At 37.5% G+C, this 115343-nt stretch carries 98 protein-coding genes, 3 tRNA genes, 3 rRNA genes and 1 other annotated feature (2 of these 105 only partly in view); of the genes, 18 read left to right on the forward strand and 86 right to left on the reverse strand.

Going from position 1 to position 115343, the window contains the following annotated elements; all coding sequences use genetic code 11:
• Positions 1–80, reverse strand: partial view of an ABC transporter ATP-binding protein gene (locus AC4BC3_RS08920; protein ID WP_490466309.1) — the 5' portion only. It extends 688 nt beyond the left edge of the window; 80 of the gene's 768 nt are visible here — the first part of the coding sequence; it begins with the start codon at positions 78–80; its stop codon lies off the left edge, out of view.
• Between the two features lie 305 nt (positions 81–385).
• Here AC4BC3_RS08920 and nrdD point away from each other — a divergent pair, with 305 nt between their 5' ends.
• Both nrdD and nrdG read left to right on the forward strand, forming a co-directional pair.
• A complete protein-coding gene (nrdD, locus tag AC4BC3_RS08925) occupies positions 386–2569 on the forward strand; it encodes an anaerobic ribonucleoside-triphosphate reductase (protein ID WP_206907605.1) in 2184 nt (727 codons plus the stop codon).
• A 150-nt stretch (positions 2570–2719) separates the two neighbouring features.
• Positions 2720–3322, forward strand: a complete 603-nt coding sequence (gene nrdG / locus AC4BC3_RS08930) for an anaerobic ribonucleoside-triphosphate reductase activating protein (protein ID WP_206907603.1) — start codon at positions 2720–2722, stop codon at positions 3320–3322.
• Positions 3323–3386: 64 nt separating this feature from the next.
• On the opposite strand, the gene AC4BC3_RS08935 is transcribed toward nrdG, so the two are convergent.
• From AC4BC3_RS08935 to dnaX, 19 genes are all read right to left on the reverse strand, one after another.
• Positions 3387–4889, reverse strand: a complete 1503-nt coding sequence (locus tag AC4BC3_RS08935) for a helix-turn-helix domain-containing protein (protein ID WP_490466310.1) — start codon at positions 4887–4889, stop codon at positions 3387–3389.
• A gap of 37 nt (positions 4890–4926) precedes the next feature.
• Positions 4927–6021 (reverse strand): non-hydrolyzing UDP-N-acetylglucosamine 2-epimerase, encoded by a 1095-nt coding sequence (gene wecB, locus AC4BC3_RS08940; RefSeq protein ID WP_490467308.1) that lies wholly within the window; start codon positions 6019–6021, stop codon positions 4927–4929.
• A 103-nt stretch (positions 6022–6124) separates the two neighbouring features.
• Positions 6125–7444 carry a glycosyltransferase family 2 protein gene (locus AC4BC3_RS08945; protein ID WP_206907597.1) on the reverse strand — a complete coding sequence of 440 codons (1320 nt, stop codon included), beginning with the start codon at positions 7442–7444 and terminating at the stop codon, positions 6125–6127.
• A gap of 292 nt (positions 7445–7736) precedes the next feature.
• Positions 7737–11117: a hypothetical protein gene (locus tag AC4BC3_RS08950; protein WP_490466311.1), complete on the reverse strand. Its 3381-nt coding sequence runs from the start codon at positions 11115–11117 to the stop codon at positions 7737–7739.
• A 150-nt stretch (positions 11118–11267) separates the two neighbouring features.
• The gene (locus AC4BC3_RS08955; protein WP_490466312.1) at positions 11268–11711 is read right to left on the reverse strand and encodes a hypothetical protein; all 444 of its coding nucleotides are present in this window, start codon (positions 11709–11711) and stop codon (positions 11268–11270) included.
• Positions 11712–11949: 238 nt separating this feature from the next.
• A complete protein-coding gene (locus tag AC4BC3_RS08960; RefSeq protein WP_490466313.1) occupies positions 11950–13470 on the reverse strand; it encodes an MFS transporter in 1521 nt (506 codons plus the stop codon).
• A gap of 20 nt (positions 13471–13490) precedes the next feature.
• A complete protein-coding gene (gene uxaC, locus AC4BC3_RS08965) occupies positions 13491–14906 on the reverse strand; it encodes a glucuronate isomerase (protein WP_490466314.1) in 1416 nt (471 codons plus the stop codon).
• Positions 14907–15003: 97 nt separating this feature from the next.
• Complete coding sequence (uxuA, locus tag AC4BC3_RS08970) at positions 15004–16077, reverse strand: mannonate dehydratase (RefSeq protein ID WP_490466315.1); 1074 nt, start codon at positions 16075–16077, stop codon at positions 15004–15006.
• Positions 16078–16079: 2 nt separating this feature from the next.
• The gene (locus AC4BC3_RS08975; protein ID WP_490466316.1) at positions 16080–17708 is read right to left on the reverse strand and encodes a mannitol dehydrogenase family protein; all 1629 of its coding nucleotides are present in this window, start codon (positions 17706–17708) and stop codon (positions 16080–16082) included.
• Between the two features lie 198 nt (positions 17709–17906).
• Positions 17907–19013: a DNA polymerase IV gene (gene dinB, locus AC4BC3_RS08980; RefSeq protein WP_490466317.1), complete on the reverse strand. Its 1107-nt coding sequence runs from the start codon at positions 19011–19013 to the stop codon at positions 17907–17909.
• A gap of 333 nt (positions 19014–19346) precedes the next feature.
• The gene (rsmI, locus tag AC4BC3_RS08985; protein ID WP_490466318.1) at positions 19347–20219 is read right to left on the reverse strand and encodes a 16S rRNA (cytidine(1402)-2'-O)-methyltransferase; all 873 of its coding nucleotides are present in this window, start codon (positions 20217–20219) and stop codon (positions 19347–19349) included.
• A gap of 82 nt (positions 20220–20301) precedes the next feature.
• Positions 20302–20649 carry a DNA replication initiation control protein YabA gene (locus AC4BC3_RS08990; RefSeq protein ID WP_067480400.1) on the reverse strand — a complete coding sequence of 116 codons (348 nt, stop codon included), beginning with the start codon at positions 20647–20649 and terminating at the stop codon, positions 20302–20304.
• A complete protein-coding gene (locus AC4BC3_RS08995; RefSeq protein ID WP_206911015.1) occupies positions 20642–21466 on the reverse strand; it encodes a PSP1 domain-containing protein in 825 nt (274 codons plus the stop codon). Before AC4BC3_RS08995 ends, AC4BC3_RS08990 begins: the two co-directional genes overlap by 8 nt.
• 19 nt (positions 21467–21485) lie before the next feature.
• A complete protein-coding gene (holB, locus tag AC4BC3_RS09000; RefSeq protein ID WP_490466319.1) occupies positions 21486–22439 on the reverse strand; it encodes a DNA polymerase III subunit delta' in 954 nt (317 codons plus the stop codon).
• 8 nt (positions 22440–22447) lie between these two features.
• Entirely contained in the window at positions 22448–22777 is a 330-nt protein-coding gene (darA, locus tag AC4BC3_RS09005) for a cyclic di-AMP receptor DarA (RefSeq protein ID WP_067480388.1), read from the reverse strand.
• A 14-nt stretch (positions 22778–22791) separates the two neighbouring features.
• Positions 22792–23436, reverse strand: coding sequence for a dTMP kinase (gene tmk / locus AC4BC3_RS09010; protein ID WP_490466320.1), 645 nt, complete (start codon positions 23434–23436; stop codon positions 22792–22794).
• 64 nt (positions 23437–23500) lie between these two features.
• A complete protein-coding gene (gene recR, locus AC4BC3_RS09015) occupies positions 23501–24097 on the reverse strand; it encodes a recombination mediator RecR (protein ID WP_067480382.1) in 597 nt (198 codons plus the stop codon).
• Positions 24098–24120: 23 nt separating this feature from the next.
• Positions 24121–24435, reverse strand: coding sequence for a YbaB/EbfC family nucleoid-associated protein (locus AC4BC3_RS09020; RefSeq protein WP_206911009.1), 315 nt, complete (start codon positions 24433–24435; stop codon positions 24121–24123).
• A gap of 21 nt (positions 24436–24456) precedes the next feature.
• Entirely contained in the window at positions 24457–26202 is a 1746-nt protein-coding gene (dnaX, locus tag AC4BC3_RS09025; RefSeq protein WP_490466321.1) for a DNA polymerase III subunit gamma/tau, read from the reverse strand.
• 215 nt (positions 26203–26417) lie between these two features.
• On the opposite strand from dnaX, the gene AC4BC3_RS09030 reads away from it, so the two are divergent.
• Genes AC4BC3_RS09030 through AC4BC3_RS09040 form a run of 3 tightly spaced genes read left to right on the forward strand, consistent with a single transcriptional unit; the run spans position 26418 to position 29676 of the window.
• A complete protein-coding gene (locus AC4BC3_RS09030) occupies positions 26418–27668 on the forward strand; it encodes an SPFH domain-containing protein (RefSeq protein ID WP_490466322.1) in 1251 nt (416 codons plus the stop codon).
• A gap of 17 nt (positions 27669–27685) precedes the next feature.
• Complete coding sequence (locus tag AC4BC3_RS09035) at positions 27686–28879, forward strand: TFIIB-type zinc ribbon-containing protein (protein ID WP_490466323.1); 1194 nt, start codon at positions 27686–27688, stop codon at positions 28877–28879.
• On the forward strand, positions 28876–29676 hold the full coding sequence (locus AC4BC3_RS09040; RefSeq protein ID WP_490466324.1) for a TPM domain-containing protein: 801 nt from the start codon (positions 28876–28878) through the stop codon (positions 29674–29676). Before AC4BC3_RS09035 ends, AC4BC3_RS09040 begins: the two co-directional genes overlap by 4 nt.
• Before the next feature lie 56 nt (positions 29677–29732).
• On the opposite strand, the gene AC4BC3_RS09045 is transcribed toward AC4BC3_RS09040, so the two are convergent.
• Entirely contained in the window at positions 29733–30647 is a 915-nt protein-coding gene (locus AC4BC3_RS09045; RefSeq protein ID WP_490466325.1) for an N-acetylglucosamine kinase, read from the reverse strand.
• Positions 30648–30655: 8 nt separating this feature from the next.
• Positions 30656–32104 (reverse strand): glycoside hydrolase family 1 protein, encoded by a 1449-nt coding sequence (locus AC4BC3_RS09050; RefSeq protein WP_490466326.1) that lies wholly within the window; start codon positions 32102–32104, stop codon positions 30656–30658.
• A 233-nt stretch (positions 32105–32337) separates the two neighbouring features.
• Here AC4BC3_RS09050 and AC4BC3_RS09055 point away from each other — a divergent pair, with 233 nt between their 5' ends.
• On the forward strand, positions 32338–32643 hold the full coding sequence (locus tag AC4BC3_RS09055) for a hypothetical protein (protein WP_490466327.1): 306 nt from the start codon (positions 32338–32340) through the stop codon (positions 32641–32643).
• 27 nt (positions 32644–32670) lie between these two features.
• Positions 32671–34014 (forward strand): PTS sugar transporter subunit IIC, encoded by a 1344-nt coding sequence (locus AC4BC3_RS09060; protein WP_206910989.1) that lies wholly within the window; start codon positions 32671–32673, stop codon positions 34012–34014.
• Between the two features lie 281 nt (positions 34015–34295).
• Here AC4BC3_RS09060 and AC4BC3_RS09065 read toward each other — a convergent pair whose 3' ends face one another.
• Positions 34296–34952: a Crp/Fnr family transcriptional regulator gene (locus AC4BC3_RS09065; protein ID WP_067480351.1), complete on the reverse strand. Its 657-nt coding sequence runs from the start codon at positions 34950–34952 to the stop codon at positions 34296–34298.
• Positions 34953–35146: 194 nt separating this feature from the next.
• Here AC4BC3_RS09065 and AC4BC3_RS09070 point away from each other — a divergent pair, with 194 nt between their 5' ends.
• Positions 35147–35431, forward strand: coding sequence for a hypothetical protein (locus tag AC4BC3_RS09070; RefSeq protein ID WP_067480348.1), 285 nt, complete (start codon positions 35147–35149; stop codon positions 35429–35431).
• A gap of 18 nt (positions 35432–35449) precedes the next feature.
• Entirely contained in the window at positions 35450–36637 is a 1188-nt protein-coding gene (locus AC4BC3_RS09075) for an MFS transporter (protein WP_206911213.1), read from the forward strand.
• Positions 36638–36790: 153 nt separating this feature from the next.
• Here AC4BC3_RS09075 and AC4BC3_RS09080 read toward each other — a convergent pair whose 3' ends face one another.
• From AC4BC3_RS09080 to AC4BC3_RS09100, 5 genes are all read right to left on the reverse strand, one after another.
• Positions 36791–37435 carry a sugar O-acetyltransferase gene (locus AC4BC3_RS09080; RefSeq protein ID WP_206907491.1) on the reverse strand — a complete coding sequence of 215 codons (645 nt, stop codon included), beginning with the start codon at positions 37433–37435 and terminating at the stop codon, positions 36791–36793.
• A 27-nt stretch (positions 37436–37462) separates the two neighbouring features.
• On the reverse strand, positions 37463–37852 hold the full coding sequence (locus AC4BC3_RS09085; protein ID WP_206907493.1) for a VOC family protein: 390 nt from the start codon (positions 37850–37852) through the stop codon (positions 37463–37465).
• A 70-nt stretch (positions 37853–37922) separates the two neighbouring features.
• Positions 37923–38558, reverse strand: a complete 636-nt coding sequence (locus AC4BC3_RS09090) for an SdpI family protein (RefSeq protein WP_206907495.1) — start codon at positions 38556–38558, stop codon at positions 37923–37925.
• 227 nt (positions 38559–38785) lie between these two features.
• Entirely contained in the window at positions 38786–39580 is a 795-nt protein-coding gene (locus AC4BC3_RS09095; protein WP_490466328.1) for an SDR family NAD(P)-dependent oxidoreductase, read from the reverse strand.
• A 28-nt stretch (positions 39581–39608) separates the two neighbouring features.
• Positions 39609–39965 (reverse strand): winged helix-turn-helix transcriptional regulator, encoded by a 357-nt coding sequence (locus AC4BC3_RS09100; RefSeq protein WP_490466329.1) that lies wholly within the window; start codon positions 39963–39965, stop codon positions 39609–39611.
• Between the two features lie 130 nt (positions 39966–40095).
• On the opposite strand from AC4BC3_RS09100, the gene AC4BC3_RS09105 reads away from it, so the two are divergent.
• On the forward strand, positions 40096–40935 hold the full coding sequence (locus tag AC4BC3_RS09105; protein WP_206907501.1) for an aldo/keto reductase: 840 nt from the start codon (positions 40096–40098) through the stop codon (positions 40933–40935).
• Positions 40936–41100: 165 nt separating this feature from the next.
• Here AC4BC3_RS09105 and AC4BC3_RS09110 read toward each other — a convergent pair whose 3' ends face one another.
• From AC4BC3_RS09110 to AC4BC3_RS09220, 23 genes are all read right to left on the reverse strand, one after another.
• Complete coding sequence (locus AC4BC3_RS09110; protein WP_490466330.1) at positions 41101–43944, reverse strand: endo-beta-N-acetylglucosaminidase; 2844 nt, start codon at positions 43942–43944, stop codon at positions 41101–41103.
• A 244-nt stretch (positions 43945–44188) separates the two neighbouring features.
• Entirely contained in the window at positions 44189–44452 is a 264-nt protein-coding gene (locus AC4BC3_RS09115; protein ID WP_206899662.1) for a type B 50S ribosomal protein L31, read from the reverse strand.
• Positions 44453–44550: 98 nt separating this feature from the next.
• Positions 44551–45846, reverse strand: coding sequence for a transcription termination factor Rho (gene rho, locus AC4BC3_RS09120; RefSeq protein WP_206907503.1), 1296 nt, complete (start codon positions 45844–45846; stop codon positions 44551–44553).
• Positions 45843–47114, reverse strand: a complete 1272-nt coding sequence (gene murA / locus AC4BC3_RS09125) for a UDP-N-acetylglucosamine 1-carboxyvinyltransferase (RefSeq protein WP_206907505.1) — start codon at positions 47112–47114, stop codon at positions 45843–45845. The genes rho and murA overlap by 4 nt, the downstream gene beginning before the upstream one ends.
• A 222-nt stretch (positions 47115–47336) precedes the next feature.
• Positions 47337–48269 (reverse strand): ROK family protein, encoded by a 933-nt coding sequence (locus AC4BC3_RS09130; RefSeq protein ID WP_490466331.1) that lies wholly within the window; start codon positions 48267–48269, stop codon positions 47337–47339.
• Between the two features lie 4 nt (positions 48270–48273).
• On the reverse strand, positions 48274–48900 hold the full coding sequence (locus AC4BC3_RS09135) for a DUF624 domain-containing protein (RefSeq protein WP_490466332.1): 627 nt from the start codon (positions 48898–48900) through the stop codon (positions 48274–48276).
• A 327-nt stretch (positions 48901–49227) separates the two neighbouring features.
• Positions 49228–50871 (reverse strand): type 2 periplasmic-binding domain-containing protein, encoded by a 1644-nt coding sequence (locus tag AC4BC3_RS09140; RefSeq protein ID WP_490466333.1) that lies wholly within the window; start codon positions 50869–50871, stop codon positions 49228–49230.
• Between the two features lie 12 nt (positions 50872–50883).
• Complete coding sequence (locus AC4BC3_RS09145; protein WP_490466334.1) at positions 50884–51798, reverse strand: carbohydrate ABC transporter permease; 915 nt, start codon at positions 51796–51798, stop codon at positions 50884–50886.
• 16 nt (positions 51799–51814) lie between these two features.
• Positions 51815–52675, reverse strand: a complete 861-nt coding sequence (locus tag AC4BC3_RS09150) for an ABC transporter permease (RefSeq protein WP_490467309.1) — start codon at positions 52673–52675, stop codon at positions 51815–51817.
• A 126-nt stretch (positions 52676–52801) separates the two neighbouring features.
• Complete coding sequence (locus AC4BC3_RS09155) at positions 52802–53821, reverse strand: LacI family DNA-binding transcriptional regulator (RefSeq protein WP_206907516.1); 1020 nt, start codon at positions 53819–53821, stop codon at positions 52802–52804.
• A 174-nt stretch (positions 53822–53995) separates the two neighbouring features.
• Positions 53996–55303 carry a glycoside hydrolase family 3 C-terminal domain-containing protein gene (locus AC4BC3_RS09160; protein WP_490466335.1) on the reverse strand — a complete coding sequence of 436 codons (1308 nt, stop codon included), beginning with the start codon at positions 55301–55303 and terminating at the stop codon, positions 53996–53998.
• A gap of 15 nt (positions 55304–55318) precedes the next feature.
• Positions 55319–56113 carry a glycoside hydrolase family 3 protein gene (locus tag AC4BC3_RS09165; RefSeq protein ID WP_490466336.1) on the reverse strand — a complete coding sequence of 265 codons (795 nt, stop codon included), beginning with the start codon at positions 56111–56113 and terminating at the stop codon, positions 55319–55321.
• 12 nt (positions 56114–56125) lie between these two features.
• A complete protein-coding gene (locus AC4BC3_RS09170; RefSeq protein ID WP_490466337.1) occupies positions 56126–57553 on the reverse strand; it encodes a 6-phospho-beta-glucosidase in 1428 nt (475 codons plus the stop codon).
• 176 nt (positions 57554–57729) lie between these two features.
• The gene (locus AC4BC3_RS09175) at positions 57730–58455 is read right to left on the reverse strand and encodes a MurR/RpiR family transcriptional regulator (protein ID WP_206907521.1); all 726 of its coding nucleotides are present in this window, start codon (positions 58453–58455) and stop codon (positions 57730–57732) included.
• A 362-nt stretch (positions 58456–58817) separates the two neighbouring features.
• On the reverse strand, positions 58818–59687 hold the full coding sequence (locus AC4BC3_RS09180; protein WP_206899643.1) for a class II fructose-bisphosphate aldolase: 870 nt from the start codon (positions 59685–59687) through the stop codon (positions 58818–58820).
• A gap of 338 nt (positions 59688–60025) precedes the next feature.
• Entirely contained in the window at positions 60026–61636 is a 1611-nt protein-coding gene (gene pyrG / locus AC4BC3_RS09185) for a CTP synthase (protein WP_490466338.1), read from the reverse strand.
• 374 nt (positions 61637–62010) lie between these two features.
• Complete coding sequence (gene glnA, locus AC4BC3_RS09190; protein ID WP_206907525.1) at positions 62011–63351, reverse strand: type I glutamate--ammonia ligase; 1341 nt, start codon at positions 63349–63351, stop codon at positions 62011–62013.
• Positions 63352–63391: 40 nt separating this feature from the next.
• Complete coding sequence (locus AC4BC3_RS09195) at positions 63392–63784, reverse strand: MerR family transcriptional regulator (RefSeq protein ID WP_067480287.1); 393 nt, start codon at positions 63782–63784, stop codon at positions 63392–63394.
• Positions 63785–63944: 160 nt separating this feature from the next.
• Positions 63945–65198: a methionine gamma-lyase family protein gene (locus AC4BC3_RS09200; RefSeq protein WP_490466339.1), complete on the reverse strand. Its 1254-nt coding sequence runs from the start codon at positions 65196–65198 to the stop codon at positions 63945–63947.
• Positions 65182–66435 (reverse strand): GTPase HflX, encoded by a 1254-nt coding sequence (gene hflX, locus AC4BC3_RS09205; RefSeq protein WP_490466340.1) that lies wholly within the window; start codon positions 66433–66435, stop codon positions 65182–65184. Before hflX ends, AC4BC3_RS09200 begins: the two co-directional genes overlap by 17 nt.
• Positions 66432–67361 (reverse strand): tRNA (adenosine(37)-N6)-dimethylallyltransferase MiaA, encoded by a 930-nt coding sequence (gene miaA / locus AC4BC3_RS09210; RefSeq protein WP_490466341.1) that lies wholly within the window; start codon positions 67359–67361, stop codon positions 66432–66434. The genes hflX and miaA overlap by 4 nt, the downstream gene beginning before the upstream one ends.
• A 7-nt stretch (positions 67362–67368) precedes the next feature.
• Positions 67369–68100: a glycerophosphodiester phosphodiesterase gene (locus AC4BC3_RS09215; RefSeq protein WP_206907532.1), complete on the reverse strand. Its 732-nt coding sequence runs from the start codon at positions 68098–68100 to the stop codon at positions 67369–67371.
• 280 nt (positions 68101–68380) lie between these two features.
• A complete protein-coding gene (locus AC4BC3_RS09220) occupies positions 68381–68908 on the reverse strand; it encodes a hypothetical protein (RefSeq protein WP_206899630.1) in 528 nt (175 codons plus the stop codon).
• Positions 68909–69091: 183 nt separating this feature from the next.
• Between AC4BC3_RS09220 and clpP the strand changes: the two genes are divergently transcribed.
• Positions 69092–69685, forward strand: coding sequence for an ATP-dependent Clp endopeptidase proteolytic subunit ClpP (clpP, locus tag AC4BC3_RS09225; protein WP_067480270.1), 594 nt, complete (start codon positions 69092–69094; stop codon positions 69683–69685).
• A 259-nt stretch (positions 69686–69944) separates the two neighbouring features.
• On the opposite strand, the gene AC4BC3_RS09230 is transcribed toward clpP, so the two are convergent.
• From AC4BC3_RS09230 to efrA, 10 genes are all read right to left on the reverse strand, one after another.
• Entirely contained in the window at positions 69945–70523 is a 579-nt protein-coding gene (locus AC4BC3_RS09230) for a TetR/AcrR family transcriptional regulator (RefSeq protein WP_490466342.1), read from the reverse strand.
• Positions 70524–70555: 32 nt separating this feature from the next.
• Entirely contained in the window at positions 70556–71296 is a 741-nt protein-coding gene (nfsA, locus tag AC4BC3_RS09235) for an oxygen-insensitive NADPH nitroreductase (RefSeq protein WP_490466343.1), read from the reverse strand.
• Positions 71297–71506: 210 nt separating this feature from the next.
• Positions 71507–72895 carry an MFS transporter gene (locus tag AC4BC3_RS09240; protein ID WP_490466344.1) on the reverse strand — a complete coding sequence of 463 codons (1389 nt, stop codon included), beginning with the start codon at positions 72893–72895 and terminating at the stop codon, positions 71507–71509.
• Between the two features lie 112 nt (positions 72896–73007).
• Positions 73008–74594: an alpha-L-rhamnosidase-related protein gene (locus AC4BC3_RS09245; RefSeq protein WP_206907540.1), complete on the reverse strand. Its 1587-nt coding sequence runs from the start codon at positions 74592–74594 to the stop codon at positions 73008–73010.
• Positions 74595–74619: 25 nt separating this feature from the next.
• Positions 74620–75933 carry an MFS transporter gene (locus AC4BC3_RS09250; RefSeq protein WP_490466345.1) on the reverse strand — a complete coding sequence of 438 codons (1314 nt, stop codon included), beginning with the start codon at positions 75931–75933 and terminating at the stop codon, positions 74620–74622.
• Between the two features lie 142 nt (positions 75934–76075).
• Positions 76076–77050 (reverse strand): AraC family transcriptional regulator, encoded by a 975-nt coding sequence (locus AC4BC3_RS09255; RefSeq protein WP_206907545.1) that lies wholly within the window; start codon positions 77048–77050, stop codon positions 76076–76078.
• Positions 77051–77280: 230 nt separating this feature from the next.
• A complete protein-coding gene (locus AC4BC3_RS09260) occupies positions 77281–77769 on the reverse strand; it encodes a gamma carbonic anhydrase family protein (protein ID WP_206907547.1) in 489 nt (162 codons plus the stop codon).
• A gap of 136 nt (positions 77770–77905) precedes the next feature.
• The gene (locus tag AC4BC3_RS09265) at positions 77906–78079 is read right to left on the reverse strand and encodes a hypothetical protein (RefSeq protein WP_430733289.1); all 174 of its coding nucleotides are present in this window, start codon (positions 78077–78079) and stop codon (positions 77906–77908) included.
• 105 nt (positions 78080–78184) lie between these two features.
• The gene (gene efrB, locus AC4BC3_RS09270) at positions 78185–79945 is read right to left on the reverse strand and encodes a multidrug efflux ABC transporter subunit EfrB (RefSeq protein ID WP_490466346.1); all 1761 of its coding nucleotides are present in this window, start codon (positions 79943–79945) and stop codon (positions 78185–78187) included.
• Complete coding sequence (efrA, locus tag AC4BC3_RS09275) at positions 79942–81672, reverse strand: multidrug efflux ABC transporter subunit EfrA (RefSeq protein ID WP_206907551.1); 1731 nt, start codon at positions 81670–81672, stop codon at positions 79942–79944. Before efrA ends, efrB begins: the two co-directional genes overlap by 4 nt.
• A gap of 383 nt (positions 81673–82055) precedes the next feature.
• On the opposite strand from efrA, the gene AC4BC3_RS09280 reads away from it, so the two are divergent.
• A complete protein-coding gene (locus tag AC4BC3_RS09280; protein ID WP_067480254.1) occupies positions 82056–82268 on the forward strand; it encodes a DNA-directed RNA polymerase subunit epsilon in 213 nt (70 codons plus the stop codon).
• A gap of 1 nt (position 82269) precedes the next feature.
• Positions 82270–83952, forward strand: coding sequence for a ribonuclease J1 (rnjA, locus tag AC4BC3_RS09285; protein ID WP_206907553.1), 1683 nt, complete (start codon positions 82270–82272; stop codon positions 83950–83952).
• A gap of 310 nt (positions 83953–84262) precedes the next feature.
• Here the strand turns inward: rnjA and AC4BC3_RS09290 are convergent, their stop codons facing one another.
• The 12 genes from AC4BC3_RS09290 to AC4BC3_RS09345 all read right to left on the reverse strand — a co-directional run bounded on the left by AC4BC3_RS09290 (position 84263) and on the right by AC4BC3_RS09345 (position 98537).
• Positions 84263–84463, reverse strand: a complete 201-nt coding sequence (locus AC4BC3_RS09290) for a cold-shock protein (protein ID WP_067480248.1) — start codon at positions 84461–84463, stop codon at positions 84263–84265.
• 149 nt (positions 84464–84612) lie between these two features.
• Positions 84613–85305: a RadC family protein gene (gene radC, locus AC4BC3_RS09295; RefSeq protein ID WP_206907555.1), complete on the reverse strand. Its 693-nt coding sequence runs from the start codon at positions 85303–85305 to the stop codon at positions 84613–84615.
• Positions 85306–85359: 54 nt separating this feature from the next.
• Positions 85360–86010, reverse strand: a complete 651-nt coding sequence (locus AC4BC3_RS09300) for an HAD family hydrolase (protein ID WP_206907557.1) — start codon at positions 86008–86010, stop codon at positions 85360–85362.
• The gene (locus AC4BC3_RS09305; protein ID WP_206907593.1) at positions 86000–87313 is read right to left on the reverse strand and encodes a bifunctional folylpolyglutamate synthase/dihydrofolate synthase; all 1314 of its coding nucleotides are present in this window, start codon (positions 87311–87313) and stop codon (positions 86000–86002) included. The genes AC4BC3_RS09300 and AC4BC3_RS09305 overlap by 11 nt, the downstream gene beginning before the upstream one ends.
• Positions 87314–87542: 229 nt before the next feature.
• Entirely contained in the window at positions 87543–90188 is a 2646-nt protein-coding gene (locus tag AC4BC3_RS09310; RefSeq protein ID WP_206907566.1) for a valine--tRNA ligase, read from the reverse strand.
• Positions 90189–90234: 46 nt separating this feature from the next.
• Positions 90235–90473 (reverse strand) — a binding site (T-box leader).
• Positions 90474–90528: 55 nt separating this feature from the next.
• Entirely contained in the window at positions 90529–91182 is a 654-nt protein-coding gene (locus tag AC4BC3_RS09315; protein WP_206899588.1) for a redox-sensing transcriptional repressor Rex, read from the reverse strand.
• 382 nt (positions 91183–91564) lie between these two features.
• Complete coding sequence (gene thiI, locus AC4BC3_RS09320; protein ID WP_206907568.1) at positions 91565–92776, reverse strand: tRNA uracil 4-sulfurtransferase ThiI; 1212 nt, start codon at positions 92774–92776, stop codon at positions 91565–91567.
• Positions 92777–92792: 16 nt separating this feature from the next.
• On the reverse strand, positions 92793–93935 hold the full coding sequence (locus tag AC4BC3_RS09325) for a cysteine desulfurase family protein (protein WP_490466347.1): 1143 nt from the start codon (positions 93933–93935) through the stop codon (positions 92793–92795).
• A gap of 381 nt (positions 93936–94316) precedes the next feature.
• Positions 94317–96038 (reverse strand): septation ring formation regulator EzrA, encoded by a 1722-nt coding sequence (locus AC4BC3_RS09330; protein WP_206907572.1) that lies wholly within the window; start codon positions 96036–96038, stop codon positions 94317–94319.
• A gap of 217 nt (positions 96039–96255) precedes the next feature.
• On the reverse strand, positions 96256–96807 hold the full coding sequence (locus tag AC4BC3_RS09335) for a pyrophosphohydrolase domain-containing protein (protein ID WP_206907574.1): 552 nt from the start codon (positions 96805–96807) through the stop codon (positions 96256–96258).
• Between the two features lie 33 nt (positions 96808–96840).
• Entirely contained in the window at positions 96841–97686 is an 846-nt protein-coding gene (locus AC4BC3_RS09340) for a Cof-type HAD-IIB family hydrolase (protein ID WP_206907575.1), read from the reverse strand.
• A gap of 17 nt (positions 97687–97703) precedes the next feature.
• A complete protein-coding gene (locus tag AC4BC3_RS09345; protein ID WP_206907577.1) occupies positions 97704–98537 on the reverse strand; it encodes a DUF72 domain-containing protein in 834 nt (277 codons plus the stop codon).
• A gap of 248 nt (positions 98538–98785) precedes the next feature.
• Here AC4BC3_RS09345 and AC4BC3_RS09350 point away from each other — a divergent pair, with 248 nt between their 5' ends.
• Positions 98786–99754, forward strand: a complete 969-nt coding sequence (locus tag AC4BC3_RS09350) for an asparaginase (protein WP_206907578.1) — start codon at positions 98786–98788, stop codon at positions 99752–99754.
• Between the two features lie 63 nt (positions 99755–99817).
• On the opposite strand, the gene AC4BC3_RS09355 is transcribed toward AC4BC3_RS09350, so the two are convergent.
• The 4 genes from AC4BC3_RS09355 to AC4BC3_RS09370 form a co-directional block, all read right to left on the reverse strand.
• Positions 99818–100555, reverse strand: a complete 738-nt coding sequence (locus AC4BC3_RS09355) for an acyl-ACP thioesterase domain-containing protein (protein ID WP_490466348.1) — start codon at positions 100553–100555, stop codon at positions 99818–99820.
• Positions 100556–100570: 15 nt separating this feature from the next.
• Positions 100571–101404 (reverse strand): fructosamine kinase family protein, encoded by an 834-nt coding sequence (locus AC4BC3_RS09360; RefSeq protein ID WP_490466349.1) that lies wholly within the window; start codon positions 101402–101404, stop codon positions 100571–100573.
• A gap of 229 nt (positions 101405–101633) precedes the next feature.
• Positions 101634–102962 carry a C1 family peptidase gene (locus AC4BC3_RS09365; RefSeq protein WP_490466350.1) on the reverse strand — a complete coding sequence of 443 codons (1329 nt, stop codon included), beginning with the start codon at positions 102960–102962 and terminating at the stop codon, positions 101634–101636.
• A gap of 150 nt (positions 102963–103112) precedes the next feature.
• Positions 103113–103186: transfer RNA gene (locus AC4BC3_RS09370), tRNA-Asn, on the reverse strand.
• 256 nt (positions 103187–103442) lie between these two features.
• Between AC4BC3_RS09370 and AC4BC3_RS09375 the strand changes: the two genes are divergently transcribed.
• A tRNA-Thr gene (locus tag AC4BC3_RS09375) sits at positions 103443–103515 on the forward strand.
• A gap of 449 nt (positions 103516–103964) precedes the next feature.
• Here the strand turns inward: AC4BC3_RS09375 and AC4BC3_RS09380 are convergent.
• The 7 genes from AC4BC3_RS09380 to AC4BC3_RS09410 all read right to left on the reverse strand — a co-directional run bounded on the left by AC4BC3_RS09380 (position 103965) and on the right by AC4BC3_RS09410 (position 110949).
• Positions 103965–104327, reverse strand: a complete 363-nt coding sequence (locus AC4BC3_RS09380; RefSeq protein WP_206907586.1) for an iron-sulfur cluster biosynthesis family protein — start codon at positions 104325–104327, stop codon at positions 103965–103967.
• A gap of 132 nt (positions 104328–104459) precedes the next feature.
• A tRNA-Asn gene (locus AC4BC3_RS09385) sits at positions 104460–104533 on the reverse strand.
• Between the two features lie 9 nt (positions 104534–104542).
• Positions 104543–104658: ribosomal RNA gene (gene rrf, locus AC4BC3_RS09390) — 5S ribosomal RNA — on the reverse strand.
• A 92-nt stretch (positions 104659–104750) separates the two neighbouring features.
• Positions 104751–107664: ribosomal RNA gene (locus AC4BC3_RS09395) — 23S ribosomal RNA — on the reverse strand.
• Between the two features lie 229 nt (positions 107665–107893).
• Positions 107894–109453 (reverse strand): 16S ribosomal RNA (locus tag AC4BC3_RS09400).
• The 16S, 23S and 5S rRNA genes sit together here with 1 tRNA gene alongside, the layout of an rRNA operon.
• Positions 109454–110126: 673 nt before the next feature.
• Entirely contained in the window at positions 110127–110489 is a 363-nt protein-coding gene (locus tag AC4BC3_RS09405) for a hypothetical protein (protein ID WP_206911051.1), read from the reverse strand.
• Between the two features lie 79 nt (positions 110490–110568).
• Entirely contained in the window at positions 110569–110949 is a 381-nt protein-coding gene (locus AC4BC3_RS09410; RefSeq protein ID WP_206911049.1) for a CvfD/Ygs/GSP13 family RNA-binding post-transcriptional regulator, read from the reverse strand.
• 91 nt (positions 110950–111040) lie between these two features.
• Here AC4BC3_RS09410 and AC4BC3_RS09415 point away from each other — a divergent pair, with 91 nt between their 5' ends.
• Entirely contained in the window at positions 111041–112210 is a 1170-nt protein-coding gene (locus tag AC4BC3_RS09415; protein WP_490466351.1) for a MalY/PatB family protein, read from the forward strand.
• A 214-nt stretch (positions 112211–112424) separates the two neighbouring features.
• On the opposite strand, the gene AC4BC3_RS09420 is transcribed toward AC4BC3_RS09415, so the two are convergent.
• Positions 112425–113009 carry a peptidylprolyl isomerase gene (locus tag AC4BC3_RS09420; RefSeq protein WP_206911045.1) on the reverse strand — a complete coding sequence of 195 codons (585 nt, stop codon included), beginning with the start codon at positions 113007–113009 and terminating at the stop codon, positions 112425–112427.
• A 174-nt stretch (positions 113010–113183) separates the two neighbouring features.
• Here AC4BC3_RS09420 and AC4BC3_RS09425 point away from each other — a divergent pair, with 174 nt between their 5' ends.
• Positions 113184–114185 (forward strand): NAD(P)/FAD-dependent oxidoreductase, encoded by a 1002-nt coding sequence (locus AC4BC3_RS09425; RefSeq protein ID WP_206911044.1) that lies wholly within the window; start codon positions 113184–113186, stop codon positions 114183–114185.
• A 103-nt stretch (positions 114186–114288) separates the two neighbouring features.
• Positions 114289–114798, forward strand: coding sequence for a phosphatidylglycerophosphatase A family protein (locus tag AC4BC3_RS09430; protein ID WP_206911043.1), 510 nt, complete (start codon positions 114289–114291; stop codon positions 114796–114798).
• Positions 114799–115158: 360 nt separating this feature from the next.
• Here AC4BC3_RS09430 and AC4BC3_RS09435 read toward each other — a convergent pair whose 3' ends face one another.
• Positions 115159–115343 carry the 3' end of a TIGR01906 family membrane protein gene (locus AC4BC3_RS09435; RefSeq protein WP_490466352.1) on the reverse strand. The gene runs 460 nt beyond the window's last position, so only the last 185 of its 645 coding nucleotides appear in the window; the start codon falls outside the window, past its right edge — the gene reads right to left on this strand; it ends in the stop codon at positions 115159–115161.

The following is a 115343-nucleotide window of genomic DNA, read 5'->3' on the forward strand; positions in this document are numbered from 1 at the left end:
AGATTGTCTAGTACTTTGACGGGCGCTAATTTATTTCCATAAATTTTACTGAGATGCTTCACCTCAATCATTCGTTCCATATGTTTGCCCTCCTAAAATATTCCTCACTACTTTTATTATACTTGCATCGTAGCATAGTCTTTTGTTTTTTTCTCTTTAGTTTTTGTCACTTTGAGTAAAAAAAATGTTTTTTTATTTTTTTTTTGCTTTTTTTATTCATTTTATAAATCCTGTGTTTGCACGTTTTCACTTTTTTTCACAAAGGAATATACACCATATATGGTATATTCACTTGTTTATACATCAAATAACCCCCTACATATAGTTGCCCGTTTTATTAATTTGTTTTATGATAGACAAGAAGAATTTAGTAGGAGTTGAGAAGATGAAGGTAAACTATAAAGAAATGCCAGCCAACGAAGTACAATCACCCACAATCAAAATCATTAAACGTGATGGTCGTCACGTCGACTTTGATGAACAAAAAATCAATGAAGCATTAGTCAAAGCTGAGAAGAAAATTCATGGCTCTTTGTCTCCCCTTGCCTATGAACGGATTCAGTCAATCGTTGACTTAGTTGTCGCCGAAATCAAGAGCCGTTTTGTTGAAAATGTCAAAATCTATGAAGTTCAAAATATCGTTGAGCACATTCTACTTGAAAAAAATGAATATGAACTTGCTGAAGAATATATCCGTTATCGTACACGACGTGATTTTGAACGTAGCAAAGCAACTGATATCAACTTTTCCATTGAAAAATTGATCAACAAGGATCAAACAGTTGTCAATGAAAATGCGAATAAAGACAGTAATGTTTTTAATACGCAACGTGATCTGACTGCTGGAATCGTTGGTAAGTCAATTGGTTTGAAAATGTTACCTCCTCATATTGCCAATGCCCATCAAAAAGGCGATATCCATTATCATGATTTAGACTATCATCCATATACACCAATGACCAATTGTTGTTTGATTGACTTTAAAGGCATGTTAAATAATGGTTTTAAAATTGGGAATGCTGAAGTTGAATCACCAAAATCGATTCAAACAGCAACTGCCCAAATCTCACAAATCATCGCCAATGTAGCTTCTAGTCAGTATGGTGGTTGTTCGGCTGATCGCACAGATGAACTACTTGCGCCATTTGCTGAATTAAATTATCAAAAACATTTAAAAGATGCACAAGAATGGGTCGAAACAACAGAACGACAAGAAGCTTACGCCAAAGCAAAAACAAAAAAAGATATCTTTGATGCAATGCAAAGTTTAGAATATGAAATCAATACCTTGTTTACCTCTAATGGACAAACACCTTTCACCTCTCTTGGCTTTGGACTTGGTGAAAATTGGTTTGAACGTGAAATTCAAAAGGCTATTTTACAAATTCGAATCAATGGACTTGGAAGCGAAAAACGAACAGCCATTTTTCCAAAACTCATTTTTACACTCAAAGCTGGCGTGAATCTTGCGCCAACGGATCCAAACTATGATATTAAAGAATTAGCTTTGGAATGTGCAACCAAACGGATGTACCCAGATATTTTAAATTATGACAAAATCGTTGAACTAACAGGTAGTTTCAAAGTCCCAATGGGTTGTCGCTCATTCTTACAAGGATGGAAAGACGAAAATGGAACAGAAATCAATGTGGGGCGCATGAATCTAGGTGTAGTCACGCTAAACTTACCTCGAATTGCAATGGAAGCAAAAGGAAGTCAAGAAAAGTTTTGGCAACTATTAGCTGATCGTCTTGAAATCATGAAGGATGCCTTGGTTTATCGCGTAGAACGTTGTAAAGAAGCTATCCCTGCAAATGCGCCAATTCTATATATGTACGGGGCTTTCGGTAAACGTCTTTCACGTACAGATGCTGTGGATGAACTCTTTAAAAATCGTCGGGCAACTGTGTCCCTTGGCTACATTGGATTGTATGAAGTAGCCTCTGCTTTTTACGGTGGCGAATGGGAAACAAATCCGGAAGCAAAAGAATTCACTTTAGCTATTCTTAAAAAGTTAAAAGCCAATGCAGATCATTGGGGCGATGAATATGGTTATCACTTTAGTGTCTATTCAACACCAAGTGAAAGTTTGACCGATCGTTTCTGTCGTTTAGATACGGAAAAATTTGGTCTCGTCGATAATATTACAGATAAAGAATATTACACAAATAGTTTCCATTATGATGTTCGCAAAAATCCAACACCTTTTGAAAAACTTGATTTTGAAAAAGATTACCCACAATATTGTTCTGGTGGGTTCATCCACTACTGTGAGTATCCAATGTTGCAACAAAATCCAAAAGCATTGGAAGCTGTTTGGGATTTTGCTTATGACAAAGTTGGCTATCTTGGAACAAACACACCAATTGATCATTGCTATGAATGTGGTTTTGAAGGTGATTTTACCCCAACAGAACGTGGCTTTGAATGTCCTGAATGTGGTAACCATGATCCAAAAACTTGTGACGTAGTGAAACGGACTTGTGGTTATTTGGGTAATCCTCAAGCTCGCCCAATGGTTCATGGACGTCATAAAGAAATTTCTTCTCGTGTAAAACACATGAAGTAATCCACTAACTTAGTGTAAAACTGAAAGTTGTGATAAAAGTCAAATTACTTTTTGTCACAACTTTTTTGATAAGCACTTTTCTACTAACACTTAAACTGCTTTGTTAGCTAGAGTACAAGAACTTATATTATAGGAGAAAGAAGTGTTTTGATGAGAAATCCAAAACCAAAAGAATGGTTAGCTGAAGAGTATAGTCAAAATTATATTGCTGACTATAAAGCATTTAATTTTGTCGATGGTGAGGGCGTCCGGAATAGTTTGTACGTCAGTGGTTGCCTATTTGCTTGCGAAGGTTGTTTCAATAAAGCAGCTCAAAATTTCCACTATGGGAAACCATTCACTCAAGAACTAGAAGAAAAAATAATTGAAGATCTACGCCATGATTATGTTCAAGGTTTGACTCTGCTTGGTGGTGAACCTTTTTTGAATACAGATGTTTGTTTGCAAGTTGTTCGCCGAATCCGTCAAGAGTTTGGTCATGCGAAAGATATCTGGTCTTGGACTGGTTATACGTTTGATGAATTGTTACAAGATTCTGAAGACAAGTTAGCTTTGTTAGCAGAAATTGATATCTTAGTCGATGGTCGTTTCGATCTTTCTAAACGTGACTTGAAGCTACAATTTCGTGGAAGCAGTAACCAACGAATTGTCGATGTTCAAAAATCTTTAGCACAAAAGAAAGTAGTTATCTGGGAAAAATGTTTCGATGCTACTCAAACATACGAACAGATCAAAAAACAAGACCTAATCTAACAAAAAGAACACCCGCTACTAAAATTGATCATTCAATCAATTCTGGTAGTGGGTTTTTGTTTTTCTAAATTGAATCTTTAAAAAATATTTTCTGAAAGATAAATTCTGAAAGGTACTGAATCAGTCCTTCCCAATTTTTTTCATCATAAATATTATTAAAATAAAATCGTTCTGCCTTTACCTCTACACCTTCGTAAACATCAGAAATAATCAAGTCTGCTTCTTCTGGATCTTCGACAATTCGTAAAATATCCGCATTAAAAACTTCTTGGATACCATTCTTAATCAAATAACCATTACCAATTGCTCCATTATTCATCACAAATACCTTGACGTGAGGTGTTGATGTATTCAAATCATAAATATAAAAAAGCAAGTGAGCCAGTTGTTCACTCGCTAATGTGGATAATTGTGTAAATTCCTGATAGCTGGTAATGAAATGTATTAGTTTATGCCGAAAAAGTTCAAAATTGCGATTTTCCTTAACTATTCGTTCATTTTTCTGAATCGAATTTTCAAAATATTCGTCTACTTCCATGTGAATATGTTTACAGTAAATAAGAAAACATAGCAATAAGTAATAAGATTCATCATACATTTCTTTCCGATACTCAAAGCCAAACTGTTGATGAAAATCATTTAATATATTCTCTGTCAATCGAGCAACTGTTAATGCTGATTGCTGATAATCTTTGACAATTTTTCGTCTCATTTCTGGTGTATCAACATCAAAAACCAATCCTCGAATAAAAAAACTCAAAGCCATTGACTCTTTTACTAATGTAGCTTCATCTACTCGGAATCCCCCTAAATTCAAAAGGTTTTCGCCACGATAAAAAAATTGAATATCTACCAGATATTCTTCTGGTACATCTAACTCTTTTTTTCGATTGGTAATCCGAAAACAAGTAATTGCCTGTATCATTCTGATTTTCATTTTTTGTGAGAAAGTCAGATTTTTCTTGATTCCCATATTCTTCTTCAAGTACTCAATATCTAGAAATTCTGGAAGTACACGCGGTGAAAACGGATTTTCTGTACTCGTTTTAAAAACATTCCAGTAAATCAGATAACAGAAGTAGCGAATACCAAATTCACTACCTTCTAAATTACCAAATTCACTTAAATAAATCGTTCCATCAAATTTTTTTAAAATCAATTTGATCATTGATAAGCTTTTATAAACATGTGGTGTACTGAGATTCAAGTCAATTGATAATTGATCCACCGATAAGTAACTTTTAGAAAAAAGTGCTGTTAAGACTTGGAAAAGTGAACTTTCTTTGATATATAAAATTCTTAGTTGATCAATCGTGTACCCAATCGTATATTCAATTGAACGCGTGATCATTAGATTACCAAACGAATTGTATTGGATCATCACACCCATTTGGAAAATCGTCTGCAAATCATTTTCTAACTCATTCATATAGCGTCTAAATGTCGTTTTGCTCAAGAAAAACTCGTTCATTATTTCTTCTTCTGTTCGACCATTCTTAGAAAAGAGTAAAAATTTATAGATTGCTAGTTTTCCTTCATTTTTTTTATTCAAAAAAAGCTCATACATGTTTATCTCCTCCAAGTACCATTTATTCTAACAATTCTCAAGTAAAGTTTTCCTCGATAATTGTTAATATCCGGGCAGAAGAGTGCCCGTCTCCATACGGGTTTTTAGCTGTTGCCATTTCATCATATGCTTGTGGATCTAAGATCAACTTTTCTGTTTCTAGTAAAACATTCTCTGTCTCAGTTCCTATGATTTTTAAAGTACCCGCAGCCACTCCTTCTGGGCGTTCCGTTTCTTGGCGTAAAACTAAAACAGGTTTCTGTAATGAAGGAGCTTCTTCTTGTACACCACCTGAGTCTGTTAGAATCAAATAACTTCTAGCAGCTAAATTATGAAAATCAACCATGTTCAATGGTTCGATGAGATGCACTCGTTCCACATCAGCTAAATATTGCTCAGCGATTGACTGAACTTTTGGACTAAGATGTACAGGAAACACCACTTCAAACTCAGGATGGCGTTCTACTAATTGTTTGATTGCTAGAAAAACGTTGACCATCGGTTGTCCTTGATTTTCTCTGCGATGCATCGTCAATAAAATAAACTTATGATCTGTATTTAACTTTGTTAAGATTTCGTGGGTATAGTCTGGTGTAATAGAGTAGCTCAAAGCATCAATCACTGTATTTCCTGTAACAAAAATACGATCAGCTCGATGATTTTCTTTTAGCAAATTTTCTTTACTTACATTTGTTGGAGTAAAATAAAAATCACTTAACACATCGGTTAGTTGGCGATTCATTTCTTCAGGAAACGGACTATATTTATCCCAAGTTCTCAAGCCGGCTTCTACATGCCCAATTGGGATTTGATGATAAAAAGCAGACAAGCTAGCGGCAAAAGTCGTTGTTGTATCACCATGGACTAAAATGATATCCGGTTGTTCTATCATTAGTATACTGTCTAATTCAGTAATAATTCCAATAGTTATATCTGCTAATGTCTGATTTTTATTCATCAGAGCTAAATCATAATCTGGTTTTACTTCAAATACTGATAAAACTTGATCCAACATTTCCCGGTGTTGCCCAGTAACAACAGTAATTCCTTTAAATTTTTCTTGATGCTTTTCGATTTCTTTTACAATTGGTAACATTTTGATTGCTTCGGGACGTGTACCAAAAACGGTCATGATTTTAATCAAATTTAACTTCCTTTCTAAATTGACAAATAAAAAAAGCCTAGTAGTAAAACAACTACTACAAGAAATTCTAAGTTTTTTATCCATTTTTTCTTCATTCAGCAGCCTCCTCTTTTGTTCGATCGAATGTTGCCTTATGAACTGTTTTATTCCATTTATTTTGTGGTTTGAACCATGTACAAAATCCTACTAGCTGGGCAGCCATGTAAGTAATTGAATTATAAATAAAGGCAATAACTAAGCGGATGAAAAAAATAATTTTTTTGATGATTCCCTTTTCATCTGCAAAATATTCTTTTGCTTCTTCAGAAAAATAGACGATTGGGATAATCAAGAAATTCAATGCTTCAATGCTCAACCAGAATGTTAATAGCGAAAATAAATTTGGCAAGTATTCTAAAATTCGTTTGTCAATCAAACTTAAAAATAAAATCACTAGCATTGCTACCGGTCTCACCATAGAATAAGAATAAAAAAGTGTTTCTACTTTACTTAAGAGTTCAGTTAAACTTTTTGATTTGAAAAGTGAAAGAATCTGTCGCCAAGTTGTTGTAAATGCAACATACCAGTGTCCTTGTGCCCATCGTGTTCGTTGATGATGGCTTGCAATCAAGGAGTCAGGCTTTTCATCGTGAACAACCGCAAAGTGATTCCAACCGCTGCGTTTCCCGGCAATCGAAAGTTCAACTTGTAATTCAAAATCCTCCGTATAGCTTCGCGGATTCCACCCATGTTCTGCTAAATAATTGGTATCAAGAATAAACCCTGTCCCGCCAATAGCTGCATTCCATCCTAATAAATAGTTTGCTGCTTGAACAGCACGATTTGTAATAAAATACACTGCAGCGTAGCCAGAAGCTGTAATCGAAGAACGAACGTTTTTCATGCCTAAATATCCTTGAATAACAGTTAATTCTGGATAAGCTATAATCTGTGAATTCATTTCTCTTAAGTAATTTGGATCAACAATATTATCGGCATCAATAAATGCAATGTAATCATAAGATTTCCAATGGTTTGTTTCTACATATCGAGCAATTGCATGTGGCTTACCTCGTGGATCTTCTGGTCCAGAAACATTTTCAAAAACAGTTGCTCGTGGATAAGATTGGACGACATCAATCGTTTGATCTGTACAGTTGTCCGCAATCACTACGATATCAAATAATTTTGGGTCATAATTCTGATCTACTAAGCTTTTGACCGTAGGACCAATCACAGCTTCTTCATTATGAGCAGGTACGACGAAGACAAATCTCTTTTGATCTAGTACTAATTTATAGTCACGTCTTGGTTTTTTTAACCCGAAAATGGAGAGCGTGGTAAAATAAATCAAGTTGGCAAAAACAATAATGACCATGAAAATTGCTAGCCATTTCATTGGTAAAAACGCATAATTTGGTAGGTTAAACATTCTTTCTCCTCTTTCTTTTCATAGAAAAAGAGTTGTGACAAACGTCTTGTCGCAACTCTGCGAATAAATCTTTTTATTCATTTTATTAGCTAAAACTGTGAACAGTCATTGCTCTACATCGACACATAAAATCCTTTTTATCCACATGCTTACTTATTTCATATACTGAATCTCTATAAACATTTGCTTGTTTCAGCAAGAAATAGAGCAAGACAATTCAAAAATAAGGAAATATTTTTGAATTGTCCGGCTTACTTCTACTATATGGTTACTTCAATTAGTCTTAAAATAACTATACTAGTGGATGTGTGAAAACTTCAGTTCCATCTTCTGTTATTAAGGAAATCGTATAATCATATTGACTTTGATCACGGAATTCGATTGGGATGATTGCTTGGAATGTATCATCATCAGCAACACCGGTCGGAACTCCCCATGAATCTGGTGCAGCTTCGAGTTCTGCTTTTTGATAGACTTCTTGACCTTTTTTGTCAGTAATCTGTAATTTTTTAGTTGTGCCTTGATGCGCAACGTTCATGAAGTAACCATCAAAAACTAATTGATCTTCATCATTCCAATATTTATTAAACAAATGAACTTCTTCTGTCTCACTTGAAGTTGACACATTGAAACCTGGAGTGTTATTGATGACACCCGGTTTGATGGTATTTTGTTTTAACGTTACTTGTTCTAAATCATTGAAATCATTATGGATAGGACCCATTCGTGTCATTTGTGGTTTGATTTGTAATGGTAATTCGTCCATTACTTGTCCATCAATTGTCACGCGCATACCAATCGTGTAATTTCCAGCTACTAATTCACCTAATACATCATTGTCGACAATGACTTGATACCCATTGTATCTCGCTGGGTCGTACCAGTTATGGTTAGCTGCTGGCATTTCTTTGACGATTTTACCTGATTCATCGTAGATTAATCCTTGTTTTTGAATATGAGAAGCATCAGATAAATCCCAATCTTCATTGTCAATCTTCCCTTCAAAAACTAGACCATAATTACGCCAATACCCCTTGTCAAATTCAGAAATCGTAGGATGTTTGATGGATTGAACGACTTGTTCAACTGTTTTACTTGATTTATCTTCTTTACCTGCTTGATGACCAACGACTTGGACGGCTACTTTGTCTCCTTCATTTAAGGTCGTGCCTTCTGGTAAGTCCATGCTGAATTCTTTACCGGCTTCCACTTTGATCGTTCCGATTTCTTTGTCGTTCAGTGTCGCTTTTAATTCATACGTGCGTCCTGCTTCAACATCTTGTTCGTTTACGTTCCCTGTCAATTTTGTATCTGTTGTTTTGACTTCGTTCAACGTTGGCGCATTTACTTGCCAGTCTGACCAGTTGGTTCCATCAACTACAGTTTGTTTCGCTTGTTCACTCACTTTGTCTTCTTTACCTGCTTGATGACCAACAACTTGGACGGCTACTTTGTCTCCTTCGTTTAAGGTCGTGCCTTCTGGTAAGTCCATGCTGAATTCTTTGCCGGCTTCCACTTTGATCGTTCCGATTTCTTTGTCGTTCAGTGTCGCTTTTAGTTCATACGTGCGTCCTGCTTCAACATCTTGTTCGTTTACGTTCCCTGTCAATTTTGTATCTGTTGTTTTGACTTCGTTCAACGTTGGCGCATTTACTTGCCAGTCTGACCAGTTGGTTCCATCAACTACAGTTTGTTTCGCTTGTTCACTCACTTTGTCTTCTTTACCTGCTTGATGACCAATGACTTGGACGGCTACTTTGTCTCCTTCGTTTAAGGTCGTGCCTTCTGGTAAGTCCATGCTGAATTCTTTGCCAGCTTCCACTTTGATTGTTCCGATTTCTTTGTCGTTCAGTGTCGCTTTTAGTTCATACGTGCGTCCTGCTTCAACATCTTGTTCGTTTACGTTCCCTGTTAATTTTGTATCTGTTGTTTTGACTTCGTTCAACGTTGGCGCATTTACTTGCCAGTCTGACCAGTTAGTATTATCAACGATCTTCCATTGATCTACTTGACTGACTTTGTCCTTCTCGCCATCTTCATGTCCGATGACTTTTGCTGTTAAGACATCATTTTCTTTTAATGGCTTATCTAAAGAGATATCTAATTGAGCTCCTGATGTTGAAATAGCTTTAGTTGCTATCTTTTCACCATTCAATGTAAGTTCCATATCATAGCTACGACCATTGAAACGGTTTTGCGATGGGATTTCGACAACAACAGAGGTATCACCTTCTGTCGTTTCACGATCGATTTTAGGTGCATTTACTTGCCAATTCTCCCAAGTATTTTCTGATTCTTGGTTTTCCTTAACAACAGTTTTCACATGTGCACTTTCTTTAGGGATGACCGTTCCGTTACTTCCTTCGATTGGCTCATTTCCAATAATGTAAGCTTCGATTGTTTGTCCTTTAACTAGCTCGTCACCGAAAATCGGTGCACGATATTCATTACTTTCACCGTCATAATCATGACTATACACTTCTTTACCATCAACCAATACTTTCACAGTATAGTAACGATTTTTTTGTAAGTTTTGATTAGGTAGCAATCCACTGATTAATGTTTCTTCGTCATACGCATCATTGATAGTTGGTGCTACCACTTTCCATTGGTCCCAAGGAATAGAATCTTTCCCAACTGTGTAACGTGTCGCACTAGATTCTTTACGATCTTTCACACCATTTCCATTAGGTTGTGTTTCATTTCCAACTACATAGGCTGAAATCGTATCGCCATTTTTTAAACCATATCCAGATAAATCAGCATCCCAATTGCCGGTCGCATCCATTTGGATATTTGATTTGATCGTAGAACTTCCTTTTTTTAAGGTAACGCTATATTCTGTCTCATGTTCATTACTTATATCTTGCTTTCCATTACCAGAAAAATGCTCATCATCTTCAGTTTTCAAAGAAGTAGGTTCTACGGGATCCTCAATCCATGAACCACGTTCAAATGGATTGCCATCTCCCCATAAGCCCCATTGATCTAAAATTGTTTCTGAACCGCCCCAGTTCCATCCTAATCCCCAGTCAGCAGAAGCAGAGTTGACAGAAAAACGATACATTGATTTTCTTTCAACTACTTTTTCAGTATCTGTATGCCATTTACCTAAATCAATTCGTAAATCAACATTTTGATAAGCGGTGATACTTGCAATTGCTTTTTCAGTTTTCAAAACGATTGCTTGTAGATCCTGATCGTAGTATGCAGTTTCTTGGCTATAAAGATTACCTAAACTTGGTTTCTTTTCCCAAATATCTTCAATATCGCGACGATGTGTCCCAATTCCACTGGTTGGATTCGTTTTTACTTCTCCGTGGATATATTGTTTATAATTAGGTGTGCTGAAAAACTCAGAAGCAATCTCGGGATCGATTTTAATCACAGTTTTTGTTTGTGTACCGATACCCACTTGTAACATTGATTTTGAGCCAGTAGAGATATTTAACATTCCTCCACCAGTAATCGTCACATTATTGATATAGTTCTTATATCCAGTGCCGACACTAATTCGTGGTGATACTTCAGTTGCATTTTGTTTTGTAGTCAATCCATCTGTAGGAATGGTATTGCTGGTTTCTTGTGCATTGATCTGAGTTGGCAAGATCAATGCTGAAAATAATAGTCCAGCAATCAATGCTTTTCTTTTTTTATGTTTGAACATTTTCATTTTTTACCTTCTTTCCTTTTGCTAAGACATATTTTATCTTCATTTCTTTTTGATAATTATTTTAATTCATAGAAAATCAACACAAAAAAAAATAATTCATTTTTTAGTACATAGCAGAAATACTGCTAACAAGTGACTAAGCCTAGTCTTTCAGCTAATTAATTCATCAAAATGTACTAATTCTTGACAATCTATCCATTCAAAACAGCTTTCCTGAAAAAAACGGGTCAAACGTCGATCGACCATTTCAATCGTTGAATAACTTCGAGGTAACGCAATTTTTTTATACAATTCTTCTTGTGTGTTTTTTCTTTTCACTTTCACACAATAAATGGTTATATCTGGTAAAAAATAAGACACTTGCCTTTCGCTTGCTTGTGATTTGACCCATTTGTAATCTTGAAGATCCATGATTGTATCAAACTTATGATTAAAGAGGTATGCCACTTCTTCTTCATCTTTTTTCAATACAATCTCAATTTCATTATTTAAATATGTTGTTACATTCCCATAAGCTGGTCGTGTATCAAATAAAATATATTTATTACATCCGTCAATTTCTGCCACAAAACATTGGAGATCAATGACTTGCACTTGGACTCCCCCCTTTTTTCGAAAGTATACTAGGAAATCATTTCTCGTATTATTTTTTACCTATCTATTTTTTGACAAAAATAGATAAAATGAAGTAAATATCTACCCGCAGTACGCGTGTTTTTTTCGTTCCAACCTCTTTCGTAATTGACACTGACTAAAGTCATCAACAAAAAAACAAGGAACCTTTTAATAATCAAAAAGGTTCCTTGTTTTATTCAGTATATTCAGTAGGTCATCAAATAACAGGTTGCTTTGGCCAAGCGTCTTGATACGGATGCCCAGTTAATTCTTCTACGACATTTTTTGCTTCTGGTGTAACTGTTTCTTTCAATCCGCCTTCTTCTAAGCGATCGATTTCTTGTTTCAATACTTCGTGTGTTTCACGATTCAATTTGAATGTTAGTGCCATCACTAACGCGCAAGAAATCAATATAACAGGGGCAATAAAGAAAATCAATGCGATTCCCGTTTGAATATGATGTGGTGTATTCGTAAAGTTCGTCATCGTTTTTGAATCAAAGCCAATTTCTGCTAATAAAATCCCAGCAATCCAAGAAGCGAATGCACCCGTTGATTTTCTAAAGAACGTCATCACTGCTGCATAGATGCCCGCGCGATCGCCTCGTGTCATCATGCGGTCAACATCTGGAATAAATGGAAAAACATTCCATGGTGTAAATTCTAAAATTGCGCGCGCACATTGATAAAAAACTGAAATGATTACTAAGACCCAAAAAGCATTTTGGATATGGAGTGCCCATGTTAAGAAATAACCAACCATAGTAATGATGATCGTGATGTAGCTAAGTGTAAACAAATAGCGAGGTCCATGTGTCAACATCAATCGTGCAGCCACTAATGTTGCAACGATACCAAAAATAGAAAGTGCTTGGAGTGTCCAAGGTGTATCTTCTTTCACACCATGAATACAACAAATAATAAAAGTTGGTAGCAAAGTAGAATAAAAATCTTTTCCGGTAAATGACAATAAATAAATACCTAGATGTTGGCGAAATGCACGATTCTTAAAGGTTGAAAAATAATCTTTGACTGTTTTTTTCACGAATTCACCTAAAGATAATTTTGGCTGGCTCTCTAACTCTGCTAAAAATTCTGGTGTCAACGGACGTTCCCAAGTAGTTCGGTAAGAAACAAAAATAGCGACAACAAAAATCACCGTCCAAATGATTCCAGTAATAAGATAGGCATTCGGATTTTTCATGTGCTGCAACGCTGCTAACACTAAGAAAACAAGCGCTGTCCCAGTGGCAGAAATAAACATGCGTGAACTAGATAAAATCGTACGGAGGTTGTAATCAGTGGTCATTTCCGTTGGCAAAGTTTCCCATGGGATCAAAACCATAGCAATTGCAAGTTCGATGGCTACATAAATCACTAGATAATAAACCCAGCTATCTGCTTGAACCCAGAATAATGGAAATAAAACTGTGAACAAAATTCCGCCTAGTAGAATAAAGAAATGACGTCGGCCAAAGTGTTGACCTAATTTTGTTCGATAAAAGCCATCCGTGATTGCACCAAAGAATAAGGAAAACACCGCGTCAATAATTCGACCAATCCCTGTGATTGCTCCAGCAAACGCCGGATTGATTCCTTGGCTCAACACGAAAGCAAAAATGACTCCTGAAACGATATTATTCCAACCGCCGCCCATCAAATCAGTCAATCCATAAGCCACTCCACGACCAATTGTAATCTTTTTAGGTTGGTAAACCCACTGTTTTTTCTTATCCATTTCTCTTCATCCACCTTCCGTCAGCTTTCAAAAAAACCAAAATATTCATGCGCATTGTCAAAACAAATATCTTTGACGATTTGTCCCAAATATTCATTATCATCAGGTAAACGACCTTGATCGACCCACTCACCTAGGAGCTGACATAATACGCGACGGAAATATTCATGACGTGGATAACTCAAGAAGCTGCGAGAATCAGTCAACATTCCAGTAAAATTAGCCAATAAACTTTGTTGCGCCATAATGGTTAATTGATTGCGCATTCCTTCACAAGTATCGTTAAACCACCACGCACAACCAAGTTGAAGTTTTTGAATGATTTCCCCTTGGAAACTTTGCATAGCAGTTGCTAGTGGTAACCAGTCATTTGGATTCAGCGAGTATAAAATCGTTTTTGGTAACTGGTTTGCTTCTTCAACTTCTGCAAATAATTTTACGATATTTTTTGTCAGTCCACTTTGATCTCCCATCGAGTCACCACCAACATTGATTCCGATTTCTCGTTTCATTTTCGTTGAATCATTTCGAAAGGCGTTCATGTGCATTTGCATCGTCCATTGACGTTGATAGTATTCTCCCATCAAATGTTTTTGGATTGCTGTTGTAAATTGAGCAACTTCAGTTCTTGTAAAGTTCGTTTCTCCAGTTAATGCACGTGCTAAAATGACATCTAATTCTTCTTCTGTTGCTGAAGCATATACAAATGTATTTAATCCTTGATCTGCTAAACGTCCGCCCATTTTATGGAAAAAGTCGATTCTTCTTGATAAAGCAGTTGTTAAATCTGAAAATGTGTGAATTGGTATCTGGGCGCTTACACCTAATTTATCTAAGTATTCACGATATTCTTCTGTAGTAATTGCCCAAGTGTTGTCAGGACGAAAAGTTGGCAATACTTTAAAAGAATTATGTTCTTGTGCCAATTTTGCATGATACTTCAAGTCGTCAGCAGGATCATCGGTCGTGCAAATTGCCTTGACTTTCATCATTTTTAATAATTCTTTTGGACGATATGCGTCTGTTTGAATTTTTTCATTTGCTTGTCGCCAAATCTCTGGTGCATTCTTTTGATTAATGATCAAGTCAATCGAAAAATATCGACGTAATTCTAAATGCGACCATTCGTAAATTGGGTTACCGACTGCCTTCTCAATTGTTTTAACAAATGCCAAAAATTTTTCATAATCATCCCCGTCGCCACTAATCAGTTCTTCAGCCACACCATTTGCTCGCAACAAGCGCCATTTATAATGATCGCCTGCTCCTTTGTCATTGAGCCAGACTTGAGTTAAATTTTCATACTGTTGATTTTCAAAAATAGCTTTTGGCTCTAAATGGCAGTGATAATCAATAATTGGTTCCTCTTTGGCATATTGATGGAATAACTTGCGTCCTACTTCATTTGTTAATAAAAAATTTTCATCTAAAAACATAGTTAAGCGCTTCCTTCTTTTTATTTTTTATTCAGAGGCTGAACTTGAAACTTGCTCAACCTCCTTCATTGTTACTGTTGAAATGAATCGTTTAGAATTATTTCTGTTGCTCTTTTTCTAAAGCTTCCCAAATGCCATTCAAATACATCGCTCCAAGTGCCCGATCGTATAAGCCATAACCTGGCCGTCCCGTTTCTCCCCAGATCATGCGTCCATGGTCAGGACGGATATAGCCAGTAAACCCGTTATCATACATTGCTTTTAAAATTTGATACATATCTAATGAACCATATTCTGACTTATGTGGTGCTTCATAGAAATCTTTTCCTTGAATAAATTTAATGTTACGAACATGTGCAAACGGAATTCGATCTCGTTGACAAAACTCTGCCATGATTTCATAAACATTATTTGCTGGATCTTCTGCAATGCTGCCTGTACATAACGTAATCCCATTTGCTGGGCTATCCACTACCCGACAAATCCAGTCCAAGTCCTCCCGATTTTTCACGATTCGTGGTAAGCCAAAAATCGAATAAGGTGGATCATCTGGATGAACAGCCATTTTTATTCCAACTTCTTCACAAGTTGGGATAATTGCTTTCAAGAAATAGGCAAAGTTTTCACGCAATTTTGTTTCATCCACCTCTTTATAAGCTCGCAGTAATTCTTTTACTTTGGCCAACCGTTCTGGTTCCCAACCGGGTAATTCAAAATCATTGCTTGAATTTTCCACTTTTTTTATGATTTCCTCAGGATCTTCTGGAATGTCTGCTGCGATATATGCTAATGTTGAAGAGCCATCTGGCAAGCGATAATCAAGATCTGATTTTACCCAGTCAAAAACCGGCATGAAATTATAGCAGATTACTTCAATACCGAATTCAGCTAAATTACGAATCGTTTGTTGGTAATTTGCAATATATTTGTCTCTACTTGGTAAACCAATCTTGATATCATCATGAACATTCACACTTTCAATTACCTTTAATGTTAATCCTGCTGCTTCAATTTCTTCTTTCAATGCTTTGATTCGTTCTTTCGGCCATACATCTCCAACGGGGATATCCATAAGCGTTCCCACAATGCCTTTCATCGCTGGAATTTGGCGAATCTCTTCTAATGTAATTTTTTCTTCTTGTGAACCATACCATCTAAACGTCATTTCCATGATTATCTTCCTCCGAAATTTGTTAAGTAGGTACGAATCGTTTTTCTCACTGCTCCAGGACCTACTAACATTTCTGCTACGATTTGTTCGATTTTTTCACCAAGTCCAACTTCATATAAATTTGACCCAAAAATAGTTTCATTGGCTAGAATAGTTGCAACACTGTGATGGATCACTTCCGCAGATTGTTCACCTAAATGAAGACTTCTTAGTTGCTCCTGTAATTCAGGTAATAGTGGGTCAGAGCTTGGTACAAATGTATTTCCTTCATCATCAATTGCTAACAAATAACGCAACCAAGCAGCAATCGCTACTGGAATAAATACAAGTGATTGTGTAGCTGATCTCTCTGCATACTTTTTAATTGTTTCGCCAAACCGAATCGCTACTTTTTGGGAAGTATCACTTGCAATTCGTTGTGGTGTATCTGGAATATTGGGATTAGGCAAACGTTTTTCAATCACCTCATCAATAAATTCTTTGGGATCAATTATTTTTGGATCTTCTACTACTGGTAAGCCTTCTTGATACCCAATGGCTTTGATTAATCCCACAATTTCTTCATCTTCCATCTCAGCTGCAATTGATTGATAACCAAGTAAACAACCAGTGATGGCCATAGCCGTATGAAGTGGATTCAAACAAGTGGTGACTTTCATCACATCTGCTTTATCAACAATCTCTTGACTTGTAAGGATAACGCCCGCCTTTTCTAAAGCAGGACGTCCATTCGGAAAGTAGTCTTCGAGCACTAAATAATGGACAACTTCGGTATTCACAAACGGTGCGATATTCGTATGTTTTTCTGTATGGATCATTTCCATATCAACAAAACCGAGTTTCTCAAGTTCCGTCTGTACAACTTTTGCAGGGTTTGGTGTAATACGATCAATCATGCTCCAAGGAAAAGCTACTTTTTCAGAATCAGTTAAATACTCGATAAATGCTTGAGATACAAAGCCTTTTTCTCGCCATCCTTGTGCAATTGTCAGCACACTATTTTGGAATCGCTTTCCATTTTGTGAAAAATTGTCCGTGGAAATCATGGCAATTGGTAATTTTCCCGCTAAAAATCGTTTGTGTAATAAAGCCGTCACAATACTTATCGTATGTTGCGGAGCTTCAAGGCCATTTTGAATATCCGCTTCTACTACAGGAAAAAAATTCCCAGCAGCATCTTTCAAGTGATACCCTTTTTCGGTAATCGTAAAGGTCGTAAACTTTAGGGCCGGATTTTCAAAATATTGAACGACTTGTGCAAAACTTTCTTTCTCACTAGGATGACAAAAGAAAGCATCTGCTGTCGCAGCTAAAAGCTTCTTATCTAAGGTCCCATCATCATGCATGATAACTTCTACTACATCACTATGAAACGGTTTGTAAGCCTTATCAATTACTTGTTTATCGAAAGTTTCACAAACAACAATACCAGCAGTTAATTCTTTTGCATCAGCTAATCGCTGTGCAATTTCTGCATGAAATCCACGATATAAATTTCCACCACCAAAATGAAGCCACACTGGCGATTTTTTTCCTTTTTTCTTAACTTCATCAACATCATAAGTAGGAATAGCGATGCCAACTTGTTTTAATTCCGTTACTGATTTTTGCCAACCTTTTAAGTCAATCACAGAATCCCTCCTAAAACTGATATATCAGTTAATTTGATACTTGCATTATATTCGCCAATTTTGGCTTTGTCAATACGTCAATTTTATTTTTTTCACCTTACTAATAAAAAAAATAGCAAATACTAATATATCAGAATAACTCAAATAAGAGAAAGCACCTCGCAGATAGTGTGCTTTCTCTTATTTATAATCAATCATTCATTCCCATAAAGGCAAAACTATATTTTCATAGGTCATAGGATCCAAGTTAGTGAGTGTTATCCCTAACAACCGAATGCCTTTCTCGACACCAAGAATTTCTTCCCAAATCAAACTGGCCTGATAATAAAGTGCCTCTTTTTTATAAATGTATTCTGGTAAGGTTATCCGTTTCGTAATTGTTGAATAATCAGTATAGCGAACTTTTAATACGACTGTTTTCCCGTGTTTTTGGACTTTTCTCAGTGCTTCTTCTACTTTCTCTGCTAGCTGTCGAAGCTGTGCTAAGACAGCTTCTTCTGTCTGGAGTGGCTGACCATAGGTATGTTCTTTGCCAACTGATTTTCGCTCTCGCGTAACATTTACAGGCGAATCATGAATCCCACGAACCTTTCGATAAAGGGAATACCCCATTTTCCCAAAATTTTGAATCAATTGCATTTCACTCATCTCATATAAATCTGCACCTGTAAAAACTCCTAGCTCATTCATTTTTGGCACTGTTTTTTTTCCAACTCCATGAAACTTTTCTATTGGTAATTTTTTTAGAAAAGAGACAGCCTCTTGAGGTGTCACCACAGTAATTCCACGTGGTTTTTGAAAATCAGAAGCCAGTTTTGCCAGAAATTTATTATAGCTAACTCCTGCCGAACAAGTTAGATGAACTGCTTCCCAGATATCTGCTTGAATCATTCGAGCAATTTTAATTGCTGATTTACAATTCACTTTGTTTTCTGTCACATCTAGATACGCTTCATCGATACTAACTGGCTCGATGACTTCAGTGTATCTCCGAAAAACTTCACGAACAACTTGAGATACTTCCGAATATTTTTGATGATCACCAGGTTTAAAAATGGCTGTTGGACACAATTCAAATGCTTTTTGTGCGCTCATCGCTGAATGAATCCCATATTGTCTCGCTTCGTAATTTGCCGTTGTCACGACACCTCGACCACCAGTATCACTGGGATGGCGAGCAATCACTAATGGGTGCCCTCTAAATTCTGGATGATCGCGTTCTTCAACCGAGGCGAAAAAAGCATCCATGTCGATATGGATGATCTTTCTTGATGTATCATTATGTAAAGGAAACTGTAGTTCCATTGGTATTCACCTCGATCTTATTCTCATTGTTATTATAGTCGAACTTTTGTTCCCTATCAAGCTATTCTAATTTAACTTTGAGGTTTTAAAAAATGTATGATCATTGATAAATGGGTATGCCATTCGTTTTGCATAATCATAAGATAGTTCGACTTATTCAACAAAAAATCGTCCGTGTATTTTGTTTCATGTAAAAAAATATCTATTTTTAAAATTGAATTTCTTCTACACGAATCGTTTTCATATGTACACTAAGTCACCATTCAAAAAAGGAGCAAAACATGGTTCTGTTTCGCTCCTTAAGCTTTTGTGTATTGGTTATTGAATTTGCTACTATTCATCTAATTCATGAAATTGTCGATAAACTTCTTGCTTTTTCAGGTGATTTGCCGCAGCTATTTTCTTAATAGCAGCATTTGGCTTCTCACCAGTTGCAATCAAGGCTTCTACTTGTTCTCTCAAAGAGATTTGAATAACTTCCTCTGCTTCAGTCAAACTACCATCGTCGCCAGCGACCATCAAGCAACATTCACCTTTGATTTGATTTTCTTTTAGATACATTAATAGTTCGTCTACATCTCCACGTAGATATTCTTCATGAATTTTAGTTAGTTCCCGACATAACACCACTTGACGATTTCCAAGTACCACGCGTATATTTTCAAGTGTAGCACTTACACGATAAGGTGATTCATAAAAAATAAGTGTTGCTGTTTGAGGCTTTAATTGCATCAATATTTCTTTTTGTTCCTTCTTTTTTCTTGGTAAAAACCCATAAAATAAAAACGGTTGTGGTTCGAGACCAGAAGCAATCAAAGCAGTAATACCTGCTGTAGGGCCGGGTACTGATACGACTGGGATTCCTTCTGCAATACATGCAACAACTAATTCATGACCAGGATCACTAATAGAAGGCATTCCCGCGTCACTTACTTGGGCAATGCTTTGTCCTGTTTTTAATTGTTCAAGTAAGTATGGAATTCTTTCTTTGTAGTTATGTTCATGCAAACTTTTCTGTGGTGTTTCTACCTCAAAATGATTTAATAATTTTTGTGTATTACGTGTATCTTCACTTGCTATCAAGTCTGCTTCTTGTAACAGACGAACACTTCGGTAAGTCATATCTTCAAGGTTACCAATCGGTGTGGGAACAAGATATAAAGTTCCTATACCTGAATGATCCTTAAAACTTTTTTGGTTATACATTTCCTGCCTCCTTAATAAAAAAGAGCGAAGACACAAGTCGACTGACTCACATCTTTGCCCTAACATAGATAAATTTTAAATATTACCGTCCACTTTCACGATAAATAACTTCCAAGCAAAACGCACACGGCTCATCATTTTCGCGACGTGAACCGTATAAGTCATAACAAACATGAAAACCTTCTTCATAAATTTTTTCTAAATTCATCCGGGATTTCGATAATTCTTGTTTGACACTTTCAGCGGGTGCTTCGGCTACTTGATTCAGCTCACGCAAATGTTCACGCAGACGTTGGTTTTCCATCTCAAGCGTGGTATTTTTTTCGACGATTTCATGAAGTGCATGCTTCATTTCTACTAATTCAGTTAAGGTATTTCGTAATTCTGATTCTAGCTGGTTTAAACCGTCATATAAAGATCGCTTATCCATTCATCTCACCTACTTGAATGAAGTCTTTTAGTTCATCCCATTCATACTCCACTGGATTTTCTCGTCCCGTCAACCGAACTTTTACCATTCGGCTAAGTAGATTTAATCCTACGACTTTCCCTTTACCATCAGGTGTTTCAATCATTTTCCCAAAGTCAGGGAGTTCTTTTTTTGCTGCCTCGTACTCTGCGCTCTCATATTGCAGACAACACATCAAACGTCCACATAAGCCAGAAATTTTTGTTGGATTCAAAGAAAGACCTTGATCTTTCGCCATCTTGATCGAAACCGGTACAAAATCTCCTAAAAATGTCGAACAGCATAATGGTCGACCACAGGGCCCAATTCCACCAATAATTTTTGCTTCATCACGGACACCAATTTGGCGTAACTCGATCCTAGTCCGAAAAATACTTGCTAACTCTTTCACCAAATCCCGAAAGTCAATTCGTCCATCAGCAGTAAAAGAAAAAATCATTTTGCTGCGATCAAAAGTATACTCCACTTTCACGATTTTCATTTCTAGTTCATGTTCACGTGCTTTTTGTTTAGCGATTTTCAGCGCTTCGGTAGCATCTTGTTGATTTTTTTGTTCTTTTGCTAGCTCGGTAGCCGAAGCTTTATGCAAAATTGGTTTGACTTCTTCTGGTAAATCTTGGGAATCAAGTTCTCGTTTGGGAATGGCAACTGTTGCAATATGTAAGGTTTGTTGAGATTCGACTAACACCTTATCATTATAAAAATATTCAGAATCCCCTGGCGCAAAATAATAGATATGCCCAGCATCTCTATAACGGACGCCTACTACTTCTACCATTTCCAACCTCCTTGGTTACTCAGCTATAATTAAAAATCGTTTGTAAAACGAACTGTTCAGCTACTGCTTGAAAACTCACGTTACTACGCAATTTTTGTTCAGCAACTAAAATGCGTTCAATGATTTGATTGGCTTTTTTTGTTTTGCTTGATTCTTCAGTAGCAATTGCTTGCTTTTGTGCTTCTTGGAAATAAAATAACAGAATTGAAAGTGCCATAAACTGTTGATTTTTTTCCTTAAATACTTTAGTCAATTTCTTTTGGACATAGATAAATGCTTGAGGATCTTGCTTTTGTAGATAAGTGAACCACTGATAAATCGAGTCCTTAGCCTCATTAAACCATTCATCTTCTGAGATTTCAACTGCTTTTCGTAAACTGTTGGTTAAGAATGCTAAAAGTTTCGCTTTTTCCAATGGAATTTGTTCTTCCTGTAATTTGTGAATTAAAACTTCTTTTGAAAGTTCTTGAAAATGTAAAACTTGGCAACGTGATTGAATCGTTGGTAAAATCCGACCAATCGCATCCGTTTCTAAAATTGCTAGAAAATCACCCGGTGGCTCTTCTAAAAATTTAAGTAGACTATTTGCCGCGCTAACGTTCATTTTCTCTGCTTCCTTGATCAAGAAAACTTTCTTTTTTGATTCATAGCCACTTCGACTAAATTCTGTTTGTAAACGACGAATTTGATCGACCTTGATTGTTTGCCCTTCAGGTTCGATCACTAATACATCTGGATGTTCATTATTTTGAATTCGCTGGCAGTTATTGCAAATACCACAAGGCCGGTTATCTACTAAGTGTGTACAAAATAGATGTTGGGCCAACCAAATACCCATTTCATATTTACCCGTTCCTTTTTCGCCCTCAAAAAGATAAGCATGAGCGAGACGCCCATGCTCAAAACTTCGTTGAAGTTGTTGATAAACGAAATGTTGCATTTGAGCCAGTTTTACTAACTCTTCTTGTTTCATAGCTCCTCCTAAAAGTGATGGAATCCTTCGACAGGTAAAACAAAGACTGTTGCTCCGCCAACTTCCACCTCTACTGGGTAAGGAACACCACCATCCATAGAAATATCCAACGTAACTGGTGTTGAAACAAATTGTTTACGAGATTCACAAGTCTTTTTGATAATTTCAAGTGCTTCGTCTACTCGTTCATCCTCAATCCCTACAATAAATGTGCTATTGCCGGCTTTTAAAAAGCCACCAGTTGAAGATAATTTTGTTGCGCGAATATTGGCATCAATCAGTTCATTCGATAAACGGTTACTATCTTTATCTTGGATAATAGCTAAAATAATTTTCATACACAGTCACCTTCCTAATTTTCAAAAAATTGTGGATATTTATCAATAATGGCATAATAACTAGCCTGAAGAACTTCTTCAAAACTTAATCTTGCATCAATTTTATGAATACGTTCTGGGTATTCTTCTGCAAGTTTTAGATACGCATGACGAACTCGTTGATGAAACTCAAGTCCCTCAGAATCTAATCGATCAATTTGATTCTGACGATTTTTTTGGATACGACGCAATCCTGTATCAGAATCAACATCCAGATATAGAGTAAAATCAGGTGTCAATCCTTCAGTCGCGAACTCATTCAAGCGAGCAATTTCGCGCATTCCAATACGTCGTCCAGCTCCTTGATAGGCAAGTGAACTATCCACAAAACGATCACAAAGAACAATGTTACCTTCTTCTAAAGCTGGCAAAATCTTTTCAATTAGATGTTGTCTTCTAGCCGCTGCATAGAGAAGTGCTTCTGTTCGTTCATCCATTCGTTCGTTTTTAGGATCAAGAATAACTTGGCGAATTTCTTCCGCAATTGGAATGCCACCAGGTTCTCTTGTTTGAATCATTTCTGTTTTTGCGACTTTTTTCAATAGAGGAAATAATTCCTTCAAGATACTTGTTTTTCCAGCACCATCTGGTCCCTCAATTGTAATAAATAGTCCGTTCACATTTTTGCCTCCATCTCTCGTACTACATCTTCATTGTAGCTGAAATTCAAATTATTTCAAAAAATTACAGCTCACGCCGTCCTTCTACTGCTTTTAACAACGTAACTTCATCTGCATACTCGATATCTGAACCAACAGATAATCCATGTGCTAGTCGAGTAACTTTGATACCAGCAGGTTTGATCAAACGAGATAGATACATCGCAGTTGCTTCACCTTCCGTTGTTGCGTTTGTTGCTATGATGACTTCTTTTACTTCATCGTTATGCAGGCGTTGCAATAAAGAGGAAATATTGATGTCTTCTGGTCCAGTTCCTTCAGTTGGCGATAACACACCATGAAGAACATGATATAAACCATGATACTCGCGCATTTTTTCCATTGCCATCACATCTTTTGGTTCTTCGACTACTAAAATAATACTACGGTCGCGTGACGGATCTTTACAAATTTCGCAAGGGTCTTCTTCAGTAATGTTTCCGCAAATGCTACAAAAGTGCAAATCACGTTTGACACTTAACAACGATTTGGCAAATTCATTGACTACTTCATCTTTCATATCGATTGTAAAAAATGCTAAACGTGTAGCTGTTTTTTGACCAATCCCAGGAAGTTTCATATAGCTGTCGATCAGTTTGGCAATTGGTTCTGGATATTGCATAATCATTACTCCTTCACGAAAAATTAGAATCCAGGCATTCCTTTGGTATATTTACCCATTGTTTTTTCAGTTTCTGTGTCAATTTTCGTTAAGGCATCATTGATAGCCATCACTAACAAGTCTTGCAACATTTCTGGATCCTCTGGGTCTAGGATTTCTGGTTTGATTTCAACGTCTTTCATACGTCGATCCCCAGTGAAAGCAACTTTAACTAATTCATTTGTAGCCACTCCTGTAAATTCTTTTTCGTTCAACGCATCTTGTGCCTGAACCATTTCTTTTTGCATTTTTTGCACTTGTTTCATCATGCCTTGCATATTTCCCATTCCACGCATCATTGTACATCTCTCCTTTGAATTTTAATCATCAATAATTGTTACTGAATCTGTTCCAAAAAGCTCCTCTGCTTTTGTTACCACAGTTTCCGTTGTTTCTGGTTCTTGTGGGATCAGTTCGATTTCTTCTTCATCTGTTTCTGGAACAAAAGAATTCATCTGACCATTGTCTTTACTTTGGATCAAATAATTCTTACGCAATTCTGGCCAGCTTTCTCGTGTGATATACACAGTATCTGGTGCATAATCATGAATCATTCGACTCAAATTATTGTGGATTGCTAATTGTAACTCATCGTCATTTGTCGCTCGTTGACAAACGATTTCGTAGTCGAAAGCAATGACCATACTTTTTGGTCCAGCTGCCACTGGTTCGCTTGCTTTCAACATTGCTCGTTGTGTAACCGACAAGCTCATCAATAAATCATCCCAAACTTCTTTGACCTGATTCAGATCTTGACGCGTTGCTTCTTTTAATACTTGATACACTCGTTCAGTCGGTACACGATAAGAACTCGCTTGTTTTTTATGCACGGCTTGTGGCACAGTTTGACTATTACTGGCTGTACCATGATTCTTTTTGAGTTCTTTTAATTCTTTTTTCAACGTGGAAACTTCTTGCTGAAGCTTCTCGACAGCTTGGCTTTCGGCTGGTTCTCCCTGAGACAATGGGCTCAGGCTTGTTGCTGGTTGTTTTTGCGCTAACTTAACAGTTGCGACTTCCAAATAAATCGTAGCGCTATTGGTAAAACGAATTTCATTTTGTGTTTCACTTAATATTTTGATCATTTGGAAAAGCTGCTCTGCTTTTATTTCTTGTGAAAGACTAACAAAAGTTGTAGTTAACTGACTTGTTTTCTCTGTCACTAATTGAGGTGCTTGCTGATACATCAACAAATCACGACAATATTGCAATAGATCCTCTAAAAAGCGACGGGCTTCTTTCCCTGCAGCTAACATCTGTTCCAAAGCATTCAATGCTTGCGCAACATTCTGTTCGACACAAGCACTTAAATAATCATCCATCATTTCATATGTTAAGCTACCAGTCACCTGCATTGCATCGTTTAGCGTAATCGTCCCTTCACTAAAGGAAATTGCTTGGTCTAAAATGCTTAAGGCATCACGCATTCCACCTTCAGCTGAGCGTGCGATGACGCCTAATGCTTGCTCTTCATAAGAAATATTTGATTCATTTAAAATAAATTCCAAATGCTCAATAATATCAGATGCATTGATTCGCTTAAAATCAAATCGTTGTGTACGAGAAATAATCGTTGCAGGGATTTTATATGGTTCTGTCGTTGCCAAAATAAAAATGACACTTTCTTTTGGCTCTTCCAGTGTTTTTAATAACGCATTAAAAGCCCCTGTCGAAAGCATATGGACTTCATCAATAATATAAACTTTATAAGTTGCCTTCGTAGGTGCGTAGTTGGCGCGATCTCGAATAAAACGGATTTCTTCCACACCATTATTACTTGCAGCATCGATTTCAATTACATCTTCTTGTGTTCCAGCTGTAATTGATCGACACATCTCACATTCATTACAAGGTTCACCATCTCGACTGTTCGGGCAATTGATTGCTTTGGCAAAAATTTTTGCTGCACTCGTCTTACCAGTTCCACGAGGTCCAGTAAATAAATACGCATGAGATGTTTTATGGGAAACGATAGCATTTTTCAATGTCTGTGTAACAGCTTTTTGGCCTACAATGTCATCGAAGCGTTGTGAACGCCAGACACGGTAAAGTGCTTGGTATGCCATATAGATCCCCCTCTTAAAAAAATTCACTATTATTTATTATACGTGATTTTATTAAAAAAAACTACTCTACTCATCGGCTTTTTCCAAGAGAAAACGTTCATTCCCGCAAAAGTTCTTTAAGACTTTTGGCTGACAGCATTTTCATTTCCCTATGGTATAATAAAGAAAATAATTTAAGCTGTTTCTTTAGCTATTTATCTAAGGAGGAATTTTTTATGGGATTAATTAAAGCTGCAACAAGTTCGGTTGGTGGTGGATTAGCTGATCAATGGCTTGAAGTCATCGAACCAGATAATATGAGTGACACAACTGTTATGACAAAAGGTGTCAAAGTTCGTAAAGATGACAAAAGTGGGTCAAATCGGAAAGGAACAGAAGATGTTCTAACCGATGGAACAGTTGTTCATGTCTATCCAAATATGATGATGCTCCTTGTTGACGGTGGAAAAATTATTGATTACACAGCTGAAGAAGGCTACTACACTATCAAAAATGATGCTGCACCTTCTATGTTTAATGGCTCATTAAAAGATGCAATTAGTGAAACATTCAGTCGCTTTAAATTTGGTGGCGTCACACCACAAAAACAACAAGTCTTCTATATTAATTTACAAGAGCTAAAAGGAATCAAATTTGGAACAACTTCACCATTAAACTATTTTGATAATTTTTATAATGCCGAATTATTTTTACGTGCGCATGGTGCTTACTCTATCCACATCACGGATCCAATTTTATTTTACACAAATGCCATTCCAAAAAATAAAACGCAAGTAGAAATTGCCGATATCAATGAACAGTATCTAGCAGAGTTTTTAACTGCTTTACAATCGGCGATCAACCAAATGTCAGCAGATGGTCAACGAATTTCTTACGTACCATCAAAAAGTTTGGAATTAAGTAAATACATGGCTTCTGCTTTAGATGATTCATGGCGTGAACTACGTGGAATGGAAATCGTTTCTGTAGCAGTCGCAAGTATTTCTTATACCGATGATTCTGTCAAACTAATCAACATGCGAAATGAAGGTGCTATGCTTGGGGACCCAAGTGTTCGCGAGGGCTATGTTCAAGGTTCGATTGCTCGTGGGATGGAAGCTGCTGGGAAAAATGAAGGCGGCGCAATGACTGGTTTTATGGGTGTTGGTATGGGAATGAATGCTAACAGTGCCTACCTTGCTCAAGCTGCACAAAATAATCAAGAACAAATGAAGCAACAGCAAGCAGAAAAACAAAACCAGCAAGCTGCAACAGGAAATGCTGATACTTGGACTTGCCCCGTTTGCGGCACGGAAAATACTGGGAAGTTCTGTTCTAACTGTGGCACAGCTAAGCCTGCCCCTGCTGCACAACCAAAGCTAGAGATGAAATGCAGTGAATGTGGTGAAATTGTTGATCTTTCCAATGGTATTCCAAAATTCTGTCCTCATTGTGGCAAGCCGTTTAAAGGAGTACCTTTGGACTAAAGGAAAGGGTGTAGCCAATGGATGTCATTACACATAAATGTCCAAACTGCGGCGGTCCTTTAACTTTTGATCCTAAAGACCAAAAATTTCATTGTGACTACTGCCTGAGCATATTTACAGAAGAAGAAGTGAGCCTTTACGAACAACAGCAAAAAGAAGCTCGCAATATTGGTTCAGCATCTGATACAGCTAATGAACCAAAAAATACAACTGGTGACTTTACCTTCACGGCACAAGAACAACTAGATAAAATGGATGACACTGAACGTCAAGCTTACGATGAAGCTGTTGGTACTACCGAGGCAATTGATCAAGAAGCAAAAGAAAAAGCTCCCGCTATGGAACTATTTCTTTGTCCAAGCTGCGGGGCTGAAATCGTGACTGATGCAACAACAGCCGCGACGTATTGCTACTATTGCCATAATCCAGTTGTTTTGTCAGGACGCTTGAGTGGTGAGTTTTTACCAAATAAAGTTCTTCCTTTTGCAATCGAAAAAGAGGAAGCAACTAAACAATTTTTAGCTTGGACAAAGAAAAAATGGTTTATTCCTAAAGCATTCTTTAATTCTGAACAAATCGACAAACTAACTGGTGTTTATTTTCCTTACTGGTCAACGGATGCCGAATTAGAAGGAGATTTTCAAGCAAATGGAACTGTCTTACGAGTCTGGCGCGTCGGCGATATTGAGTATACCGAGACAAAACAATTTGCTGTCCACCGTGAAGGAAAACTTTCTTTTAAAGAATTAGTCAAGAATGCTTTATCTAAAAATACTCAACAAAAAATGGTCGAAGGTGTCCAACCTTTCCCACTGAATAAAGCAATCGACTTTAAAAACCAATATCTCGCTGGCTTTCAAGCAGAAAAACGCGATATCGAATATCAAGCGATTCGCTCAGAAGTTGAAGCAGAGTTAAAAGAGTACTCCGAAAAACTTTTACGCGAAACAGCCGCTGGTTACACAACTTTAACTGGCGTTCGTAGTTCTGTTGCGATCAACGATCAGAAAAATAATTATTTATTACTTCCGGTCTGGTTGGTAACCTATCGTAGTCGTGATTCAAAAAAAGTTTACTATTATGCAATGAATGGTCAAACTGGGAAAGTTAGTGGTGTCCTACCTGTCAGCAAAAAGAAATTGGGTCTTACATCACTTGGTATCTTTACTATTACTGCTATTTTGTTGATGATTGTGGGGTATTTGATATGAAAAAACAACTTTCAATTTTCTTTTTCGTTTTAATTGGCTGTTTTTTCCCGCTCATTGCGCACGCTGAAACCCCAACGGTCAATGATGAAGCTGGCTTGTTTACAGCAGAACAAATTCAATCATTAGAAAATCAAGCGAAGCCAATCAACGAAAAAATCAAAGGTGAAGTCTTAATCGTCACAACAACAAATAACTCTGATGAGCCACGAGACTTTACAGATGATTACTTGAGAGAGGCGGTTGGGAATAATGAAAATGGTTCTGCCCTATTGTTAGATATGGGACAAAGAGAAATTTACATTTCGACCTCAGGTAACATGATTGATTATTTAGATGATAATCGGATTAAATCAACGCTTGATGAAGTTTATAATGGCATGTCCGATCAAAATTACTATCAAGCTGCGACTGCTTATCTCACTAAAGTTGCCGATTATGTCGAAGCAGGTGTTCCAGGTGGCCACTATCGAGTAGATGAAGAAACCGGAAAAATCACTCGTTACAAAGTCTTGACTCCTGTCGAGATTACACTTGCTCTTATTGTTGCTTTGGTATTAAGCCTTGTCTTTTACTTTGTAACAGTTTCTAAATATCAATTAAAATTTGGTTCCTACAAATATCCTTATCGTGAAAATTCAAGCATCAAATTAACGGATAAAACTGATCGTTTAACAAATTCTTTTGTCACTACTAGACGAATCCCTAAAAGCCCACCACCTGGAAGTGGCGGTGGTGGCGGAAGCACAACCCATTCAAGTGGTGGTGGTACTTTTGGCGGTGGTGGAAGAAGCTTTTGATTTATTATCCGCCAAAGAAAAACTCCTCAAAATCGAATCGATCTTGAGGAGTTTTTTTAGTTGAAGTTAGCCGTACTCACACATTGTGCAGCCAACTGATTTTTCCAAATAACTAATGCAGCTTTCGTAGTATGAATCGTCTCAGACGCAAGCAAAACTTCGTAACCTTTTAACTGTTCGAGAAAAACGTGTCTCACTGTCGCCTGTTTTTCCAACAAGCTACCATTAATCCCCAAACAAAATCCTGAGGTTAACTTCATTTTGTCTGCTAGTTGGATAACCTGAGTGGCTAATAATTCACCCGTTTGTTTTAGTAATTCTGACACACGAATATCATCTTGTTCGTAGCTTGAACAAAATGCTGCTACGCTAGCAATTTCGCCCTTCTTTTTTTGATAAATTATTTTTACCAAACTCATCACATCCTCCGCACCAAAAAAAGCCAATAAATCGTTAGCAAAAGGTGACAATGTTTTTCCTTCATCAAACTCTGCTAGAACTAATTTAATCGCAGCAATTGCTAAGTGATAAGCAGAACCTTCGTCCCCCAATAATTGTCCCCAGCCACCTACACGATACCATTGGTTTTCTTTCAGTCCAAAAAAAGCTGAACCTGTCCCCGCAATTGCTAAAATACCTGGTTGAAAGCCCAACTTAGCTAAATAACTGAACTGTGCATCATTATATAAATAAACAGGATAATCAAAGTAAGTTAACTCTTTCTGAAATTTTTCTCGTAACCCACCACCATCAATACCGGCAATGCCTAACGCAATCAATTGACAATCTACTCTTCCCAATCTGATTAGCAATTCATTCATTGCTCGAAAAATATTCTTTTTTGCTTGCTCATAAGAAACAAGTAGGTTTCCAAAACCCTCGATTGTCTCTCCCAAAACATTTCCTTCTAAATCATAAGCAATCGCATGCGTTTTTGTACCTCCACAATCAATCCCAATGACGTACTTCATCGTTTCTCCTACTCTACTTTTTGTGACTTTCTTCTTGCCTCTCTTTGTTCAGCAATAAATGCTTTATACCAATAAAAACTATCTTTTTTATAACGATCATAGGAGCCATTTCCCTGATTATCTGCTTCAACGAAAATAACGCCGTAACGTTTTTCCATTTCGCAGCTCCCCGCTGAGACAATGTCAATGATTCCCCAAGCAAAGTATGCTAGAACATTTACTCCTAGTTGTTCTGCCTCTAAAATTTGTTGAAAATGCTGCTTAAAATACTCGATACGATACGCATCATGGATACCATCAGCTTCTTTCACATCTCTTGCACCCAATCCATTTTCAGCTATCATTACAGGTTTTTGATAACGATCGTAAACTTTTAGCAGGGTGGTCTTCAATCCAATTGGATCAATTTGCCAGCCCCATTCACTTGCTTTTAAATAAGGATTTTTTGTCGTCGCTACCAAATTTCCAGCCGTTTGCTGTTGACTTTCCTCTACTGAACTAATACTCGAAGAATAGTAAGAGAAAGAGACAAAATCACAAGTATTTTCTTTTAAAAGCTGGCGATCTGCTTCACTGATTTCAAAATCGACGTCGTGCTCTAAGAAAAATTTATTCATATAATAAGGATATTCTCCTCTAGCTAAGACATCCATACAAAACCATTGATTGATTTGTTCATCTAAAACTAATTGTAAATTATCCTCAGGTTTTGGTGTTAATGGATAGTAGCAAAAACAAGAAATCATTGCACCAAATTGACCTTTGACTTTCATTTTTTTCCCTAGAGCAATAGCTTGTGCACTAGCAATAAACTGATGATGTAAACTTAAAAAGATATCATTGTACGCATATGCATCCTTTTCTGGTTTCAATAATCCTGTACCATTATAAGGACTGAAATACCCTGCATTGATTTCATTGAAGGGTAAATAATAATCAATCAACTCACCCCAGTGATTAAAAATAACTGTGACTAATTTCAAATAATGGTCAATTGTCTTACGGTTTTTCCATCCACCTTGTTCTGTTACTAAATGAAGTGGCAATGCATAGTGATTAATTGTCAAAAAAATTTTTATTTTTTTGTTGATTAACTCTTTAAAAATAGCATCGTAATACTTTATTCCGTCCTCATTAGGAATTTCTTCATCTCCGTTTGGGAATAGGCGTGACCAACTAATTGATAATCGGTAAACATCCAGGCCTAACTCATTGAGTAACGCTAAGTCTTCAGTTGTCCGAACCTCTCCGTTGGATCCTTTTCTGAACGGATAAAAAATTTGATTCTCCTCCACCGCTTGTTCAACAGTCTTCTTGGTTAATAATCGAGTAGCTACTGTCGCATTCGATGTTTTTTCTAAATAAGGTCGACAGTCTTGAGTATCTATCCCTCGTTTTTTGTAATCGCCTTCATATTGACTAGCAGCAGTAGCTCCGCCCCATAAAATTTTTGTCATTTTCCTCCTCCTTTGTATTCGCTTTTATCATACCATCTAAGAAATGCGTTTTCAAACATATAAAAAAATAAAGAAATTTCAATTCCAATAAGAAACAAAATTACAAAAAAATAAAAAATATATTGATTTTTAATTTCTTAACTGTATACTAAAAAAGAAGAGATCCGTAACTGCTCTTTTTTGTTACTATATTTTGTAAGCGTTTAATTTTTTTGTTGAGAGGAGGTATTTTTATGCAAAAAGAAACGAATGGACCATCGCACATTCACTTTGGTGTGAAAACAGCTGGATTGCTTTTGCTTGCTTGTATTTTTGGTGGTATTTTTATTCCTTATTTATTTTACTTGGCAAACTGGAGTATCAATCTTGGTGTTATGCTTTTTTTACCCATTAGTTTAGCGACAGTTTTAGCGATGAATCCATATTTCATCCAAACAAAACGAGGATTTTGTAAGGGCTTTTTTATCACTTTTGGTATCTCATTAATTATTTTAGAAATTTTAGCATACATTTGGATCTATCAAGGAATTATTTTTTAATTGACTTTACTTAAAGGAGTGTAAACTATGTTAACAGCTTTCACTAATTTTATTGAGTTACATCTAGCTGGACCAATGGCAAAAATTGCTAATCAACGACACTTACGAGCAATTCGTGACGGGATTATTGCAACGTTACCTTTGATTATTGTTGGTTCTTTCTTTTTGATCATCGCCTTCCCACCCCTACCACAATCATGGGGCATTTATCAGTTTTTATCTTCTAATGCCGCAACAATTTTATTACCTTATCGTATGACCATGTACATCATGTCACTTTATGCAACATTTGGAATTGGTGCTAGCCTTTCAAAAACTTACAACTTAGATGTTGTTTCTGGCGGAATTCTGTCAACCATCGCTTTTCTATTAACTTTTGTACCTGTAAATATTCCTTTAGAGGCTGCAGAAGCTGCTGGAACTTCTGGTTTTGTTTTGCCAATGGCAAATCTTGGCGGTGGTGGTATGTTTGTCGGTATCATCACGTCGATTTTTGCTGTTGAGGTCTATCGTTTAACAGACAAATCCAAATTCAAAATCACTATGCCAGATCAAGTGCCACCTGCAGTAGCTCGTTCCTTTGAATCATTAACGCCAACATTAATCGTTATCCTAGTGATTTCTACTATCAGTTATTACATTGGCTTTGATTGGCATTCAGCTGTTTCGAAAATCGTTAGTCCTTTGATCAGTGCGACCGATACACTTCCAAGTGTACTTCTATTGATCTTTATGATCACTTTCTTCTGGGCTTTCGGGATTCATGGTGTTTCAATTATTGGCTCACTAGCACGTCCTTTATGGTTACAAATCTTAGAAGCTAACACTACGGCAGCAGCTGCTGGTGAAACTTTACCAAATATCGCGGCTGAACCTTTTTACCAATGGTTTATCTGGATTGGTGGATCTGGTTGTACAATTGGACTCGCTATCTTGCTCGCCTTTACTGCCAAATCTAAGTATGCTTCAAAACTAGGAAAAGCAATTATTACACCGTCGATTTTCAACATCAATGAACCAGTTATTTTTGGTGTGCCAATCGTGTTGAATCCAACGTTAATTATTCCATTCATTTTAACTCCGATGGCTTGTGCCACTATTGCTTGGTTCGCAACTAGATTAGGATTTGTAAGTGCAGTTACAATCACTGCTCCTTGGACTTTACCTGGTCCAATTGGAGCATATCTTGCAACTGGTGGCGACTGGCGTGCAGCAGTTTTAAATTGCCTATTGATTGTTTTATCAGTCGTAATGTACTATCCATTTGTGAAAATTTATGACAAAAATGAACTGGCAAAAGAACATGCTCTAGAACAAGAAAAAAGTGAAGCTGAAGAATTAGTTTCAACAACCGTTGTTGAAAGCAAATAATAAGTCAAATAACTACGTTAGCAACAATAAAAAGGGGAAGACAACTAATTGTCTTCCCCTTTTTATTGTTGTATAAACTAGGGTATGTTCCTAACAACAATTTAAATAGTGATTTTTAGAGTATTATTGCTTGAAACTAAATGAGTTGTGGCACAACCTTTTCCTCGGTGTTCTCCAAGCATCTCCTCGATATAGCTTACATTCATTTCAAAACATGAAAAACTATTTTGAATGCTTGCTCACTATCTATTCGGAGCTAAACGCTTGGAATCACAACCTTTTTAAAAAATAATATTATCTTCCAGCAGTTCCATATTCGTAATGATCAGATGATGATCCTGAACCGCAATGATACCCTTATCTTTTAATTGTTTCAAAATACGACTAACACTACTTGCCGTTGAAATACCACAAAACTTAGCAATTTCTTCATTCGTAATTGGAAAATCAATCAATAAGCCTTCCGGTGTTCGCACACCAAACATGTCATACAATTCATATAATTGTGTACAAACTGCGCCCAATTTCCCATTTAGTAGCATTTGTTGCATTTTTTTCATGACACTCAATAAGCGAAAACGATAAAATTCTTTTACATGATGCTGCAAATCAGGATTATTGTTGATGTCCTCCCAAAACTTCACCCGATTCACACGATAAAATTCCGCATACTCTGATTCAACTCGAATATTGTACGGTGAATCAATAAATTGTGAATATTCATCTTTAATTAGAGATACCACTTCTAAATCATTGACATATCTTAGATTGAATTCTCTTCCGTCATTGGAGATCACGCTCGCTTTCACGATTCCCTCTTTTAAGATATAAGTGTAACAATCTTCGACACCTTCAAACGTTAAATACTTGTGATACCCCTTTCGTATAATTGGAATATTTTTACTCGTTACATACTCCGCTAGTGCTCTGTTATCCAATCATGCTCCCCCATCCAAACATTTATCTAAAAAAATAATACAAGATTTCCAAGATTTTTAAAGTTCATAGGTATTTTACTAATGATAGTAACATTTGTTAAGTACCTTTTTGTATAACCAAGTTCATTTTCTTCATTTTTTTTCTTCGCTATACTCCGTATGTAAAAAAAATTACTGAATCGAGGTCAAAAAAAATGCAATTTTGGATGAACACTATTATTAACCGATTAGAAACAGCTTACCGCACAAGATTTGATATGAAAGCTTCGTTAGTTTTCCTAAATGATGCTTATCAAAACTCAATTGAGTTGATTAAATCTGTCGAAGAAACACCAGATGAAGAATGTCAAGAATTCTTACAATTATTTATGGAAACACGTGATTTATTTATCCAACAACTTGTGGATCGCTATCCATCGAATTATCACGATGTTGAAGTTCAAATCGAAAAATTAAAAGCATATTCATATGTACATTAAGGGGAATTAGCAAAACAAATGGAAGACAAATTATTCAACAAACATTTTATTGGTATCACACTTATTAACTTTATTGTTTATCTCGTTTATTATTTATTGATGGTCATTATCGCAGTTATCGCTCAGGACAGCTTACACGCTAGCTTAAGCCAAGCTGGATTTGCTTCTGGTATTTATATCATTGGTACTTTGCTTGCTCGTTTATTGATGGGGAAACAACTTGAATTGATTGGCCGGAAAATGACTTTACAAGGTGGTGCAATTTTTTATCTGTTGACTACCATCGCTTATCTTTACATGCCTTCCATCGGAATTCTTTACCTTGTTCGTTTTTTAAATGGTTTTGGTTATGGAACAGTATCAACTGCAACAAACGCAATTGTGACGGCCTATATTCCAATGGACAAAAAAGGGGAAGGAATCAATTATTATGGTTTAAGCACTAGCTTGGCCGCTGCAATTGGACCATTTTTAGGAATGATCTTGTTGAATATGACTGATTTTCATTTCATTATTTGGTTCACGATTATCTTGGTTTTCTTAGTCACTATCGCTTGTCTCTTCTTCCCAGTCAAAAATATTGTGTTGTCAACTGAACAAAAAGAACAATTGACTTCATGGACAGTTGATAGCTTCATCGAGAAAAAGGCGTTGTTTATTACAGGAATTGCCTTTTTGATGGGCTTGTCTTACTCTAGTGTCTTGTCCTTTTTATCTTCTTATACGCAAGTGATCCATCTAGTTAGCGCTGGTTCATTCTTCTTTGTTGTCTATGCCTTGGTGATCACCTTTACTCGCCCGTTGACAGGTCGCATTTTTGATGCGAAAGGTGAGCAATATGTTATGTACCCTAGTTATCTTTTCTTAACTGCTGGTTTATTTTTACTTAGTGCAACAACGAATAGTTTCATGTTGCTTCTTGCAGGAGCCTTCGTCGGACTTGGTTATGGAACATTTATGTCTAACGGACAAGCAGTTTGTTTAAAAATCGTTCGTGAACATCGAATCAGTATTGCATTATCTACTTACTTCATCGGATTAGATTTGGGATTAGGCGTCGGTCCTTATATTATGGGTACCTTGAAATCATTCACTTCATTCAGAGGACTATACATTATTTCTGGAATCATCCCATTGATTTGTACCTTCCTTTATTTCGTCAATAAACGGAAAAAGAAAGCTGTAGAAGAAGTCTCTAGTTTTTAAAAAGGCATTAATAATCGTATGAGGAAAATGCTTGTATTGAGAAAAAACATTTTTTAAACTCTTGTTTTCTCACTATTTAATAAATTAAAAATAAAAAACGAGACAAGGAATAGTATTCCTTGTCTCGTTTTTTATCTAACTAGTTTGCTTACTCTACTCACTTATTTTCTTGAGATGTTCTTCCTTAAGCGAATAATAGTTTTCCATTTGTTTTTGCCACTTCTCTTTATCAGCCCGATTGACTTCACGAATCACTTTTGCTGGGTTTCCACCAACGATCGTATGATCTGGTACATCTTTGGTAACGACTGCACCCGCAGCAATAATCGAATCATTACCAATCGTTATCCCTGGTAGCAGCACACTGTTTCCGCCAATCCAAACATTATTTCCCACAGTAATCGGTAAACCAAATTCTAAATCAGTTATACGAATATCCGCATCTGTTGGGTGACCTGCGGTAAAGAAACTGACTCGCGGTCCCACCATGACATTATCCCCAATTTTTATTTTATTCACATCTAGAAAGATGCAATCCATGTTTGCGTAAAAATTTTCGCCAATTTCCACATGGCGACCATAGTCGACATGAAGTGGTGGGTTAACATAAATATGTTCACCCGTTTTGCCAAAGAGTTCTTTTTCCAACGCCACGATTTTTCTTGTTTCATCAATAGGTAATTGATTGATTTTTTGTGCTAGCTTTTGTCCATTAATCGAGCGATTTTCCGGAAAAATACCTGATGCTTGATAAAGTTCACCAGCTAACATTTGCTCGTAATCAAAATCTTTTACCATTCGCATCCCCACCTTTTTTATTCGTAATCAGTCAACCAAATCTGTCGTTAATTCAATCAAATTTCCTTCTGGATCTTGGATTACTGCCTCATAGTAGCCATCTCCTGTTGTTCGCGGTCCACTCAGTAAAGGATAACCATCTTGGACAAGCTGGTCAGTGAAACGGTCCACCTCTTGTTTCGTCCCTACCGCCATCGCTAAGTGTGCATACCCTAGATGATCTGTGACTCGATTTGCTAGATGCGGTTTCGTTGTCAATTCTAAGCGACTTCCTGAATCAAAACTTAAAAAGTAAGATTGAAATTGTGTTTTTGGATTACGATAGCGTTCACTGCTTGTTGCATGAAAATATTTTTCGTAAAACGTTCTCATTTTTTCCAAATCTTTCGTCCAAATAGCTAAATGTTCAATGTGCATTCCTCTTCATCTCCTAAAACCAGTCATTTTTAACCTATTTGTTTCTGCTATTTTACTCGTCTTCACTTTATCAAATTCCTTTTCGGTGCAACCAAAATGAATAGATCGTTGGGATCAAAATAACAATCACAATAATTGGTAGCATCAAAAATTCCCATGAAACAAGACCTGCAAGTAACATCACAATACCACCTGCGATAAATATTTTGGCCCCAAGTCGATTTGTTTGTACCCAATTTTTTTCACTGCTCAATGTCCAAGGTAAACGAATACCCACTGTATAATTTTGTGGGACAGCAGTTAAAATCACTCCTGAAAAAATAAAGATGACCCCGATAAATGCGGCAGGGCTAATTTTCATCAACCATGTTACCTGATTACCTAAAGCATAACTGATCGTTAACGCTTGAACAAAAAGGGCAATCAGTGGAATGATTCCTAAAACACCATAAATAATCCAGCGTTTTGTCACCTTTTGCTTTGGATCATTCAACACAAAAAAGGCAACTAATAATTGTACACCCGCGAGAAGAAGTGGTAAGCCAATCAATGCAAATTCTTTTGAACTCCAACCATTCGCTTGCCAATTCAAATCAAAATGTGTGGCAACTTGATTTGGAATTTCTTTCCAAAAAATGGCACTTGCCACAAGCGGTAGCAGGGTAATAATCACCGAGATTGCAATTGCTCCACGATATTTTTTCATTTCAGAACACGTCCTTTTTCCTCTTAATTATTGTAAGGGATTCTGTTGATTCTTCCTCTTTCTAAGTGTACCTGTTCCCGGGCAAACTGCCAACTTTTTGTCTGGATTATCCGAAAAAGGATAGATTTTTTGGTAAAAAAAAGAGCGAAGCTTAGTTTCTTTCGCTCTTTACCTAAAAAGTCATTCACGTTACCAACTTCATCTCTTCTTAAATATGATGGGTTTTCTTAAAAGATAGTTGGTACCAGTCCACCATCCATACGTAAAGCTTCTCCAGAAAAACCACCTGCAATCGGACTAGACACATACGCTACAAATGAACCAATTTCTTCTGGACGTATCAATCGTTGAATTTGCGACAATGGGCGATGATGTTTCATAAAATCTTGCTCTTTTTGTTCTTGAGTGAATCCTTTTTCTGCATACATTTCATCTAACATCTCTTGGACACCTTCTGTCAGTGTCGATCCCGGCATCACTGTATTAACAGTTACTTTTGTTCCAACTGTCAGTTTTGACAAACTTTTTGCTAATGACAGATTCATCGTTTTTGTCATACTGTATTGTGGCATTTCCCCTGAAGGCATGATTGCTTCTTCACTAGCAATAAAAATGATCCGCCCAAAATTTTGCGTTAACATTTTTGGCAAATAATATCGTGCCAACTTATTGCCAACCATAACATTCGTATCGATAAATTGTTGCCAAACCTCATCCGTAATTTCAAAATAATCCATTGGTTTAAAAATCCCCATGTTATTCACTAAAATATCAATTTCTGGAAATTCAGTAAATAAGGAATCTAATGCTTGACCGTCAGTTAGATCATGCGCTGCTCCCTGCACTGAAGTTTCCTCGTAACGTTCTTGTAGCTCCTTAACTACCTCATTAACTACTTTAGGATTTCGACCATTAATGATCACATTAGCACCTTCTTGAGCAAGTGCATTCGCGATTGCTTTACCAATTCCTTTCGTTGAACCTGTAATAAGTGCCGTTTTATTTTTTAATTTTAAATCCATGTTATTTCCTCCTTCAATCGTTAAAAGTCTATACTGTTTCTTTCATTCGAACTTTTACTCCTTTTGTTCGTAAAGTATCAACGTGCTGTTCCCCCCAGCTACACAAATTATCAAGAACCTCACTCAATGTTTTTCCGTACTCATTTAATGAATATTCAACTTTTGGTGGCACTTGATTATAAACTTTGCGATCTACAATACCAGCTTCTTCTAATTCTCTTAATTGTTGAATCAACATTTTTTGACTAATTCCAGTGATCTGTCTTTTTAATTCACTCGTCCGTAAACATCCATGTCTTAAATTACATAAAATAATTGGTTTCCACTTCCCACCAATCACATCCATAGTTGCTTCAACACCAATATTATAAATTTTTTCTTCCATTATTCGTTCCTTTCCCCTTATATAATCAATAGTTACTAAAAGGTTACTATATAACTTTAAAGTAGGTACTATACACAACACCACCACAATTATATACTAAACACCAAGAATAACAAGGAGGAACAAACAAATGATTCAATCGCTATCAGATAAAGTAGTTCTTAACAATGGTCAAAAAATTCCCGGATTAGGATTAGGTGTTTTTCAAATTCCCAATGAAAAAGTAACCGAAGTGGTGAAACAAGGGATTATTAACGGTTATCGTCTCATCGACACAGCTCAAATTTATGGAAATGAAGAAGGGACAGGAAAGGGAATTAAAGAAGGGTTAGCCGCAACGGGCCTAACTCGTGAAGATTTATTTATTACTTCCAAAATTTGGAACGCTCATCTTTCACAAGAAGAGGCACTGGAATCTTTCAATGAAACATTGACTAAGTTGCAATTAGACTATTTAGATTTATTTTTGATCCATTGGCCAGGGAAACACGCGTTCAAAGATTCTTGGTTAGCTTTAGAAAAATTGTATGATGCTGGAAAAATCAAATCGATTGGCGTAAGCAATTTTGAAGTGCATCATTTAGAAGAATTAGCCACATTTTCTAAACTCACTCCTGCTCTAAACCAAATTGAGCTTCATCCAAAATTGGCACAGCATGAATTGCGTGCATATGGCGAACAACATAATATCAAGATTCAAGCATGGTCTCCTTTGATGCAAGGTCAACTATTAACTCATCCATTAATTACGGAAATTGCTGCTAAGCATCAAAAAACACCAGCACAAATCATCTTACGTTGGGACATTCAGCAACAGATTCTTTTAGTCGTTAAATCTGTTCATGAAGAACGAATGCGCAGCAACGCTGACATATTTGATTTTCAATTGGATGATCAAGATATGGAAAAATTGAATGCTTTGAATGAAGGTCTTCGCAGTGGCCCTAATCCCGATGAATTTGATTTTTAATAAAAGAACAACTTAGTTCATCTATTAAAATCACCAGTTCTTACTGGTGATTTGTTCTTTGATAGAAGCCATCCATTCATCGATGATTTACAAAAAAGAGCTATGACAAGATTTTTGTCATAGCTCTTTTACGTAAATAAGTTTAAGTATCTGCTTGTCACTCTTTTATTTCAGCAACTCTTTCATTCCATAAACACCCAAGTCATAAATTCGCACAGCTGTATCTGAACCTTGTGTAGGTTTGTCCACACTTACTTTTACATATCGTGCTTGTTCGACAGCAAAGGTATTGATACTATTTTTTTTCGTATTATTGATCGTTCGTGATACTTTCTTATACTCTTTTCCATCTTGACTTACTTCGATTGTATAAGCTTTTGTATTCATATCTGCACTCTCGCCACCCGCTTCGGCATGTGCGAATCGAACTTCACTAACTGTTTGGCTAGCACCAAGGTCGACAATGATTTCATGGGGAGGTGTTCCTGTTGCACACCATTTTGTTTTCAAGTTTCCATCAACTGCAAATTCAGGTGCTTCCGAATCATTGGTAAAGGAGGAAGCATCTGTTTTCGCATTTAACGATAACAACGCCAATTCGTCAGGGACCTTTTGACTAATCGTAATCAAGCCCTCTATCTCAACCGGTGTTTTTCCTTCTTCATTTTCTGCAGTCAGTTTTACTTTATATACACCTTCTTTTTCATAAGTAACCACTGGTGCATCATCCGTACTCGTTTCAATATCGCCACCTTCAAACACCCAAGTTACTTTGTCCGTATTAGAAGAAGATGTATTTGTAAACCTAATTTGTTCCCCAGGAGCCGCTAATGTTTTAGAAGCAGTAAAACTCGCTTTTGGTAATGTATTATCTGGCCATTCAAACGAAATCGGATCTGATGCCTTTCCTTGATTTCCAAGAGCATCAACGGGGACGATTTCCAAGTTTGTTTGCTGCGTGTTCTTTTGTCTTTCTAATCCGTTGATGTAATGGGTCGTTGCAGGCGTAGCACCTAAGAAAGAGCGAGTATCGTCTTTATTTATTCGATAAATTTCATAATGATCCGCTTGACTTTCTTTGCTATCCCACACTAAACGAATTCCCGCATAATTACTTTCTTCTTCATCAAACACGACGTCTTCTACTTCAGCATTTGCAACAATCAATTTTTCTGTGGAAGGTGAGTCAGTCATTGCAAGCTGCCCTAAATGTAATTCATAAGTATCATTTGTTTTTTCTGAAGTTATTTTATAGGAAAGGGAAGTGATGGTTTTTCCTGCAAATTTTTCTAATGAATAGTTCAAAGTAGTCCACTCATTTCCTACTTTTTCACTTGGTTCAATCGTTTCTGTACCTCCGTCTTCAAATGCCAAAACAACAGCTAGGTTGGTCGTATCTGATGCTTTCGCAGTTGTAGTTATTTCTGAATCTTTCGTGACTGTTGTTTCCATTCGATAAAGTTTCACTTGACTAGTAGCATTTTTAGTCATATTTCCTCTAAATAGTAAGGAATTTCCTCCATTGAAAGCCTCAGCATAATCCATCCTAATTGATAAATCATTGTTCTTGTCATGTTCCATTATCCAACGATACGTCGGCATAATATCTTGCATGCTTCGATTATTCCAATCTAAACTTGATACCTTTTGGCCTTTAATGAAATAATTATACCCATTCCCTGTATTGAAATTCGTTACAAAAGGCAAAGAAGTGATAGCTGTTTGCTCCAACGCATACGTTGAAATTCCCGGCCAATCTTGCCCTTCTAACGCGCTAGTTTGAGTGGGATCTCCTTTGTCATTGACCCAAAAACGTTCTTCCCGATTTTGAAAATCATCTGGATCACTCGCAGAACTGTATGTCCAACTAGGAACATATAATCCTAAAGAAGTATATGGAACACCCTTATCATCCACAAATAAATCCCAATCAACTGGCGTAGCGTACCCTTTTTCTTGAACATCAATTCCTGCAAATAAATCATAAGGGTCGATCCCTAATTCATTTGCTTTTTCCTTAGATGCTTTCAAAAGTTCCTTACTTGCCAATTGCTCCGTATTCCACCAGAAATTCAGAAACATGCTATCCGCTACTGGATTCATGTTTGCATCTACTAAATAAGCTTGGTTTTGATCAGTCAAAGCATTTTGCCAATCCATTTTTCCTTCAGACGTCATCGAATCATACCACATGATAGCTAAATCAGCTTGTTTCTTCTTAAATTCTTTGATAAATTCTTGCATCAAATCGGCGTGTTCTTTGGTTAATCCGCCCGCATTATCTGCTGTTTGCTCCTTTTTATTTTCTTTAGCCTCATCAAAGCTAGTTACAACTGTATCTGTTTCTTGGTTAATGAACCAGCCGTCAAACCCATAACTTTGAGCAACTTCAATCAGCTTGTCAACTAAAGGAAATGTACCATCGGCATCTTTTTTCAAGAAAGTATCTAGCCATTCGATTTTCCCACCATGCGCAGTTTGTGGAAAGAACACAGTTCCCAACACTGGCACACCATTTTTATGCGCTGCGTCAGTCACATCTGGGCTAGGAGGAACGATGATTCCTTCACCAGATGAACCACCCCAGTAAACAAGTTGGTCGATATATTGCCAGTTAGAAAAAACATTCGCGTCAAATGTGTTGATTCCTCGTGGTGCATTGCCGCTGGTACTACTGTTCATAATGGACAAAGCCACTACTTTCATCTCTGAATTTTGTGTGTTGTTTGAAGGAATCAATTTTGTTTTATCTACTCGTGTTGCCAATGGTACAGTACTAACATTGTATTTTGCATCCTCGTCTTTTGAAAAATCCCATTGCAATAATTCTTCTGGAAACCAATAAGAAGATTCTGGTTGATTCGTCATACCTCGATCAACTTTTGCTTCTTCCGTTTCCTGATAGTCAATCGAATTTGACTCTGCATTATTTTCGACACCGCACCCTGAGACACCAACTATCCCGAATACCAACAACAATCCTACTCCACTTTTAACCCAACAATTCACCCATGATTCCTCCTATCATTTTTTTATCCTTCTAAAATGATAGCGCTTACTTAAAAAGAAGTACATGAACAAACTATAGAAATATGAATACAAAATATAGATTCAACTCATTTTATCATTACAGTTTTTTATTTGTTTGCAACGAATCCATCCGACTATGTCAAACCAAGAATAAAAAATCTGTAAAAAAACAGACCCCACCCGAAGATGAGATCTGCCAAATATTGCGTAAACAATAATTTGATTATTCTGCAGCGTTTGCGTCTTTGAGACCGTATTTTTTGTTGAAACGGTCCACACGTCCGTCTGCTTGTGTGAATTTTTGACGTCCAGTGTAGAATGGATGTGAGTCAGAAGTTACTTCGACACGGATGACTGGGTATGTATTACCGTCTTCCCATTCAACTGTTTCTTGTGAAGTTTTTGTTGAACCTGACAAGAATTTAAAACCAGTTGTTGAATCCATGAATACTACTGGATGGTAATCTGGATGAATGTTTGCTTTCATAGTTTTTTCGCTCCTTTGCCCTGCTTCATTTGCTGAACCAGAGTTAATTTGTCGATTTACAACAGTAACATCTTATCATGTTTCATTCAAGGTTGCAATTATCTTTTTTGATTTCTTATTTGATTTTTCTTGCCAAAGGAAACATCTTGAAACTCCGCAAAAAACTGCTGGTTGTTTTTTGTTTTCCGCAAGAAACGAATCAATTGCTCCGTGTATTCTAAAGAATCACCAATCATATTTTTACGTAATTTCCAAATTTCTTCTAATTGTGTACTTGGAATTAGCAATTCTTCTTTACGCGTTCCTGATTTTTTGATGTCGATTGCTGGGAAGATTCTTCTTTCTGCTAATTCACGTGACAATTGAAGTTCAAGATTTCCCGTTCCTTTGAACTCTTCGTAGATGACATCATCCATTCGACTGCCCGTATCTACCAGAGCAGTTGCTAGGATTGTTAAGCTCCCACCTTCTTCGATATTACGTGCTGCTCCAAAAAATTTCTTTGGTTTATACAACGCAGCTGGGTCAATTCCTCCACTTAAGGTTCTACCACTTGGCGGAACCACTAAGTTATAGGCTCTAGCAAGTCGTGTTATACTGTCCATTAAAATAACAACGTCTCGTTTATCTTCAACCAACCGCATTGCACGTTCTAAGACTAATTCTGCGACACGTGTATGATTTTGTGGTTGCAAATCAAATGTTGAAGATACCACATCTCCTTTTACGCTACGTTCTAAGTCAGTCACTTCTTCCGGTCGTTCATCAATTAATAAAACAATCAATTCAACATCAGGATAGTTCTCCGTGATGCCATTAGCAATTTCTTTTAAGACCGTTGTTTTTCCTGCTTTTGGTGGCGCAACGATTAGCCCACGTTGGCCAAAACCGACAGGAGAAAAAATATCAATCATTCGTGTGGATAATCGATTAGTGGTTGTTTCTAATGTTAACTGTTCTTGTGGGTAAAGAGGTGTTAATGCCGGAAAATGAGGTCGTTCTTTTGCTTCTTCTGGATCTTTTCCATTGACACTTTCGACATGCATCAATCCATAATAACGTTCTGATTCTTTTGGTGGGCGGGCTTTTCCAGCAACTTTATCCCCATTTCGCAAACCGAAACGGCGTATCTGTGAAGCGGAAATATAGATGTCTTCTACACTTGGACCATAATTGATTGGACGTAAAAATCCATACCCATCTTGTCCTACGATATCTAAAATTCCTTCCATATAATAGAACCCTTGCTTTTCTGCTTGCGCACGAATCACAGAGAGAGAGAGTTCCTTTTTATTCATTTTACTGTAATAAGGAATTTTAAAATCCTTGGCATAGCTATAAATTTCTTTTAATGTTTTATTTTCTAGCTCCGCCATTGTCAAATAGTCGCTCATTCAGCCTCCACTTCCTCAATCATTTCAATTGATGCACCTAACGCGGTTAGTTTTTCGATAATGTGATCATATCCACGTAGAATATATTCGATATTATAGATTGTTGTCGTTCCTTCTGCTAGCAATCCAGCAATAACTAAACAAGCCCCTGCACGAAGATCCGATGCTACGACTTCTGCACCATGTAACTTACTTGGACCATTGACAATGATCATGTTTCCTTCAACTGAAATATCTGCACCCATTCGCGCTAACTCTGGTACGTGATTGACGCGTTTCGCATAAATCGTGTCGATAATTTCTGCAGTGCCAGATGTCATTAATAACAATGGAGTCAAAGGTTGTTGCAAGTCTGTCGCAAAACCTGGATATGGATAAGTCATCACATTCACTGCTTTCAAATCAGTCGATGGATAAACTTCGATTTCATCTTCGCTGATTTTCATTTTGACACCAATTTCTTGTAACTTAGCAATGAAGCTTTCGAGATGTTCAAAAATAACGTTTTTTACTTTTATTCCATTCCCAGCAGCTGCTGCAAGAGCTAAGTATGTTCCCGCTTCGATTCGGTCAGGAATCATGAAATGACGACAACCATGTAATTCTTCGACACCATCAATACGGATAATGTCCGTACCCGCGCCGCGTACTTTTGCTCCCATGTTGTTCAATAACGTCGCAACATCAATAATTTCTGGTTCACGAGCCGCATTTTCAATGATTGTTTGCCCTTTTGCTTTTACTGCCGCAAGCATGATATTGATTGTTGCGCCTACGGAGACTACATCCATGAAAATTCGATTTCCTTGCATTTGGTCATTTTTAGTTCGCAAATACATCGCGCCATGCTCATTCGTAACTTGTACACCGAGCGCCTCGAATCCTTTAACATGTAAATCAATTGGTCGTGGGCCTAAATAACAGCCACCAGGTAAACCAACTACAGCTTCACCAAATTTTCCTAATAATGTTCCCATAAAATAGTACGATGCACGTAAACTATTGATTTTTCCATTTGGCATTGGCACAGATACGATTTCTGTTGGATCAATTTCTAATACGTTATTTGAAAAAGTAATCTTTGCACCCATAATTTCTAAAATTTCAATTAACGAATGAACATCCTGAATATCAGGGACACCTTCTAAAATCACTGGGGAATTTGCTAAAATAGCTGCTGGAATCAATGCCACTGCACTATTTTTTGCCCCACTAATCGTTACTTCACCTGTTAGTGAACGGCCACCATTGATAACGATTTTCTTCATAAAATCCACCTATTCTTAATTTATTCATACTCGTTAATTTTACCATAGACTGTCATTTTTCAAAAGCTTGGGACTGTACCAGTACATAAACAACTTTTTTTGTCCTTTTCAACCGCTTTTTTCACAAAAAAAAAAGACTGAAAAATAAGTTTTCAGTCTGCTTTCTATTTGGCAATTTAAACTACTATTCTCGAACATTCTTTAAATAGCCAAAGACTTGATTCATTTTGTCACTTGACGATGGATTTGATAAACAGCCCCGATCATGCCTGCATCATTTTTTAATTTGGCTGGGCGAACAGCAGCAATCGTTTTATCTTTAAGGTAATGAATTGATTGATGTCGATCCATCAGTTCTTCCAAACGTTTTTGAAAGCGCTGATTAAATTGCTCATTTGAACTGATTCCTCCACCGAATAAAATCAGTTCTGGATCAAAGCAGCTAATTAGATTCAACATTCCCACAGCCAAATCTGTTAAAAATTGTTCTACTGTGTTGATTGCTAATGCTTCACCTTCTGCCTCTTTTTGGAAAATTTCTCGAGCATCTAAAAGCATCGTTGCAGCTACATCTGACTTTTTTTGGCTCAAATTATATTGATAGCAAAGTCCGCCAACAGTTGCTGCTCGCTTGTTCCATGAAACTTCTTCAATATCGCCTTCTGCTGGTAATTGATCAATGATACTCCAGCCAAATTCACCGGCCATGCCGTGAGCGCCTCGAAAAACTTCCCCATTGAGTACGATTCCGCCACCAATACCGGTTCCCAAAACAATACATAAATAATTTTCCAAGCCTTGTGCATTCCCAATCCAATGTTCGGCAATCGCTGCAGCATTAGCATCATTTTCGACAGAAACGGGTAAGCCAGTCAGTCGTTCTAGTTCCAGTTTGATATTAGCCCCATAAAAAGGTCTAATTGCACCAGCTGTAAGCATGAATCCATCTTTTTGGATAATTCCTGGTGCACTAATGCCAATTCCCTCAATTTTTTCATATCGTTTCTGAGCATCTTTCACGATTCCATCTAGCTCAACCAAAAAATCTGCCAACTGATAATTTGTCGGAATGACTGATTTTTCTAAAATAGTTCCAGTTTCATCTAGAACACCATATTTCACAGTTGTTCCACCAATATCAAATCCTACATACATATGATCAACTTCCCTCTTCTAAATTCTCGTACGAATGAAAAACGTTCAATAATAACTTTGCTTTGATAAAAATGACTGTACCGATTCCCAAAAAGAGCCATACAAATAATAAACTTGGCAAATAAAGAGGAACCAGTATCCCTCCACCAATTGTTATAAAAAATAATAGGATACTAACCGGTAAATGTTTTAGTGATAAGGCGAACGCATTGATCGCTGTTCCTGATAAATTATTTTCAAAACGAGCGATTAACGGAAACAAATATAGTCCCATCAGAACAAGCAATGTGATCAATGACATTACTAAATAATAGGCGATTTTATTTCCAAGCAATAAAGGTTGGATAAAAGGTAGCAGGAAAAAACTCCCCCCACTTACGCCCAGAATCAGCATCCACATTTTCGTTGCCAAAACAAAATTTTGTTTAAACTGATGACCATATTCTTTATACAAAACGCCTTCTTTATGATCAACCATTTTGTAAGCAGTTCCATAAGCGCTAGCTATTGCCGCACCAATTGTGATTACCGGTAAACAGGAAAGTAAAAAAATAATCGTTAGTAATAGCACTTGATAAATTCGTTGCATTCCTTCGTAAATTTTACCTTCCGTACTAAAAATCTTTTGCATTTTTTTACCTCCTAAATGATCCTGTTCACACAAATGAAAAAGGTTGTCTCAACTAGAAACCTTTTTCATTGCTCCAATTTTAGCTTTTCGCCACAAGCTAATTCAGTCATTTTGCTTCCACTAAAAATCATTACACTCATTTTGATTTTTTGAACGTTTTTAGCCGTCATTCACCTAGCTTACCTCAAACTATTTGAACAATCTCTGCTAGTTTCGTAGGTGTTCGCAGATACATTTTTTCAAAAAGAAGTTGAACTTCTCGAAAATTTGATGAATCTATTTTTGAGAAGTTCTTTTTTACTTAAGTCTTCTTTTTTGGTTTAGAGATTACATAGCTAATTTTTCTTTATTCTCTTGAATTTTCTCATTACGAACTTTATTCACATCATCGATTTTATTTTCTTCCTGGAATGTTTTGTACTTAGCTAATAAATCATCTAATTCTTTTTCATCTTTGGCACGTAGCATACCAACTAGTGTTGTACTCCAGTTCGTTTGGATAGCACTTAAGGCACGTGCTTCTTGACTACCTGCATCTGGTCCAATGTTTTCCGTTAAGAATTGAGAAGTTAATTTGCCTTCTCCCCATTGCTGCATTTGTTTTACAGCATCAACGTAAGAATCATCGTTCATAGCTTTAAAACGGTCATGACCAAATTGAATGAATTCACCCATTCGATAGTCCAATTGCCATTTTTCTGGATCTTCTTGTTGAATTTTTCGTGCTTCATCTGTCCATTGCACTTTATCGCCATCTTTTGTATACGTTTCGCCCTCGACCCCAAAGTTCGTTAACATTTGTCCTTCATCACTTAGCAAATAAGTAAATAATTGAATTGCTTTTGCAGGATCTTGGCAATTTTTACCAATATAGTTGATCATCCAACCAGAGATACCCGCTTGTGTTAACGTTGGATCATTCCCTTTGGTGCTTTGAATTCCGTCAACTGCAATGTACTCCGAATCAGGATTAGCCGCTTTGAAGGTTTGGAGCGGGATACCTTGATTAACAAATGAACCGATCATCACAGCACCATATTTGCCAGTTTGTAACTTTTCTTTGAATTTATCACCATCATCTGTAAACGTATCATCTGAAATATTTCCATCTTCATGAACTTGACGAAATGCTTTGACCCATTTGATGTAATCTTCATCTAAATTACGATCATAGTAATCATCCCCATCCGTATAAGGAACACCTAACATATCTTGAACCACACTATCCATTGAACCATTTGACGAACCATCTTTGGCAAAGTCATTGAACCCAAATGGGATCAGTTCAGGAAACTGTTCTTTGATTTTCTTCATTCCAGCAACAAAACCATCTGGTGTAGTGAAATCTGGTTTGCCAATTGCTTCATAGACATCTTTTCGAATAATGAATGCATCCCGGGCAAAGATGTCGCCACTGTCAAAATCTTTTTGAACATTTGAATAGTCTGGATAACCATAGGATTTTCCATCTGAAAGTTTATACCAGTTTAATGTTTCTTGACGTGCCACCTGATTGAAATACGGATCATACGTTTCTGCTAAGTCTTGTAATGGAAGCGCCCAAGAATTGGCTTTTCTAGCTACTTGTGAATTTGAATCAAAGACAGTCACGATATCTGGCATGTCTCCACCAGCAAAATAAGTATTTAATTTTGTATCATCACCTGTGATGAATTTAATATCAATATTCAAGTCTTCTTTTACTTTTTTCGTTACCATATCTTTTCCAAATTCAGTGTTCCACCAATCGGCATTAACATACCAAGTTAATTTTGTTGTTTCTTCTTTTTTATCTAATTTCCAAGCAGGTGTATCTTTCTCTGGTGTATAACGATCTTCAATTGATGGAAGCTCCACTTTTTTATTTGCTGATGCTTCTTCTTTGCTATTGCCACAAGCACCTAAAGCTAGTAACACCGTACTCGTTAATGCCAACATACCAACAACTTTTTTCTTTGAGACTCCAAACATTAATTATTCCTCCTATTCTTTGACTGCCCCAAGCATCATGCCTGAGATAAAATGTTTTTGTAGCAATGGATAGATGATTAAAATTGGAACGGTCGTAACAACGATCGTTGCCAACTGTACTCCTTTAGATGTGGTACTGATTTCAACAGCAGCATTTAAGCCTTGTTGCGAAGCTGCCTGAGATTGCGTAATGATTTCATAAAGCTTCATTTGTAGTGGATACAGTGCTTTGTCCGTCACATACAGTTTTGCTGTCATAAAATCATTCCATTGCCAGACACCGTGAAAGAGTGCAATTGTTGCAAGTGCTGGCTTTGATAATGGCACAAATATTTTTAAGAAAACACCCCAATCACTTGCACCATCAATTTTTGCTGACTCTTCTAGTGAAGTTGGCACATCACGGAAAAAATTCATTAGAATAATAACATCGTAGTAAGATAACAATGCTGGGATAATATAAACCCAAAAAGTATTCAACAAGCCTAAAGATTTAATCAATAAATAGGTTGGGATCATCCCCCCAGAGAAAAACATCGTAATAATTCCCATTGTCGAATAAAGATTACGACCTTTTAAATTACGTTTAGACAAAGCATAGGCCATAATTGCACAAAAAGCCGTATGTGCTAATACACCAAGAACCGTCTTTCCAATTGAGATAATCAATGCCTGCCACAAGGAAGAATCACCAAGGACTTTGCGATAGTTATCCATCGAGATCTCCGAAGGCCAAAAGACAAAATCTCCTTTTGCCAAAGCATCACTTGAAGCAAAAGAGGAAGCAACAATGTTCCAAACGGGGACGATAATCATGATTGTGAAAACTAGTAAAAGTAACACATTAACAAAATTAAAGATTTTACTGTCTTTGTCTTGTACGACATTACTCTTGGGTTTTGATAAGGATAATTTTCTTTTTTCCAACATTTTTACTCCTTTCTTATAAAACTGACTGATTATCGTTTAATTTCTTAGTAATGATATTCGTTGCAACTAGCAAAATAACTGAAATGATTGAAATCCCTAATCCAACAGCCGTTGCGTAAGAAAAATCCCCCTGCATCAAACCAACGCGATAAACATACGAATTGATTACTTCTGCTTTAGGTTGGTTTTGTGAGTTCATTAAAACCAATGTCTGGTCTAAATTCGAATTAAATAAACCGCTTACACTAAGGATCAAGTTTAACGAAATAATATTTCGAATCATTGGAATCGTAATACTCCATATTTGACGCATTCGAGTGGCGCCATCCATTTTTGCTGCTTCATAATATGTGGGATCAATTCGTGACATCGTCGCAAGGTACAAAATCGTTCCCCACCCGGCTTCTTTCCAAACATCAGATAAAGAAGCGATCCACCAGTATTTTCCCGCATCTAACATATGGTTTTGTTTCGCTTGGATACCAATAAAATTCAAAAGCTCATTGATCATTCCGTTGGAAGAAAACCAAGTAATCAACATTCCTCCGAGTATGATCCAAGAAAGAAAGTGTGGTAAGTAAGAAATCGTTTGGATCGTCCGTTTAAAGACGCTATCTCTTAATTCATAAATCATCACTGCTATAATAATCGGTAAGACAAAACCAAAAGCTAGTTTTAAGCCACTGATTCCTAACGTATTGACTACTGATTGCCAGAAATATTTATCTGCCATAATAATTTTAAAGTTTTCAAGACCCACCCATTGTGCACTTTCAATCGTATCAATCACTGTATAATTTTTAAAAGCAATCACTAATCCGTAGATGGGAATAAAGCTGAATATAATCATGTAGACAATACCTGGAATCGCCATCGATTGTAGTTGCCACTGACGGCCAAAATTTCGAAACCATTTCTTAATACGAACGCCCAGTGCTGGTTTTATTTTTGCTTCCAACTGATTTTCCTCCTCATTGTTTTTCCTTTTCAATTTATTACGCTAACTTTTGCATTTTTTACGCAACTCCTTCGCTGTTTCTCTGGGAATCAACTGGCAGTCTAGGCTTTTATTCTCACCAGTTTTTTGGTTATCAATCAAATGTAGTAGTTCAATAACTGCTTGACGTCCCTGCTCACGAATGGGATTTTGAATCGTCGATATCTTTGGGTTGAAATAGCGGAGTAATTCGATATCATCGAACCCAATCACACTAAAATCTTCTGGAACTGACATCGCTAAACTTTCAATTGCTTTGATCACGCCGATTGCACTCAAATCATTCCCAGCAATCCATGCTGTGGGCCAGCTATTTTTTTCTTGCGTGTTTAAGTACTGTGTCATATTGTTAAAGCTAGCTTTTTCTTCAAATAAACCCGGGATGATCCATTGTTCGTTAATCACCAAGCCAGCTTCATTCATTGTCTCTTCAAAGCCTAAATAACGTTCGTCACTATCATAGACACCTGGATGTCCAGGTAAAAAACCAATTTTTTGATGTCCTTTTTCAATTAAATGCTGTGTCGCTAATTTCCCAGCCTTTCGAGAAGAAAAGACCACACTACTGATACTTTGGTCCTCAATTTCTCGATCCATAAAAACTGCTTTGATCCCTTCTGACTGAATCGTACCTAGTGCTTCATCATCAATCAGGTCTTCAAATCCGATAAACCCATCAACCATATTTCCTAACAGATGCGAACTGAGCACTTTTTTGTCAGAAGAAATGATCACATTCACACCATACTGATGTTTTTCTGCTTCCTTCACGATTGCTTCAATCAATGTACTAAAGTAAGGACCGATAATCGTATGCGTATAAAAACCGATCATATTCGTGTGCTTCGCTTTTAGATTTTTGCCAAATAAGTTCGGTGTATAATGCAGTTTTTTAGCCGCAGTCAGGACTTTTTCTTTTGTTTTTGGCGTTACCACGTCCACATTATTCAATGCTTTTGAAACAGTCGCAATCGAGACATTTGCTTCTTGAGCAACTTCACGAATAGTTATTCGTTCTTTCATAACTCCCTCCAAATAAAAACGTTTTTATTTTTCTTAAATAAGTAAAGAAGTCTTTTTTACATTCACATCATAAATAAAAACGTTTTCAAAAACAATAACTTGTCCAATTGATGGTTTTCGTTTCTCTCTTTTGAAAAAAAAGTCATAGTGGTACAAGCTGTACCACTATGACATTTAGGTTAAGAAAAATCGACTTTCTGCCACAATATTTGCTACACTTTCCCCTAAAAATAAACGAAATCCTCCTGATTCAATCGTTCTCTTTAAATCTACATGGCTATAGGCCAATTCAACTGGTGAAACTACAAACTCAACTTTCTTTGTTTCACCTGCAGCTAGTTCGATTTTTTTCCACTTCAAAAGTTCGATTTTTGGTCGAATAACTTCGGTAACCTCATCTTGAAAGTAAAGTTGTGGTAATGCCCACCCTTTGATCTGAGAAATGTTCATAACTTCAAAACTTACTGTCAGTTCTTCCTCTTTCGCCAACGTGTCATTTGAAAGGATAAAATTCTTATATTGAAACTCACTATAAGACAGCCCATGACCGAAACAGTACAGTGGCTGATTCTCTTCATCCATGTAGCGCGAAATATATTTTTCCTGATAATTTTCCTTTGTTTGAGGTCGTCCAGTCGACATTTCTTGATAAGAATAAGGTAGTTGCCCGACACTACGAGGAAAACTCATTGGTAGATGTGCTGTAAAATTTTCTGCTCCACTGAGAAGCATCGCCAATGCCTCTCCTGTTTGGTTACCTAAAAACCAAGCAGAAACAACTGCATCTACTTTTTCAACAACGTCCGTCAAAACCAATGGTCGTCCACTAAAAGTCACTAAAATCTTATCAATCTCATATGTCGCTAATAAATCGATCAGTTCGAGTTCTATCGCTTTTAATTTTAAATCGGCACGACTTGCAGCCTCACCTGATTCTTCGCTCTTCTCCCCAACTGCGATGATCACTTTATCAGTCGTTCGAATTGCTTGCTCGATTGCTTTTTTGTCAAGCTGGTCAGTCACTGAAATATGCTGGAGTTCCGAAAATTGCTGTTTGACCCCATCAACAAACGAAAGGGCATTTTTTGAATCACCAATCCATGACCATGCACCAAGCACATCTTGTGTTGTTGCTTTCGTGCCGATCAATAAAATTTTTTCTGTTTTTTCTAAAGGTAGGACGCCATTATTTTTCAAAAGAACAGCAGAATTAATAGCTGCTTGATAACTTAATTTTTTTAATTCAGATAAATTAGTGGTAACATCCAACCCGCGGTATGGATTTTCAAATAAGCCTAACTCGTTCTTCAACGTCAAGATACGCCAAACTGCTTCATCTAAATTTTTTAATTGCTCGTTTGTTTCAATCATTTCCGCAAGCTCATTTAAATAACAACCCGTCATCATATCTATATCGACGGTTGCCTCAAAGGCTTTCTTTGCTGCTTCATGTAGATTTTCAGCTACACGATGATTCTTCAACTCAGCAATTGCTGCTCAATCTGAAATTACGACACCATCAAACCCCAATTCATCTCGCAAAACTCCTTTGATCAGTTCTCGATTTCCCGTTACAGGTACCCCATGTAAGCTATTGAATGATGTCATAACCATTTTTACACCATTCGTAATGGCTCCTTCAAAAGCAGGCAGATAGTTTTGATGCAACTCAACATCAGAAAAATCTACAGTGTTATAATCCCGACCACCTTCAGCAGCGCCGTAGCCGATGAAATGCTTCACACAAGCCGCTATATGATATGGTTCTGTTGCCAAATCTGTTCCTTGGTACCCTTTGACATAAGCTTTTGTTAACGTGCGAGAAAGTCTCGGATCTTCACCATTACTTTCTAACACGCGTCCCCAACGGGGATCTTTGACATAATCTGCCATCGGAGAAAAAGTGACGTGAATGCCTTCACTGGCTGCTTCTGCGGCGGATGCTTTTGCTACTTTTTCAATTAATTCAGGATCAAAACTACTAGCTAATGCTAACGGAATCGGAAAAATCGTTTCATAACCATGAATAACATCTGCCATAAACAATAAAGGAATCTGATGTGGACTATGTGCTAAATAATCTTCTTGAATTTTTCTAACTTCTGTTCCTCGATGGGTACCTAAAATAGACCCTACTTGATAAAGCTGGTCTGTCCCCATTGACCACTCCACCATTGGACCAGTAATTTCTCCTTGATTCCCAAAGAAATTAGGTGTTATTTGAACCAACTGACCAATTTTTTCAGCTAAACTTAACTTGTCCATTACTTTTCTTAGTTCGTGAGTGTCCATGACATACTCCTTCTATTGATGTTCTTGAATCAATTTTTGATACCAAGCAAAAGAATCTTTTTTCAAACGAGTTAAACGCCCATTGCCTTCATTGTCTTTGTCCACATAAATCATACCGTAGCGTTTTTCCATTTCACCAGAACCAAAGCTGACTAAGTCAATGATTCCCCAAGGTGTATACCCAAGTAAATCCACCCCATCGACATGTACAGCCAGATTCATTTGGTCAATGTGTTTTTGCAAATAGTCAATCCGATACGTATCATGGACTTGCCCATCCTCTAATTGGTCGTAGGCCCCGAAACCATTTTCAACAATGAAAAGAGGTAAATTATAACGTTCGTATACAACATTCAAAATATAACGCAACCCAACTGGATCAATTTGCCAACCCCAATCACTTGCCTGAACATAAGGATTTCGAACTATTTTTGCTTCTGGAAAATCAGTAATGTTTTCTCCATCAATTTCTGGTAAAGTCGTTACTGCACCAGACATATAATAGCTAAAGCCAATATAATCAACTGTTCCTTCTTTCAACGCTTGTAATTCCTCATCGGTAATTTCGATTTGATACCCTTTTTCTTCCCAATATTTTTTGGCATAAGTAGGAATAATACCACGAGCATGAATATCAGAATAAAAGAAGCGACGCTCCATTACTTTGACGGACGCCATTAAATCTTCTGGGTTGCAAGAGTATGGATAAACAGGAACGTAAGCCATCATACAGCCAATTTGAAACTCCGGATTAATTTTATGTCCTAATCGAACCACTTTGGCACTGGCAATCAATTCATTTAAACCAGCTTGAAAAGTTAATTCTTCTTTATTTTCATCCACCTGAAAAAGCATGGCAGAATTGGTCCAAGTGTGTAGCTCATGTTGCCCGTCTGCCTGATTATTGATTTCGTTAAAGGTCATCCAATACTTCACTTTTTTCTGGTAACGCGTCATGACTGTTTCCGCATAATGAACAAAAAAATCAATTAACTTTTTGTTTTTGAATCCACCATATACTTCATGTAAATGATAAGGAATTTCAAAATGTGATAAAGTAATCACCGGTTCAATCCCATTTCTCAATAATTCATCAAACAAATCATCATAAAATTGTAACCCTGCTTCATTAGGTTCTTCCTCATCTCCATTCGGAAAAATTCTTGTCCAATTGATCGATGTCCGAAACACGTTTAATCCTAATTCTTTAAACAAAGAAATATCTTCTTTGTAACGATGATAAAAGTCAATTGCTTCATGATTGGGATAATTCTTACCAAGTTTCACACCCTTCGTAATTTCTCGTGCAACACCATTGGCGCCAGCTGTCATCACATCAGCAATACTGATCCCTTTACCGTCAACGTTCCAAGCACCCTCGATTTGATGAGCTGCTACTGCGCCACCCCATAAAAAATCTTTTGGAAATTTATTTGTCATTATTGGTCACCTCAATTATTTAATGCCCTCAGTATAATTAGGAAGTCAGCCTTACTCAATGCTTATACGGAATTCCGGCATAAAATCCAATAAATAGAAAAAAACACCATCATGGTACGCTATGTACCAAAACGGTGTTTCCTAAAACGCCATGTACCTAAAAATAGTGAAATTTTTTAGTCAAATTGTTGAAGACGATCTGCAAGTTGTTCAATCAAAAAAATACAAGGTATCTGACTGGTCAAATCTTCATGTTTTTTTACTCGACGAACATCCACGTGATAATCCAGCACATAATCAGACATTCGACTCAAGGTCGAATTGATATCTGAAGTAATCGCAATCGTCAAACAATCATCTTGATTCCGGAAGCCATTCACTACTTCCACTACTTCATTTGTCATTCCTGAAACAGATAAGGTCACTAGCACATTGTCACTCGTATTTTGCAGTTTTGATTTAATTGGATAAGTTGGGTCAATCAATGGGTAACTGTTGTACCCCATCAAAGCAAAACGGCGGGCTGCGTATTCACAAATCGAACCCGATGCGCCCATACCAAAAAAAATAATATTCTCACAATATTGGATTTTCTCCACAACTTGATTTAATTTACTTTCAATATCTTTGCGAAAACTATCACGGCTCAAAATTGTCAAAGCTGCATTAAAGTCCTCTCCTTCTATCACACTTGTGCTAAACTGACTGCGGAATTCAGTATAACTTTCATACCCCAGCTTACGAATCAAACGCATTACCGAAGATGCTGAAGTATGCGATTCTTGCGCAATATCTCGTACGCGCATATACGGAACTTTATCCACATTGCTACTCATATAATGATAAATTGCTTGATCAGTATCAGACAAAGCATTAAAATCAATATTCCCAAAAAAACTCATTTGTTCTCCCCCTAGTTGCAGCTCAATTCAAATTTGCCCACTTATTTCTATTTTTATCAAAAAAGCGGTTACAAAACTTATTCTAGAACAAAATAACTCATAATAGCTAGCAAATCAAGTAAGGGATTTTTTCAAATGATCGACAACAAAACTCTCCAGTTCTTTTGCTAAGCAAGTCAAAAAAAGCTGAGACCTTTTAGATGAATCTAGCTTTAGCTTTTAATTAATTGAAAAAACTTTCTCTGACATCAGCTCTTCATTGTCAAATCTGGAGAAACAAACATTTTTAGCAGACAAAAAAAGGGTGAGACAAAACAAATCTGTTTTGTCTCACCCTTTTCATCAGTCAACAAAGGAAGTAATTAAGCTTTGTTTGCTGAACCGAACCAGTCAATATGAGATTCTGCATCTTTAACGATTGCAGCTTTACCTGGTGCTAATAATTTACGAGGGTCAAATCCTTTACCTTCGCGGTCTTTACCAGCTTCGATATATTCACGAGTAGCAGCAGCAAATGATAATTGGAATTCAGTATTAACATTAACTTTTGAGATACCCATTGAGATAGCTTTTTCGATTTGGTCTTGAGGAATACCTGATCCGCCGTGTAATACTAAAGGCATATCTGGACCTACAGCATCAGCGATTGCTTGTAAGTGATCAAATGCTAATCCGTTCCAGTTTTCTGGGTATTGACCGTGGATGTTACCGATACCACATGCTAAGTAGTCGATACCTGTAGCAACCATTTGTTTACATTCTTCAATGTCAGCTAATTCGCCGTTACCGATGATTCCGTCTTCTTCTCCGCCGATTGAACCAACTTCACATTCTACAGAGATTCCTTTAGCGTGAGCTCTTTCAACAACGTCTTTAGCTAATTTCAAGTTTTCTTCGAATGGTAAATGAGAACCATCGAACATAACTGAAGTATAGCCGATTTCGATACATTCTAAAGCTGCATCGTAGTCACCATGGTCTAAATGGATAGCAACTGGAACAGTGATGTTCATTGCTTCAACTAAATCAGTGATTAAATCTTTACATACTTTGTAACCACCCATGTATTTAGCTGCACCCATTGAAGTTTGGATAAGTACTGGTGCTTGTTTAGCTTCAGCTGCTTCAAGAATAGCTTGAGTCCATTCTAAGTTGTTTGTGTTGAATCCGCCGACAGCGTAACCGCCTTTACGAGCAGCTTTTAAAAATTCAGCTCCTGATACTACTGGCATAATAAAATTCCTCCTAAGTTTTGTAAAAACTAAATTTGTTAAGACAATTCTTAACCAACGACCTTATTTTACCAAACATTGTGGTACTTTTCTACTAAAATCACCGAAAATGAAAATTTTCAACAAGTTTTTTGTAAAAAAGAAACACAATCACAGATCATAACTAGACAAAAATACCGTTTTATTATGTTTTTCTTCCCCATTTAATAACAAAAGAACAAATAGAAAAAATCATTCTTTTTTCATAAATCCTCATTTGCTTCACTTAATCCCTACTTCCGACTCTTTCCGCAAAAAAACAGAGTAGTTTATAAAAGCTACTCTGTTTGATCTGTTTTTTATTTTGATTCGCGATCAGTTAACGCAGCACCAACAAATGCTTTAATAAGTTTTTGTGGACGATTTGGTCGTGAAATCAACTCTGGATGGAATTGGCAACCAACAAAGAATTTCTTCTCAGGAATTTCAACGATTTCAACCAAGCGATTGTCTGGTGAAACACCAGAGAAGACCAATCCTTGTTCTTCAAACATTTCACGGTATTGGTTGTTGAATTCATAACGGTGACGGTGACGTTCTTGAACGACATCTGCCTCTTCATACGCTGTTGCTGTTTTCGTTCCTTTTTTGATTTTACATGGATATAAGCCCAAACGAAGTGTTCCACCAAGGTTCTCAACGTTTTCTTGATCAGCCATCAAATCAATGATGTTGTTTTGTGCATCAGGATTTGTTTCAGCTGAAGCCGCGTCAGGAAGACCGACGACGTTACGTGCAAATTCAACGCAAGCCATTTGCATCCCCAAGCAAATACCTAAAAATGGAATATCATTTTCTCTGGCAAAACGGATTGCTTCAATTTTCCCTTCAACACCGCGGTCACCAAATCCACCAGGAACTAAGATTCCGTCAGCATCTTTCAAGCGTTCTGCAACATTTTCTTCTGTTAATTCTTGTGCCTTGATCCAATCCAATTCAATATCCGCATCATAAGCAAATCCTGAATGTTTCAATGCTTCTACCACTGAGATATAAGCATCAGGTAGCTCAACATATTTACCAACTAAAGCAATACGCACTTTTTTCTTCAAGTTCAAGACACGTTCTTCTAGTTCTTTCCATTCCGTCATGTTTGCTTCTGGTGTTTCAAGTTTCAAGTGCTCGCAAACAATTCGATCCATTCCTTGTTTTTGTAACAATAATGGAATGGAATATAAAGTGTCTACATCAGGTGATTCAATCACTGCTTCTGGTTCAACGTCACAAAATTGTGCTAATTTATTTTTTACGCTTTGTGAAACAGGTTGCTCCGTACGAACAACTAAAATATTTGGTTGGATTCCCAAACCACGTAATTCTTTCACACTGTGCTGTGTTGGTTTTGTTTTCATTTCACCGGCAGCTTTTAAATAAGGAATCAATGTTGTATGCACATACATTACGTTGTCTGCACCAACATCTGCTTTCATTTGGCGCAAAGCTTCCAAAAATGGTAATGATTCGATATCGCCCACTGTTCCGCCAACTTCAGTGATGATCACATCAGAGTCCGTTAATTTTGCGGCACGCATGATTTTTTCTTTGATTTCGTTTGTGATATGTGGAATCACTTGGACAGTTGCCCCTAGGTACTCCCCTTTACGTTCTTTACGCAATACTTCAGAATAGATTTTTCCTGTGGTAACGTTGGAGTATTTGTTCAAATTGATATCGATAAAACGTTCATAGTGACCTAAGTCTAAGTCTGTTTCCGCACCATCATCTGTTACAAATACTTCTCCATGTTGATAAGGACTCATTGTTCCTGGATCAACATTGATGTACGGGTCAAATTTTTGGATAGTTACCTTTAGGCCACGATTTTTCAACAAGCGACCCAATGAAGCTGCTACGATTCCTTTACCAATCGAAGATACAACGCCGCCAGTTACAAAAATGTATTTTGTCATAAATTCAAAAACTCCTTCTTGTTTTATCTGCAGGAAAAGTCCCAGAAAAAAAATAAAGAAAGCTCCCTATTCTTCTAACAAGAATAGGGAGCTGAAATTTCTGTAAACTTCTGACCCTTCAAAAGGGTGCCCAAGGAGTATAATACAAGCTCCAGAATCGAAAGTCAAGACATCAATTTGATGATGGCGATTTCAAAAAAATTGTTGGTGCTGGGTGCATTCTAGACAATATAGCAAAACTTCAGTTAGAATATTTCAACAATTTTTTTCTTAATTTGTCCTAGAAAAATAAACTTGCGGGAAGCAAAAAACAAGGAGTAAAGAAAAAACACAGAAGACAAAAGAATGTCTTCTGTGTTTGCTGCTTTTTCGAATTAATAAAGTTCTAAATATTGTTCTCTTTCCCACTCAGAAACTGTTTGACGGAAAGCTGCCCATTCCAAGCGTTTCGCTTCAACAAAGTTTGAGAAGATGTGTTGACCTAGTGCATCAATCATTACTTCGTCTTTACGTAATTCTTTAATTGCATTGTGGATTGTTGAAGGTAAATCTTGGATTTGTGCGGCTTCACGTTCTTCTTCATTCATCACATAGATATTACGGTCAACTGCGTCTGGTGGTGTCAATTCATGACGGATACCGTCTAATCCAGCCTGTAATAATACAGCCATTGCCAAGTAAGGATTTGCAGATGGATCAACTGAACGTAATTCTAAACGAGTGGATACACCACGCGATTCAGGAACTCGGACTAATGGTGAACGATTATGTCCACTCCATGCAACGTAAACAGGTGCTTCATATCCAGGAACTAGGCGTTTGTATGAGTTCACTGTTGGGTTACAAACAGCTGTGTAAGCACGCGCATGATGCAACAATCCACCTAAAAAGTGATAAGCTGTTTGGCTTAATTCTAATTCACCATCTTTATCATAAAAAGCGTTGCCGTCCTCATTGAACAAGGACATATTACAATGCATCCCTGAACCATTGATTCCATATAATGGTTTTGGCATGAAGGTTGCGTGTAGGCCATGTTTTCTAGCAATTGTTTTGACAACTAGTTTGAATGTTTGAATATTGTCACAAGCATCTACGACATCTGCATATTTAAAGTCAATCTCATGTTGTCCTGGCGCAACTTCATGGTGAGAAGCTTCGACTTCAAACCCTAAACTTTCCAGTTCCAAAACGATATCTCGACGACAATTTTCACCTAAATCCGTTGGGGCAAAATCAAAGTAACCACCTTTATCATTTAGTGTCGTAGTAATTCCGCCATCTTCATCAAGTTTGAATAAGAAAAATTCAGGTTCTGGACCTAAATTGAAAGAGGTAAAACCAAGTTCTTTCATATCTGACAACGCACGTTTTAAGTTTCCACGAGGGTCGCCAGCAAATGGTGTTCCATCTGGATTGTAAATATCACAAATTAAACGTGCAACTTTTCCATGCGCACTCTCCCATGGGAAAATCATCCAAGTTGAAAGATCTGGATACAAATACATATCGCTTTCTTCAATTCGAACAAATCCTTCGATCGAAGAACCATCAAACATCATTTTATTTTCTAAGACCTTGTCGATTTGACTTACTGGAACTTCAACATTTTTGATTGTTCCTAAAATATCTGTGAACATTAGACGTAAAAAGCGTACGTTTTCTTCCTCAATAATTCGTTTGATTTCTTCGCCAGTGATTTGTTTCTTTACCATGGTATCCCTCTTTCTCTTTCATTTTTGTTTTTTATTTTATTCAGTCATAGAATTGATGTTGCATTCCTTGCGACTGATAGTGCCCCGTTTTACTTAGTCCACCTTGTGACAGCATTTCATCACGAAAGATTTGACGGACATCATGATCGGTCAATGGTCGTTTTTTCTTGGCTTCTTTTTTCTTCGCCTGCGCCATTTCATATACCCGCTTGATTCCTGCCATATTCAGACCATCCGAAAGATAATCTTTGATTTCCAACAATGTATCAATATCATTTAACGAATACATACGACGATTTCCTTCGCTACGTTCAGGATGAACAAGTTCTTGCTCTTCGTAATAACGAATCTGTCTCGCAGTTAAATCAGTCAATTTCATAACTGTACCAATTGGAAAAACTGACATTGAGCGCCGTAATTCCTTTTCTCCCATCAGACGTCTCCTTTCGTTTTCTAAGTTGAGAAAAGTGTACCAATTTATTTTTTACTTGTCAACGATTCATGTAAGGTTTTCTAACATGAAAGATAAAATTTTTTTCTGTACAAAAAAAATGAGCTCTTTCTTTGCTAGAAAAAGCGCATCATTTGATTATTTATTGATGATAAACAGCATTCACCGCGTGAGAAACTGCAATTTTTACGTGTTCAAAGGTCAATCCACCTTGAATATACAGAGCATAAGGTTCTCTCAAAGGACCATCAGCACTTAATTCGATACTCGCACCTTGGACAAAAGTACCTGCTGCCATAATAATATCATCTTCATATCCAGCCATGTATGAGGGGATCGGTGCAACAAATGAATCGATTGGTGAAAATTTTTGGATTGCTTGGCAAAAGGTGACCATGGCTTTTGCATTTTCCATTTCAACTAATTGGATCAAATCCGTTCGTGGCTCGTCCCAACGTGGTGTCGAACGCAGTTGATAACTTTCCAATAAAGCGGCTGTAAAGACTGCACCTTGAATCGCTTGACTAACTACGTGTGGTGCTAGGAAAAAACCTTGTAACATATCGTAAACATTTCCCAACATTGCGCCACCTTCTGCACCAACACCTGGTGTAGTCAAACGATAAGCTGCACGTTCAACAAACTCTTTTTTTCCAGCAATATAACCACCTGTTTTTGCAATTCCACCACCAGGATTCTTGATCAATGACCCAGCAATGAGATCCGCACCAATTTGAGTTGGCTCCATTAATTCAGCAAATTCTCCATAACAATTATCGACAAAAATAACCACATTTGGATCAATTTCATGTACAAAAGTGCACATCTCTTTGATCTTTTCAATCGTAAAAGATGGACGCGTAGCATATCCTCGCGAACGTTGAATCGCAACCACTTTTGTTTTGCTTGTCATTTTTTTTCGCACTTGTTCAAAGTCTACTTCTCCATTTGCTTGCAAGTCAACATGGTCATATCCAATTCCGTATTCTTTAAACGAACCAATCCCGCTGCCGGCAACACCGATGACTTCCAACAAAGTATCATAAGGAGTTCCTGTAATATAAAGTAAATCATCACCTGGACGTAGCACCCCAAAAAGCGCTGTCGCAATTGCGTGTGTGCCTGAAACGATTTGGGGACGAACAAGCGCTGCTTCTGCTCCAAACACTTGAGCATACACAGCTTCCAGAACATCGCGACCTAAATCATCATTTCCATAACCAGTTGATGGCAAGAAATGTGTCTCTGATACTTGTTGGTCTCGAAATGCTGCTAACACTTTTGCCTGATTCGTTAATGCTACTTCTCGAACCTCAGCTAATCGCTTAGCAACCTTTTGATCCACCTCATCTATTTTTTCAACTAATTCAGGCGCTAACTCAGCTGTCCAACTCATCTGTCATTCTCCTTATCCATTTCGAAGTACTCTTTGCAAATCCTCTGACTTCATAGCTATTCTTTTCTTCAATAAATTCTTCACTTAACACCAAGGTTTGTCGCTTGATTTCACTTAGCTGTTGTCCTGCATCACTTGGCAACAAAAGTGTATAGGGAGTCAATAGTTCCATGATTTCTCGTTTGATTGCTTCTGTCAATTCTTGTTTTCCCGACTGACTTTTGGCTGATATCAAACGATTCGGGAACAATGTGGGTGTAAAGGTTCCACGATTAACTTGGTCTGCTTTATTATAAATGGTCAAGATTGGTATGTCTTTCATCTTAAGTTCATCCATTAACTTCAGAACCGTTTGTTCCTGTAAAATTCGTTCAGGTGCACTAGCATCCACGACATGTAGAAGTAAATCCATATTTTGACTTTCTTCTAAAGTTGAATGAAATGCATCAATCAGCTGGGTTGGCAAATCTTGAATAAAACCAACAGTATCTGTCATTGTCACTTCAAATCCTTCAGGAAAATGCCATTTTTTCGTCAATGGATCAAGTGTTGCAAATAACTGATCCTTTGAATACGTATCTGCTTGGGTCAATAGATTTAAAATCGTTGATTTTCCAGCATTCGTGTAACCAATCAGACCAATTTGAAAAATCTCATTATTTTTTCGCTGTTGCCGATTACGCTCGCGATGTGCTTCAACTTCTTTCAGTTCACGTTTGACTGCATAGATTTTGTTGCGAATATGGCGACGATCCGTTTCCAGTTTTGTTTCACCAGGCCCTCTTGTTCCAATTCCCCCGCCTAAACGAGACAAAGTCTTCCCTTGCCCCACCAATCGTGGCAACAAATATTCAAGCTGTGCCAGCTCTACTTGCAGTTTGCCTTCTCTTGAACGTGCGCGCATCGCAAAAATATCTAAAATCAATTGTACTCGGTCGATAACCGGTAATCCTACGGTATCCGAAATGATTTGACTTTGTCGTGGCGTTAGCTCATGGTTAAAAATGATTAAATCTGCTTCATAAGCAGTTGCTTGCTGGACTAATTCTTCTAATTTTCCTTTACCAATCAATGTTTGGCGATCAACTTGCGGTCTTTTTTGTGTAAGCGAAAAAACCACTTCTCCTGCTGCAGTTTTCGTCAGTTGAATCAATTCTTTCATTGATTCTGCAAAATAATGTTGATTTTTTTCCGTTTCAACCCCGACAACCACCACTTTTTCTTTCTCTTCAATCATTGTGATTCCTCCAGCCATTTTTGAATTTCCGTTTCAATTACTTGTTGTTCCTCAGGCTGCTCTATTAAATCAAACCACTGAGCAGTTAGTCGATTTCTAAACCAAGTAAGTTGTCGTTTTGCATAACGTCTGGAATTTTGTTTGATTTGTTCTACGACTTCTGCTAAAGAACCCTGTCCGTTAAAATAAGGAAAAAATTCTTTGTACCCAATTCCTTGACTTGCTTGTGTATCACCTAATTGATAAACAAAATGTGCCTCATCCTCCAAACCAGCTTTTAGCATCAGATCCACTCGTAAATTGATTCGTTCATAAAGCTTCTCCCGGTTGGTATCCAAGCCAATCATGTAATAATCGTATAATTGTTTTGGTTGTTCTTTTGGGGCAGTAATGCTGAATCCAGTTGTTTCTAAAACTTCCAGCGCCCGGACAACTTTTCGCTGATTGTTCCAATGAATTTTTTCTGCAGCTTCTGGATCTTTTTCTTTAAGCATCCTCCACAAAGCCTCTTTTCCATATTCATCAGCAAATGTTTCGTATTTTTGGCGAACTAGTTTGGTTTCATCTTGTTGCTTATCTGCAGCACCCAATTGATAATCATAAAGTAAAGACTGAATATACAATCCTGTGCCCCCTGCAATAATTGGCAAATGACCTCTAGCCGTGATTTCAGTAATCAATTGTCTAGCAGACTGCTGAAAATCAGCAACTGAGTAACGTTGCGTCGGCTCGATCACATCAATCAAATGATGTGGTACGCCAGCCATTTCTTTTTTGGTGACCTTCGCTGTTCCAATGTCTAGTTTTTGGTACACTTGCAAGGAATCACCACTAATGATTTCCCCATTAAATTTTTTTGCTAATTCAATGCTCAAAGCTGTTTTACCAACAGCCGTTGGGCCAACAATTACTAATACTTTTTTCATAAGCATCCTACTTTTTCATAAATTGTTTCAGGCGAATGGCTCTCTCAGGATAATCAGTAATGATTCCTGTCACTCCAAGTCCATAGCACCAATTGATTTCTTCTTCTGTATTGATCGTCCATGGTCGAATAGGTTTATCAAACATTCCTACTTGTCCAGATTGTTCTTGCAACCAAGTCTTTTTGGGATGAACACCTTCGATAAATTCGTTTTCCTTTGCGTACATGATTTTATTTTTTGAAGTCCCTGTTAAAACATCTAATTGAACACCGGGTTCTAGTTTCGCCATGCGCTCTAGAGAAGCAAGGTTGAAACTGCAATACCCATGTTCAAACGGCCAAGACTGTTGCAACAAGGCAGAAACTTTATCCTCAATTTGAGGATATTCATACTTATCTGTCTTTAATTCGATCATTAATACACCGCGGTAGTTTTTTTGGAGCAAAAGGTTCAGTACCTCTTTTAAAGTTGGCACTTTTGCCGCAGAAAAATCTTTGCTAAACCAACTACCGGCGTTCAACTTTTTGATTTCTTCCAACGTTTTTTCGCGAAGTAATCCTTTACCATTTGTTGTTCGATCCACTTCTTCATCATGCATCACAACTATTTGGCCATCTGCACTAAGATGAACGTCTAACTCGATTCCATCTGAACCAACACGAACTGCTTCGGCAAATGCTGGCAATGTATTTTCAGGATGTGTTCCGCTACTCCCGCGATGTGCGTAAATCTGTACCATATTCATTCACTCCAATCGAGTACTATTGTAACATATGGAAGAAGTTCTAGCTCAAGCACTGACCCTAGCTGAACAAGGAACAAGTACTTCAAAGAACTCTCGCTGTTTTTATATAGCTACGCATTTTTTCGATTTTTTACTTTAAAAAGCTCACAAATAAATTTGTTGCTAAACGCATCCATCATACCAAGCTGAACCAATCTTTTAAGAAAGATTTTCTATCTGCAACAAAAAAGAACCCTGACTCTCGTCAAGGTTCTGCTGCTCATTGATTTTCTAGTTAGCTCCACACGTCATCTTTTGAAAAGAAACCGATTGGTTGTTTCGTCAGATTTTTTAATTGTAGTTTTTTCTCGTTGATCATCTCAGTCAAATTATCACTAAAGTTTTCTAAAATGACACGACCACCTTTATACGCATATCCACCTACTTTCATTGTTTCATCAGGTGAAAGAATTACTTTTCGATGGGCAATTGTTTTGAACAATTCATCTAAAATATAGTTAGGTAAATAAAAATTATTTTGTGTCGCATATGATTGCAAATAAGCAAAATCGTCAATCGTGATGTAGCAGTCATCAAATGCGTCAAAGCTGACATACTCTTCCATTAGAGTGGAACGTTTTTGCAAAATCTCATTGATTTTCTTATTCAATTGATTCAACGTTTCAATTTCTTTGACCTTTAGTTCTAATTCACGTCGACGTGTTTCTTTATTTTCTAAATGGCGCATCTGGATCGCCATGCCAAGATAGACAACCACTGCACCCAAAAGAACGCCGATAAAACCTATGATTCCCACTTCCAAATCTATTGCTCCTCCTTGTTTCTGTTCTCTTTTTATCATAACATAAAGAAGTCTTTCTTCGACCAATTTGTCGAAGTTTTTTCATTTGACCTTTGTTGACCAAAAAGGTATACTTCTTCTTAGGTATTTAAGAACACTTTGTGTTACACTAACTTTGAAAGAATTTTAAGGAGGAAATTTAGAATGAATTTAATTCCTACAGTTATCGAACAATCATCTCGTGGTGAAAGAGCCTACGATATTTATTCTCGTCTATTAAAAGACCGTATCATCATGTTGAGTGGACAAGTAACAGATGATCTTGCAAATTCGATCATTGCACAATTGCTTTTCCTTGATGCTCAAGACTCTGAAAAAGATATTTATCTTTATATCAACTCTCCAGGTGGATCTGTGACAGCAGGTATGGCCATTTATGACACAATGAACTTTGTCAAAGCAGATGTCCAAACAATCGTTATGGGGATGGCTGCTTCAATGGGTAGCTTCTTACTAACCGCTGGTACAAAAGGCAAACGTTTTGCTTTGCCAAATGCAGAAATCATGATTCACCAACCACTTGGTGGCGCACAAGGTCAAGCAACTGAAATTGAAATTGCTGCACGCCACATTTTACAAACTCGTGAACGCTTAAACAAAATCTTAGCTGAACGTACAGGTCAACCACTTGAAGTCATCGAAAAAGATACTGATCGTGACAATTATATGACTGCTCAGCAAGCAAAAGATTATGGCTTGATCGACGAAGTAATGGAAAACAACTCTGCTTTGAAGTAAACGGCTAACAGACCAGCACAATTTAACTTTGATCAGTGATAGAATTTCTTATAATTGAAAAGACACAAAAAGAACCAGCCTTATCGTTAATAAGGCTGGTTCTTTTTTAGATAAATTTTTTCCTAAACACTTGATCTGAAGTGATATTTCTCTTGCTCCGTATTTTTCGGGCTACTTTTCTTTATATAAGAGCGTTTCGGTGACATTCGTTATTAACAGTCTGGCAAGAAAATGATTCACTCACACATTGCATGCTCACTCAAAAAGCTGCCATGGCATTTGCTACGATCGTTTTCGCCATTTCTTCACTTTGAACAGACGCATTTAATGTTCGCAAGCCATAATAACTCGTTAGAAACATCGTTGTTAATTCTGTTGCAGTTTTAGCTGTGTTTAATTCCTTCTCATCTATACTACGTTGAATTTCCATCTGGATTTTTTGCCCTAGTACATCCACATGTTTTTTGGTCCAGTGAACAACGGCTTCATCCGTTTTTCCCCGTTCTATAGCTGCATTGATCAGGTAGCATCCTTGTCTTTGATCGCCAAAATCCACCGCTACTGCCCAATTCAATAAATTTTCTAACCGTTGCTTGAGCGCGATTGGCTGCGACAAGAGCGCAATTTGTTCTTCCAACCAAAGTTCATGGTAATATTTCAGCGTTTCAACATATAGTGCATGTTTAGTTTCAAACGCGTTGTAAAAACTACCTTTGCCGACTCCGATCTTCCGACATAAATGATCAGTGGAACATGCCTCATACCCACGTGCCCAAAATTCATTCATCGCCTTTTCAATTAATTCTTCTTTGCTACATTTTCTTGGTCTTCCTGTCATAAAAAGAGTCACCTACCATTTCTGATCAAAATTTATTTTTTAGCCATGCCTTGTTGATTTAGGAAAGGTTTCGTTTCCGTTCTTGGTAATCTTTTTAGACTACTTAAGACACTTTCAGCCCAAGAATGTTTCTTAGCGCCACCTGTTCGATGGGCATAATAATTTTTTGTTTGTTCTTCATATTCATCCACTACTCGGTCTGTCTCATTATTGTATTTATTGACATGATAAATACCTGTAATCGGCATTCTAGGCTTCAAGTCATTTCGTACTTTAGGATAACCGATAACTAATCCAAAGATTGGGAAAACATATTCTGGTAATTCCAGCATTTCAGAAATTTCTACGATGGCGTCACGGATTCCCCCAATGTAACATACGCCCATCCCCATTGATTCTGCTGCTATTGTCATGTTTTGGGCAGCTAAGCTCGCATCTACCGTCCCTACTAAAGTAGCATCTATTCCTTCGAGTGTCAGTTGAATATCAACATTCCTTTTTTTAGCTAATTTATTTAGTCTTTGCATATCTGCGCAAAAGATAAAAAAGTGACTGCCTTCAGCAATAAATGGTTGGTTGCCCGCTAATCGAGCAATTTTTCTTTTGAGCTCTTCCTCTTCGATTCCGATAATCGAATATGCTTGCAAAAAACTGGATGAGGAAGCTGCTTGAGCAGAAAGAATCAATTCTTTCACTTGCGTCTCTGACATTTTTTTATCTGAAAATTGTCGAACAGAAACATGCTTTTGTAATAAATCAATGGTTTCATTCATACTAATTCGTTCCTTTCATTCCGTACTATTTTTTTAGTTTATCATTTTTGTACCAATCAGTCAAAAATCATTTTTTCAAAAGTTAGTAAATAAATTTGGGAACTCTAAATCGATACGCCGTTTTCTTTTTGCTATCCAGGCTATTCTTATGGCTTTATTCATTACAAAAAACAGTCAGAACTAAGTCCTGACTGTTTTGTTTTAACTTACTCATGATGCTTTTTTGTTTTGGGCTTCAATAACTTTCTTTTGCTCTAAATCAGCTTTTATTTGCGGATAAATTGTATCTAAATGATAAAATAGCATGGTTACTATCGAACAAATAATCAAGAATATTGGGACATAAAGATACATTGCTTGGATGGCAAAAATTGTTCGTTCAGTTTGCACAGCTGCTCCGGGCTGATACATTCCCCAAGCTAACAATCCACTTGCTAGTCCACCAGAAATTGCCTGTGCTACTTTTCCTAAAAAGCCATTGATTGCTGAAAGAGAACCAGAGACATTGATCCCTGTCTTCCATTCCCCAAAATCAACTGAATCTGCTTGCATAGAAAAATAAATACTTTCTTTCACACCATAACCAATTGCTGAAATAAAAGCCCCTACTAGAATGCCTGGTATACGACTAGCTGCAAACATGATCACGATTAAACCAACTAACTGGATACCCGAAGACAAAAGATACAAGTTTCGTTTGCCAAATAATTTAGCAAGCAGCGGGACGAAAAAGTTTGCAAACATTGGGACAATCGACATAATCGTTGCTACCGTAACTGACAGTGATTTGCTGCCGACGACAACAGAAAAATAATAAACTAACGCACTTGATTGAATAAAGAAACTAGTCCACATAAAAAGAATATTGACGGCAAAGACCAACCAAGGTTTATTTTGTTTTAACGAAGTCAAAACTGTCTTAAGTGAGGGATTTTTCACCCCATGGACTGGTAATTCTCGAACATTGAAGAACGTAAAAAAGAATAAAAGACAACTAATAATTCCGAAGATCCCCATGACAATTTTGAAGCCAATTTGTTCATTTCCATGTCCAAAAAAGGCCACCAAAGCGAATGCGCAAGAGCTGACGATCGTTGCACCAAGAAAGGCAAAAAATTTTCGTGAAGTTGATAACGCTGTTCTTTCTTCTGTATCACTTGTTAAACTAGGTAAAATTGAAGCCATTGGTACGTTGACCAAAGTGTATGCTAGCGATAACCCAAAGTAGGTGATATACGCATACACTAATTTCCCTGAGGCAGAAAAATCAGGGACACTGAAACATAAAAAAGCAAAGAGCGCAAAAGGAATCGCTCCGAAAAGAAAATAAGGCCGTGATTTTCCCCAACGCGTATTGGTATGATCGATCAAATAGCCCACCAATAAATCGGTGATCCCGTCTACAAAGCGCGTAACAACAAACATCAAACTGATTGCTGCGGCATTTAAATGCATGACATCTGTATAAAAGTACAGAAGATAAAGTGAAATCATTTGCCAAATAAGGTTACAGGCTAAATCAGAAACACCGTAGCCAATCCGTTGTCGCCAAATGTTGAATTGGTTTCTTTTCAATTGATTCATTTGTGTCGTTTCCATAATAAAACTCCTTTAAAATGATCTACCAGCAATTACAACCGCTTTCACCACATGATTAATCTATGGATCATCCTGTAGAAATATACAGAATGATCCATGATTTTTAGCAAGACTAATTTTCCACTAGATATTTTCCAATCAAATACGCCGGTGTGCAACTCCACGCGTGACAATAGCTATTTAATATTGGGCTGCCGTAAGGAGAAAAGTCTAAATCTTCTGGTTTAAAGGCTTCCCAAAAAGTATCCGCACCTAAGTCCATCATTTTTCCCCAATAGTCTTTCATCAATTGAATCGCTTCTTCGCGGCAATTCGCCAGAAATAATGCTTCCACCACATGATGGTACATATAAGGCGTAGCAATTCCTCTTATCGGAAAATGATTTTTCACCGTTGTCTGCATAATTGCTTGATTTGTTGGCGTGTCGAATACTTCAGCCAACACCATCCACACTTGACTTGCAATGTTTACTTCGTTTGTCCTTTCAATAATGAATTGCTTTTGCTTTGGGTCAAATAAATGTTGTGTTGAGAATTGGATCATTTTTTCCAAAACTTCTTCGTAATGTGGCTTTTCTCTTTCATTTGAACGTTCAGCTAATTTCAAGAATCGTTTCAATACGTAGATCATGATTGCTTGTCCAGCAGTTGCTTTATCGAAATCATTCGACCAGTCAACAAAGACAGGACAGTCTTCCGTTAATACTAAACGACCAGCATCGTCAACTTGTGTCAGTGCCAAATCAACAGCATTTTTGGCCACGAAATAAAGATCTTCTAAAACGCTCTTATCATTCGTGTGTTCAACATAATCATATAGTGAAGCAATAAAGAAAAGACTGTAATCAAATAAAAACGTATCATCTGGTGTCAAACGAGGTTCCGTAAAGACATTTGCGGGAATCTTTCCTTCCACTGTTCGCATGCCACCAAAAAGATACAAGCAACGTTTTACTAACGACAAATCATCAAACGTATAGTAGTTAGCTAACGCTTGTAAGCGCAAATCCCCTAACCATAATCTTCGATCTCGTTTAGGACCATCTTCAAAAACTGTCTGCATACAGTCAAAAAGGGTCTTAACTGAAATATTGTACATTTCCTTTAATGTATCATCTTCAATTGTTCTTGCTGGCAATTGTTCCATTGATACCGAACTTTTTGCAAGAAATCGCGGATGACGAAAACTTGCCTGCCATTTTGGTGACGTGTCGATTACAGTTAATTCGACATAACGACAGCTATAACGTCGTGGTAATTTTAGAGTAGCAGGCAATACATCAAGATGGACGAACTCTTCTTGAATCCATGAGCGTGATAACCAACCATCATAGTCTTCTGAATTGGCATACAATTCAGAAGGTACTTCCGCAAATTTCAAACGCAAATACAAAGGTGCATCCATCGGCGAACCAACTGAGTCGATATCAATACGAAATTGTCCGACATAATGATCGCCTAAATCCAAGATGATCGACTCCTCTCTTCCCAATGTGTACTTTTCTAATGCTAAGATATCTTTTTGACTTTCTAGTAGTGAAAAGTCATTTGAACGCTGGTTTGCAGGAATTTTTTCAACGATCCTAACCGGCTTAATTTCTGTCTCCATTAATTCTGGGATATTTTCTTCTGCTTTTGTCAAAAGTTTTTGATCGTATTCCCAAACGACATCGTTGTTTATTTGAAAAGTAAAAGCCATGTTCATTCTCCTCACTTATTTTTTATCAAACAGTAACATTTGTATCTTGAAGAGTAGTTTCGTGATTTTCTGATGTTCCATATTTTTTTTGCAATCGCATCATAATAATCCCAGCAATTGTCGCCAATAAGACGATTCCAGCAAAACCAATCATTGAAGACTGAATCCGTTCTGGCATCACTAGGTAAGGTGTAACGAAGGCGAAAAGCCCACAACATAAACGGGAGAAGCCGTTAATGAATCCTTGCAAAGAAGCTCTGGTTTCTGCCGGAAACGATTCTTGTGTCCATACCTTGTAGATTGCTTCGCCTGCTAAAGGATTTCCAAAATTATAAAAGGCGATCGTAATAGCCAAAGCGATGAAGCCCGCACCACCACCAAGCAAAGCCATACCGACCATTGCTGCAAATTGAACGAAGGCACCAACAAAGAAAGCTTTGTTACGATATTTTCCACCAGCAATTGAAGTGAAAACAATCGTTGTTGCTAAAGAAACAACGTTCAAGACAATTCCTAGACCAGTAGCTTGTGTTTGACTCGCACCAGCATTTGTTAACGCATATGTTTGAAATTGTCCCCACGTATTGGCTAATAAATTCCAACAGATATAAAAAGTAAGAATAGTGAAAAAGAAGCCGAGATATTTGCGTTTGTTTTCACCAAAAAGAACCGTTTTGAATGAGACTTCTTGTCCTTCTTGTGTGATGGCTTTATTGACTGCTTGTCGAGCATTTCCTTCTTCATGGAAACGTTTGAATTTAGCTGAAAATGTACGCCATAGCCATGTGATAATTGCAAAACCAAACAAAATAGCAAACACGATCCGTGCACCCAATACACCCTCGATGCCAGAAAGCAAGAAAGAACAAATATAAGAAATAAATACACCAATTTGCCAAAAAATCTGAGTAGAAGAAACTAATTGCGCAGACGTTGTTTCATCAGGCGCATCATGTGAGACAACCGTCAAACTAATTGGTAAATCGGCACCAGATGACAGGCCCATGACAATCACACCAGCTAACAACATCAAAAAATTCGTCGAAAACAAGCAGATGGCTGCACCAATCGCATAAAAAAGATTAAGCCAGTTAAAGGAACGAATTAATCCAAATCCTTTTGTAATATTTCCGGCAAACATTGAGCCAAAAGCAATCGCAAACGTTAATCCTCCAGAAAGAATCCCTACTTGACCAGTTGTTAGTTCTAATCCTTTTTGCCAAACTGGAATCGTTGCGGACAATCCAACGATACAGCCGGATCCAAGCATGGATCCAATTCCTGCAGCCGTAGCTAAAGGAGAATATTCTTTGACGACTGAATTACTTTTTTTATTCAACACAAACACTCCATTTCTTTTTTTAGCTGATCAGCTTACGAGGTAATTGTAAGCGCATCACGGCTTTTCAACCATGGTCTAATTCCAGATATTTTTAGCCAAACTACAGAAAAGACTTTCCTGCAAAAGCAGGAAAGTCTTTTCACTTCTTCAACTGATTTCGTATTTGTTTTGGTGTTTTATCTGTGAATCTAGCAAATAATTTATAAAGAGAAGGCAACGAATGAAAACCAACCTCATAAGCGATTTCTTCCATACTTTGATCTGTTTCTTTCATCAGTTCTAATGCCGTTTGATACTTAGCAGAATTGATCAACTCCTGAAATGTACGTCCAGTGTCTTTTTTTAATTTATTGCCCATATAATTTGCATTGTAACCAAATTTATTTGCTAACTCTTTCAAGCTGAGGTACCTAAAATTGGTTTCAATATATCGCATGATCTGAATGATTTCTTCATCCTTTTGCTGGTAATGATCTAAACGTTCTTCTTCAATCACACGAGTTAACTCGATCAACAAAAGGGAAAGCAACAGATTAGCTTCTCGCATATAGTATCTTTTCTTTTGCACATATTCGCCAATTAATTTGTGGAGAATGTTTTGAACTTCTTCATTTTTTCCACAATGAAAATGGATGAAAGCATCATGTTTCCCTGCTTTATTTGAAGCATTCATCAAAAACTCGTTCACCAATCCTGTTGATTTGACCATATTAATGATGATATCGGTAGTAATTGACTCATCTTTTAATAAAATATTGATCAATAAATCGTGTGTGGTTAAAGGGTCGATTCGTTGCACGATCTCTTTATCTAACAAAATAATTTCGCCTTCATTCAACACTACTTTTTTTTCATTCACATACTGGGTACAGCTACCAGAAAGCATGTAATTAAATTCGACAAATTCATGTGTATGATTCGGCATAGCAGAATAACGATGATGCTTATTGATAAAAATATTCCCTTCTTTAAAAAAATTAGTGCTCGGCATTTTAGGAATGTCCACCTTTTCAAACGGAAGATTTTGATCGTTCACATTATAGCCTTTTGTGCGCTGAATAATTTCAATTTCATTTTCTTGCAGAAACAATTCTTTCAATGCTTCATCTTTCATTTGAGTTCCTCCTGCTAAATTAAAGTAATGATTAGATGTGGTAAAGAAATTTTTCATTAGTAGAATAACATAACAAATAGTTTTCGCCCATCACACTTTCTCAGCGGTTTTATCTAGCGCAGATTCTTTATCGGTACCTTGACATACGCAAAAAAAAACAGCACTACGGTATTCGTGATGAATTCCTTGCGCTAGTTTTTTCTTTAGGCTTTGCTTCATGGATTATACCATTATGCTTTGATTGAAATGTTTCCTGCTAAATAGTCTTTGCCTAACTCAATATAGTGCTGAATATTTGCCTGATTTTTTTGGATTTCTTCCTCCGTTAACGGACGGATCACTTTGGCTGGTCGCCCAAATGCCAACACATTTGGCGGGATCACTTTGCCTTCCGTTACCAAAGATCCTGCGCCAATCAGACTATTTTCGCCGATCTGCGCATGATTCAAAATCGTTGAGCCCATCCCAATCAGTGCACCTTTTTCAATTTTACATCCGTGAAGCAAGCATTGATGACCGACCGTTACATTTTCTGCAATCTCTGTTGGTGCATCGTGATCTACATGGATAATCGTTCCATCTTGAATATTGCTTCCTTTTCCTATCTTGATCCAATTACTATCTCCTCGCAAAACAGCTTGGTACCAAATCGTAACATCTTTGGCTAAAGTAACATCACCAACTACTGTTGCATTTGGCGCAATAAATATTTTCTCCATTTGCCTCCCACTTTCACTCATTCTTTGTTCAAAGTATAGCAATACTTTTCTGTGAATACTAGAAAAGAATCAATGAAAAAAGGTTGCAACAAAAGTCTACAGACTTCCTGTTACAACCTTACACTTGAGTTGAATCCTATAGTTGTTCTAAGACAACTTCATAAGCTTCAACTTGTGCGAGTAAACGCTCGATTTGCACTTCGTTTTCGATAAAATTGATTGAATTACCTAATTCTTCTTGTCGGCGTGTTGTTAAACGGTCGATTTCTTTTTTAGCTTCAGCGATTTGTTTATTTAGAAATTGTTCCATGTTTTCCATCTCCGTTTCTTCTTGATACTTTAACTGTATCACCAAGTTTTTGGAAAAACAAAAATTTCGCATTGAAGAATAATTTCCCGATTAACCAGTTAACTGTTACTCGACTTCTTCAGCAAATTGGCTGTTGTAAAGTTTCTCATAAAAACCACCTTGTGCAAGTAAACTTTCATGCGTTCCTTTTTCAATAATCGATCCTTGATCCATTACTAAAATCAAATCTGCCTCACGAATCGTCGATAATCGGTGCGCGATCACAAAACTTGTGCGCCCTTCCATGACACGATCCATTGCCTTTTGAATCAGAGCTTCAAGACGTGTATCAACTGAACTTGTTGCCTCATCCAAAATCAAAATTTTAGGATCAGAAATCACTGCGCGGGCAATCGTTAATAACTGCTTTTGACCAAGAGAAACATTGTCACCTTCAGCATTGATTTCCATGTCGTATCCGTCTGGCATCGTGCGAATAAAGTGATCGACGTTCGCTGTCTTTGCCGCGTCGACGACTTCATAATCAGTGGCATCTAACTTTCCAAAACGAATGTTGTCTGCAATAGTTCCTTCGTACAACCAAGCATCTTGTAATACCATGCCAAATAGCGAACGAACATCGCTTCGACTTAAGGATTTGGTGTCAATGCCATCAATTTTGATTGCACCACTATTGACATCATAAAAACGCATCAATAAATTGATCAAAGTCGTTTTCCCTGCACCAGTTGGCCCAACTACAGCCACCATTTGTCCTGCTTGGACTTCAAAATTCAAGTCTTGGATCAACGGTTTACTTGGATCGTAAGCAAAGTCAACATGTTCAAACGTGACCGCACCTTCAACAATTTCAGGTAAAGTCGCATCGACTTCATTCAATGGTTCTTCTGGCTCATCAAGAATTTCAAATACTCGTTTTGTTGCTGCAGAAGCACTCTGTAGCACAGAAGAAAGTTGTGTGATATTTCCCATCGGCTGACTGATTTGCCAAATGTATTGAATAAACGCTTGAAGTTGCCCTACAACGATCACACCAGTGATAACATAAAAACTTCCCATGACAGCCATGCCAATATACGTTGCATAAGCAGTCAATTGAACTAATGGCATCATTAAACCAGAAATAAATGCCGCTTTAAAACCAAAGTACTTTAATTGATGGTTAACAGCTTTAAAACCGTCTAGCGTTTGTTGTTCACGTCCATAAACTTTTAAAACAGTAAATCCTGTCATATTTTCTTGGACATATCCATTCAAATCACCAAGTGAATTTTGCATATTTTGGAAATCTTTTTGCGATACATTCACAATTTTTTTAGAAATCCAAATAGAAGCTGGAATCATGATCATCGAGATGAGTGCCATGATTGGTTGAATGTAAAACATCATTACTGCAGCCATTGCAATTGCAAGTATGGCATTAACAATGCCAATAAACGCTTGTTGTAATGCGCCACTCACAGCATCCACATCATTTGTTACCCGAGATAAAATATTTCCTTGTTGATTTTTATCAAAATAAGATACTGGCAAACGATTGATCTTTTCTTCAATATCACGACGCAAATCTTGCATTGCACTTTGCACCACATTCGTCATCAGCACCCCTGACAACAATTGTGAAACACAGTAACCGATTCCGACAATCGTGATCCAAATCAAGCATTGGATAATATAAGAAAAGTTGATTGGTTCATTATTTGCTAAATTTCGACTGATTTCCGTTGTTGGCAACCCTGTCACGTAAGGAAGGGCTGCATTGAAAGCAACCGTTAAGACAGTAAATAAAAGGACCAAAATAAAAGTTGTTTTATACGGATTAATATAATGTGCCAGTCTTTTTAAAGAAGAAAATGTCTGTTTCATGCTAATTCCTCCTTCGATAGTTGAGAGGCGGCAATATCGTAATAGATTGGGCAAGTTTCCAGTAATTCACGGTGCGTACCCATTCCCACAACTTCCCCTTCGTTCAGCACAACGATTTTGTCTGCGTGCATAATCGTTCCAACACGTTGTGCCACAATCAAAACAGTTGATTCCGTTGTTTCTTTCTTCAAACGAGCACGAAGTTTTGCATCTGTTTGGTAATCCAAAGCAGAGAAACTATCGTCAAAAATATAAATTTCTGGTCGGCGGATAATTGCGCGGGCAATGGCTAACCGTTGCTTTTGACCACCAGAAAAGTTTGAACCCCCTTCTGAAAGATGTTCATTAAATCCATCTGGTTTACGAGAAATAAAGTCAGTCGCTTGTGCAATATCTGCTGCTGCTTTCATTTCTTCATCTGTCGCATCTTCTTTTCCGTAACGAAGATTTTCTGCAATAGTTCCAGTAAATAGTAATGCTTTTTGCGGAATAAAACCGATTTTGTCACGTAAAGCACTTAAACGATAGTCGCGTACATCTACACCATCAATCAAAATTTCCCCTTCACTCACGTCATAAAAACGCGGGATCAATTGGATCAAAGTTGACTTACCACTCCCCGTACTTCCGATAAATGCAACCGTCTCACCGGGTGATGCGGTAAAACTTACATTGCGAATGACTGGTTCTTGTGCATGACCAGGATAAGCAAATGTTACATCCTTAAACTCAACAAATCCTTTTGTTTTTGTTTCTGAAACCCCGTCAGGATTTTCTGAGATCTCAGGCTGTGCATCTAAGGCTTCTTGGATACGTGAAGCTGAAACAGCTGCTCTTGGATACATCATAAAGACACTTGCAAAAAGCATAAATGAGAAGAGTGCATGAAAAATATATTCGATAAATGCAATCAAGTCCCCGACTTTTAATGCTCCGGCATCAATTTGTAGTGTCCCACTCCAAATAATCAAAACCATGACAATATTAAATAAGAAATAAAAACCTGGTTGCGCGACTGCCATCAAACGAAATAAACTTTTTGAGCTTGAAGCATAATTTTCATTAACTTCGCCAAAGCGTTTTTCTTCAAATTTTTCATTCACAAAAGCGCGAATGACACGCAGGCCAGATAAATTTTCTCTTAATATGCTGTTGATTTTATCTAAGTTTTTTTGTTGCTTTTTGGATAATGGTTCAGAAACTTTTGCAATTGCTATCACAGCAAGTAGTAAGAAAGGGAGCGCACCAACTACATAAAGCCCTAATCTTGCACTTGTCCGAACAACCATATATAAACTAACTGCAAACATCATCGGTGTCATAAAACCAATTCGTAAAATGTTTTGTAAAAACAGCATGATTTGATACGCATCATTCGTTGTACGCGTAATCAAAGAAGAAACACCTAAATTTTCATACTCTTGATGCGAATAACTTTGAATTTTTTCAAATAAGTCATCGCGAATATCCGCAACGATATTTGTCGTGATTCTTGAGCCAAAATAGCCTAAAAGAATATTTAAAATAATTCCGATGACGGTAATCACGATCATGACGATTCCTTGTTGTTTAACGTAATCAAAATCATCTTGTAATATCCCAAAGTCGATCATTCGTGCCAAAATTGTTGGTAAACCTAATTCAATGAGGATAAATCCAAATACACAAATAAAATTGAAAAGTAAAAATTTCTTATACCTCATTGTGTAGTGCCACATTAACTTCACTTTCTCATCTCCCTTTTAAAAATTTCATTTTTTTGCCATTAAAACCCATGATAGCACACTAAAATCCTTATTAGAACACTTCTCGTTCAAAAAAATATTGGAAATAAATCCCCAACATTTTTTTAAGACTCTGTTGTTGATTTCTATACTTATTCCCCAATTTGTGCTAGAATAACAAGTAATTATTGTATAATTTTTTATACAAAGGTACGGTTGAAAAAAATTCCGAACAGAACAAGCAAAGCGAGGCTTGTCTCTTTGATCCAAATAATTAATTTGAGTCAAAGCATATCAAAATTCAGGTGGCTTGCCCACTCGTTTTGTGTTGTCTAAAAAATCAACTAGCTAAATTCCTGCATATGCAGATAAAGGAGACAAAATAAATGATTTACAAAGTTTACTATCAAGAATCAAAAATCCGTAACCCAAAACGGGAAGAAACACAAGTTCTTTACATTGATGCGAAAGATGATGTCGAAGCACGACAACGCGTCGAAGAAAATACCCCATACAATATTGAGTTCGTTCAACTTCTAGAAGGAAATCACCTAGAATACGAAAAAGAGAACGTTCAATTTACTTTAGTGGAGTTTTAAGATGAAACTTTCCATCAAAAATAATGAGACAGGCGTCTTTGCAATTGGTGGATTAGGTGAAATCGGGAAAAACACGTATGGGGTACAATTTCAAGATGAAATCATCCTTATTGATGCTGGAATTAAATTCCCAGAAGATGATTTACTTGGAATTGACTATGTGATTCCTGACTACAGCTACATCGTTCAAAACATACACAAAGTAAAGGCCCTTGTGATCACTCACGGACATGAAGATCATATCGGTGGTATTCCTTATCTTTTGAAGCAAGTAAATATTCCTATTTACGCTGGGCCCCTTGCATTAGCTTTGATCACAAATAAATTGGATGAACATGGCTTGCTTCGTGATGCTGAGCTTCACGAAATCAATGAAGATACGGTTATCCGTTTTAGAAAAACATCCGTTAGCTTTTTCCGTACAACCCATAGTATTCCAGATGCTTTAGGTGTTGTGGTTAAAACACCATCAGGAAATATCGTTGCAACAGGTGACTTCAAATTTGATTTTACCCCCGTTGGCGAACCAGCTAACTTGCACAAGATGGCACGTATTGGTGAAGAAGGCGTTCTATGTTTACTATCTGATAGTACAAATGCTGAAATACCAACTTTTACGAAGTCAGAAAAAACGATTGGCATGTCAATTTTAAAAATCTTTGAGAAAATTGAAGGACGTATTATTTTTGCCAGCTTTGCTTCAAATATCTTTCGTTTACAACAAGCCGCAGATGCCGCAGTTGCAACTGGACGAAAAATTGCGGTCTTTGGTCGTAGTATGGAAAATGCAATCGTTAATGGCCAACGTCTAGGCTACATCAACGTTCCTGAGGGTACATTTGTCGATGCGCATGAGATCAATCGTTTACCTGCAAACGAAACAATGATTTTATGTACTGGTTCTCAAGGTGAACCAATGGCTGCTCTTAGTCGTATCGCGAATGGAACTCACCGTCAGATTCAAATCCAACCAGATGATACCGTGATTTTTTCAAGCTCACCAATTCCAGGAAATACAACAAGTGTCAATCACTTGATCAATTTACTGTCCGAAGCTGGTGCTGAAGTTATTCACGGAAAAATCAACAACATCCACACTTCTGGTCATGGTGGCCAAGAAGAACAAAAATTGATGTTGCGTTTAATCAAGCCAAAATATTTCATTCCCGTTCATGGTGAATTTCGAATGTTAAAAATCCATGCTTCCTTAGCACAAGATGTAGGTGTTCCTGCTGAAAACTGTTTTATTATGGAAAATGGTGATGTCTTAGCATTGACTGCAGACTCTGCTCGACCAGCTGGACACTTTATTTCTGGCGATGTCTATATTGACGGTAGCGGAATCGGTGATATCGGTAATGTTGTCTTGCGTGATCGCCACACCTTATCTCAAGAAGGACTTGTATTAGCTGTTGCTACAGTTGATATCAAGAAAAAAGAAATTTTGGCTGGTCCAGATATCTTATCACGTGGCTTCGTTTATATGCGGGAATCTGGTGAGATGATCAACGAAGCACAACGAATTTTATTCCACGCCTTAAGAGAATGCTTGAACGCACCTGATTGCTCAGAGCATAAACTAAAAGAAGCAATGACTAGTGCATTACAACCTTTCTTGTTTGATCGTACAGAAAGACATCCAATGATTTTACCGATGATTATGACTCCTGATGTGGATGAATAATCTTTGGACTATTCCCACAAAATAAATAAGAACAAAACACCGCTGTTGCTGCATTTGATAATGAGGTAACACGGTGTTTTTTTGTTTTCAAAATGACTCAACTATCAGAAAGATCAGAAATTAGTTTGTGACTTTCAAATTGTTTAGCTATTTCTGAATATATCTATTTATAATTATTCTTTTGTTTCATTAGGAGTTTTTCTCTTAATAAAAGACGCTCTTGTCTTCCGTAGTGATTCCCTATTAAGTATAGATAAAAAAGACAGTAACCACATCAAGTGCAGTTACTGCCTTTTGGATATTGAGTAAATTAAGCTTTCTCAACGTTTGTAGCTTGAGGTCCGCGATCTGAATCTTCTACATCAAAAGTGACAGCTTGACCTTCTTCTAATGTTTTGAATCCGTCGCCTTGGATTGCTGAGAAGTGAACAAATACGTCGCTTCCGTCTTCACGTGAAATGAAGCCAAATCCTTTTTCAGCATTAAACCATTTAACTGTTCCATGTTCCATTATATAATAGCCTCCTCGTGCATAAGAGCACTTATTATTTTGTAACATTGCTCGTGTACGATAGAGGTGAACAAATGTCTAACTTCTATTCCCAAACAAAATTACACTATAATTGTACACTTGCTCTGTTTTTTTTGCAAGAATGTCACTTACTCTTCTTCAAGTAAGCCTTCTTCTCTCAAACTCAAATATTGTTTCGTACCAATAATCAAATGATCTAATACTTCGATCCCCATCAACTCTCCGCACTCTCTCATTCGTTTAGTAAAATGTAAATCTTGCTTAGATGGGATAACATTGCCAGATGGGTGATTATGCGCCAAGATAATTTTTGCTGCCGAAACTCTTACGGCAAAATGAAAAATTTCTCGTGGATGAGCAATTGACTGATTCAAAGAACCAATAAACAACGTTTTCTTCAAAATAATTTGATTCTGGGTATCCAAGTAAATACAGACTAAATGTTCTTGTTGAAAATCACGCATTTCCATAATCAACTGTTGCGCAAGTTCATAACTTGAGCGTACGAGTGTACTTGCTGGACGGGCCTCTGCTTGGATTCGTTGACCCAACTCGATCAATGCACAAATTTCTAATGCTTTCACTCGACCGATTCCTCGAATCTCCCGCAACTCAGTTAAAGAAGCTTGACGTAAAGCAGTTAAATTAGCAAACTTCTTCAAAACCTCACCTGCAATATCCATTACATTATAAGGATGTTGTCCTGTGCGCAACAAAATCGCTAGTAATTCTTGATCCGATAATGCCTCTACACCGTAAGACTCCATTCGTTCTCTTGGAAGTGATGTTGTTGGTACTTCTTTCATCAACCGTTTCCCCATAAAAAAACCTCCTATTCCGTTCACTATAAGCTACGAAAAAAGAGGCATTTTCTATTAAATAAATGTTGGAATTTCATGTAACGAAGAGACTACAGCAACTGTTTTGTCTGCAAGTTCAGCAGATGGCTCCAGTAAATCAGGTACCATAATGACAGGTATTTCTGCTGCTTCTGCTGCTAAAATCCCATTTTGTGAATCTTCTAAAATCAACGTATTTTCTTTAGCGGTTCCTAACTTTTGTTGTGCTAATAAAAAGATTTCTGGATCTGGCTTTGCGCGTTTCACATTTTCAGCAGAAACGATCGTATCAAAGCGAGTCAATAAATTATTTTTTTCTAACAAGAGTTCGATCACTTTTCGCTGATTGCTAGAAGCAACTACTTTAGGAATTTCCTGTTCATCCAAGAAATCCAGTAGCTCCATTACACCCGGTTTTAGTTGAACGTTGCCTGAGGCAAAACGAGTGAGTGTTTCTTGGAAAGACTCGTCAATAAATCGCTGAACTGTTTCTCGTCCATACTCAGCAAAAATCTCATGATAATTTGCCCAGACTTCTTCATCTGAAACACCCAAAAACCGTAAATAAAACTCTTTATCATACGGGAACCCCATTTGATCGGCTACCATTTGAGTTGCCTCATAATAAACCATTTCTGTATCAAACAACAAGCCATCCATGTCAAAAATCACTGCATTAACCTTCATCATTTCCTCCTAATTCAACTAATAGTTTACGAACTTCTGAAATAAAGTAAAGAGAACCTGTTACTAACAATACATCTTCGTCTGTCATTTTTTCTAAAATTTCAGCTAATCCAAATTGCCAAAGTGAAACGATCGATACTTTTTGATTGGCTAAATCTGCTACTTGATCTAATTCGATTGCTTTCGGATACTCAAATGTAGTGAGATAAATATGGGCGTTAGGGATTTCCTGTAATTGCTGTAACATACTATTTACATTTTTCGTAGTCAATGCCGAAAACAAAATGTTGATTCGATAGCCAGAAAACTCTTTTTTCATATTTTGAACTAATCGTTTCATTGCATGCGTATTATGTGCGCCATCTAAAATAACTAATGGTTCTTTGCTTAATCGTTCCATTCTGCCAGGCCAGTACGCTTGTTTCAATCCATTTTTGACTTCTTTTTCGCGAAATGGTAACTTTTCCATTTGGCAATAAAGAGCATACAATTCAATAGCAACACCTGCGTTTTCTACTTGATGCTGCCCCAACATACTTGTGCTTAGACCGACCATTTTCCCAGTTTCATTATAAAAGTCAAAAATCTCACCCCAATTTTTAGCTGGATGTTGATAAGACACTTGATAGTCTTCATCAAATAAATAATGTTTTGCATTTTTATTTTTGGCTATCTTATTAATTACTTCCAGTGCATTTGATTCGATTTTTCCTGTTACAACAGGCACACCTTGCTTAATGATTCCTGCTTTTTGTGCTGCAATTTCTTCTAGTGTTTTGCCAAGAATCTCGGTGTGATCCAGTCCAATCGTCGTGATTGCTGTCAATATTGGCTCAACAACATTGGTTGAATCCAGTAAGCCGCCCAAGCCGACTTCAATAATTGCAATATCCACTTGTTTTTCTAAAAAATAATCAAATGCCATTGCCGTCAAAGTCTCAAATTCCGTAATGCCAGCAACTACTTCAAATTTATCAAGATGTTCAACCAAGGGCTGATATTTTTCCACTAATTGGATCAATTCTTCATCAGGAATTTCTTTGCCATTGATCGAAATTCGTTCATTAAATGTTTCAATATAAGGCGAGGTAAAGGTTCCTACTGTTAATCCCGCTTCTTCTAACAAACAACGCAAGTACGTTACAGTTGAACCCTTGCCATTGGTCCCAGCAATATGAATTGTTTTGATTTTTTTTTCTGGGTGATCAACGACTTCCAATAATGCGTTTACGCGATCTAAACCTGGACGTGAGCCAAAAGGTAATCGACTATGGATCCAAGCAATTGCTTCTTCAATTGTCATCAACAATGCCCCCATTTCTCTTTCATTATAGCAAAAAGAAAGAATGAAAGAAGAGTTCCACTTAAAGAAAACTGAAAAATCATTCAAAATCATTTTCTTCCTTCTATTATAGGAGCTTCTGATAAAAAGTTAAAAAATTTCTTGGTTATCCTTCAAAAAAAGAAGACCAAAAATTTCTGGTCTTCTCTCTTCTTGAATCTTCATTTTTAACATCATTCTTTTTCACCGTTTAGCCAATCGTACGCAAACTTTCAATACGATCCTTCACAGCTGCTTGTTTTTCTAAATAATCTTTTTCTTTGGCACGTTCTGCCTCAACAACATCATCTGGTGCATTAGATACAAAACGTTCATTGCTAAGTTTTCCTTGAACTCGTTTTACCTCACCTGTCCATTTAGCTAATTCTTTTTCAAGACGTTTGATTTCTTCTTCAATATTGATCAATCCAGCCAATGGTAAGAAAATTTCAGCCCCTGTTAAGACGGCCGACATTGCTAAATCTGGTGCAGTAATCTCACTGGAAATAACTAATTCTTCCGGATTACAGAAACGTTCAATATAATTGGTATTTTCAACCAAGAATTGATCAATTTTTGGATCAGTCGTCTTAATCAATAAAGTGATTGGTTTTGATAACGGTGTATTCACTTCTGAACGAATATTACGTACTGCACGAATCAACTCTTTTAGGACTTCCATTCCTTTTGAAGCTGTTTCATCATCAAATTCTGGACGAACAACAGGATATTCCGCCACAACTAATGAAGTCCCTTCATGTGGGATATGTTGCCAAATTTCTTCCGTTACAAATGGCATGATTGGATGTAACAGACGTAAAATTTGATCTAGTGTGTGGATTAAGATACTACGAGTCGTTTGTTTTGAATCCACATCATCGCCGTAAAGAACTTCTTTACTCATTTCAATATACCAATCACAAAAATCATCCCAAATGAAGTTATACAATTGGCGACCTGCTTCACCAAACTCAAAGTGGTCAAATAAATCTGTTACTTTAGCAACTGTTTCATTTAGACGTGTCAAGATCCACCGATCAGCAACTGATTTTTCACCAGTTAGATCAATGTCTTTAACTGTCATGCCTTCCACATTCATGATAACAAAACGTGAAGCATTCCAAATTTTATTGATAAAGTTCCAAGCTGCGTCCATTTTTTCATAACTGAAACGCATATCTTGTCCTGGTGCAGAACCATTTGATAAGAACCAGCGAAGTGCGTCAGCACCATATTTTTCAATTACTTCCATTGGATCAATTCCGTTACCCAACGATTTACTCATCTTACGACCATCTTCTGCACGGATCAATCCATGAATCAAGACGTTATCAAATGGTCGTTCCCCAGTGAATTCGAGACTTTGGAAAATCATTCGACTAACCCAGAAGAAAATAATATCGTAGCCAGTCACCAATGTGCTTGTTGGAAAATAACGTTTATAATCTTCGCTGTCTGTATCCGGCCAGCCCATTGTTGAAAACGGCCATAATGCAGAACTGAACCATGTATCTAAAACATCTGGATCTTGCACCCAGTTTTCGCTATCTGCAGGAGCTTCCATTCCAACATACATTTCGCCAGTTTCTTTATGATACCAAGCAGGAATTTGATGTCCCCACCATAATTGACGAGAGATAACCCAGTCGTGCACATTGTCCATCCAACGCAAGAAAGTTTGGTCAAAACGTGGTGGGAAAAATTCCACCGCGTTATCTGTTTCTTGATTTTCTATTGCTTTTTGAGCAAGTGGTTGCATTTTAACAAACCATTGGGTGGATAAGCGAGGTTCCACAACAACTCCTGTACGTTCAGAATGACCGACACTATGCGTCATAGTATCGATTTTGATTAAACGACCGATTTCTTTTAAGTCATCGACAACTGCTTTTCTTGCTTCAAAACGGTCCATACCAGCATATTTTCCAGCTAATTCATTCATTGTTCCGTCTTCATTCATTACATTGACGCGAGGTAAGTCATGACGATTACCAACCTCGAAGTCATTTGGGTCATGTGCTGGCGTAATTTTAACAACACCTGTTCCAAATTCCATATCAACATACGTATCTGCAACAACTGGAATTTCTTTGTTGACTAATGGTAAGATAACTTTTTTGCCAATCAAATCTTGATAACGTTCGTCATCTGGGTGAACAGCCACTGCGGTATCCCCAAGCATTGTTTCTGGACGTGTCGTTGCAATCTCAACGATGCCAGAACCATCTGCTAGTTCATAGCTCATATGGTAAAATGCACCTTCGATGTCCTTGTGGATTACTTCAATATCGGATAATGCTGTTCGAGCTTGTGGATCCCAGTTGATGATGTACTCACCACGATAAATCAGATTTTTTTCATATAAAGTCACAAAAACTTTACGGACAGCTTCTGATAACCCATCATCTAAAGTAAAACGTTCACGGCTATAGTCTAAAGACAAGCCCATTGTTGCCCATTGTTCACGAATATGGCTAGCATATTCTTCTTTCCAATCCCAAACTTGGTCGATAAATTTTTCACGACCTAAATCATAACGAGAAATTCCTTGTTCACGAAGTTTTTCTTCTACTTTTGCTTGAGTGGCAATACCTGCGTGGTCCATTCCTGGTAACCATAATGTATCGAAACCTTGCATTCTCTTTTGGCGAATCAACATATCTTGTAATGTTGTGTCCCAAGCATGACCTAAATGTAATTTACCAGTTACATTTGGTGGTGGGATAACAATTGAGTAGGGTTTCGCTTTCTTGTCGCCACTTGGTTTGAATAAATCTTGATCCAACCAGTTTTGATAGCGGCCAGCTTCAACTTCTTGCGGATTATATTTTGTTGATAAATTTTTTTCTTCCGTCATCCTGTTTCCTCCTTTAAAATAAAAAAAGTCCTAAAATACTTTCGTATTTTAGGACGTATAATTTACGCGGTACCACCTAATTTGTACTAGCAAGTTTTGCTACTACCTCTCAAGTGAGTTAACGATCACGACTCGTTTATCCCTACTCCTTCATTGACTAACACAATGAGCTTCAAGACAAAGACTTCCAAGCTACCTTCACCAGCTATTATTAAGAACGTTTCAGCTACTCGCTCTCTCTCTAAAAATAAATCACTAGTTACTCCTCTTGTTCAACGTCATGATTCATTCTACATTCCTTTTTTTTATGTGTCAACTACACTTTATTTTTAGTCAACGTTTAAGAGAAAACAGTCGAATAATTTTCGTCAAAATAAATCAGTGTTTGCAGTTCTGTCGTTAAATCAATGTACTGAACATTGACATGCTCCGGCACAATCACTCGGTCAGGTGCAAAGTTTAAGATAGCTGTAACTTCACTTTTGACAATTTCATCAACAGCTGACTGTGAATACTTGCTAGGTACGGTAGAGATCGCTACGCTGACTTGCATTTCTTTTGAGATTTCAGCAAAACGTTCAATTGGATAGATCGTCAAGCCATCTATTTCTCTGCCAATCAGTTCAGGATCATTATCAAACACACAAACAATATTTAAATTATCATTTCGGCGAAAATTGTTATGTCGTAAAGCTTTACCTAAATTTCCATAACCCACTAACGCGATTCTTTTTTCTTCCCGGGTATTTAAAATACTATTAAAAACTTCGATCAGGAAAGGAACATCATACCCATAACCACTTCTTCCCAACTCACCAAGATGTGAAAAATCTCTTCGAATCGTTGCAGGCGGTACTTGCGTAATCTCACTAAATTCTTTTGATTTGATGCGAACGATTCCTGAATCATCCAACATCTTTAAGTAACGTAAGTATAACGGTAAACGTTTTGCTGTTGCTTTTGGTAACGTTTCAGATTTTTTCAACTCTCGCATGTTCAAAGCTCCTTGTTCATATTTTCACATATTTAGTGTATCATGTTTGAAACGTTGGAACAAGCATTCATGTCAATGAAAAAAGCAAAGAACAATAAAAATTATCCTTTGCTTTTCTAGCTAATTCAATTAATTATTTGGTACTTTGGCATTTCTCAAACAGCTTCTTCGGCAATAAGTTCTCTTTTCATAAAACTATGAGAAGCCTATTTTTAGAAAAGCATTCTTATTGCTTGAAGCTAACCGCTTAGAGCCACAACCTTGTCTACAGTGTTCTCAAAACAACTCCTCCATATAGCTTTCAGTCATCTCAAAATATGAAAAGTTATTTTGAATACCCACCCGCTATTTTATCAGAGCTGAACACTTCTTTCACAACCTTTTACAACAAATCAGCAAATTCCTCTTCTTGTTCCTGAATAGCATCTACACGAATTGCTTCGATTTTCAGCCCTACCAACGCACGCTCAATCATTTCATCAATCGCTAAGCGTTCTTCATACTGATGAACTTTATCCAAGTTTGGTCGCGTTTTTGGCTGTGGTGGTGCAAATATAGTACAGCAGTCTTCAAATGGTTGAATAGATAACTCAAATGTATCGATTTTTTCAGCAACTTCAATAATTTCTAGTTTGTCCATTGTTGCCACAGGACGAATAATCGGTGTATTCGTCACTTCATTGATTGCAACCATACTTTGCAATGTTTGAGAAGCCACTTGGCCTAATGATTCACCATTTAAAATAACCAATCCATGACGAATACGACGAATTTCATCTGTTAATCGTAACATCATCCGGCGGGTAATTGTCATCCAGTATCCTTGTGGGACTGATTTTTTAATTTCTTCTTGTATTTCTGTAAATGGTACTTCAATAAACTGAATCGTTCCCACATATGGTGCTAACTTGGCAGTTAAATCTTTGGCTTTTTGTAATGCTTGCTCGCTTGTATAAGGCGGACTAGCAAAATGGACAGCTTCAATTTCAACACCACGTTTCATCGCATAATAGCCTGCAACAGGTGAATCAATCCCACCAGATAACATCAACATCCCTTTTCCACTCGTGCCAACAGGTAAGCCACCCGCACCTTTGATTGTCTCATAAGAAAGGTAGGCACCATCGCGACGAATTTCCACACGTAATGGAATATCTGGCTTTTTCATTTGAACGTTGATTTCTGGAAAAATATCAAATACAGCATTCCCCAGTGTTTGGTTCAATTCATTACTAGTTAATTCAAAATCATGATCACTACGTTTGGCAATAATTTTAAATGTTTGCTCCCCCGTATAAACTTCTTTCATGATTGCTTGAACACTATCTTTTAAGACTTGAACATCTTTTTCTACACGAATACTTGGTGAAAAATTTTGAATACCAAAAATTTTTGCCAATTTTGGTATAACCAAATGCCCATCTGCACCATTTAACAATAAATGCATACGATCACGGTCTGCATGAATTTTGATTTCTGGGAACTCTTTTAACGCTTGACGTACATTTTGTGCTAATTGCATAATAAACGTTTTGCGATTTTTTCCTTTCGTCGATAGCTCGCCGTAGCGAACCATAATTTCACTATATTTCACCGAAACACTCCTTCATTTAATTAATAGCTGAGAACTTTTGATACAGTTGTTTAAAAATAATCATAAACTGTTCTACTTCAGCCATTGAATTACTTTCATCTAAACTAATCCGAACAGCAGATGTCGCTAAGTCATGAGGCACATGCATCGCATGTAACGTACTGCTAGCCATGTGTTTACGAGAAGAACAAGCACTCGTTGTTGAAATAAAGATTTGTTTTTCTTCCAACGCATGTACGAGCACTTCACCACGAATTCCTTTTAATGAAAAACATAAAATATGCGGTGCATAATTTTCTCCTTCAGAAAAAATCGTCACCTTATCGTATGTTTTCAACGCGCCGATCAATGCCGTTTTAAGATTTTTTGTATGCTCAGGTTTTCTTGCTTTTGTATCTAAAGAAAGGCGTAATGCTTTTGCCATTGCGACAATTGCAGGAACATTCTCCGTTCCACTTCGTTGATTGTTTTCTTGCCCTCCACCAGTTAGTAAAGGTGCTAAACGACGACCTTTTTTCCAGTAGATGAAACCAATTCCACGAGGTCCATGAAATTTATGCGCAGAAAATGTTGCAAAATCAACACGTTCGGTCAGCCATTGGTCAGTTGGAACCTTTCCAATTGCTTGCACGGCATCAACATGAAAATGGATTTTTGGATAGTCTGCTAAAAATTCACTGATTTCTTGAATTGGTTGAATAGAACCAACTTCATTATTAACACCCATAATTGAAATCAAAATGGTTTCTTTGCGAACTAATTTCTTCAGCTCTTCTACAATCACGAAACCATTTTTATCCACAGGTGCAATACTGACTTCCATCCCTAGTTCTTTTAGTTGTTCGGCGGTTTCGCTCACTGCAGGATGTTCGATTCCAGAAATAATCAAATGATTACCGTATTCACGTTTCTCAATCACTGTACCTTTCAAGATCCAATTATCGCCTTCTGTCCCACCAGAGGTAAAATAAATTTCTTCTGCAGTTGCGCCAATAAGCTCAGCAATCTGCTTTCTTGCCTGTTGTAATAAACGATTGGCTTGGTTGCCCAAGTCATGTAAACTTGATGGATTCCCAATAATCCGCTGACTTGTCTTTACATAGGCATCTAAACTTTGCGGAAAAATTGGGGTTGTCGCGCTATTGTCAAAATATATCATAAGAAACCCCTCTTTTTTGAAATTCTTTTCTATTATAACGGTTGTCCTATATGCTTTCAACAATTCTTTTTTGTAAGTTGATGTGGCTCTAAACGGTTAGCTTCAAGCAATAAAAATGCTTTTCTAAAAATAGCTGCTCATATTTTTATAAAAAGAGAACTTATTGCCGAAAAAGCTGCTTAGGGAACACCGTAGACAAGGTTGTGACCCTAAGCGGTCAACTCCGAAAAATAATGAAAAAATCGACTAAATGTAGTTGTTTCGCAGAAAAATTTCAAAGATCCTGTTCTTCCACAAAATAGACAAAAAAAGAAAGTGGGATCACTTTCCCACTTTCTTTTCTTTATTCATTGTTGATTCTGCAAATCAAGCATCAACTGACTAAACTAAGTCAGGATTATTGAAGTAAAAATCTTCAATTCGCTTAAATGCTCCTGGTTCCACGCGTTCGAGTGCTGTGCCGATTTCATCCAAAGCTTCTTGATATTGATTTTCTTTATTGAATAAATAAAGACTCTTATCAATCGCTTCTTTGATTTCTGCATGAGTATGACGGTAACGATTTGCATATTGCAACATTTGTTCAGTCAATGCAGCAGCATCTACTAAGTCATGGGTTTTCTTATCTAGTAATTCCAAATCTTCTTCACAAAGATCAACTAAACGATTGACTTCTTCCATGTTGATTCTTATTTTATTCAACACAACACTTAATTCTTCAATTCGGTCAGTTGCTACATAGAAAAACTCTAGATAATCTTTTGGTAAGCCTGGCAAACGTTGTTTTTCAACGAAACGTTTCAAACTACGCAATTTAAATTCAAAGACATCAATTTTTTCTTGCGCAATCTTTTCACCTTTTCGTAATTCATGTAATGAGTCATCGATTTCAATTTGTTGACTTTCGATATCTTCCAATACTTTGAAAACATTCTTATAAAAAGTCCGTACTTCAGAATATGGAATCTCATGGTTCTCAATTTGTGGTGTCATCTGCGCATTTTGACGCTCGATTTCTTCCACTTCAGATTGGAAACCACGTACTCGACCAATTTCGTTATGATTTAGTGCATAGCTTTGAGAAGTATGATCCAATTCAATCAATAATTGACGATTGTTTTTTGTCGCATGTGTGATATATTCATCAATTGTTGCTTGGTTTTTCATCACATATGCTTTTGCTTCCATTTCTCTTTCTAATACATCATATAACGAATCGATCAAATCAGCTGTTTCACGATTTTCGATTTCAACCGTTTCAACCTCTGTTTTTTCGAGATTCGCAAGTGAACTTTCAATTCGTTTGTTCACACGCGCAATATCGTTCGCAAAATCTTCTTCTGGGAAAACATACTCTTCCTTCAAAAGCTTTGTATAAGTGTCGTTGATCTCTTCGATTTGTTCTGGGAAAGTTGTGTTCAAGTCTTCGAATAAAGGTGGCACTTTTTTCATCCAAGCTTCAACTTCATACGTTCGCTTCTCAGCGTTATCCAAAACTTCACGGGCTTCGACAGGATCACCAGATGTATTTAACGTTACAAATTTAGTGAATTCATCTTCAATTGTCTTAATTTGTTTACGCAACTCAGCGATTGCCGGGCCGTACTCGGTTTCGTCCTCATTGACTTTTTTCTTCAATTCTTCATAGACATCTAAAGCTTGTTGTACAGCTAGAGAGTTCCGTTCTTCCGTTTCACGTAATTCTTTTAGACCATCACGGATTTCAGTAACTTCTTTTTCCATTTTATCCATAGTAGTTTCAGCAACTAGGACAGCTTTCTTGCCTTTTAAAAATCGGAAACTTTCATTGAGGTTCTCAACTTCAAAAATTTGGCTTTCTAACTCAGCAAATGAAGAGGTAGATATGTCGTTCCATTTTTGACTCCATTCACGAAAAGTATTTTGGCTTTGCCCAACCAGATGCATCTTCTTTACATCATCAACTTCTTCTATCACAGGCAAGTCGAATAATTCTTCCTTGCGTTTTTCCAAAGCATTCAACCGGTCTTGATTTTTTTTCTTTAGCAAATAACCAACCAGAAAAACGACGATGGCTACAATAATAATTGCAGTGACGATTCCGATGATAACATTACTTCCCATTTAAGGTTCCTCCGTTTTCAATGTGCATCTCTTTACGCACGAAATAACATTCTTTCACGCATAAAAACCAATAGTAATTTTTCGTGTAAAAAGACATCTATCTTAGATTATAGCACACTCTTTTCGAGCATTCACTAACTTAGAAAAAAATCTTTCATTTTTGTCTAAGGAAAACATAACACAATTTTGGTTATTTAATTTCCGTTCTGAATTGAATTTAATCAGAAACAAGTTCCTTTTTCTCGATGTTTTTTTGTTGTGCTTGCGCAATTTGCTTTGTGATTTCTTGTTTGATTCGCGGCTCAGGCGCAAAATCTTTCGCCCAATTTTCAGGTTTCAGTACTTTATTGGTCACTGGATGGTAATGCGGTTTGTGGTCTGGAAAAAGTTTCCCCATATTTGCTTGATGCACGATATCGAAGATGTTCGTTGGATCAACACCCAAAAGTGAAAATGACCCGTAAGTAAAGTACAAGATATCTGTTAGTGCGTCGACCTGTTCAATTAGTGGTTGCTGACCCCAGTGTTCTTTTTTCAACATTTTTTGTTCTGCTTGGTCGATCGCTTCATGGAGCTTTTGGACAGCCTGATGGAGCTGTTCCTTTTGCCCGTTGGATGTTGCAGCAATCAGTTCAACTAATTCTTCTGCTTTGAATCCTGCACGATAAATCGCTTCTTGTTCTGAAAATGGTGTAGGTTGCTTTGGTTTTCTTGGATCAAATATTGCATGAAATTCTTCGACTTGTTCAAAAGGCGTTTTTTTTGACATATTGGTTCTCTCCTTATACGAATCATAAACTGGTTATTTTGACGTTCCGATTCCAAAGTATTGAAGTGCTGTGAAGATGCCATCTTGATCGTTTGTTTGCGTGACATAATCTGCGACTGCTTTTACACTTGGTTGCCCATTTCCCATTGCGACACCAATACCAACACCTTTTAACATCTCCACATCGTTAAAATGATCACCAAAAGCCATGATTTCTGACATTTCGATGCCTTTTGCTTTGGCAAATGCTCGAATACCTAACAATTTGGAACCGCCCTTAGGAATCATATCAACTGTGTAAGTATTGGAACGTTGAAACGTACACTCTGGGAAAACTTTACTTAATTTTTGTTGTTCCGACTCTGCACTCAATAAAATACATTGATAAACTGGTTCCTTCAGAATTGGCAAAGCCTCGTAACGTTCTTTTTGCCGATGAGGACTAAAAAGTTGTAATAATTTTTTTAATAAACGGACTGGAAATTTTTTTGGTAATAAAGCAACTAACCGTTTGATATTCATTGATTGAGCAAGAAGCATCGTTGATGATCCTTCTAATCGACTTCTTCCTCCAAATAAAATTTGTCGATGGTTTTCATCTGAAAAAGTAACGATTTTTTGCAAAACAGCTGGCGTAAACGGTTGACTGACAATCGTTTCTCTTGCTGTAAAAACGAGTTGTCCATTGTAGACCACATACATATCAAGGTCCAATCCATCCAACATTTCTTCTAATCGTACTGGGCTTCGTCCCGTAGCTACTCCACATAAAATTCCTTGCTTTTGAGCCTCTTGGATTGCCTTTTTTGTTGACGCAAGCACTTTTGAATGACTATTGACAAGTGTCCCATCGATATCAAAAAAGATTGCTTTAATCATTTGTCTTAGACTCCTTCTTAGAATAAGTCAATCTGGGTTGGGTTTAGACCCTCTGGTTCAAGTCCCAAAATATGTTGTAACATCAACGCATTTTCAGCCGCATCTCCGCCAGAATTATTATTGAAAATAATCCCAATTTCCTGCGTCTCATCCTTTAAACTGATGATTTCTTGCGCTAATTCTTCTAGCTCTTTATCAGAATAACGATAAAGTGTTCTCTTTTTTCGCCAATCTGCGTCGTTTGCTTGCCACCCTTGCACATTCCGACCGTGAAAACGAAACAAAGTAAATGTCTCGTTCGTGACAAACAAATCTCTAGGAACCGTTGCATTCAATAGTTGTGGTTCATCAATGATTGCTAATGAAAATTGTGCACGTCGCATAAATTCATGGGTTCGTTCTAAATAGTTTTCGCTATACCAAGAATAGTCACGCAATTCGATTGCGACAGGCAAATCTTTGAACCAAGCATGCAGCTTACGTAAATACGCCACACTTTCTTTTGAACATTTAAATGAAGCAGGAAATTGGATCAAAAAGCAAAATAATTTACCAGCATCAACCATCGGCTTCATTACATCTAAAAATTTATCAATCATTTCTTCTTCAGACTGATAATAATCTTGCCAGTTTCCTTGACCACTAATGCCTTGATAAGCTTTTACAACAAAACGAAAAGAATCAGGCACTTCTTGAATCCATTTTTCAACAGATGTTTTTCTTGGAATTCCATAATAAGCAGTGTCTAATTCAACAAGAGGTAAGAAAGCTGCATACTCAAACAAGGTATTATTTTTTTTACCAGTTAATTTGTCATGTTCTTTAAACGAGGTCAGACCTATACGGATCATCTACTTCCCTCCTAATTTGTTTTAACAAAAAAGTTTTCTAAAAATGAAAAACTCAACTGCATTTTCCTGCTAAAATAGCAGAAAATAAGTTGAGTTATCTAACACTACCGTAAGCACAGTCTTTTATTTGTCTTTTTATCAACAGAATCAACCAAATCTCACTTGTTTTCATAGATAGCAAAACTCTTTTATATAGTATACAATAAGCTTGAAACTCTATGCAAAATTATTGGTAAGGAAGTCGTCGAATGAAAAAAATTCTTGTACTACACACTGGCGGAACAATCGCCATGAAAGAAAATGTTTTAACCGGTGGCGTCAGTCCCGATGTTGCCAATCCATTAATGGATGCGGAAATCGAAATCCCTGAAAATGTGGAGTTATTAGTTGAAGATATCTTTAATCTTCCCTCTCCACACATCATGCCAAATCATATGCTGATGTTGAAAAATCGGATTCAAGAAGCAATCAAAACTGGAGTAACAGGTGTTGTCATCACTCATGGAACAGATACATTAGAAGAAACAGCTTTCTTTTTAGATACAACGATTGGTGAACAACTTCCAATTGTCTTAACAGGTGCGATGCGCTCTAGTAATGAACTTGGTAGTGACGGCTTATATAATTTTGAAAGTGCGATACGAGTGGCTAGTTGTGCTGAAGCAAAAGATAAAGGCGTCCTGATTGTGATGAATGATGAGATTCATTCCGCACGCTACGTCACTAAAACACATACCACGAACGTAGCCACTTTTCGAACACCAACCTTAGGCCCAATTGGTTTAGTTACTAAGAATCGAATTCTTTTTATGCAAGAACTCTTACCTACTCATCACTTAGATATTGACTCAGTTGATGGTGTGATCCCTATTGTAAAGGCCTATGCAGGAATGCATGGAGAATTGATTGAAGCATTGGCTCACACCAAAGTCGATGGCTTGGTCATTGAAGCTCTTGGTGCAGGAAATCTTCCACCACAAACACTTGCTGCATTAAAAAAGCTACTTATTCAAAAAATTCCAGTAGTTCTTGTTTCAAGATGTTTTAATGGAATTGCTGAACCAGTCTATGATTACTCTGGTGGTGGCAAGGAACTGGAAGAGATGGGCGTGATTTTCTGTGATAGCATCAATAGTCAAAAAGCACGATTAAAATTATTAATTGCACTTAACTATGGTCTTTCCGGAAAAGAACTAGTTACATTTATTCATAATTAAAGAAATCAAACTAAAAAGAGGTTGGGAAGTACAAAACATACAGATACCCCAGCCTCTTTTTCATTATTTATTTTCCCATATGATATTCGCTTCGCAGTAAATTTGATCCTGCATTCGAATTTCATGTCTCGTTTTAACCCCATTTTCCACAGAAACTTGTTCAAAATGACTTTCGATTTCGTGACCATACTCAACCTCTTTGTCAAAACGAACCACAACACTTTTTGGTACATGTGTTGTTAAGAAATCACGTCCCAAAACATCAATCATCCAGTTAAAATACATTGCATTATTCACATGCTGATTGCTATCAATGTCATAAAATCGAACGCGATAAGGCAACATGAAACCTGCCTCAATTTTTTCGATTTTAGGTTGTCTTTTGATTTTTTTGATTTTTTCACTTTCAAAAGGTGCGATGATTTCTTCATTAACACTACTCATCTTTCGGTTCACAAAGTCCATCAAAACAAACACAGAATCAATCTTTACTAATTCATTTCCTGCCTCATCATGGATCCAGAAATTTCGATAACAAAAATATTTATTATACTCCATTGCTTGAGTTGTCACATTGACAATTTCACCTACTCGTGGAAGTCGTGTAATTTCCATCGAATAATTAGTGATTACCCATGTCAAACCAAATTTTTTGATAAAGTCACTACTTCTCCCCAATGAATCACTTTGATCCTCTGATGTTTTGATAACGATCCCTAGCATAGCAGGAAAAGTCATCGTTTGATTAATATCACATTCGTAATATGCTACTTCATGTTTTCTGGAATATTTCTTTGCCAAAAAATTATCCTCCTCTTACTTCCAAACTAATAATTGATCAACTTGCGCGCCATAACTTTCGCCAAACATATTCAAGTGAGCAAGTAAATAATATAACTGATAGACGGGTAAACGTTCCTTCCAGCCTTTATCCAGGGGATTTAGTTCTTGATAGCCTGCTAAAAATTCAGGGCGGAGCCCTCCAAATAACTGACTCATTGCTATATCCTGCTCGCGATTACCATATGAAACAGCTGGGTCAATCAACACCGGATGTCCTTGTTGGTCAAAGAAAACATTACCACTCCATAGGTCGCCATGCAAGAGGCTTGGGATAATCTTTTGCTCCCCAACATCACGTAAAAAAGATTCTTTGAATCGGAAAAATTTTTCTTGTCGCCAGTGATTCCAATGATTATTCGTTTCTGCAATCGTGAGTTGTTTTTCTAGGCGATTCTTAAAGAAAAAAGTCCACCAATTTTCTTCAAAAGTATTCGTTTGTTCCAAAATACCTAAATAATTATCTTCATAAAAACCAAATTGTGGTGCCGTTGCTTGATGAATTGTTGCCAAGGCACGTCCTAAATCTGCCTGATTCCCACTTCCAGGCTCGATCCATTCCATTAGTAAGTAAGCTCCATCGAATGTTTCCCCTAATAAATAAGTTTCAGGAACTCGGACATAAGGTGCCAATTCTTTCAGTCCATTCACTTCTACTTCAAAAAAACGACGTTTGACTTTTGGATGAATCTTCAGAAAATAAGTTCTCGTTTGTTCTTCAATTCGATATGCCTGATTGACATCACCACCAGCAATTGGTACAACTTTCCCAGTCAAATTTAATTCTTTTAGCACGGATTGAATTTCCATCTTATTTTCCCCCTAAATAACTCAGCCCTTTCACTTCCCAGTTGCCAACAGCACTCGTTTAATCTTTCTGTTATTAAAAATTATAGCATAGCTGATTAAAAAAACGTTGTTCATCGATTGAAAAGCAAATCAAAACAACCCCGTTCAGAGCAAATCAAATAAATGATTTATCTAAACGGGATTATTTGAGTCCTTGATAACTGAGTATTCAGGTTGTATATTTATTGGATTAAGCTAAAGCGCCCATTGGATCCCAAGGTGCTAAAACAATTGGTTCTGCATTGAATGCTTCAAGTTGTTCTTTCGTTAATAAATCTTTTCGAACAACGATTTGATAAGTATACTCATCCATCCATTCATCACTCATTACAAAGAAACCTTTTGTTCCAACTTTTTCTCCCCAACTATTCTCAACTTTCCATTTAGTTGATTTGTCGTCTACTAGATCAACGCCAGTTAAGACCATTGCATGGGTCATCAAACTCTCACCAAAATCTAAACGTTCTGCTTTAGTCATTGTAAAATCAACATCGAATAAATCATTCATATCATACGCATCTAACGCCATGATCCCACTATCTCTAGTTGAAGATTGACCTACATCGCAGCCAAACCAAACAGATTCTCCTTGTTCTAATTGTGCAATCGCTAATTTTTTAAATGTCGGCATATCCACATTTAGATATTTAACTTCTTTTCCACCAACGACATTACCTAACATTTCAACTGTATATGAACGATCAAAAGGCTTGTCTTCAGTTGGTGCATTAATGATACTGACATAGTCATCCAAATTCACGCCCACATATTTATCATAAAAAGTTTTCGGTGTTAGGTTTTGGTCGATATGGTAATTTTTTTCTTCATCACGGTATTCAAAATCAAAAGATTCTGGTGGTGTACCTAATGAAATCGCCAAAAATTGATAGACTTCTTTAAGCATTGCTTCTTTCTTAGCTTGTATTTCTGCTTCAGGTGATCCTTTAGCAACTAATTCACGCAAAGTAACTGCATCTTTACGCAGCATTTTATTCAAATAATTATTTAAGTCGCGAGAATTAGAACTATTTGCGCTTTCTGGCATAACAGACTTAGGTACTACTCCATATTTTTGGAATAAAGAAACAATCATATCCCATTGCCCGCCATCTTGTTGTGGTGTTGCTAACAAGAAAGCCACTTTACGACTTGTTAAGTCTTCTTTACCAGTTGCAATAACATTTTCATAGAAATAATTTGCTTTTTCATATTTATCCCAGAAAAAAGTATAATTCTGTGATAATTCAAAATCCTTTAGTTGAAATTGTGTAAGCATTTTATGACGGAACGTATTCAATGCTGCAAACATCCAGCAGCGTCCAGATTGCTTTTGATTCGCAACATTCCCTGTTGCTAGATCAATTGAAAATACGGGTGTATTCGCAACGTGAGCAGAAATATTCTCTGCAGATGCAGAAATTCCATTTTTCACAACCGTACGTTGTAACGCCTGTTGTTTATTATTTTCTAGAAACTGTTCCTCAAACTTTTTTGTCATCTCAGGTGTAATAGCTGACATCCAATCATCCTTTCCAAATCCATGATATAATCACCATTCTACTCTTCTGCTCTAATAATTACAATCTGCCAAACAGACTTTCCTAGCAATCCTCTATTCAAAGGAAAACAAAAAAACACAACTCCAAAAAGTTGTGTTTTTTTATTCTTACTCCGGCAGTAGGACTCGAACCTACGACATCATGATTAACAGTCATGCGCTACTACCAACTGAGCTATGCCGGAATTAAGTACAAGAATATAATAGCAATTTATTTTACCACGTGCAATACTTTTTTTGTTTTTTTTTATATTTTTAGCTAAAAAATTATCGCTCTTTCCATTATTTTTAAATAAACCAATCTCTTTTATTCTTCATAAAGCACTACTGAAAATACAACTCTCACTGACGTATTTTAATTTATTACGTCCACTTTTCACCATAAATAGGATTGACAAATTTCATTATTTTCGCTATTCTATTAGTTGTGAAAATATTCATGCCGCTTTAGCTCAGCTGGTAGAGCACCACCATGGTAAGGTGGGGGTCGACGGTTCAAGCCCGTCAAGTGGCTTCCTTAAATAGCACAATACGTTGTTAAAACAGCGTATCTGTGCTGTTTTTTTATTAAGAAAGAAAAAAACTTCAGTTGTCAATACAGATTTCAAAGATGAAAAACTATTAACAGGTAGCTTATGACCACATTTTTTAACTGTTATTCTTTTGGCTAATGACAATCCATTAATATCGGAATTTATATTCCATTATCTAGTTGGTATTCTTTCATTGATTTAATGAGGACTATTCTTATATTTATGATTGCTACTTGGTGTTATCTAATTTTAAATTAGCCAATCTTTCTTTTATAAAAGAGGAACTCCAGTGACATCAAGTATTTCTCATGCCAGTCCTCCTTTTTGGACTAGGAACTTACATTCTTATCAGCAGTGGCGCTGAACTAAAAAACTCTCTTGTGTATACAATTTTTATACACAAGAGAGTTTTTCTTATTTAATTAACGAGTTACACAATTTTATTAGGACGAAGATCTACTAATTGAACATGGCTATCTAGCATACCACTGGGCCCCGATAACTTGAATACACCTAGTCGTGTATCAAGCGACAACGTCATCGCCTCGTCCATATACATCTTGGAGTAGTCTTTCACATAAAGCTCGCCAACATCACTATCCAAAACTAATTGATAGTCTTCTTTTTTTTGTGCTTTATCTAAAACTAATAGACGAAAACTAGTGTCTAATGAACAAACTCCCATTTTAGAATACGCACCTACACCATCATCGAGATCAAGAATCACGACTGCCTCTTCATCTAAATATTTTTGTAATCGTTCTTGTGCTTCAGTAGAAATTTTTAAATACATTATTTAAAACCTCCTTATTCTTCCAAAAAAATGCTAACACATATCAATAAATATAGCGAGTCACTTGCTTCATCAGCTAATACAACAAAAAAGAAGGAAGAAATCGTAATGATTTCTTCCTTCTTTTTAATACTCCGGCAGTAGGACTCGAACCTACGACATCATGATTAACAGTCATGCGCTACTACCAACTGAGCTATGCCGGAATAATACCAGCGTGGCGACGTCCTACTCTCACAAGGGGCAACCCCTCACTACAATCGGCGCTAAGAAGCTTAACTTCTGTGTTCGGCATGGTTACAGGTGTATCCTTCTCGCTATCGCCACCACACTGTGGTGTTATCTTATTGAGTTTGCTTTTGCTCACTCAAAACTGGATTTGAAGTAATCTCAAACTCTTCCGAGTTTTTTCTTTTACCATTCTTGGTTAAGTCCTCGATCGATTAGTATCAGTCCGCTCCATACATCACTGTACTTCCACTTCTGACCTATCTACCTGATCATCTCTCAGGGATCTTACTTTCTTAAAGAAATGGGAAATCTCATCTTGAGGTGGGCTTCACACTTAGATGCTTTCAGCGTTTATCCCTTCCCTACATAGCTACCCAGCAATGCCCTTGGCAGAACAACTGGTACACCAGCGGTAAGTCCATCCCGGTCCTCTCGTACTAAGGACAGCTCCTCTCAAATTTCCAACGCCCGCGACGGATAGGGACCGAACTGTCTCACGACGTTCTGAACCCAGCTCGCGTGCCGCTTTAATGGGCGAACAGCCCAACCCTTGGGACCGACTACAGCCCCAGGATGCGACGAGCCGACATCGAGGTGCCAAACCTCCCCGTCGATGTGGACTCTTGGGGGAGATAAGCCTGTTATCCCCAGGGTAGCTTTTATCCGTTGAGCGATGGCCCTTCCATGCGGAACCACCGGATCACTAAGCCCGACTTTCGTCCCTGCTCGACTTGTTGGTCTCGCAGTCAAGCTCCCTTCTGCCTTTACACTCTTCGAATGATTTCCAACCATTCTGAGGGAACCTTTGGGCGCCTCCGTTACCTTTTAGGAGGCGACCGCCCCAGTCAAACTGCCCATCTGACACTGTCTCCCACCACGATTAGTGGTGCGGGTTAGAGTGGCCATAACGCAGGGGTAGTATCCCACCAGCGCCTCCATCGAAACTAGCGTTCCGATTTCTACGGCTCCTACCTATCCTGTACATGCGGTACAGACACTCAATATCAAACTACAGTAAAGCTCCATGGGGTCTTTCCGTCCTGTCGCGGGTAACCTGCATCTTCACAGGTACTAAAATTTCACCGAGTCTCTCGTTGAGACAGTGCCCAAATCGTTACGCCTTTCGTGCGGGTCGGAACTTACCCGACAAGGAATTTCGCTACCTTAGGACCGTTATAGTTACGGCCGCCGTTTACTGGGGCTTCAATTCGTACCTTCGCTTACGCTAAGCACTCCTCTTAACCTTCCAGCACCGGGCAGGCGTCAGCCCCTATACTTCATCTTACGATTTTGCAGAGACCTGTGTTTTTGATAAACAGTCGCTTGGGCCTATTCACTGCGGCTGATCTGACGATCAGCACCCCTTCTCCCGAAGTTACGGGGTCATTTTGCCGAGTTCCTTAACGAGAGTTCTCTCGCTCACCTTAGGATTCTCTCCTCGACTACCTGTGTCGGTTTGCGGTACGGGCCATTGTTTTCTCACTAGAAGCTTTTCTTGGCAGTGTGACATCAGGAACTTCGGTACTATTATTTCCCTCCCCATCACAGCTTGTCCTTAAAAGATTAAGCATTTGACTCAACCTAAGACTTACTGCTTGGACAGACATTTCCAATCGTCTGCTTTCCTTAGCCTCCTGCGTCCCTCCATTGCTCAAACAAAAACAACGGGTACAGGAATATCAACCTGTTATCCATCGCCTACGCCTTTCGGCCTCGGCTTAGGTCCCGACTAACCCTGGGCGGACGAGCCTTCCCCAGGAAACCTTAGTCATTCGGTGGACAGGATTCTCACCTGTCTTTCGCTACTCATACCGGCATTCTCACTTCTAAGCGCTCCAGTAGTCCTCACGATCTACCTTCAACGCCCTTAGAACGCTCTCCTACCATAACACCATAGGTGTTATCCACAGCTTCGGTAATATGTTTAGCCCCGGTACATTTTCGGCGCAGGGTCACTCGACTAGTGAGCTATTACGCACTCTTTAAATGGTGGCTGCTTCTGAGCCAACATCCTAGTTGTCTGTGCAACCCCACATCCTTTTCCACTTAACATATATTTTGGGACCTTAGCTGGTGGTCTGGGCTGTTTCCCTTTCGACTATGGATCTTATCACTCACAGTCTGACTCCCGGATATGAATGAATGGCATTCGGAGTTTATCTGAATTCGGTAACCCGAGATGGGCCCCTAGTCCAAACAGTGCTCTACCTCCATCATTCTCAATTCCGAGGCTAGCCCTAAAGCTATTTCGGAGAGAACCAGCTATCTCCAAGTTCGTTTGGAATTTCTCCGCTACCCACACCTCATCCCCGCACTTTTCAACGTACGTGGGTTCGGTCCTCCAGTGCGTTTTACCGCACCTTCAACCTGGACATGGGTAGATCACATGGTTTCGGGTCTACGACTACATACTCAAACGCCCTATTCAGACTCGCTTTCGCTACGGCTCCGTCTCTTCGACTTAACCTCGCATGCAATCGTAACTCGCCGGTTCATTCTACAAAAGGCACGCCATCACCCATTAACGGGCTTTGACTTGTTGTAGGCACACGGTTTCAGGTTCTATTTCACTCCCCTTCCGGGGTGCTTTTCACCTTTCCCTCACGGTACTGGTTCACTATCGGTCACTAGGGAGTATTTAGCCTTGGGAGATGGTCCTCCCGGATTCCGACGGAATTCCTCGTGTTCCGCCGTACTCAGGATCCTCCTAGGTGCTTTCCAAATTTCATCTACGGGGTTTTTACCCTCTTTGACTGACTTTTCCAAGTCATTCGATTATCTGAAAAAACTACCATATCGGAGTCCTACAACCCCAACAAGCAAGCTTGTTGGTTTGGGCTTTTCCCGTTTCGCTCGCCGCTACTCAGGGAATCGAATTTTCTTTCTCTTCCTGCAGGTACTTAGATGTTTCAGTTCTCTGCGTCTACCTCAAATATGCTATGTATTCACATATTTGTAACATCCTATAAAAGATGCTGGGTTCCCCCATTCGGAAATCTCTGGATCATAGCTTACGTACAGCTCCCCAAAGCATATCGGTGTTAGTCCCGTCCTTCATCGGCTCCTAGTGCCAAGGCATCCACCGTGCGCCCTTATTCACTTAACCTTATCAACCTTACGGTTGGGTTTTGACTTCATTTCTAGCGATAGAAACGTGTCAAGAAAAATAAGCAATTGAACTTATTAAAAAACTCATTCAACGCGGTGTTCTCGGTTTGTTTTGATCTTACTTCAAATATCCAGTTTTCAATGAACAAAATGTTTTGAGAGTAAACCTCTCAAAACTGAACAAAGTAATAATGACAAACCTGTGTAGTCTCCGTAATATTCCTTAGAAAGGAGGTGATCCAGCCGCACCTTCCGATACGGCTACCTTGTTACGACTTCACCCCAATCATCTATCCCACCTTAGGCGGCTGGCTCCAAAAGGTTACCTCACCGACTTCGGGTGTTACAAACTTTCGTGGTGTGACGGGCGGTGTGTACAAGGCCCGGGAACGTATTCACCGCGGCGTGCTGATCCGCGATTACTAGCGATTCCGGCTTCATGTAGGCGAGTTGCAGCCTACAATCCGAACTGAGAGAAGCTTTAAGAGATTAGCTTAGCCTCGCGACTTCGCGACTCGTTGTACTTCCCATTGTAGCACGTGTGTAGCCCAGGTCATAAGGGGCATGATGATTTGACGTCATCCCCACCTTCCTCCGGTTTGTCACCGGCAGTCTTGCTAGAGTGCCCAACTTAATGATGGCAACTAACAATAAGGGTTGCGCTCGTTGCGGGACTTAACCCAACATCTCACGACACGAGCTGACGACAACCATGCACCACCTGTCACTTTGCCCCCGAAGGGGAAGCTCTATCTCTAGAGTGGTCAAAGGATGTCAAGACCTGGTAAGGTTCTTCGCGTTGCTTCGAATTAAACCACATGCTCCACCGCTTGTGCGGGCCCCCGTCAATTCCTTTGAGTTTCAACCTTGCGGTCGTACTCCCCAGGCGGAGTGCTTAATGCGTTAGCTGCAGCACTGAAGGGCGGAAACCCTCCAACACTTAGCACTCATCGTTTACGGCGTGGACTACCAGGGTATCTAATCCTGTTTGCTCCCCACGCTTTCGAGCCTCAGCGTCAGTTACAGACCAGAGAGTCGCCTTCGCCACTGGTGTTCCTCCATATATCTACGCATTTCACCGCTACACATGGAATTCCACTCTCCTCTTCTGCACTCAAGTCTCCCAGTTTCCAATGACCCTCCCCGGTTGAGCCGGGGGCTTTCACATCAGACTTAAGAAACCGCCTGCGCTCGCTTTACGCCCAATAAATCCGGACAACGCTTGCCACCTACGTATTACCGCGGCTGCTGGCACGTAGTTAGCCGTGGCTTTCTGGTTAGATACCGTCAAGGGATGAACAGTTACTCTCATCCTTGTTCTTCTCTAACAACAGAGTTTTACGATCCGAAAACCTTCTTCACTCACGCGGCGTTGCTCGGTCAGACTTTCGTCCATTGCCGAAGATTCCCTACTGCTGCCTCCCGTAGGAGTTTGGGCCGTGTCTCAGTCCCAATGTGGCCGATCACCCTCTCAGGTCGGCTATGCATCGTGGCCTTGGTGAGCCGTTACCTCACCAACTAGCTAATGCACCGCGGGTCCATCCATCAGCGACACCCGAAAGCGCCTTTCAAATCAAAACCATGCGGTTTCGATTGTTATACGGTATTAGCACCTGTTTCCAAGTGTTATCCCCTTCTGATGGGCAGGTTACCCACGTGTTACTCACCCGTTCGCCACTCCTTTTCTTTCGGTGGAGCAAGCTCCGGTGAAAGAAAAAGCGTACGACTTGCATGTATTAGGCACGCCGCCAGCGTTCGTCCTGAGCCAGGATCAAACTCTCATAATAAAAGTTAGAACAATCTTTCGATTGTTAAGCTCAATTTGTTTGCTAGCATATTGCTTGCTGTTTAAAAATGTTTGTTGTCTTGAATTGAATCAAGACGCCCTACACATTTGGTTTGTCTTACTTTGTTCAGTTTTCAAAGGTCTACTTGAATTGCCGTAGCAACTTTTATATCATATCAGAGCGACGTTTGAATGTCAACTCTTTTTTGAAAAAGTTTTTTTCGATTTCGTTTAAGAAATCTTTCAGCAACTCGTTTATCATATCGCATCATTTGTTATTTGTCAAGAACTTTTTTGAAGTTTTTCTTGATGAAATCAAGCTTCATAAGAGGTTCTTTTTAAACGACTCAGTTATCTTATCATGTGATAACTCACAAGTCAACAACTATTTTTCATGTTATTTACGAAAGTTTCATGAATGTTACTTTCGCTTCAACGTTGTCTAATTTATCATTCTTTTTTTGATTGGTCAACTGCAATTTTGATCATTTTTAAACTATCTATTATTTGTTTTTCTCCTAATTTTCGTGTTTTTCTTATCAAGTATTGGATTAAACAGCAAAAAATGTGTATAAAACTCATAAAACGGAACATTTCACTTGTTTGTTGGGTCAAAACAGCAAAAAAAGAAGATTGAAAAAAATTCAATCTTCTTTTTATTTTGTAGTTTCTAATTAGAAAAGAGGGACACCCTCTACTTCGTAAGTCCCAAGAACAGCTCGCATCTGCCCTGATTCTTCCCAAAGATAGCCTTCTGCTAGTTCACCATCCTGATTCTTCTGCTCTGTTTCAAAAACAAACAAGGGAACATTTTCATGTCCAATATGAGTGTTAGTCAACTCCATCAAGTTTATTTGACTCACATCGATATGAACGATCTCCTTTAAAAAATTAAGCATATTGGCTAGACCAGTCTTCCCTTCAGAAAGATCTGCTAACGCAAATTCTAGCGTATCATCAATTGAATGAACCAGAAACCTCTTTGATCCATCCTCCAAATGCAACATAATTGTACCAGCGACTCTTTTGCTTGCCAAAATCTCCACCTCGATCAACTCGTTCTTGTTCTATGGCTTACAAAAAAATTTTAGCATATTTTCAGAAAAAATACACTTTTTATTTCTTGTTTTCTTTTTTCTCCAATTCAATCAATGCTTCTTTGATCCAAATGGGCAGTTGTTCTTCGATCGTTTTAAAACCAATTTTTCTATTTTTATTTGTAAAGTACCTTTTTCTGCGGTGTGCAACTACTGGACTTTTGTTCTCTAACGTCCTTAGAGATAAACTGATTTTTTGAGAGTACTCATCAATATCAATAATTTGTACTCTGATTGGTTGCCCAATTGTCAACAACGTATGAATATTTTTTGTATAACCTGATTGTACTTCTGAAACATGGATCAATCCTTGCGTTTCTTCGTCAAGAGAAACAAACGCACCATAGGGTTGTATCCCAGTTACTTTTCCTTCAATTATTTGTCCAATTTTATAAGTCATTTACTTCCCTCTCTTCGCATCTTTCATTATACTGTATATGATTTAAAAAAAGAAGTTTTGAAAATAAACAAGTTAAATCGGGGGCCTTGAAATGGTAGAATTTGATCAGCAAATAACGAGAAAAAATACGCATAGCGTAAAGTGGGATGGTATCACTGAAACATATCACGCATCTGATTTATTACCTCTTTGGGTAGCAGACATGGATTTTCTTTCTCCTAAAAGCGTTACTCAAGCTTTAAGTAGCTACGTACAAAAGGGTTTATTTGGTTATTCAACGATCCCTAATGAATTATACAACTCTATTATTCAATGGGAAAAAGAGCAACATCAAGTTGATTTAAAAAAGGAAGAGATTGTCTTCTCGAGCGGTGTTTTATCCAGTTTAGCGGTTGGTATTCAAACTTTTACCGAAATAGGTGATTCAATCATGATCCATGATCCTGTTTATCCACCCTTTTCTTCTATAGTAGAAAACAATCAGCGAAAGTTGATTCGAAGTCCTTTAATAGAAAAAAACAATCATTTCGAAATGGACTTTGCAGATATGGAGCAAAAGATACAACAACACAATGTCAAAGCGCTAATTTTATGTAATCCCCATAATCCAGGGGGGCGTGTGTGGTCAAAAGCTGAATTAACTCAGCTAGCAGAATTGTGTTTAAACTATCAAGTTTTTATATTCAGTGATGAAATCCACCATGACCTCATCTTATTTGGCAATCAGTTTACATCAATGTTGACAATCAATTCGAAGCTACGCAACCAAATGATTATTTTTACATCTGCTACAAAAACATTTAATTTAGCTGCAATCAAACATTCGATGGTGTTTATCAAAGATCAAAAACTTAAAGCAGCTTTTGAGCAACGTCTCCTCACTAATCAGCAACAAGAAATTAATACGTTTGGCTTAATTGGGACTCAGGCGGCTTACGAAACTGGTGAAACTTGGCTTTCCGAGTTGCTGCCTTATTTAGAAGAAAATGTTTCACTTGTTTGTTCCTTTTTCCAAGAAGAAATGCCGGCTGTGCGTGTCATGAAACCTGAAGGTACTTACTTAATGTGGTTAGACTTTTCCGCATACGAAACAAATGACCAAGAATTGCAAGATTGTTTGATTAAAAAAGGAAAAGTTGTCTTGAATCCAGGAATTTCTTTTGGTCCAGCAGGACACTGTCATATGCGTTTGAATATTGCTTGCCCAAAAACAACTTTATTAGAAGGATTACAACGAATCAAACAATCTTTTGAAAAGTAATCTTTCTATAAAAAAAACAAAAAGGGACTGAGACAACGTTTTTGTCTCAGTCCCTTTTATACGAATAAACGGTATTATCAACGCAACTTCTTCGGTAATAAGCCGAAATTTCACAAAAGTTTGAGTAACCATTTTCGAGAATTTCTTCTTATTGCTTGAAGTTAAACGCCTTGGACCACAACCTCTTTTACATTACTAGCATATTGACTGATAGTTATTCTGAAATTTCAATTGTTTCGATTACTACATCATGAACTGGTCGATCTTGTGGTCCACGTTGTACATTTGCAATCTCATCGACAACATTCATCCCCTCAACAACATGGCCGAAGACTGTGTGACGGAAATCTAACCAAGGTGTTCCTCCACCTTTATAAGCTTCGATAACTTCCGCAGGGAACCCAGCCCCTTCAAGTTGTCCGAGCATATTAGCAGGAACATTTTCATTGTTTACGATAAAAAATTGGCTACCATTGGTATTTGGACCAGCATTCGCCATTGATAAAGCACCACGCAAGTTAAATAATTCACGACTAAATTCATCTTCAAAACTTTCACCGTAGATACTTTCTCCTCCCATACCAGTTCCAGTTGGGTCGCCACCTTGGATCATGAAATCAGGAATGACACGGTGGAAAATGACACCATCATAGTATCCTTTTTTAGCTAATTCAATAAAGTTTTGAACTGTCTTAGGTGCTAGTTCAGGAAACAATTGCACTGTGATGTCTCCGCGATTTGTTTTGATTGTTGCTTTTGGACCTTTTTCATTTGCTAAATCTAATTGTGGAAATGCCATGTTTGGTTCCTCCTAATGTTTTCTTACTATCAAATAATAACATAATACCGAATGTCTATTCAAAAAACTAGATTAGATTCCTAAAAAGAAAGGTTAAACTCCAAGTAAAATTTATTTATTTGAGAAGCATTCTCAGTTAAATTCTGCTATAGTGTGTCTGGAGGAGGAGTTTTTATGGACATTTATGATATTACCATTATCGGTGCTGGACCCGTTGGCATGTTTGCCGCATTTTATGCAGGAATGCGACAAGCAAAAACAAAGATTATTGACAGTTTGCCTCAACTTGGCGGCCAGTTAGCCACTTTGTATCCAGAAAAATATATTTATGATATCCCAGGTTATCCTGCAATTAAAGCAAACGAATTGGTCGGCAATCTTGAAAAACAATTGACGACTTTTAATCATACATTTCATTTAGAAGAAGAAGTTCTTTCCATTACACGCGAAGACGATGTGATCGAAATCATTACCAATAAGGGGATCCATTATTCAAAAGCAGTAATTTTAGCATTAGGAAATGGTTCGTTTCAACCAAGAAAATTAGCCATCGAAGGCGCCGATGAATTTGAGAACAACGGTTTAGATTATTATGTCAATGATTTAATGAAATATGCCGGAAAAAAAGTAGCAATTGCCGGTGGTGGAGATTCTGCTATTGATTGGGCATTGATGCTTGAACCAATTGCGAGCGAAGTCTATCTGATCCATCGTCGAAGCGAATTTCGTGGACATGAGCACAGCGTTGCCCAATTAAAAAATTCATCGGTTCATTTGTTAACACCTTATTTGATTGAAGACTTAGCCGGTGAAACAAATCAGTTAACCGATCTTCGTTTAAAAAAGGTAAAAAGTGATGAAACGATTGATTTAAGCATTGATTCTTTGATTGTCAATTATGGTTTCACTTCTAATTTAGGACAAATTGCCTCTTGGGGGCTGGAAAGTTCTCGTCAAGCAATCATGGTAAATTCCGATATGTCAACCTCGATTCCCGGAATTTATGCTGCGGGTGATATTTGTTCTTATGATGGCAAAGTAAAATTAATTGCTACAGGATTTGGTGAAGCTCCGACTGCTGTCAACAATGCTTTACATTACATCAATCCTAAAGAGCGAGCACAACCGGGACATAGTACCAGTTTATATGATAAACGTCTTCGTCCTGAAAGATAACCATCATTCACTTGCGATAGACCTCAGGTGCAAAGGTATCCTCCTTGCTTTTTTTCTTGATTAAGCTAACATAAAGTTATAGATTGTTTGAAGGAGGAATACCATGGTTATCAAAAAGGAAACATTAGAAGAAAAAGCACGAGCTCTTTTACTTGAACGTGGGGTAACAATTGAAGATATTGCAGAATTAGTCATGTTTTTGCAAAAAGATTATATCACCGACTTGACCTTAGAAGACTGTGCGGAAAGCGTTGATTCAGTCCTAACAAAACGAGAAGTCCACAATGCGATCATCACTGGCATTCAGTTAGATATCTTAGCGGAACAAAAACAGTTGATGGATCCTTTGCAACACATTATCGAAGACGATGAAGGCTTGTACGGAATTGATGAGATTCTTGCATTATCGATTGTGAATGTTTACGGAACGATTGGATTTACCAACTACGGCTATATTGACAAAGTGAAACCAGGAATTTTAAAACAATTGAATCGTCATGATGGTGACCATGTCCACACATTTTTAGATGATATCGTCGGCGCGATTGCCGCATCTGCAGCAAGTCGTTTGGCCCATGCTGAACCTGAAAAACGCAGTCGTTTGACACAATAAATAAAAGTTGTGGCGTAAAATGTTTAGCTCTGACAGCATAGTACGCAGTCACGCAAAATACCTTTTCTTATTTTGAAGTGAATGCAAGCTATATCGAGGAGTTACTTGGGGAACACCGTGAATGAGGTTGTGGCTCCAAGCGACCAGCTTCGAAAAAATAATGAGAAACTGACAAAAATAGCTTTTCATATTTTAGGACAGTTGAGAATTATTTTGAGGAGTTGCTTGGAGAACACCGTTTATTCTTAAAAGGAGGTATGACAAGACTTTTGTCGCACCTCCTTTTATTAAGATCAAAAGAAACACCCTCAAAGGTAAACCAGATTTGGCTTATCTTTGAGGGTGTTTCTTGCTGAATAGTTATCTTTTCTTCCTTAACTCATGTTTTCCAAGGAATAGGAAAAAAGCGAAAAAGAGCTCAAGTAAAATAAAAAAGAGAACAAAACTATGCATAAAAAATGCTTCTGGTAACACATTGATAATTGGATCCGTTCGCGGATCAAACAACCAGTCGTCATTATTGAAAAATGTTTCGTGAAAAACAA

The organism is Enterococcus sp. AAFC-DPL-6103 (assembly GCF_058216595.1).

Excerpts from the sequence above, each read along its gene's own strand:
- nrdD (WP_206907605.1), top strand. The coding sequence starts at position 386 with ATGAAGGTAAACTATAAAGAAATGCCAGCCAACGAAGTACAATCACCC.
- nrdG (WP_206907603.1), top strand. The coding sequence starts at position 2,720 with ATGAGAAATCCAAAACCAAAAGAATGGTTAGCTGAAGAGTATAGTCAA.
- AC4BC3_RS08935 (WP_490466310.1), bottom strand. The coding sequence starts at position 4,889 with ATGTATGAGCTTTTTTTGAATAAAAAAAATGAAGGAAAACTAGCAATC.
- wecB (WP_490467308.1), bottom strand. The coding sequence starts at position 6,021 with ATGACCGTTTTTGGTACACGTCCCGAAGCAATCAAAATGTTACCAATT.
- AC4BC3_RS08945 (WP_206907597.1), bottom strand. The coding sequence starts at position 7,444 with ATGTTTAACCTACCAAATTATGCGTTTTTACCAATGAAATGGCTAGCA.
- AC4BC3_RS08950 (WP_490466311.1), bottom strand. The coding sequence starts at position 11,117 with ATGAAAATGTTCAAACATAAAAAAAGAAAAGCATTGATTGCTGGACTA.
- AC4BC3_RS08960 (WP_490466313.1), bottom strand. The coding sequence starts at position 13,470 with ATGGATAAGAAAAAACAGTGGGTTTACCAACCTAAAAAGATTACAATT.
- uxaC (WP_490466314.1), bottom strand. The coding sequence starts at position 14,906 with ATGTTTTTAGATGAAAATTTTTTATTAACAAATGAAGTAGGACGCAAG.
- uxuA (WP_490466315.1), bottom strand. The coding sequence starts at position 16,077 with ATGGAAATGACGTTTAGATGGTATGGTTCACAAGAAGAAAAAATTACA.
- dinB (WP_490466317.1), bottom strand. The coding sequence starts at position 19,013 with ATGGAACTACAGTTTCCTTTACATAATGATACATCAAGAAAGATCATC.
- rsmI (WP_490466318.1), bottom strand. The coding sequence starts at position 20,219 with ATGTATAACCAAAAAAGTTTTAAGGATCATTCAGGTATAGGAACTTTA.
- AC4BC3_RS08990 (WP_067480400.1), bottom strand. The coding sequence starts at position 20,649 with ATGGATAAGCGATCTTTATATGACGGTTTAAACCAGCTAGAATCAGAA.
- AC4BC3_RS08995 (WP_206911015.1), bottom strand. The coding sequence starts at position 21,466 with ATGGTAGAAGTAGTAGGCGTCCGTTATAGAGATGCTGGGCATATCTAT.
- holB (WP_490466319.1), bottom strand. The coding sequence starts at position 22,439 with ATGAAACAAGAAGAGTTAGTAAAACTGGCTCAAATGCAACATTTCGTT.
- darA (WP_067480388.1), bottom strand. The coding sequence starts at position 22,777 with ATGAAAATTATTTTAGCTATTATCCAAGATAAAGATAGTAACCGTTTA.
- recR (WP_067480382.1), bottom strand. The coding sequence starts at position 24,097 with ATGCAATATCCAGAACCAATTGCCAAACTGATCGACAGCTATATGAAA.
- AC4BC3_RS09020 (WP_206911009.1), bottom strand. The coding sequence starts at position 24,435 with ATGATGCGTGGAATGGGAAATATGCAAGGCATGATGAAACAAGTGCAA.
- dnaX (WP_490466321.1), bottom strand. The coding sequence starts at position 26,202 with ATGGCATACCAAGCACTTTACCGTGTCTGGCGTTCACAACGCTTCGAT.
- AC4BC3_RS09030 (WP_490466322.1), top strand. The coding sequence starts at position 26,418 with ATGGGATTAATTAAAGCTGCAACAAGTTCGGTTGGTGGTGGATTAGCT.
- AC4BC3_RS09035 (WP_490466323.1), top strand. The coding sequence starts at position 27,686 with ATGGATGTCATTACACATAAATGTCCAAACTGCGGCGGTCCTTTAACT.
- AC4BC3_RS09040 (WP_490466324.1), top strand. The coding sequence starts at position 28,876 with ATGAAAAAACAACTTTCAATTTTCTTTTTCGTTTTAATTGGCTGTTTT.
- AC4BC3_RS09045 (WP_490466325.1), bottom strand. The coding sequence starts at position 30,647 with ATGAAGTACGTCATTGGGATTGATTGTGGAGGTACAAAAACGCATGCG.
- AC4BC3_RS09050 (WP_490466326.1), bottom strand. The coding sequence starts at position 32,104 with ATGACAAAAATTTTATGGGGCGGAGCTACTGCTGCTAGTCAATATGAA.
- AC4BC3_RS09055 (WP_490466327.1), top strand. The coding sequence starts at position 32,338 with ATGCAAAAAGAAACGAATGGACCATCGCACATTCACTTTGGTGTGAAA.
- AC4BC3_RS09060 (WP_206910989.1), top strand. The coding sequence starts at position 32,671 with ATGTTAACAGCTTTCACTAATTTTATTGAGTTACATCTAGCTGGACCA.
- AC4BC3_RS09070 (WP_067480348.1), top strand. The coding sequence starts at position 35,147 with ATGCAATTTTGGATGAACACTATTATTAACCGATTAGAAACAGCTTAC.
- AC4BC3_RS09075 (WP_206911213.1), top strand. The coding sequence starts at position 35,450 with ATGGAAGACAAATTATTCAACAAACATTTTATTGGTATCACACTTATT.
- AC4BC3_RS09080 (WP_206907491.1), bottom strand. The coding sequence starts at position 37,435 with ATGGTAAAAGATTTTGATTACGAGCAAATGTTAGCTGGTGAACTTTAT.
- AC4BC3_RS09085 (WP_206907493.1), bottom strand. The coding sequence starts at position 37,852 with ATGCACATTGAACATTTAGCTATTTGGACGAAAGATTTGGAAAAAATG.
- AC4BC3_RS09090 (WP_206907495.1), bottom strand. The coding sequence starts at position 38,558 with ATGAAAAAATATCGTGGAGCAATTGCAATCTCGGTGATTATTACCCTG.
- AC4BC3_RS09095 (WP_490466328.1), bottom strand. The coding sequence starts at position 39,580 with ATGGATTTAAAATTAAAAAATAAAACGGCACTTATTACAGGTTCAACG.
- AC4BC3_RS09100 (WP_490466329.1), bottom strand. The coding sequence starts at position 39,965 with ATGGAAGAAAAAATTTATAATATTGGTGTTGAAGCAACTATGGATGTG.
- AC4BC3_RS09105 (WP_206907501.1), top strand. The coding sequence starts at position 40,096 with ATGATTCAATCGCTATCAGATAAAGTAGTTCTTAACAATGGTCAAAAA.
- AC4BC3_RS09115 (WP_206899662.1), bottom strand. The coding sequence starts at position 44,452 with ATGAAAGCAAACATTCATCCAGATTACCATCCAGTAGTATTCATGGAT.
- rho (WP_206907503.1), bottom strand. The coding sequence starts at position 45,846 with ATGAGCGACTATTTGACAATGGCGGAGCTAGAAAATAAAACATTAAAA.
- murA (WP_206907505.1), bottom strand. The coding sequence starts at position 47,114 with ATGAAGAAAATCGTTATCAATGGTGGCCGTTCACTAACAGGTGAAGTA.
- AC4BC3_RS09130 (WP_490466331.1), bottom strand. The coding sequence starts at position 48,269 with ATGTATGTAGGATTTGATATTGGTGGAACAACTGTGAAATATGGTGTT.
- AC4BC3_RS09135 (WP_490466332.1), bottom strand. The coding sequence starts at position 48,900 with ATGCAAAAGATTTTTAGTACGGAAGGTAAAATTTACGAAGGAATGCAA.
- AC4BC3_RS09140 (WP_490466333.1), bottom strand. The coding sequence starts at position 50,871 with ATGTTTGGAGTCTCAAAGAAAAAAGTTGTTGGTATGTTGGCATTAACG.
- AC4BC3_RS09150 (WP_490467309.1), bottom strand. The coding sequence starts at position 52,675 with ATGGCGATTCCAGGTATTGTCTACATGATTATATTCAGCTTTATTCCC.
- AC4BC3_RS09155 (WP_206907516.1), bottom strand. The coding sequence starts at position 53,821 with ATGAAAGAACGAATAACTATTCGTGAAGTTGCTCAAGAAGCAAATGTC.
- AC4BC3_RS09165 (WP_490466336.1), bottom strand. The coding sequence starts at position 56,113 with ATGGACACTCACGAACTAAGAAAAGTAATGGACAAGTTAAGTTTAGCT.
- AC4BC3_RS09170 (WP_490466337.1), bottom strand. The coding sequence starts at position 57,553 with ATGACAAATAAATTTCCAAAAGATTTTTTATGGGGTGGCGCAGTAGCA.
- AC4BC3_RS09175 (WP_206907521.1), bottom strand. The coding sequence starts at position 58,455 with ATGAGTTTTTTTGGGAATATTGATTTTAATGCTTTGTCTGATACTGAT.
- AC4BC3_RS09180 (WP_206899643.1), bottom strand. The coding sequence starts at position 59,687 with ATGCCAGTAGTATCAGGAGCTGAATTTTTAAAAGCTGCTCGTAAAGGC.
- pyrG (WP_490466338.1), bottom strand. The coding sequence starts at position 61,636 with ATGACAAAATACATTTTTGTAACTGGCGGCGTTGTATCTTCGATTGGT.
- glnA (WP_206907525.1), bottom strand. The coding sequence starts at position 63,351 with ATGGTAAAGAAACAAATCACTGGCGAAGAAATCAAACGAATTATTGAG.
- AC4BC3_RS09195 (WP_067480287.1), bottom strand. The coding sequence starts at position 63,784 with ATGGGAGAAAAGGAATTACGGCGCTCAATGTCAGTTTTTCCAATTGGT.
- AC4BC3_RS09200 (WP_490466339.1), bottom strand. The coding sequence starts at position 65,198 with ATGAGTTGGACAGCTGAGTTAGCGCCTGAATTAGTTGAAAAAATAGAT.
- hflX (WP_490466340.1), bottom strand. The coding sequence starts at position 66,435 with ATGATTGAAGAGAAAGAAAAAGTGGTGGTTGTCGGGGTTGAAACGGAA.
- miaA (WP_490466341.1), bottom strand. The coding sequence starts at position 67,361 with ATGAAAAAAGTATTAGTAATTGTTGGCCCAACGGCTGTTGGTAAAACA.
- AC4BC3_RS09215 (WP_206907532.1), bottom strand. The coding sequence starts at position 68,100 with ATGGTACAGATTTACGCACATCGCGGGAGTAGCGGAACACATCCTGAA.
- clpP (WP_067480270.1), top strand. The coding sequence starts at position 69,092 with ATGAATTTAATTCCTACAGTTATCGAACAATCATCTCGTGGTGAAAGA.
- AC4BC3_RS09230 (WP_490466342.1), bottom strand. The coding sequence starts at position 70,523 with ATGACAGGAAGACCAAGAAAATGTAGCAAAGAAGAATTAATTGAAAAG.
- nfsA (WP_490466343.1), bottom strand. The coding sequence starts at position 71,296 with ATGAATGAAACCATTGATTTATTACAAAAGCATGTTTCTGTTCGACAA.
- AC4BC3_RS09240 (WP_490466344.1), bottom strand. The coding sequence starts at position 72,895 with ATGGAAACGACACAAATGAATCAATTGAAAAGAAACCAATTCAACATT.
- AC4BC3_RS09245 (WP_206907540.1), bottom strand. The coding sequence starts at position 74,594 with ATGGCTTTTACTTTTCAAATAAACAACGATGTCGTTTGGGAATACGAT.
- AC4BC3_RS09255 (WP_206907545.1), bottom strand. The coding sequence starts at position 77,050 with ATGAAAGATGAAGCATTGAAAGAATTGTTTCTGCAAGAAAATGAAATT.
- AC4BC3_RS09260 (WP_206907547.1), bottom strand. The coding sequence starts at position 77,769 with ATGGAGAAAATATTTATTGCGCCAAATGCAACAGTAGTTGGTGATGTT.
- AC4BC3_RS09265 (WP_430733289.1), bottom strand. The coding sequence starts at position 78,079 with ATGGAACAATTTCTAAATAAACAAATCGCTGAAGCTAAAAAAGAAATC.
- efrB (WP_490466346.1), bottom strand. The coding sequence starts at position 79,945 with ATGAAACAGACATTTTCTTCTTTAAAAAGACTGGCACATTATATTAAT.
- AC4BC3_RS09280 (WP_067480254.1), top strand. The coding sequence starts at position 82,056 with ATGATTTACAAAGTTTACTATCAAGAATCAAAAATCCGTAACCCAAAA.
- rnjA (WP_206907553.1), top strand. The coding sequence starts at position 82,270 with ATGAAACTTTCCATCAAAAATAATGAGACAGGCGTCTTTGCAATTGGT.
- AC4BC3_RS09290 (WP_067480248.1), bottom strand. The coding sequence starts at position 84,463 with ATGGAACATGGAACAGTTAAATGGTTTAATGCTGAAAAAGGATTTGGC.
- radC (WP_206907555.1), bottom strand. The coding sequence starts at position 85,305 with ATGGGGAAACGGTTGATGAAAGAAGTACCAACAACATCACTTCCAAGA.
- AC4BC3_RS09300 (WP_206907557.1), bottom strand. The coding sequence starts at position 86,010 with ATGAAGGTTAATGCAGTGATTTTTGACATGGATGGCTTGTTGTTTGAT.
- AC4BC3_RS09305 (WP_206907593.1), bottom strand. The coding sequence starts at position 87,313 with ATGACAATTGAAGAAGCAATTGCTTGGATCCATAGTCGATTACCTTTT.
- AC4BC3_RS09310 (WP_206907566.1), bottom strand. The coding sequence starts at position 90,188 with ATGACGGAAGAAAAAAATTTATCAACAAAATATAATCCGCAAGAAGTT.
- AC4BC3_RS09315 (WP_206899588.1), bottom strand. The coding sequence starts at position 91,182 with ATGCGAGAGTTGAAAAAATCTGAAACGTTACCAAAAGCAACAGCAAAA.
- AC4BC3_RS09325 (WP_490466347.1), bottom strand. The coding sequence starts at position 93,935 with ATGATATATTTTGACAATAGCGCGACAACCCCAATTTTTCCGCAAAGT.
- AC4BC3_RS09330 (WP_206907572.1), bottom strand. The coding sequence starts at position 96,038 with ATGGGAAGTAATGTTATCATCGGAATCGTCACTGCAATTATTATTGTA.
- AC4BC3_RS09335 (WP_206907574.1), bottom strand. The coding sequence starts at position 96,807 with ATGTCAAAAAAAACGCCTTTTGAACAAGTCGAAGAATTTCATGCAATA.
- AC4BC3_RS09340 (WP_206907575.1), bottom strand. The coding sequence starts at position 97,686 with ATGATTAAAGCAATCTTTTTTGATATCGATGGGACACTTGTCAATAGT.
- AC4BC3_RS09345 (WP_206907577.1), bottom strand. The coding sequence starts at position 98,537 with ATGATCCGTATAGGTCTGACCTCGTTTAAAGAACATGACAAATTAACT.
- AC4BC3_RS09350 (WP_206907578.1), top strand. The coding sequence starts at position 98,786 with ATGAAAAAAATTCTTGTACTACACACTGGCGGAACAATCGCCATGAAA.
- AC4BC3_RS09360 (WP_490466349.1), bottom strand. The coding sequence starts at position 101,404 with ATGGAAATTCAATCCGTGCTAAAAGAATTAAATTTGACTGGGAAAGTT.
- AC4BC3_RS09365 (WP_490466350.1), bottom strand. The coding sequence starts at position 102,962 with ATGTCAGCTATTACACCTGAGATGACAAAAAAGTTTGAGGAACAGTTT.
- AC4BC3_RS09380 (WP_206907586.1), bottom strand. The coding sequence starts at position 104,327 with ATGTATTTAAAAATTTCTACTGAAGCACAAGAACGATTACAAAAATAT.
- AC4BC3_RS09410 (WP_206911049.1), bottom strand. The coding sequence starts at position 110,949 with ATGACTTATAAAATTGGACAAATAATTGAAGGAAAAGTAACTGGGATA.
- AC4BC3_RS09415 (WP_490466351.1), top strand. The coding sequence starts at position 111,041 with ATGGTAGAATTTGATCAGCAAATAACGAGAAAAAATACGCATAGCGTA.
- AC4BC3_RS09420 (WP_206911045.1), bottom strand. The coding sequence starts at position 113,009 with ATGGCATTTCCACAATTAGATTTAGCAAATGAAAAAGGTCCAAAAGCA.
- AC4BC3_RS09425 (WP_206911044.1), top strand. The coding sequence starts at position 113,184 with ATGGACATTTATGATATTACCATTATCGGTGCTGGACCCGTTGGCATG.
- AC4BC3_RS09430 (WP_206911043.1), top strand. The coding sequence starts at position 114,289 with ATGGTTATCAAAAAGGAAACATTAGAAGAAAAAGCACGAGCTCTTTTA.